This is a genomic window from Pseudomonas sp. D4-21 (genome assembly GCF_051132125.1).
In the GTDB taxonomy this organism is placed as follows: domain Bacteria; phylum Pseudomonadota; class Gammaproteobacteria; order Pseudomonadales; family Pseudomonadaceae; genus Aquipseudomonas.
The window spans coordinates 511,937-627,279 of the sequence record NZ_CP071664.1; the positions used below are offsets into that span (position 1 = coordinate 511,937).

General features: G+C 62.0%; 89 protein-coding genes, 1 pseudogene and 1 riboswitch (2 of these 91 running past the window's edge). Of the genes and pseudogenes, 41 read left to right on the plus strand and 49 right to left on the minus strand.

Annotated features, from left to right (window positions below):
- A protein-coding gene (locus J3Q04_RS02320; protein ID WP_434611678.1) for an MFS transporter crosses the window boundary here: on the minus strand, window positions 1-974 show its 5' portion. 298 nt of this gene lie to the left of the window's left edge; only the first 974 of its 1,272 coding nucleotides appear in the window; its start codon is at window positions 972-974; the stop codon falls past the left edge of the window.
- A gap of 138 nt (window positions 975-1,112) precedes the next feature.
- Here J3Q04_RS02320 and J3Q04_RS02325 point away from each other — a divergent pair, with 138 nt between their 5' ends.
- Window positions 1,113-2,015 carry a LysR family transcriptional regulator gene (locus tag J3Q04_RS02325; RefSeq protein WP_420767060.1) on the plus strand — a complete coding sequence of 301 codons (903 nt, stop codon included), beginning with the start codon at window positions 1,113-1,115 and terminating at the stop codon, window positions 2,013-2,015.
- A 50-nt stretch (window positions 2,016-2,065) separates the two neighbouring features.
- Here the strand turns inward: J3Q04_RS02325 and J3Q04_RS02330 are convergent, their stop codons facing one another.
- The 23 genes from J3Q04_RS02330 to J3Q04_RS02440 form a co-directional block, all read right to left on the minus strand.
- Window positions 2,066-6,136 (minus strand): dermonecrotic toxin domain-containing protein, encoded by a 4,071-nt coding sequence (locus J3Q04_RS02330; RefSeq protein ID WP_434608193.1) that lies wholly within the window; start codon window positions 6,134-6,136, stop codon window positions 2,066-2,068.
- Window positions 6,137-6,250: 114 nt separating this feature from the next.
- The gene (locus tag J3Q04_RS02335) at window positions 6,251-7,231 is read right to left on the minus strand and encodes an alpha/beta fold hydrolase (protein WP_434608191.1); all 981 of its coding nucleotides are present in this window, start codon (window positions 7,229-7,231) and stop codon (window positions 6,251-6,253) included.
- 717 nt (window positions 7,232-7,948) lie between these two features.
- Complete coding sequence (locus tag J3Q04_RS02340) at window positions 7,949-8,395, minus strand: excinuclease (RefSeq protein ID WP_434608189.1); 447 nt, start codon at window positions 8,393-8,395, stop codon at window positions 7,949-7,951.
- A gap of 32 nt (window positions 8,396-8,427) precedes the next feature.
- Window positions 8,428-9,654: a beta-ketoacyl-ACP synthase gene (locus tag J3Q04_RS02345; protein WP_434608187.1), complete on the minus strand. Its 1,227-nt coding sequence runs from the start codon at window positions 9,652-9,654 to the stop codon at window positions 8,428-8,430.
- Window positions 9,654-10,382 carry a 3-oxoacyl-ACP reductase FabG gene (gene fabG, locus J3Q04_RS02350; protein WP_420767069.1) on the minus strand — a complete coding sequence of 243 codons (729 nt, stop codon included), beginning with the start codon at window positions 10,380-10,382 and terminating at the stop codon, window positions 9,654-9,656. Before fabG ends, J3Q04_RS02345 begins: the two co-directional genes overlap by 1 nt.
- Entirely contained in the window at window positions 10,379-10,846 is a 468-nt protein-coding gene (locus J3Q04_RS02355) for a hotdog family protein (protein ID WP_420767070.1), read from the minus strand. The genes fabG and J3Q04_RS02355 overlap by 4 nt, the downstream gene beginning before the upstream one ends.
- A complete protein-coding gene (locus J3Q04_RS02360) occupies window positions 10,843-12,039 on the minus strand; it encodes a beta-ketoacyl-[acyl-carrier-protein] synthase family protein (RefSeq protein WP_434608185.1) in 1,197 nt (398 codons plus the stop codon). The genes J3Q04_RS02355 and J3Q04_RS02360 overlap by 4 nt, the downstream gene beginning before the upstream one ends.
- The gene (locus tag J3Q04_RS02365) at window positions 12,036-12,518 is read right to left on the minus strand and encodes a DUF3261 domain-containing protein (RefSeq protein ID WP_420767072.1); all 483 of its coding nucleotides are present in this window, start codon (window positions 12,516-12,518) and stop codon (window positions 12,036-12,038) included. Before J3Q04_RS02365 ends, J3Q04_RS02360 begins: the two co-directional genes overlap by 4 nt.
- Window positions 12,515-13,243: a class I SAM-dependent methyltransferase gene (locus J3Q04_RS02370; protein ID WP_420767073.1), complete on the minus strand. Its 729-nt coding sequence runs from the start codon at window positions 13,241-13,243 to the stop codon at window positions 12,515-12,517. The genes J3Q04_RS02365 and J3Q04_RS02370 overlap by 4 nt, the downstream gene beginning before the upstream one ends.
- A gap of 10 nt (window positions 13,244-13,253) precedes the next feature.
- Window positions 13,254-14,501, minus strand: a complete 1,248-nt coding sequence (locus J3Q04_RS02375; RefSeq protein WP_434561048.1) for an NAD(P)/FAD-dependent oxidoreductase — start codon at window positions 14,499-14,501, stop codon at window positions 13,254-13,256.
- Complete coding sequence (locus J3Q04_RS02380) at window positions 14,488-15,645, minus strand: sodium:proton antiporter (RefSeq protein ID WP_434608182.1); 1,158 nt, start codon at window positions 15,643-15,645, stop codon at window positions 14,488-14,490. The genes J3Q04_RS02375 and J3Q04_RS02380 overlap by 14 nt, the downstream gene beginning before the upstream one ends.
- A complete protein-coding gene (locus J3Q04_RS02385) occupies window positions 15,642-17,981 on the minus strand; it encodes an MMPL family transporter (RefSeq protein ID WP_434608179.1) in 2,340 nt (779 codons plus the stop codon). Before J3Q04_RS02385 ends, J3Q04_RS02380 begins: the two co-directional genes overlap by 4 nt.
- Window positions 17,965-18,558 carry an outer membrane lipoprotein carrier protein LolA gene (locus J3Q04_RS02390; RefSeq protein WP_434608177.1) on the minus strand — a complete coding sequence of 198 codons (594 nt, stop codon included), beginning with the start codon at window positions 18,556-18,558 and terminating at the stop codon, window positions 17,965-17,967. The genes J3Q04_RS02385 and J3Q04_RS02390 overlap by 17 nt, the downstream gene beginning before the upstream one ends.
- Complete coding sequence (locus J3Q04_RS02395) at window positions 18,555-18,980, minus strand: acyl-CoA thioesterase (protein WP_030140957.1); 426 nt, start codon at window positions 18,978-18,980, stop codon at window positions 18,555-18,557. Before J3Q04_RS02395 ends, J3Q04_RS02390 begins: the two co-directional genes overlap by 4 nt.
- Entirely contained in the window at window positions 18,973-20,517 is a 1,545-nt protein-coding gene (locus tag J3Q04_RS02400) for an HAL/PAL/TAL family ammonia-lyase (RefSeq protein ID WP_420767079.1), read from the minus strand. The genes J3Q04_RS02395 and J3Q04_RS02400 overlap by 8 nt, the downstream gene beginning before the upstream one ends.
- Window positions 20,498-21,436: a glycosyl transferase gene (locus tag J3Q04_RS02405; RefSeq protein ID WP_434608175.1), complete on the minus strand. Its 939-nt coding sequence runs from the start codon at window positions 21,434-21,436 to the stop codon at window positions 20,498-20,500. The genes J3Q04_RS02400 and J3Q04_RS02405 overlap by 20 nt, the downstream gene beginning before the upstream one ends.
- The gene (locus J3Q04_RS02410) at window positions 21,433-22,167 is read right to left on the minus strand and encodes a glycosyltransferase family 2 protein (protein WP_434608173.1); all 735 of its coding nucleotides are present in this window, start codon (window positions 22,165-22,167) and stop codon (window positions 21,433-21,435) included. The genes J3Q04_RS02405 and J3Q04_RS02410 overlap by 4 nt, the downstream gene beginning before the upstream one ends.
- A 170-nt stretch (window positions 22,168-22,337) precedes the next feature.
- Entirely contained in the window at window positions 22,338-24,020 is a 1,683-nt protein-coding gene (locus J3Q04_RS02415; RefSeq protein ID WP_434608171.1) for an AMP-binding protein, read from the minus strand.
- Window positions 24,017-24,562, minus strand: a complete 546-nt coding sequence (locus tag J3Q04_RS02420; RefSeq protein ID WP_420767083.1) for a hypothetical protein — start codon at window positions 24,560-24,562, stop codon at window positions 24,017-24,019. The genes J3Q04_RS02415 and J3Q04_RS02420 overlap by 4 nt, the downstream gene beginning before the upstream one ends.
- Entirely contained in the window at window positions 24,559-24,813 is a 255-nt protein-coding gene (locus tag J3Q04_RS02425; protein ID WP_264427453.1) for an acyl carrier protein, read from the minus strand. The genes J3Q04_RS02420 and J3Q04_RS02425 overlap by 4 nt, the downstream gene beginning before the upstream one ends.
- A gap of 8 nt (window positions 24,814-24,821) precedes the next feature.
- Window positions 24,822-25,079 carry a phosphopantetheine-binding protein gene (locus tag J3Q04_RS02430; protein WP_420767084.1) on the minus strand — a complete coding sequence of 86 codons (258 nt, stop codon included), beginning with the start codon at window positions 25,077-25,079 and terminating at the stop codon, window positions 24,822-24,824.
- On the minus strand, window positions 25,060-25,869 hold the full coding sequence (locus J3Q04_RS02435) for a lysophospholipid acyltransferase family protein (RefSeq protein WP_434608168.1): 810 nt from the start codon (window positions 25,867-25,869) through the stop codon (window positions 25,060-25,062). Before J3Q04_RS02435 ends, J3Q04_RS02430 begins: the two co-directional genes overlap by 20 nt.
- Complete coding sequence (locus J3Q04_RS02440) at window positions 25,845-26,564, minus strand: beta-ketoacyl synthase chain length factor (protein ID WP_420767086.1); 720 nt, start codon at window positions 26,562-26,564, stop codon at window positions 25,845-25,847. The genes J3Q04_RS02435 and J3Q04_RS02440 overlap by 25 nt, the downstream gene beginning before the upstream one ends.
- Before the next feature lie 355 nt (window positions 26,565-26,919).
- Here J3Q04_RS02440 and J3Q04_RS02445 point away from each other — a divergent pair, with 355 nt between their 5' ends.
- On the plus strand, window positions 26,920-27,690 hold the full coding sequence (locus J3Q04_RS02445) for a ParA family protein (RefSeq protein WP_434561032.1): 771 nt from the start codon (window positions 26,920-26,922) through the stop codon (window positions 27,688-27,690).
- A 1-nt stretch (window position 27,691) separates the two neighbouring features.
- On the opposite strand, the gene trxC is transcribed toward J3Q04_RS02445, so the two are convergent.
- The gene (trxC, locus tag J3Q04_RS02450; protein ID WP_420767088.1) at window positions 27,692-28,114 is read right to left on the minus strand and encodes a thioredoxin TrxC; all 423 of its coding nucleotides are present in this window, start codon (window positions 28,112-28,114) and stop codon (window positions 27,692-27,694) included.
- A gap of 168 nt (window positions 28,115-28,282) precedes the next feature.
- Window positions 28,283-28,909, minus strand: a complete 627-nt coding sequence (ycaC, locus tag J3Q04_RS02455) for an isochorismate family cysteine hydrolase YcaC (protein WP_420767089.1) — start codon at window positions 28,907-28,909, stop codon at window positions 28,283-28,285.
- Between the two features lie 203 nt (window positions 28,910-29,112).
- On the opposite strand from ycaC, the gene J3Q04_RS02460 reads away from it, so the two are divergent.
- Window positions 29,113-30,018: a LysR family transcriptional regulator gene (locus J3Q04_RS02460; RefSeq protein WP_434564158.1), complete on the plus strand. Its 906-nt coding sequence runs from the start codon at window positions 29,113-29,115 to the stop codon at window positions 30,016-30,018.
- Window positions 30,019-30,110: 92 nt separating this feature from the next.
- Entirely contained in the window at window positions 30,111-30,377 is a 267-nt protein-coding gene (locus J3Q04_RS02465; RefSeq protein WP_434608165.1) for a hypothetical protein, read from the plus strand.
- A 194-nt stretch (window positions 30,378-30,571) separates the two neighbouring features.
- Here J3Q04_RS02465 and selO read toward each other — a convergent pair whose 3' ends face one another.
- From selO to J3Q04_RS02490, 5 genes and pseudogenes are all read right to left on the minus strand, one after another.
- Window positions 30,572-32,035, minus strand: a complete 1,464-nt coding sequence (gene selO, locus J3Q04_RS02470; RefSeq protein ID WP_434608163.1) for a protein adenylyltransferase SelO — start codon at window positions 32,033-32,035, stop codon at window positions 30,572-30,574.
- 37 nt (window positions 32,036-32,072) lie between these two features.
- Complete coding sequence (mscK, locus tag J3Q04_RS02475; RefSeq protein ID WP_420767092.1) at window positions 32,073-35,435, minus strand: mechanosensitive channel MscK; 3,363 nt, start codon at window positions 35,433-35,435, stop codon at window positions 32,073-32,075.
- Between the two features lie 34 nt (window positions 35,436-35,469).
- Entirely contained in the window at window positions 35,470-37,212 is a 1,743-nt protein-coding gene (locus J3Q04_RS02480) for a potassium/proton antiporter (protein WP_420767093.1), read from the minus strand.
- A 221-nt stretch (window positions 37,213-37,433) separates the two neighbouring features.
- Window positions 37,434-38,306 carry a methyl-accepting chemotaxis protein gene (locus J3Q04_RS02485; RefSeq protein ID WP_434635623.1) on the minus strand — a complete coding sequence of 291 codons (873 nt, stop codon included), beginning with the start codon at window positions 38,304-38,306 and terminating at the stop codon, window positions 37,434-37,436.
- A gap of 33 nt (window positions 38,307-38,339) precedes the next feature.
- Window positions 38,340-39,059: pseudogene (locus J3Q04_RS02490) on the minus strand (MCP four helix bundle domain-containing protein); the annotation flags it as partial.
- A 258-nt stretch (window positions 39,060-39,317) separates the two neighbouring features.
- On the opposite strand from J3Q04_RS02490, the gene J3Q04_RS02495 reads away from it, so the two are divergent.
- Together J3Q04_RS02495 and J3Q04_RS02500 are read left to right on the plus strand one after the other, a co-directional pair.
- Window positions 39,318-39,548 (plus strand): hypothetical protein, encoded by a 231-nt coding sequence (locus J3Q04_RS02495; protein WP_420767094.1) that lies wholly within the window; start codon window positions 39,318-39,320, stop codon window positions 39,546-39,548.
- Window positions 39,545-39,847 carry a cell division protein ZapA gene (locus J3Q04_RS02500; protein WP_420767095.1) on the plus strand — a complete coding sequence of 101 codons (303 nt, stop codon included), beginning with the start codon at window positions 39,545-39,547 and terminating at the stop codon, window positions 39,845-39,847. The genes J3Q04_RS02495 and J3Q04_RS02500 overlap by 4 nt, the downstream gene beginning before the upstream one ends.
- Before the next feature lie 162 nt (window positions 39,848-40,009).
- Here the strand turns inward: J3Q04_RS02500 and J3Q04_RS02505 are convergent, their stop codons facing one another.
- Both J3Q04_RS02505 and putA read right to left on the minus strand, forming a co-directional pair.
- Window positions 40,010-41,812 (minus strand): acyl-CoA dehydrogenase, encoded by a 1,803-nt coding sequence (locus J3Q04_RS02505; RefSeq protein WP_434608160.1) that lies wholly within the window; start codon window positions 41,810-41,812, stop codon window positions 40,010-40,012.
- A gap of 246 nt (window positions 41,813-42,058) precedes the next feature.
- Window positions 42,059-46,012, minus strand: coding sequence for a trifunctional transcriptional regulator/proline dehydrogenase/L-glutamate gamma-semialdehyde dehydrogenase (gene putA, locus J3Q04_RS02510; RefSeq protein WP_434561026.1), 3,954 nt, complete (start codon window positions 46,010-46,012; stop codon window positions 42,059-42,061).
- A 477-nt stretch (window positions 46,013-46,489) separates the two neighbouring features.
- Between putA and putP the strand changes: the two genes are divergently transcribed.
- Window positions 46,490-47,974, plus strand: a complete 1,485-nt coding sequence (putP, locus tag J3Q04_RS02515) for a sodium/proline symporter PutP (protein WP_434608157.1) — start codon at window positions 46,490-46,492, stop codon at window positions 47,972-47,974.
- Window positions 47,975-48,047: 73 nt separating this feature from the next.
- Here putP and J3Q04_RS02520 read toward each other — a convergent pair whose 3' ends face one another.
- Window positions 48,048-48,548 carry a DUF2165 family protein gene (locus J3Q04_RS02520; protein ID WP_434608154.1) on the minus strand — a complete coding sequence of 167 codons (501 nt, stop codon included), beginning with the start codon at window positions 48,546-48,548 and terminating at the stop codon, window positions 48,048-48,050.
- A gap of 262 nt (window positions 48,549-48,810) precedes the next feature.
- Between J3Q04_RS02520 and J3Q04_RS02525 the strand changes: the two genes are divergently transcribed.
- Together J3Q04_RS02525 and J3Q04_RS02530 are read left to right on the plus strand one after the other, a co-directional pair.
- Window positions 48,811-50,847, plus strand: a complete 2,037-nt coding sequence (locus J3Q04_RS02525) for a type VI secretion system tip protein VgrG (RefSeq protein WP_434608152.1) — start codon at window positions 48,811-48,813, stop codon at window positions 50,845-50,847.
- Window positions 50,848-50,974: 127 nt separating this feature from the next.
- The gene (locus J3Q04_RS02530) at window positions 50,975-51,814 is read left to right on the plus strand and encodes a 23S rRNA (adenine(2030)-N(6))-methyltransferase RlmJ (RefSeq protein WP_420766135.1); all 840 of its coding nucleotides are present in this window, start codon (window positions 50,975-50,977) and stop codon (window positions 51,812-51,814) included.
- A 298-nt stretch (window positions 51,815-52,112) separates the two neighbouring features.
- On the opposite strand, the gene msrA is transcribed toward J3Q04_RS02530, so the two are convergent.
- From msrA to aceE, 5 genes are all read right to left on the minus strand, one after another.
- Window positions 52,113-52,760 carry a peptide-methionine (S)-S-oxide reductase MsrA gene (gene msrA / locus J3Q04_RS02535; RefSeq protein WP_420766136.1) on the minus strand — a complete coding sequence of 216 codons (648 nt, stop codon included), beginning with the start codon at window positions 52,758-52,760 and terminating at the stop codon, window positions 52,113-52,115.
- An 84-nt stretch (window positions 52,761-52,844) separates the two neighbouring features.
- Complete coding sequence (locus J3Q04_RS02540) at window positions 52,845-55,538, minus strand: EAL domain-containing protein (RefSeq protein WP_434608150.1); 2,694 nt, start codon at window positions 55,536-55,538, stop codon at window positions 52,845-52,847.
- 193 nt (window positions 55,539-55,731) lie between these two features.
- On the minus strand, window positions 55,732-57,123 hold the full coding sequence (locus J3Q04_RS02545; RefSeq protein WP_434608148.1) for an alkaline phosphatase D family protein: 1,392 nt from the start codon (window positions 57,121-57,123) through the stop codon (window positions 55,732-55,734).
- 294 nt (window positions 57,124-57,417) lie between these two features.
- The gene (aceF, locus tag J3Q04_RS02550) at window positions 57,418-59,064 is read right to left on the minus strand and encodes a dihydrolipoyllysine-residue acetyltransferase (protein ID WP_434608146.1); all 1,647 of its coding nucleotides are present in this window, start codon (window positions 59,062-59,064) and stop codon (window positions 57,418-57,420) included.
- Between the two features lie 11 nt (window positions 59,065-59,075).
- A complete protein-coding gene (gene aceE, locus J3Q04_RS02555) occupies window positions 59,076-61,721 on the minus strand; it encodes a pyruvate dehydrogenase (acetyl-transferring), homodimeric type (protein ID WP_420766140.1) in 2,646 nt (881 codons plus the stop codon).
- Window positions 61,722-62,103: 382 nt separating this feature from the next.
- Here aceE and glnE point away from each other — a divergent pair, with 382 nt between their 5' ends.
- From glnE to J3Q04_RS02630, 15 genes are all read left to right on the plus strand, one after another.
- A complete protein-coding gene (gene glnE / locus J3Q04_RS02560) occupies window positions 62,104-65,043 on the plus strand; it encodes a bifunctional [glutamate--ammonia ligase]-adenylyl-L-tyrosine phosphorylase/[glutamate--ammonia-ligase] adenylyltransferase (protein ID WP_420766141.1) in 2,940 nt (979 codons plus the stop codon).
- A 1,702-nt stretch (window positions 65,044-66,745) separates the two neighbouring features.
- On the plus strand, window positions 66,746-67,780 hold the full coding sequence (gene waaF, locus J3Q04_RS02565) for a lipopolysaccharide heptosyltransferase II (RefSeq protein ID WP_434608143.1): 1,035 nt from the start codon (window positions 66,746-66,748) through the stop codon (window positions 67,778-67,780).
- A gap of 1 nt (window position 67,781) precedes the next feature.
- Entirely contained in the window at window positions 67,782-68,840 is a 1,059-nt protein-coding gene (gene waaC, locus J3Q04_RS02570) for a lipopolysaccharide heptosyltransferase I (protein WP_434608140.1), read from the plus strand.
- Entirely contained in the window at window positions 68,840-69,961 is a 1,122-nt protein-coding gene (locus tag J3Q04_RS02575; RefSeq protein WP_434561010.1) for a glycosyltransferase family 4 protein, read from the plus strand. The genes waaC and J3Q04_RS02575 overlap by 1 nt, the downstream gene beginning before the upstream one ends.
- Window positions 69,961-70,767, plus strand: coding sequence for a lipopolysaccharide core heptose(I) kinase RfaP (gene rfaP / locus J3Q04_RS02580; RefSeq protein ID WP_420766145.1), 807 nt, complete (start codon window positions 69,961-69,963; stop codon window positions 70,765-70,767). The genes J3Q04_RS02575 and rfaP overlap by 1 nt, the downstream gene beginning before the upstream one ends.
- A complete protein-coding gene (locus J3Q04_RS02585) occupies window positions 70,767-71,501 on the plus strand; it encodes a lipopolysaccharide kinase InaA family protein (protein WP_434561006.1) in 735 nt (244 codons plus the stop codon). Before rfaP ends, J3Q04_RS02585 begins: the two co-directional genes overlap by 1 nt.
- Complete coding sequence (locus J3Q04_RS02590) at window positions 71,498-72,250, plus strand: lipopolysaccharide kinase InaA family protein (protein ID WP_420766147.1); 753 nt, start codon at window positions 71,498-71,500, stop codon at window positions 72,248-72,250. The genes J3Q04_RS02585 and J3Q04_RS02590 overlap by 4 nt, the downstream gene beginning before the upstream one ends.
- The gene (locus J3Q04_RS02595) at window positions 72,250-73,710 is read left to right on the plus strand and encodes a lipopolysaccharide kinase InaA family protein (protein ID WP_434608137.1); all 1,461 of its coding nucleotides are present in this window, start codon (window positions 72,250-72,252) and stop codon (window positions 73,708-73,710) included. The genes J3Q04_RS02590 and J3Q04_RS02595 overlap by 1 nt, the downstream gene beginning before the upstream one ends.
- 291 nt (window positions 73,711-74,001) lie before the next feature.
- Complete coding sequence (locus tag J3Q04_RS02600) at window positions 74,002-75,759, plus strand: carbamoyltransferase family protein (protein ID WP_420766149.1); 1,758 nt, start codon at window positions 74,002-74,004, stop codon at window positions 75,757-75,759.
- Window positions 75,743-76,873, plus strand: a complete 1,131-nt coding sequence (locus J3Q04_RS02605; RefSeq protein WP_434608134.1) for a glycosyltransferase — start codon at window positions 75,743-75,745, stop codon at window positions 76,871-76,873. Before J3Q04_RS02600 ends, J3Q04_RS02605 begins: the two co-directional genes overlap by 17 nt.
- A complete protein-coding gene (locus J3Q04_RS02610; RefSeq protein ID WP_420766151.1) occupies window positions 76,873-77,769 on the plus strand; it encodes an antimicrobial resistance protein Mig-14 in 897 nt (298 codons plus the stop codon). Before J3Q04_RS02605 ends, J3Q04_RS02610 begins: the two co-directional genes overlap by 1 nt.
- 8 nt (window positions 77,770-77,777) lie before the next feature.
- The gene (locus tag J3Q04_RS02615) at window positions 77,778-79,181 is read left to right on the plus strand and encodes a PIG-L deacetylase family protein (protein WP_434608132.1); all 1,404 of its coding nucleotides are present in this window, start codon (window positions 77,778-77,780) and stop codon (window positions 79,179-79,181) included.
- A gap of 63 nt (window positions 79,182-79,244) precedes the next feature.
- Window positions 79,245-80,201 (plus strand): glycosyltransferase family protein, encoded by a 957-nt coding sequence (locus tag J3Q04_RS02620; protein WP_434561000.1) that lies wholly within the window; start codon window positions 79,245-79,247, stop codon window positions 80,199-80,201.
- A 56-nt stretch (window positions 80,202-80,257) separates the two neighbouring features.
- Window positions 80,258-81,022, plus strand: a complete 765-nt coding sequence (locus J3Q04_RS02625) for a glycosyltransferase family 2 protein (RefSeq protein ID WP_420766154.1) — start codon at window positions 80,258-80,260, stop codon at window positions 81,020-81,022.
- A gap of 48 nt (window positions 81,023-81,070) precedes the next feature.
- Complete coding sequence (locus J3Q04_RS02630) at window positions 81,071-82,174, plus strand: glycosyltransferase (protein WP_434608130.1); 1,104 nt, start codon at window positions 81,071-81,073, stop codon at window positions 82,172-82,174.
- Here J3Q04_RS02630 and J3Q04_RS02635 read toward each other — a convergent pair.
- Window positions 82,160-82,765 (minus strand): toluene tolerance protein, encoded by a 606-nt coding sequence (locus J3Q04_RS02635; RefSeq protein WP_434611677.1) that lies wholly within the window; start codon window positions 82,763-82,765, stop codon window positions 82,160-82,162. The two genes, J3Q04_RS02630 and J3Q04_RS02635, sit on opposite strands and share 15 nt — an antisense overlap.
- 107 nt (window positions 82,766-82,872) lie before the next feature.
- On the opposite strand from J3Q04_RS02635, the gene J3Q04_RS02640 reads away from it, so the two are divergent.
- From J3Q04_RS02640 to hldE, 4 genes are all read left to right on the plus strand, one after another.
- Complete coding sequence (locus J3Q04_RS02640) at window positions 82,873-84,045, plus strand: O-antigen ligase family protein (RefSeq protein WP_420766156.1); 1,173 nt, start codon at window positions 82,873-82,875, stop codon at window positions 84,043-84,045.
- Between the two features lie 15 nt (window positions 84,046-84,060).
- Window positions 84,061-85,866, plus strand: a complete 1,806-nt coding sequence (msbA, locus tag J3Q04_RS02645; RefSeq protein ID WP_434608126.1) for a lipid A export permease/ATP-binding protein MsbA — start codon at window positions 84,061-84,063, stop codon at window positions 85,864-85,866.
- A 51-nt stretch (window positions 85,867-85,917) separates the two neighbouring features.
- On the plus strand, window positions 85,918-86,544 hold the full coding sequence (gene cysC, locus J3Q04_RS02650) for an adenylyl-sulfate kinase (RefSeq protein ID WP_434608124.1): 627 nt from the start codon (window positions 85,918-85,920) through the stop codon (window positions 86,542-86,544).
- Window positions 86,545-86,628: 84 nt separating this feature from the next.
- The gene (gene hldE / locus J3Q04_RS02655) at window positions 86,629-88,050 is read left to right on the plus strand and encodes a bifunctional D-glycero-beta-D-manno-heptose-7-phosphate kinase/D-glycero-beta-D-manno-heptose 1-phosphate adenylyltransferase HldE (protein WP_420766159.1); all 1,422 of its coding nucleotides are present in this window, start codon (window positions 86,629-86,631) and stop codon (window positions 88,048-88,050) included.
- A gap of 88 nt (window positions 88,051-88,138) precedes the next feature.
- On the opposite strand, the gene J3Q04_RS02660 is transcribed toward hldE, so the two are convergent.
- The 4 genes from J3Q04_RS02660 to J3Q04_RS02675 form a co-directional block, all read right to left on the minus strand.
- Window positions 88,139-89,104, minus strand: coding sequence for a metal ABC transporter ATPase (locus tag J3Q04_RS02660; RefSeq protein WP_434608122.1), 966 nt, complete (start codon window positions 89,102-89,104; stop codon window positions 88,139-88,141).
- A 34-nt stretch (window positions 89,105-89,138) separates the two neighbouring features.
- Complete coding sequence (locus tag J3Q04_RS02665) at window positions 89,139-89,951, minus strand: aldo/keto reductase (RefSeq protein ID WP_434608119.1); 813 nt, start codon at window positions 89,949-89,951, stop codon at window positions 89,139-89,141.
- Window positions 89,948-91,123 (minus strand): NAD(P)/FAD-dependent oxidoreductase, encoded by a 1,176-nt coding sequence (locus J3Q04_RS02670; RefSeq protein WP_434608116.1) that lies wholly within the window; start codon window positions 91,121-91,123, stop codon window positions 89,948-89,950. The genes J3Q04_RS02665 and J3Q04_RS02670 overlap by 4 nt, the downstream gene beginning before the upstream one ends.
- Before the next feature lie 109 nt (window positions 91,124-91,232).
- Window positions 91,233-91,565 carry a DMT family transporter gene (locus J3Q04_RS02675; protein ID WP_109752132.1) on the minus strand — a complete coding sequence of 111 codons (333 nt, stop codon included), beginning with the start codon at window positions 91,563-91,565 and terminating at the stop codon, window positions 91,233-91,235.
- Window positions 91,566-91,668: 103 nt separating this feature from the next.
- Here J3Q04_RS02675 and J3Q04_RS02680 point away from each other — a divergent pair, with 103 nt between their 5' ends.
- Window positions 91,669-92,559, plus strand: coding sequence for a LysR family transcriptional regulator (locus J3Q04_RS02680; protein ID WP_420766163.1), 891 nt, complete (start codon window positions 91,669-91,671; stop codon window positions 92,557-92,559).
- Window positions 92,560-92,581: 22 nt separating this feature from the next.
- The gene (gene waaA / locus J3Q04_RS02685) at window positions 92,582-93,856 is read left to right on the plus strand and encodes a lipid IV(A) 3-deoxy-D-manno-octulosonic acid transferase (RefSeq protein WP_434608113.1); all 1,275 of its coding nucleotides are present in this window, start codon (window positions 92,582-92,584) and stop codon (window positions 93,854-93,856) included.
- Between the two features lie 54 nt (window positions 93,857-93,910).
- Here the strand turns inward: waaA and J3Q04_RS02690 are convergent, their stop codons facing one another.
- Complete coding sequence (locus J3Q04_RS02690) at window positions 93,911-95,350, minus strand: TolC family outer membrane protein (protein ID WP_434564157.1); 1,440 nt, start codon at window positions 95,348-95,350, stop codon at window positions 93,911-93,913.
- A gap of 157 nt (window positions 95,351-95,507) precedes the next feature.
- A riboswitch (TPP riboswitch) is annotated at window positions 95,508-95,613 on the plus strand.
- A gap of 175 nt (window positions 95,614-95,788) precedes the next feature.
- Here J3Q04_RS02690 and thiC point away from each other — a divergent pair.
- Window positions 95,789-97,678 (plus strand): phosphomethylpyrimidine synthase ThiC, encoded by a 1,890-nt coding sequence (gene thiC, locus J3Q04_RS02695; protein WP_420766165.1) that lies wholly within the window; start codon window positions 95,789-95,791, stop codon window positions 97,676-97,678.
- A 172-nt stretch (window positions 97,679-97,850) separates the two neighbouring features.
- Window positions 97,851-99,143: a putative hydroxymethylpyrimidine transporter CytX gene (gene cytX / locus J3Q04_RS02700; RefSeq protein ID WP_434560986.1), complete on the plus strand. Its 1,293-nt coding sequence runs from the start codon at window positions 97,851-97,853 to the stop codon at window positions 99,141-99,143.
- On the opposite strand, the gene J3Q04_RS02705 is transcribed toward cytX, so the two are convergent.
- Window positions 99,112-99,858 carry a DUF3298 domain-containing protein gene (locus tag J3Q04_RS02705; RefSeq protein ID WP_434608111.1) on the minus strand — a complete coding sequence of 249 codons (747 nt, stop codon included), beginning with the start codon at window positions 99,856-99,858 and terminating at the stop codon, window positions 99,112-99,114. The genes cytX and J3Q04_RS02705 overlap by 32 nt on opposite strands.
- Window positions 99,859-100,072: 214 nt before the next feature.
- Here J3Q04_RS02705 and J3Q04_RS02710 point away from each other — a divergent pair, with 214 nt between their 5' ends.
- The 8 genes from J3Q04_RS02710 to J3Q04_RS02745 all read left to right on the plus strand — a co-directional run bounded on the left by J3Q04_RS02710 (window position 100,073) and on the right by J3Q04_RS02745 (window position 109,558).
- On the plus strand, window positions 100,073-100,690 hold the full coding sequence (locus J3Q04_RS02710) for an NUDIX domain-containing protein (protein WP_420766168.1): 618 nt from the start codon (window positions 100,073-100,075) through the stop codon (window positions 100,688-100,690).
- Window positions 100,681-101,133: a DUF1249 domain-containing protein gene (locus J3Q04_RS02715; protein ID WP_003186471.1), complete on the plus strand. Its 453-nt coding sequence runs from the start codon at window positions 100,681-100,683 to the stop codon at window positions 101,131-101,133. The genes J3Q04_RS02710 and J3Q04_RS02715 overlap by 10 nt, the downstream gene beginning before the upstream one ends.
- Window positions 101,134-101,232: 99 nt before the next feature.
- Window positions 101,233-102,048 (plus strand): 3',5'-cyclic-AMP phosphodiesterase, encoded by an 816-nt coding sequence (gene cpdA, locus J3Q04_RS02720; RefSeq protein WP_434608109.1) that lies wholly within the window; start codon window positions 101,233-101,235, stop codon window positions 102,046-102,048.
- 720 nt (window positions 102,049-102,768) lie between these two features.
- Window positions 102,769-103,377 (plus strand): YqiA/YcfP family alpha/beta fold hydrolase, encoded by a 609-nt coding sequence (locus J3Q04_RS02725; RefSeq protein WP_420766170.1) that lies wholly within the window; start codon window positions 102,769-102,771, stop codon window positions 103,375-103,377.
- 42 nt (window positions 103,378-103,419) lie between these two features.
- Window positions 103,420-105,324: a DNA topoisomerase IV subunit B gene (gene parE / locus J3Q04_RS02730; protein WP_434608106.1), complete on the plus strand. Its 1,905-nt coding sequence runs from the start codon at window positions 103,420-103,422 to the stop codon at window positions 105,322-105,324.
- A complete protein-coding gene (locus tag J3Q04_RS02735) occupies window positions 105,324-106,310 on the plus strand; it encodes an esterase-like activity of phytase family protein (RefSeq protein WP_434608103.1) in 987 nt (328 codons plus the stop codon). The genes parE and J3Q04_RS02735 overlap by 1 nt, the downstream gene beginning before the upstream one ends.
- A gap of 99 nt (window positions 106,311-106,409) precedes the next feature.
- Window positions 106,410-108,674: a DNA topoisomerase IV subunit A gene (parC, locus tag J3Q04_RS02740; RefSeq protein WP_420766173.1), complete on the plus strand. Its 2,265-nt coding sequence runs from the start codon at window positions 106,410-106,412 to the stop codon at window positions 108,672-108,674.
- A 179-nt stretch (window positions 108,675-108,853) separates the two neighbouring features.
- Window positions 108,854-109,558, plus strand: coding sequence for a PqiC family protein (locus J3Q04_RS02745; protein ID WP_434608100.1), 705 nt, complete (start codon window positions 108,854-108,856; stop codon window positions 109,556-109,558).
- 181 nt (window positions 109,559-109,739) lie between these two features.
- Here the strand turns inward: J3Q04_RS02745 and J3Q04_RS02750 are convergent, their stop codons facing one another.
- Window positions 109,740-111,254 carry an AhpA/YtjB family protein gene (locus tag J3Q04_RS02750; RefSeq protein WP_434608098.1) on the minus strand — a complete coding sequence of 505 codons (1,515 nt, stop codon included), beginning with the start codon at window positions 111,252-111,254 and terminating at the stop codon, window positions 109,740-109,742.
- Between the two features lie 133 nt (window positions 111,255-111,387).
- On the opposite strand from J3Q04_RS02750, the gene serB reads away from it, so the two are divergent.
- Window positions 111,388-112,602 (plus strand): phosphoserine phosphatase SerB, encoded by a 1,215-nt coding sequence (serB, locus tag J3Q04_RS02755; RefSeq protein ID WP_420766176.1) that lies wholly within the window; start codon window positions 111,388-111,390, stop codon window positions 112,600-112,602.
- Window positions 112,603-112,772: 170 nt separating this feature from the next.
- Here the strand turns inward: serB and J3Q04_RS02760 are convergent, their stop codons facing one another.
- Entirely contained in the window at window positions 112,773-114,533 is a 1,761-nt protein-coding gene (locus J3Q04_RS02760) for a molecular chaperone (RefSeq protein ID WP_434560978.1), read from the minus strand.
- A gap of 129 nt (window positions 114,534-114,662) precedes the next feature.
- A protein-coding gene (asd, locus tag J3Q04_RS02765; RefSeq protein ID WP_434608095.1) for an archaetidylserine decarboxylase crosses the window boundary here: on the minus strand, window positions 114,663-115,343 show its 3' portion. The gene runs 180 nt beyond the window's last position; the window shows 681 of its 861 coding nt (coding positions 181-861); its start codon lies off the right edge, out of view; it ends in the stop codon at window positions 114,663-114,665.

A 115,343-nucleotide genomic window follows, 5' to 3' on the forward strand; every position in this document is an offset into this window, starting at 1 on the left:
ACCACCAGCCATAGCGGCGAGAACAAGGTCAGGACGAGGCCCGCCAACATCAGGGCGATGGTCGCCCAGAGCATCTTGCGACGCCCGAGCTTGTCGGCCATGGCGCCCACCTTCGCCGAGCTGTAGATGCCGGAGAGGTACACCACTGAAAGCAGCCCGACGAATGCCTGGTCCAGGTGATAAGGCGCGGCCAGCAGGCGGTAGCCAATGTAGTTGAACAGCGTCACGAACGCGCCCATCAACACGAAGGCTTCAAGAAACAGCAGCGGCAGGCCGGCGTCGCGAAAGTGCATGATGAAACCGTCCAGCAGACTGCGTGGATGCAGCGACCGGGGGCGGAAATTGCGCGATTCAGGAAGAATCCGCCAAAACACCGCCGCCGCGATCAGGGCCAGGCCGCCGATTACCAGCATTGCGGTGTGCCAGCTGACGAAGTCGATCAACACGCCGGCGATCAGGCGCCCGCTCATGCCGCCAATCGCGTTGCCGGCGATATACAGCCCCATTGCCAGGCCGATGTGCTTGGGATGAATTTCTTCGCTCAGGTACGTCATCGCCACCGCGGCCAAGCCACTGAGCGACAACCCCACCAAGGCGCGCAGGACAAGGACGCCTTGCCAAGTGGGCATCATGGCACTGGCGATTGTGCAGAGCGCCGCGGCAAACAGCGCCGCCACCATGACCGATTTACGACCGATACGGTCGGAAATCGGGCCGGTGATCAACAGGCCGATGGCAAGCAGGCCGGTCGCCACCGACAGGATCAAGCTGCTCTGGGCGGCGTTGATTGAAAACTCCAGGGACAGCAGCGGCATCATCGGCTGCACGCAATACAGCAGGGCGAACGTCGCGAAGCCGCCACAGAACAAGGCGAGCACCGTACGCATGAACATCGGCGTGCCTTTTTCAATGAAGATGTCTTTGAGTTCGGCGCCGACGTTGTCCTCTGTGCGAGACGGGACTTCATGGGCCAGTGGAGCGGTAGCAGTTTTCACGGTGGACCTCGGGAGCACGACCAGGCAGGCGTTGAAAAAAGCATATAGCCGGCTAATGTTTCTATCCAATATATTATTCGACCTGTTTAAGACGTTTTGCGACCTATTGGATTACCCATGGAATTGCGCCACCTGCGTTACTTCATCGCCGTTGCCGAAGAATTGCATTTCGGCCGCGCCGCGCTGGCCCTGGGCATCTCTCAACCGCCCTTGAGCCAGCAGATCCAGGCGCTGGAAGAAGAAATCGGCGCGCGGTTGTTCGAGCGCACCAATCGTCGGGTCGAACTGAGCGAGGCCGGGCGGCTGTTCCTGGAAGAAGCCAGACGCGTGCTGGCGCAAGTCGACAAGGCGGCCGACGTAGCGCGCCGTGCCCAATTGGGAGAATTGGGCGAGCTGAAAATCGGTTTCACGTCCTCGGCACCGTTCAATTCGACCATTCCCCAAGCGATCTTCAATTTTCGCCAACGCTTCCCGGCTGTCCACCTCAACCTGCGAGAGATGAGTAGCACCCAAGTTTCCGATGCGTTGGTGGATGAAACCATCGAGGTGGGCATCATGCGGCCGTTGCCGTTGCCCGATTCACTGGTGGAAATCGAGCTCAGCCGCGAGCCCTTGGTGGCCGTGCTTGGCGCCAAGCACCCGCTTGCCCAGGGCAGCGACGAAGGCTTGTATCTGTCGGCGCTGGCCCACGAGCCTTTCGTATTTTTCCCACGAAGCTACGGCAGCGGTCTTTACGCCCAGCTATTGAATCTGGCCCGCGACGCCGGTTTCAGTCCGCACTTCGCCCAGGAAGCAGGGGAGGCCATGACCATCATCGGCCTGGTGGCGGCTGGCCTCGGGGTCTCGGTGTTGCCGGCGTCTTACCAACGCATGCGTATCGACGGCGTGGTCTATCGGCCGCTGCTAGACCCGGCGGCGGTTTCGGCGGTGTGGCTGGTCCAGCGCAAGGACCAGCGTTCGCCGATGGCCGCGGCGTTTGTGGCGTTGTTGACCGACGGAGCGGATTCACCCGGATCCTAGGCTCTGTACGCAATGTATCCGCGGTCCACGGGCTGACCTGGCACTCTTGCTCAATCCCCCCAGACCGTAGCGTTTCGGGTCGCGTGATAGTCGTAAAAACCTTGGAGAGTCCAGGTATCGCCGTGACGTTCGAACGCGGCGCGCCATGCGCCTCTTCCTCCGCCAAAACCCAACTGGGCCATGTCGTACCAGTAATATCGGTTGATTTTTTTTGTGGTGATCCTGCCGGCACGGAGGTCATCCATGATCTCCATGACCTTCACCCTGGCGGTTCCCGGGAAATTGTCATATGACATCTGCGCCTCAGCCAACGGGCTGATCGTCACCGTGTACCTGGGAATAACGGTGGGAGCCTGCGGCGTGATAGCGGCTGGAGCAGAAGCGGAGGCCTGCCCGGTGACCTTGTTGGAGGCGGCTTGGGTGACCAGCTCGATATCGAAAGGGCTGTAGTTTTCAAGGGTTCTGGTGAAATTGTTGATGTCTTCTTCAGTGGTGAAAAATGCGCTTCGCTGGGTCTTGCCTCGGTTGACGATAATGTAGGGGATCTTGAAATTCCTGATCTCGGTGAGTAACCCGGGTCTGTGTCGACGGGCCCTTTCTTTCCTGAATTCGTCGATGATCTTGGCCTGATACTCCGGCGAATCCAGGTACGCTTGCCTTGCGGCCGCCACAGCTGGCCCGTCCCCGGTAAACATCGTGTCCAACTTGGCGTCCATGGAGTTTTCCACGTACTTCACCGTGTCGGTAATATCCTTGGCTATCCTGTCGGCAGCCTCTTTTTTCTTTCCCGTTTTCGGGACGATCACAATGTATTTCGCACCCGTGACGTTGTCGGGCAATATCGTTGTGCTTACTTTGAGTTGATGGTCGAGGGTGAACTCATCCTTGTGCTTGACCAGCGTCTCATACAGCTGCATTTTTTGCGGCGGGGTGAGGGAAAAGTGTTTTCCTTTTTGAAGATTGTCATTCGTTCGCTCAACCAGTTCCCAAATACAGATTTTATTGGCCAGGTTCTTACGGTGAGCTTTATGCCTGGCAAAATTCTGTCGATTTACGGTTCTCATCAACGAGCGGTAAGTCTCGACGTCGGTCGCGCCAACGTCATCGATACTTTCCTTGAGTATGCGTTCGGCCAAGGTCTCAGGCATCGTGCGGACGACACGCTTCGTCATGTCGACGACTTCGCGAGGCAGGTCATGCCCGTTGGGCAGCACGCCCTCCACCAGTGCGTTGAAGGTTCGATCTTCGGCTCGCTCCGGATCCCGGCTGAAATACCCGCCTCCGCCGAGCAGACGCTGCCGCTCCTGCACGGTCCATTGGCCGTTTTCCCACGTCACTGCGCGCTGGTCCGTGCGGTTGCTCGGTGTGTAGATGACTTGTTCGCCGTTCTGGAAAGCCGTTTTGAAGTAATCCTTCCCGAGCTTCAGATAACCCTGTCCCTGCACATCCCTATAGAGGCTGCGCCCCTCGGGCAGCAGCCCCTTGCCATCGAAGCCTTTGAGCTGGAACGGCTTTAGCTGCGGGTCCGGCATGCGAGGCAGCGATGCCAAGGCCGGATGGACCTTGCCCCGACGCCGTGTCGCGCGGGCCATGATCAAGTCTTGCCCGCCCTCGGCCAGCACCTCACCCAGCCCGCGGATGAAATCGCTCGTCCACTGGCCGACGCTGCCGTCTTCATCCTGTATCGCCGAGACGGCGGCACCGCCTGCCAGGGTCGGCAAGATCGCTCGTCCCAATATCCCACCCAAGCGGCCCACCGGAACCATGGACATAGCCCCGGTCAACAGGGCTACACCGTTGCGACGCCCTTCCCGAGCCGCTGCGCTGTCGCGTTCGGCGTTGCTCACTGTCAGGGTCCGTACCGTTTTGAGGACATGGGTTATCTGCGTTTCATGCAACGCCTTCAACAGGTCTCCCTCGACCACGGGCGAAGTGACTTTGAAGGCGAAATCGTTTCGAGTCCTGTCCCTTGTCCATTTGAAAACCGATTGCGTAACCTTTTTTATTTTCGCTTGGACGGTCAGGTCATCTTCTGCCGGCAACATGCCTGCGACCTGAGCGGCTTGCTCTGGCAACGGAAGATGGGAGATCAGCCAGCGGGTCATCTCCGGGGTGGCCGTGAGGGTCTGCGCCAACGCTGTTTGCAACGCCCGTCCGCTGCCTGATGCATCCACGTCCCTGAAAGTTTTTCCGTCCGGCGCACCCGGCGTGTACAAGGTCAACGAAGGACGGCTGGCGAATGACTTCACTCCGAACGCAAGCAGGTCCTTCAACACGCTGTCGCCCCAATGCAATTGCCGGACGACCACTTCATGCCCGTTGACCTTGCCACGTCCCGCCGATCCAGGGCGGTCCAGTGCCGCCAGGACCAGCTTCAAGCCGGTGTTGTCCTTGTCGTGTCGCAGGTCTCCCGAGATATGGGCCGCCCACACCTGGGCCCGCATGTGCTTTGCTTTCACACCCATCCATTGAGTCTGTCGCTCCCGTGCCATGCGTTGCAGCACAGCCGGAAGGCGCGCACCCACGTCGGCCCGCTCGATGACATCGACAATCTGTGCAAAGCTCAACGGGCCAACGACGGTGTGGTGGGCTGCCTGGCGCTCATCATCCGTCAGGTTGGACATCGCCCAGTCCGTCAGCAAGCGCGTGTCGTCCTGGAACGCTTTGGCACTGCCCATTGAGACCCCAGACCCGAACGGTGAATGGCCCGTCGGCGCGTGCGGATCGACTGTCTCTTTTCGGATACTCAAGGTTATGTCGTCAGGATCTGCCGCTGGGTACTTCGCTTTGATGAAGCCGGCCAGCAGTGTGCGAGCCTGGTCCCGAATGGCCTGCGCAGTGCCCATTGAAACCGGGTCCGGCGGCGCCGCCATATCGGTGAGGGTTTCTTGTAAGGCCTGCGTCGCCTGCCACCACGCCAGACGGTCGCTGCCGATGATATGGGGGCTGGCGTGCAGCCAATGATGCAGGCTCTTGAGCTTCAGCCGAAACTCACGTTCGTCCAGGGCGCTTGCCAGATCCAATCGCATTCCAAGGTCCGCTGCGGCGTCCAGCCGATGCATCCAACCGGAGATGTTTTCCCCGTCGACAACATCGCTCGACAAGGCATCGCGGATGGCGGCTTTTTGCGTTGTCCGCACGTCCGTGACCAGACGCGTCAGGAAGTTTTGCTCCATCGGCACGAGTTCCACCTCATCTGCGGTGCTGTCGCCTATGAAGGAAATCTTCAGTTGCTTTGAGTCTTCGTAGACCTCCAACGGCCTACCGGGACGGTACAGCACGGCACCTCCCCAATCCACGTCCGCGTCATGTCGCGACAGGACAGCGGCGCTGGTTACCGGAACGGACAATCCCCAATCATTGAAAGCGGCGATCAGGCTGTACACCCCGGGCCTGGTACCCTCCGCCAGCTGGTTACGAGACGCCGCGTCCGGCGCCGACAGCGAATCCATTATCGCCTTATGCATCGGCGGGCTCAGCGTTTTGTCATGCAGATGAAGGTTCGCCAGTGCCGTGAGTTGCGCAGCGAGTTCGTTCGCCAACCAGTCACTGACGTTTCGTCCCTGGCTGAACGCGGCCGGCGTATCCCAGAAGTCATCCAGCGCTGTCATGAGCAGCTGTTCATAAGCGACTGGCGTGGTACCGAGCAGTCGCTGGAATTGTTTTTTCGCCGCGGGACTGTTCAGGGCGGTGGGCACTCGCTTGGAGCCGTCCATTTCCACGACTATTTCAAGGCTGTCCAGATCAGCAAAGCTATCGCTGATATCTACCTGGCCGGCAATGGCGCGCCAGAAAAAATGTTCAAGGCCGGCAATATCTTCTTTTTTTTGTCTGGAGCTCTGCCCGTTGGGTTCACGTTCCGATTGAGAGAGCCGGGCCTTCTGCGATGTGCGCACGAAAAGCTGATCGACCGTCATATCGCCCGCGACGGTGGGGAAGGTTCGCTTGAACCAATATTCCAAGTGTTGCCTGGTGACCCGGCAAGGACGTGGCGCGGCCTTGCTCAGGTTTATCATTTGCCGCTGCGAGGCGCTGACCTGGCGTGTCGATTCGGCACTGGGATCGCTGGCGCCATTGCCCTGTGGGATGTTGGGCTGGGGCGGTGAGTCGTTATCCAACATGGGCTCTTCCTGGGAAAGTTTCGGAAGAGGCAAGCTATTGGAGAACGCCGACGCAGGAGCGGTAAATAAATACCGCACGATGGGAAGGGCGACGGTGCAGTCGTCAGCTTCGGGTTACGAATTTCGGGGATGTGGAAATTCCTTGTATTGCAGGAATGCCAGAATTGCGTCGCGAGTAGCTTGCGGTTGCTCTTCAAGGAGCCAGTGCCCGGTATTTTTCAATATCAGCGAGTGTGGTTGCGCGGCAATGCAAGCGGCCTGCTCGGTCAGCGTCCGCCCTCGGGAATGATCGCCGCCGATGGTGAGTACCGGACCCGTCAGCTTGTTCCTGGAAAACTCCAGGTTGTCCTTGGCGTCGTATTCCACCCAGGCTGAGTAAAGTTTGAATGCGGCCTCCATTCGGCCAGGCCGGGCGTAGTCCGTTATCAGGGCCTGGCGCACTTCATCCGGCACTTTGTCGTTGCCTTCGAAGACAAAGTCATCGAAGAACATGTCCAGGTAGGTTCTTTCCTGCCCCTTGATCAAGGTGATAGCTGTTTTGCCAAAAAACCGGAAATGCCATTTGCTCGCGATGCCGGTTGACGGGTCGCCGTTGTAGGCACTTTCCCAGCCGGGAATACCGGGAAGGAATCCGTCCATCAATATCAGGTGCTTGGTGTCATCTGGATAAAGCGCGGCGTAGGCGTAGGCAATGATCAACCCCATATCGTGGCCAATGATATCGACTTGCTTGAGCTTCAGATGCATCACCAATTCGTGCAGGTCATGGGCCATGTTTTTCTTGTCATACCCGGCGCTGGAAATATCCGTTTCACCCGCGCCGCGATAGTCAGGAACGATGGGGGTAAAACCCGCCCGCACCAACGGCCCGATCAACGGCTCCCAGTTGCGCCAACTGCCCGGAAACCCATGCACCAGCAGGACCGGCTGCTCACCATCGCCGCAGATCACATAGTGCAGGCATATTCCATTCACATGTGCGTAAGCGTGCGTCAGCTTCACATCGTCAACCACCACGTTCTGCTCCCCGGCCGTGGTTGCGCTGTGGGGTGAGGAAGACGTGGAGACGACGCCCGACCAGGTTATCGTGTCCATCAATTTCTTATCCATCGGCGGGCCGTAGTTGTTAGAGATCAACATACGAGTGGTGGCTCGGAGGGCGAACAGCCGGCCGAACGTTGACCTAAAACATCCTTGGGGTTGAGGAATGTTTTTCGTGTTTAGAATCTGGAACCGCTTTGAAGCTTTTGGATACTGTCAGAGTTGACAGGTCCGACGGGCGGTGAATTCATGGCGAGATTTGGATTTTTGGCTGGTGGTCGGGAACGTGACCCTAGCGCGAGGTTCAAGGGTTTTGTTGTGGGAAGTTTCGGAAATTATGTACTCCGATTTCTGATCTTTGCTTGGCGTCTCCTGGCCCGAGGTTGAGCGCGAGAGCGCTGCTCAGCACGATGATCGCCCTATGATGATTATTGTGGACGGACGTTCAGCCAGCATCATTAAGGCCATCAGCAGAGTGGTTGGCGGTACCAGATAAAGGGCCATGGATGCCCAGCACATGTTGCACCTCGTTCGGCAGGCTCGGTGCGAATGTGTCGGAGAAGGAGTTTGAAAGGGGGGCCAGTTAGTCTGCTGGGGGCCGCTGCGCAGCCCAGCGGGAGCAAGCTCCCTCGCCACAAGGGCGCGTCTGGGTAGAGGCCTGTGGGAGCGAGCTTGCTCGCGATGACGTCAGTAGATCCGGCATCACCGGTACTGATTCACCGCTAAGCTCGCTGCCACAGTGGATTTAGCTATGTAAGCCCCAAATCCTGACTACTGCACCTTCGCCAGATCCCCTTTCAACGCAACCCCGGCCATGATTGCCCCAGCGTGGCATTCATAGGTCGTGGGGTCCTTGCGCTCGTTGCGCTTGTAGAAGCTGACGATGTTGGTGACGGCGTTGGCGCCGGCGTTTTTCGCGGCCTCGTGCAGGCTGATCAGGGCTGATTGCAGTACCCATTCGCAGGCCGCTTCGTCGGACTTGTTGAACGCGTTGGTTTTCTTGTTGGTGACCGCTCCCGGGCTGACCACGGAGACGTTGCCGGCCGGTTTGTGGCCGGCCAGGTAGAACTTCACGCTGCCGTCGATCTTGCCGGTGCGGATGGCTTCGGCGACCACTTTGTCGAATGGCAGGTACAACGCGGTATCACGGGCCTGGCTGAGGCTTGGCAAGGTGCCGAGCAACAGGGCGGCGGTTACAGCGATTTTCTTCAACGGCATCATGGTCTCCTTGACCAGAGGATTGATGGGAATCAATGCCAGCGACGGAAAATCAGCGAGGTATTGACCCCGCCGAAGGCAAAATTGTTGTTCATCACGTATTCGTTGCTCATCGCGCGAAACTCACTGCGCAAGTAGTCGAGTGTGCCGCATTCGGGGTCGACCTCATCGAGGTTGAGCGTGTGTACATACAGGTCGCGGTTGAGCATTTCGATGCTGAACCAGGACTCCAGCGCACCGCAGGCGCCCAGGGTGTGGCCCAAAAAGCTTTTCTGCGAGCTGATGGGCATGTGTTCGCCGAACAGGCTGCTGGTGGCCAGGGTCTCGGCGACGTCGCCCTGCTCGGTGGCCGTGCCGTGCCCGTTGACGTAGCCAATGGCGGCCGGTTCGAGGCCGGCATCCTCCAGGGCCAGTTCCATGGCCCGGCGCATGGTGCTCAACTCGGGACGGGTGGCGTGCTGGCCGTCGGCGTTGCTGCCAAATCCGACGATTTCGGCATGGATCCGTGCGCCACGGGCCAAGGCATGTTCCAGTTCTTCGAGCACCAGCATGCCGGCGCCTTCGCCGATCACCAGGCCATCGCGGCCCTTGTCGTAGGGGCGCGGGCTGGTCTGCGGGGCATCGTTTTTCAGGCTGGTGGCGTAGAGCGCATCGAAGACCATCGCTTCGGTCGGGCACAGTTCTTCCGCGCCGCCGGCGAGCATCAGCGGCAAGCGGCCGAACTTGATTGCCTCGTAGGCATAGCCGATGCCGTGACTGCCGCTGGTGCAGGCACTGGACGTTGGGATCAACCGTCCGGTCAGGCCGAAGAAGATGCTGATGTTGGCCGCCGTGGTGTGGGGCATCATCCGCACATAGGAGTTGGCGTTCAGCCCTTCGGCCACGCTGTTGAGCAGCATGTTGCCGAAGGCCTTGATCTCATCGGTGCTGCCAGTGGACGAGCCGCAGGATACGCCCATGCGCCCGTCCTTGATCGACGGGTCGCCCAGCAGGCCAGCGTCGGCCAGGGCCTGCTCAGCCGAGGCCACCGCCAGGCGTGAGACCCGGCCCATGCTGCGCAACTGCTTGCGCGTCCAATGGGCCGGGACCTGGAAATCGTCGATGGGCCCGGCCAGGCGAGTGTTCAGTTCGGTGAAACGGTCCCACTCATCCATGCGCCGGATGCCGCTGCGGTTGGCGGCGAAGTTGGCGGCGATGGTCTCCCAGTCGCTGCCGATGGAGGTGATGCCGGCCATGCCGGTGACGACGACGCGCTTCATCAGCACAAGCCTCCGTTGACGGCCAGGACTTGCCGAGTGATGTATCCAGCTTCGGCGGACATCAGGAAGTTCACCGCGCCGGCGACTTCTTCCGGGGTGCCCATGCGCTGGGCGGGGATCATCTTCATCAATTCTTCCACGGGTACGTTTTCATCGAGCATGGCGGTGTCGATCAACCCCGGCGCGACGCAATTGACCGTGATCTTGCGCTTGCCCAGTTCGATGGCCAACGCCTTGGCCGCGCCGATCAAGCCGGCTTTCGAGGCGCTGTAGTTGACCTGGCCACGGTTGCCGATCAGGCCGGACACTGACGTGATACAGACGATTCGTCCCGCGGCGCGGCGTCGGATCATCGGCATCATCACCGGGTGCAGCACGTTATAGAAACCGTCGAGGTTGGTGCGCAGCACGCTGTCCCAGTCGTCTTCGCTGAGGGCCGCAAAGGCGCCGTCGCGGGTCAGGCCGGCGTTGAGCACTACGCCGTAATAGGCGCCGTGGGTTTCGACGTCGGCTTCGAGGGCGGCCTTGCAGGCGGCGCGGTCGGACACGTCGAATTGCAGGACGCGGGCGTTGCGGCCCAGCGCTTGGATGTCTGCCAGGACCGCTTCGGCTTCGGCGCGGCCGCTGCGGCAATGCAAGACGATATCGTGCCCGGCCTGGGCCAGGCGCAAGGCGATGGCGCGGCCGATGCCACGGCTGGAGCCGGTGACCAGTACGGATTCAGTCATGGCTGGGTTCCTGTTGCGGAAGTTTCATTGAGGTACTGGGCAGCATGGGGCGGACGAAATACGTTCAGTCGCGCCGTGGCATGGATGCCCGGCGCGTGGATGTGGCATTCGAACACACCCATGCCGTTGTCGTCTTCCAGGGAGCGCACGCCATGGATGGCCAGTTCAGTGTCGAGAGGGAAATGCTCGACGTTGCATTCGAACTTGCGGGTCCCGAGCAAAAAGCCCAGCTCCACTGCATCGCCGCGCTGGCGAGCGTGGCAACCGGCGAACGCCGCGACGCTCTGGGCCATCAATTCGATGCCGACCCAGGCCGGCAGCGCGCCGTCTTCACGGTTGAACAAGCCGCCGGGCTTGACCGTGGCGAGTGCATGGATCTGTTCGTCATCGAAGGACACGACCCGGTCGATGAGAATCATGTCGCCCGCATGGGGCAGCAATTCGGCGAGCGGCCAGTCGATCATTGGGCGTCTCCGATAATGAGGCTGACGTTGTTGCCGCCGAAGGCAAACGAGTTGCTCATCAGGCGTCGGGGGAAGGTCGGGTTCAGGCGGGCACGGCTATCTATCCAGTCCAGCGCCGGCAGCTCGGGGTCCGCCTGGCCGTCCCAAAGGTGGGGTGGCAAGGCCTGGGCGACGTTGTCAGGGCTCAGGGTCAGCCAGCAGAAAGCCGCTTCCAACGCGCCCGCCGCCCCAAGCGTGTGGCCAGTCATGGGCTTGGTGGACGAGCAGGGCACGCCCGCCGGAAACAATCCAGCCACCGCATGGCTTTCCATGGCGTCGTTATGTTGCGTGGCGGTGCCGTGCAGGTTCAGGTAGTCGATCTGGCTGGCGTCCAGGCCGGCACAGCGCAGGGCTTTTTCCATCGCCTGGCGGGCGCCGCGACCGCTGGGTTCCGGCGCGGAAATGTGGTGCGCGTCAGAACTGGCGCCATCCCCGAGCAGGGCGATCGAATGGCCGTCGCCTGGCGTCTTGCTCATGAGAAACAGCACAGCCGCCTCGCCAATGTTGATACCGCTGCGGTTCACCGAAAACGGGTTGCAGCGCTCGTTCGACACCGCTTCCAGCGCAGAGAAACCGTTCAAGGTCAGTTTGCATAAACTGTCCACGCCACCGCACAGCACCGCATCGCACAAGCCCAGGTCCAGGAGGCGACGGGCGCTCATCAAGGCCCGCGCGCTGGAGGTGCAGGCGGTGGAGATCACATAGGAGGGCCCGCTCAAGCCAAGCCAGTCGGAAAGGAAATTGGCCGGCGCGCTGAGTTCTTGTTGCTGGTAATCGTAGCCTTCGGGGAACCGCTGCTCGCGCAGGTAATGGGCAATGCCCTGGCTGGCCTCGTCGATGCCCGAGGTGCTGGTGCCCAGAACGATACCGATGCGCGCGGGGCCGTACGCCTCGATGGCCTGGTCGATGTCAGCACGAATCTGCAACCCCGCTTCGAGCAGCAGTTGATTGTTGCGGCTGCGTTGCGCCGCCAGTGCCTCGGGGATGGGGGCCAGTTCTCCCCTTACCGCAGCCACCGGCAATGCCCGCTCGGCCACCCAGCCGGCTTCGACGCGCACGCCCGAGCAATCGCCGGCAAACAGGTTGCGCGCGACGTTTTGTTTGTCCCGGCCCAAGGAGCAGATGACCCCGAGGGCGTTCAGATAAGCGGTCATGGTGCGCTCTCGGTCAGCGGTGTGATGCGGTAGTGCGGGCCTTGGGGCAGGCGCAGCTCAAAATCCAGGGGCCGTTTGTAGCGCACCTGCCAACGCGCATCGAGGGCTCGTTCGACACCGTGTTGCCGGGCGACGGGGTAGCGATCGGCAAGCTCGGTTTCCGGGGTCAAGGCGAACAATAGCGCAGCGAACAATTCCCGCGCCTCGGCATTGGGCGGCAGCAGACCGTCGGCTTGCCATTGGTTGTCCACCAGGCGCTGGCGCGCCAGGGGAATGCCCAGCGGGTCCATCATCGACCAGCGTATGCCGGTGTTTTCACGCTGGATCACCAACAGCCAATCCTGGCGCTGGCCGTCCAGTTGCCGCTCGATGTGCAATTGCAGCGGCAGCGCCAGGGTTGGCATGCGCTCGGGCAGCGGCGCGTGGCTGGCGCAGGCACTGAGCAGCAGCAGGCAACCGATCAACAGGCAGCGGATCATGTGGCGGTCCCTTCGAGCGGCTTGCGTGCCACCACGTTGACCAAGGTTTCTTCGCGCTCGCCGAACGGCTTGGGCCGGCGCAGGCCCCAACGCTCCAGGAGGCCGAAGTCCTTGGCGCGGCTCCACCACAGGTACGGATAGGACACGTTGCGGTCCTCGAACTGGAAGCCTTGGTTGCGGATCATCGCCAAGTATTGCGCGGCGCTTTTCTGCACGTGCATGGGATGGCGGAACAGCCAGCGGATCACCCAGGTATCGATGTAGGCTTCGGTGGATTCGGCAAACAGCAGGTAGCCGCCGGGCTTGAGCACCCGATAGAACTCGGCGAGGGCTTTTTCCTGTTCCACCAGGTGGTGAAAGGTCTGGTGGCAGAACAGCAGGTCGACGCTGGCATCGGGCACGGCCAAGGTCGCGCAATCGCTGCCGATCAGTTCCACGGCCATGCCCTGGCGAGCGGCTTCTTGGGCGCTCAGGTCCAGGCTGTGGGGGTCGGCGTCCACGCCAATCAGGCGTTGCGGCGCGAATGCCTGGCGCAGGTACTGGAACGACTTGCCCTGGCCGCAACCGGCATCCAGCAGCACCGGATTGGAAGGCGGCGCGGTATTGAACAGACCGCGCAGATCCTCGACCGCCACGCGCAGCACATGATGCTGCCAGGTGTGGCTGCGCAGGAACCAGAAGCCGAAGCGGGTTTCTTGGACGTAGTTATCGCTCAGGTAGCTCATGGTTGTTTGCTCATGGCGCTGGGCTCGCGCAGATTTCCGAGAGCACGCGCAGGCGCCGCTTGGGTTCGCTGACGAACGGGTTGCGTTGATCCCAGGCATAGCCGGCGAGGATCGAACTGATCATCCGGCGGATGTCGGCGGAGCCTTCGGTGTAGTAGATCACGTCCTGGAACGTGCCGGCATACCAGCCTTCGACGTAGCAGCGGAACGTGTCGACGCCGCGTTTCAGTGGCTCGGCGAATTCGCCCTGCCAATCCACCTGCTCGCCTTGCAACTGACGATGCAGCACGCCGGCGGCCATGCTCGCCGAGCGCATGGCGATGGTCACGCCGGAAGAAAACACCGGATCGAGGAATTCCGCGGCGTTGCCCAGCAGGGCAAAGCCAGGGCCGTGCAGGGTCTTCACGTTGGCCGAGTAGCCACCGATGGTCCGCGCCGGAGTATCCCACGCAGCATTGGCCAGCACGCCGGACAGGCTTGGGGTCTCGTCGATAAAGCCGCGCAGGCAGGCATCGAGGTCATTGGTGCGGCCCGCGAAATGTTCCGCTGCCGCGACCACGCCCACCGAGCAACGCCCATCGCTGAAGGGGATGGTCCAGAACCACACGTCGCGTTTCGTCGGATGGGTGGTGATGAGGATCTTCTCGCGATCGAATACCGGGCTGTCGATGCGGTCCTCGATGTGAGTGAACACGGCCTGGCGCACCGGGAAATTGGACGGCGCCTCAAGGTCCAGCAGGCGCGGCAGGACCCGGCCATAGCCACTGGCGTCAAGGACGAAATCCGCCTCGACCCGGTACTCGCTGCCATCCTCGCGCTGCACGCCCAGTTGCGGCCTGGCGAGGCTGAAATCAACGTTGGCAATGGCCTGGCCGTAGCGAATTTCCACCCCTTGCAGGGCCGCCTGGTCGGCCAGCAACTTGTCGAAGTCGGCGCGCTGGACCTGGAACGTAGTGGGCTTGCCCTCGCTGAAAGTGTCGCCGAAATCGAAGGCGCTGTAGCGCTCGCCCCAGGCGAATGCAGCGCCGTTCTTGCGCTGGAACCCAGCGGCATTGACCGCGTCGAGCATGCCGGCTTCTTCGACAAAATCCAGACAGTGGGACAACAGGCTCTCGCCGATGGAGAACCGCGGGAAATGCTGGCGCTCGATGACCAGCACATCATGCCCCTTGCGCTTGAGCAGCGCGGCGGCGATGGCGCCGGAAGGGCCTGCGCCAATGATGACGACCTGTCGACGTTCCATTTCAACTGTTGACACTGGGGCTCCTGGCCGGGACGGCGTGCGAAGGAATACGGTGAAAACCGGCCAGGGCCGGCAGCAAAGTCGCGATCAAACCCATCAGCATCAGCGCGAAGTACAGCGCGTGGCTGATGAGTTGTTGTTGCAGCAGCAGATTGAGGAAGACGATTTCACTCAAGCCGCGAATATTCAGCAAGATACTTTCCCGCACGCGGCTGGCGCCGGCGAAGGACGCCCCGGCCCAGCCGAGCCCAAGCCAGTTGCCCAGCAGTTTGCTGGCAATGGGCAACAGCAGCAACGCCCCCAGCTGGGCCCAGCCGAGGCTGTCCATCGCGCTGTGCACGTTGATCTGCACGATACCGAACGTCAGGATCAACGGGATGGCCAGGTAGGTCTGCAACCTGTTCATCCACTCGGCGCCGAGGGGCAATACCAGCGGCACCTTGAGCGCGGCCATGCACAGCAGGTAGCCGATGCCGACGATGAGCGCATTGAGTCGGTAATGTTCGGCCACCACCAGCAGGGCGAAGAACAGGCCGCTGTGCAGCAACGGTTGGCGCAGGCCCGCCAATCGCAGCAGCATCGGCAGGCAGGCACCGGCCAGCGGCAGCAACAGGTTGCCCAGGTGCAGGCTGCCCTGGGCCAGGGCGAACAGGCTCCAGCAGATCAGGTCGATCAGGATGGCCGTCTGTACCAATCGGCGAGTGGCGGCGGGCGGGTAGGCGATATGGCGCAGGTACAGGTACAGCACCGGTATCGCCGTGATCGCGAACAGCAGCCCCACCGCCAGCGAGCTGATCCAGGGCTGGGGTGGCAGCAGCCAGAACGCGGTCGCCAAGCCACAGGCAAACGGTACGCCAAAGCTTGGCAGGGCAATCTTCACGCTCTGGCGGTCCAGGCGCAGGTCGATCACATCGCTGAGGATATGCCCCAGCAACAGGGCGAAGGCGAGGCTGTAGAGATTCTTCAACCACACGGGCTCGACCAGTTGCGCACCGCTGAGGTGCCAGCCCGGCTCGATCCAGCCATACATCAACAAGGGCAGGCCGAACGTCGCCAGCAGCAATTGGCTGACGATGGGGATCAGCCCGAAGCGTCGCCCGGCCAGCGTCGCCACGGCGAACAGCGCCAGGGCCATGACCCAGAACAGCGCCGTCATCATTGGACCGGCTCCGCAGCGCTGGACCCATGGGGTTGACGCCCGGCCCACGGTGCAAGCAGGAAGCTGAACGCCAATCCGAGGCTTACCGCCAGGCCGAAATTACTCACCGCCGGTGTGCTGGAAAGCGCCAGCAGGCCGAACGACAGCCAGGTGGTGATCGCCGCCAGCAGCGTACCCAGCAGGCTCACGGCGGCTCCGCCAATCTGCTCACGCATCAGGATCGCGTAGTCGACGCCGATGGCGGTCACCAGCAACAGGCCGAACAGGCTGAACAGCGTCAGCGGCTGTCCCAGCCAGCCGAGGCTCGCCAGACTGCACAGCGCTGCCAGGAGCGGCAGGGCGACAACGCGCAACGCGCCGCCAGCCCCGAACGGCCAGATCAGCACCAGGACGATCAGCACGCAGGAGGCCAGTTTCAATTCGGCGGCGCTGACCTGCGTGGCGGCAAAGACGCGATTGAGGTCACCCAGGCGATCGACCAATTGCACGCCGGGCAAGTCAACCGCCTGCACCCGCAGCAACGCGGCATCGTTCAAGCCTTGCAGGCTGACCACCGCCGCCACGCCTTGCGCTGTCGGGCCGAGCCAGAGGGTGCGATAGGGTTCTGCGAGCGGGCCGGTCAGCGCGGCGTCGATGTCGGTCACTGGCAGGGCCTGCAATTGCTGCAACTGCGCTTGCAACGCGGCAACCGGCACGCCGACGTCCAGCAATGGCTGCCAGAACGCCGGCAACCGGGCCAGGGCCTCACGGATTTTTTGTTGCTCGGCGGGCGGGCTGACCAGTTGATTGAGGGACAGGTAGCCCTGGAGTTTTTCCAAGCCGATCAACTGGTCCAGCCGCTCGTTGAGGGCGGTCTGGCGCTCCAGCAGTTGCGCTTGGTCGTCGGCACGGATCAGGAAAAACTGGCTGGTGGGCTGGAAACCGGTGATGCGAGCCACATCGCGGGCTTCGTCGGTCAGGTGCTGGGGCGTGCCGATCCACTGGCGGATGTCGTTCTTGCTGCTCAGTTGCCATAGGCCACCGCCACAGAAGGCCAACAGCAACGCCAACAGGACGGGCGTGCGCACCCGGGCCAGCAGCGCTTCTCGGCACTGGAGCATGGCTTCGCACACCCGCAGCGGCCACTGTGCGGGACGCAAGTCCGCCCGCTTGAGCAACGCCGGCAACAGGCAGACCGCCGTCAGGTAGGCGCCGACCAGGCCTGCGGCGGAGAAGATGGCGATCTGGGTCAGGGCCGGGAAAGGTGTCCAGGCCAGTGCGAGGTAGCCGATGCAGGTGGTCGCCAGGCTCAGGCTCAGGCCCGGCAGGGTCAAGCGCAGCGCCGGCCAGCTGCGCCACGGCTTGAGGCTCCAGCTCTTGGACAGATAATGCAGTGGGTAATCCACGGCGACGCCGATCAAGCTCGAACCCAAGACCAGGGTCATGACGTGCATGCGACCGAACACCGCCACGCAGGCCACCGCGCCGAACAACATGCCCACCAGCACCGGCACGAACGCCAGCCACACGGCAAAGCGGCGGAAGGCCAGCAACAACAACAACAGGATGCCCACCGTTGCGCCGCCGCCGACCCAAGTGATTTCCCGCGAGGCCTGTTGCTGTCCGCTGGCGGCGTAAAGCAGGCCGCTGGCCGCCAAGAGATTGCCCTGGGCCTGGCTCGCGTGCTCGCGGCTGCGTTGCAGCAGCTCGGCCACCTGCAGGGGCAGGTTCATGTCGAAGGCATTGCCCTGGGTGCGTGCCCGCAACATGACCCAATGCTTGCCGTCGGCTTCGGCAACCAGCGCACCGCTGCCGACGTCCAGCTCGATGGCGCCGCGCTGGGGCTGGCTGTTCTGGATGCGCCCGGTCAGGCCTAGCCAGTCGTCCTGGCTCGGCACCAGGCTGAAGCCACTGAACGGGTCGAACAGCGCTTGCACCCGTTGCTGGATAAATGCCTCGGGCTGGTCGATCAACTGTTGCCGATCAGTTGCCGACAGCATGGCCAGCCGGCCGTCGAGCAATTGCCTGCGCAGCGCAGGCAGGTCGGCTTCAAGCGTCCACTGGACCTTGTCGAACAGGCCGCTGGCCTGCCATTGCTCGCCCAGGCTGCGGGCCAGGGCGATGGCTTGCTGGCGGTCGGCGTGGCCGACGAGCACCAACACTTCGCGGTTCAGTGGTTCCTGCATGCGTTGTTCAGCGATCAGCTCCAGCGCATCCGGCGATGTGCCCGGCACCAGTTCCATCAGGTTCGCCGACAACGGCGCACCGTTGCGCCATTGCCAACCGGCGAGCGCCAGCACTGCCAGCAGCAGGATCAAGAACAGCCACGGCAGCCTCCGTTCACTCGGAAAAGTCATGTTGCTCCGCTTCGCTCAAGGGTTGCGTGCTGGTGCTCTCGCGCATAAGCAGGACGGTACTGTCGCCTTGGGCTTCCAGCAGTTCAATGCGCTGGACCAATTGGCCGCCGTCAATGTTGATCTGGTGGAAGACCTGCTTGAGCAGCGCCGAGCGTGGGGTCAGGGTGAGTCTCCATTGTTGCGGCTCCCCCGACAGGTTCAGTTCAAAGTCACGCTGCAAGCCACTGCTGTCGCCCTGCAACACCGCCAGGAACAACCGGTTCTGCTGGGCGCCGGCGCTTTTGTTCGGCAGTATCTGCCAGGTGCTGCCGTCCCGCCGGGCTATGCCTTTGGCGGTGATGCGATAGTCCTGTTGCAGCGGCGTTTGCAGCAGCCACAGCAGGCCCTGGTTTTTCGCCAGCACGAAGCGGCCCTTGCTGACGAGGGGCTGGGGCAGGGCGCGCAGGTGTTTTTCCTGGATGAACTGGCCGTGGATCACGTCCGGGCGCGCCAGTTGATCGCTCAATTGCTGCAGGTCGAACGCCTGGGCCAGCGGCGACAGGCTGCACAGCAGCAGCCAGGTGAGCAGGCGCTTCATGACAGTTTCCTCTCGACCGCTTCGACAAACACCCGAGGCGAGGCCAGCAGCATCTCGCGAGTGGCCATGTCCACGGCCACTTGCACGGAACTGGCGCGGGTGAAGCGTTCGCCGGTTGCGGCGTCACTGATCAGGTAGTTGATCTTCAGCCGGTTTTCCCACTCCACCAGACTGGCGCGCACGGTCAGGGTCTGGCCGAACACGGCACCGCGTACGTAGCGCAACTGCAGGTCGATCACCGGCCACGCATGCCCCGATTCGAGCATGTCGTTGTAGTTGTGGCCGATCAGGTCGAGCAGGGCACAGCGGGCCACTTCCAGGTATTTGACGTAGTGGCCGTGCCAGACCACGTTCATCGAGTCGACGTCAAAAAACGGCACCACGATCTGGGTGTCGACGTGCAGAACGCCTTGGCTACGCATGCAGCCTCCAGTGTTGTTCGGCAATGCGTTGCAGGCACAGGCGCAGTTCGCCTTCCAGGGCGCGGTCTTCAATGACCGGCGGGAAATCCTCGGTCAGTTGCTCGTGCATCGTGGCCAGGGCCGGTGGCAGCGGTCGTGCGTCTTCGGCGCGGCTGCGCAGCCAGACGCCCTGGTTGGCGGCCAACAAGGTGGCGGCGGCGACCTGTTCGGTCAGCTCCAGCACGCGGATCGCGTCTCGGGCAGCGATGGTGCCCATGCTCACCTTGTCTTGGTTGTGGCACTCGGTAGAGCGCGAGAACACGCTGGCCGGCATCGTGTTTTTCAGGGCTTCGGCGGTCCAGGCGCTGGTGCCGATCTGCACGGCCTTGAAGCCGTGGTTGAGCATCGCCCGCTCGGCGCTGGCGCCGGACAGGTTGCTAGGCAGGCCATGGTTGTATCGCTCGTCCACCAGCAGGGCGAGCTGGCGATCCAGCAGATCGGCGACGTTGGCCACCAGATTCTTCAGGCTGTCCATGGCGAAGGCGATGTGCCCACCGTAGAAATGCCCGCCGTGGAGCACGCGCTCGGCTTCGGCGTCGATGATCGGATTGTCGTTGGCGCTGTTGAGTTCGGTTTCGATGAACCCGCGCAGCCAGCCCAGGCTGTCGGCCAATACCCCGAGCACATGCGGGGCGCAGCGCAGGGAGTAGCGATCTTGCAGACGATGCAACGGCGCGGTCGGGGCGTCGATGGCCAGGTCCTTGCGCAGCCACGCGGCGACCTGCATCTGCCCCGGGTGCGGCTTGGCGGCGAACAGGCGTTCGTCGAAGTGTTCCGGATTGCCTTGCAGGGCGACCACGTTCAGCGCGGTGATGCGGGTCGCCAGTTGCAGCAGGTAGTCGGCGCGGGCAAAGGCCAGGCAGGCCAGGCCGGTCATCACGGCGGTGCCGTTCATCAGCGCCAAGGCTTCCTTTGGCCGCAGCACCAGCGGCGTCCAGCCCAGCTCGCGGTGCACGTCGGCGGCCAGGCGGCGTTCGCCACGGAACATGACTTCCCGTTCACCGGACAACGTAGCGGCGACGTAGGACAGCGGAGTCAAATCGCCACTGGCGCCCACCGAACCTTCTTCCGGAATCAGCGGCAGGATGTCGTGCTTGAGGAAGGCCTGGAGCCGTTCCAGCAGTTCCACCCGCACCCCCGACACACCGTGGCACAGCGACTGCAAACGGGCCGCGAGCACGGCGCGAGTGGCTTGGGCATCGAGCAGTTTGCCCAGGCCGCAGCCGTGGAAGGTGTAGAGGTGACGGGGCAGGGCCTCGACGTGGTGCAACGGCACGGCCACCACGCAAGAGTCGCCGTAGCCGGTGGTCACGCCATAGATGACGCCTTCCTTGTCCAGCAGGGAATCGAGGAACTGCGCACCCTTGGCAATGCGCTGGCGGAACGTCGGATCATCCTGCAATTGCGTCGGCGCCTGACGGTTGGCCAGGGCCAGCACATCTTCAATGCGCAGGGGGCGTTCGCCGAAGGTTACCGGCTCAAGAGTGGGCATCGTCATCGGTCTTCCAGAAAGGGTAAAAGTTGAACCACTGTTGTGGCCCCTGGAGGCAGTATTGCGACAGGCGTTCGGCGTACAAGCCGGCCCAATGGGCAATCACGTGGTCGCGTTCGTTGCGCTTCCACACCACGGCATCGGCGAACGGTTCGAGGGTGACCCGATAGTGTCCTTCGTGCTTGAGACACATCAGCAGGTTGACCGGGCATTTCAGCAGGCCGGCCAACAGCCAGGGGCCTTGCGGGAATGCCGCCGGATACCCCATGAAGTCCACCGTCACGCTGCGCCCGCCATGCAGCGGTACGCGATCGCCAGCGATCGCCAGCCACTCGCCGCGCTCCAGGCGTTCGCTCAGTTGCAGCATGATCACCGGGTTTAGCTCGCTGACTTGGATCAGCCGCAAGTGCGTGGCGCCGGCTTCGCCCAGCAAGCGATTGAATTGCTCGGCGTGCTTGGTATGCACCAGCACGTTCATGGTGACCTTTTCACCCAGTTCGGCCAGGGCTCGGCACATTTCCAGGTTGCCCAGGTGTGCGCCGACCAACATCTGCCCGCGCGTGTCGCGCAAATGGTTGCGCAGCAGCGCCGGGTCGACGATTTCGATCTGCTCGATGCTTAGCTTGCCGTTCCAGACGTCGAGCTTGTCCAGCAGGGAGTCGGCGAAGGCCATGAATTGCCCAAAGACTCGACGGTGGGTCGGGCGCAACTCGGGGCGGCCGCTCCAGTCGGCGAGGCGCTGCTGATACTGCCAGGCCGCCTGCCGGGCGCTGCGACCAAAAACGAAGAAGTACAGGACGATGCCGTACAGCACCGGTGTCAGCAGCCGACGGCCCAACACCTTGGCGGCAAACGCGGTGAGTTTCATCAGCCAGAAACTACCGCGCTCCTGGCGATCCGCCCAGTGCTGCTGGTCAGTGTTCATGGGCGCCACCGTTGCCAGAGAATCACCGGCAAGCGCACCAGCATGCCGAAGAACAGCCGGGTGTGCATGCGAGAAATCAGCACATTGTCGTGGAACAGGCGAAAGTGCGAGACCCCGTCCAGAGGGTAATGGACCCGCGTGCGCAGCCAGCGCATCGGCTGGTTGCGCCAGGACAGGCGCACGAGGATGTCCGAGTCGAAATCCATGCGTTTGCCGATGTTTGCCGAGTCGATCAGTGCCAGGGTCGGTGCCAGGGGATAGACCCGGAAACCGCACATCGAATCGCGGATCTGCAGGGACAGGCTGTTGATCCAGACCATCACGTGGGTCAGGTAGCGTGCGTAAAGGCGGCCTTTCGGCACGCTGGCGTCGTACAGGGGGTAACCGCAGATCAGCGCGTCGGGATGAGCGCTGGATTGTTCGATGAAGGTGCGTACGTCGCCCAGGTCGTGCTGCCCGTCGGCGTCCACCTGCAAGGCGTGACTGAAACCCAGGCGCGCGGCCTCCCGCAGCCCGGTCATCACCGCGCCGCCCTTGCCCTGATTGACGGCCAGCCGCACCAGGTGAACCCGTTCGTTTTCAGCCAATTGTTCGAGCACCGCCGCGCAAGCCGCGCTACTGGCATCGTCCACCAGCACGCAGGGCAAGCCGTTGCCGAGCAATGCGTGGACCACCGTTGCGATGGCGGTTTCGTGGTTGTAGACCGGGATGACGGCGCAGGGGTTATGCATATTCTGCTCCTTCCACGGTTTCACTGTGCACAACCTTCCTGTGGCGAGGGGATTTATCCCCGCTGGGTTGCGCAGCGACCCCAAATTCTGTGCAACGACACAGACTGATGGTGAGCGCTTCGCACTCGAGCGGGGATAAATCCCCTCGCCACAGAAGCACAGCGGTGCGGTTAGTCATCGGCCACCCCCAACACAATCCGCCCACTGGAGCACGCCGCTGTGTCATTGCGAAAGGCAAAGTACAACTTGCCGCGCTCACGATCGAAGCGCAGGTGCAGCTGGATTTCATCACCGGGTCGCACCAGTTGCTGGAATTTCAGCACCTCCATGCCGACGAACCGGGGCGGCAAGTCCAGCAGTCGACGGCCCAGGTTCAAGGCCCAATCGACTTGCACCACCCCCGGAAGGACCGGCGCGGTGGGAAAATGGCCGCTGAAGTATGCAAGGTCGGGGGGCACCGCCAGGCGCAGGCTCCATTCGCCGTCGGTTTCAATTTGCTCAAGCACCTCAGGGGCTTTTGGACGCGGCGCCATCAACACGGCTTCGACTTCGGCCTGGGGCAGCTTGCCCTGTGCGTTTAACGGCAGTTGCCGCAGCCAGCGCCAGCGCCGGGGCAGCGCCAAGGTTTCACAGTGCCCGCTCAAGTGCTGGCGCAGGGCTTGGGTCACGGCCCGCCGGCCCAGATTGCGCAGGGCCAGCAAGCCGGCTTCGCTGAGCGCCAGCAGGGCACCGAGGGAGGCTCGGTTCTCCTGCACGACGCCCAGCCGTGCATCGCTGACCCATTCGTGGGCCGTCAACGCCTGTTCCAGCATGGGCAGCGAGATGCGCTTTTCTTCGAGCTTGACGATGCGGTCCAAGCGGCCGAGCAATTGGAAGCGCCCATCCGCCGCGATCCGCGCCGCGTCGGCGGTGTGTTCCACATGACCGGCCGGCAAATAAGGCGAGGCGATCAGCAAGGCGCCGTCACTGTCCTGGCTCAGCTCGACACCGGCGAACGGTTGCCACAAGTCGCCGCCCTGGCGCCAGGCAATGCCGCCGGTTTCCGAGCTGCCGAAAATTTCCGTCGGCCATTGTCCCAGGCGTTGTTCGAGACTCTGGGCCGCGTCGGCAGGCAAGGCGCCCCCAGAGGAAAACACTCGGCGCACGCTGCCCAAGGCTGGCCAGTCGAGGTTATCGCCCATGCGCTTGAGCAGCGCCGGGCTCGCGACCCAGGCAAACGCCGGATGCTCGCGACTGGCGCGCTGCATATCCTCCGGGAAGGCCAGTTGCCGACGAACGAAGGTGCGCCCGGCGCACAGCGGCCACAGCACCCGGAACAGCAAGCCGTAGATATGCTGGGCGGCGACGCTGCCGATCATGCAGGCGTCCGGGCCAAGGTCGGCACCCCACAACTGCTCCAGCGCCTGGACTTCATTGCTCAGCTGGCGCAGGGTTTTTTCGATGCGTTTGGGCTCGCCACTGGAACCGGAGGTGCACAGGGCCTGCCAGCATTGATCAAGATCCAGCTCAGCGGCTTCCAGCGGAGCCTGTCGCAGGTCATTGGGTTGGGTGTCGCCGGGCAGGTCGGTCAGCCACAAGTCGACATCGGCCGACCAGCGCTGGCGGGTCTGCGGTTGCAGGTCAGCGGGCAGCAGCACGCGCGCGCCGGCGCGCCAGGCGCCGAGCAGGGCAACCGCCAGGTCCGCTGCATCATCCAGATGCACGGCCAGGCGCCGGATGCCCCGGGCTTGCAATCCGGCGGCCAGGCTGAGCGCGTCTGTGCGCAGTTGCGCGTGGTCCAGTCCCGGCCCGACCGCTACCGCGCGGCCTGGCTGGGCCTCGAGCAGTATCTGCTCAAGCGTTATCCAATTCATGGGCGGCCTCTTACCCGTTGTCGTATGAGCCATTCAATGGCAAACAGCAGCCCCATCAATCCGTAGGAAATCAGGCCGGTGTACAACATCCACCAGCTCAGCGGCGCCCAAAGGGTCAGGGCGGCGGCGAGCAAACCGTTACACAGGAAAAACACACTCCAGGCCACCGTGACCTGGCGGGTATAAACCACCGCCTTGGCCGGCAACCGTGGTTCGCGCAGGCGGGCCAGACGCTCGATGATCGGCGGGCCGTACTTCAGGCTCAGCGTGAACAGCGCGAGCATGAACGCGCTGATCAACACCGGATACCAGCGCAGCAAGAGCGGGCTGTCGAATACCGCGAGCAACACGCAAAAAAAGATCGCCGTGACCGCCATCCAGCGTTTGCCGGGCCCGGCCTTGCCGAGGAACGCCCGGGCCAGCCACAGGCAGCCCAATAGAAGCCCGAACTGCCAGGGGGCGAAGTGCTCCATGCCGAAATACACCGCAAAAGGGTATAGCAGGCCCGCCAGCAGCAGGCCGAGGCCAATCAGCCGGCTCATGCGGCCGGCTGGACCAGTCGATAGACCGCCTCGACTACATCGTTGACGGTGCGCACCGATTTGAATTCTTCAGCGGCGATTTTCTTGCCGGTCTGGCGCTTGATGTGGTCGATCAGGTCGACTGCATCGATGCTGTCGATTTCCAGATCCTGATACAGGTTCGACTCCAGCGTTACACGCTCAGGGTCCAGCTCGAAGAGCTCGACCAGGGCATTGCGCAGGGTGTTGAAAATATCGTCACGAGTTTGCATGGTCGGTCTCAGGCGCTTTTTGCAGTGACGAAGGCCGCAAGGCTTGCCACGTTGCTGAAATGGTTACGGGTGTCCTTGGCATCGGCGTCGATCTTGATGCCATATTTTTTCTGGATCGCCAGGCCAAGCTCCAAGGCATCCACCGAGTCCAGGCCAAGGCCGTCGCCGAACAGGATCTGATCGTCGCCGATGTCGTCGATACCGATGTCCTCCAGGCCGAGGGCCTCGATGATCAGTTGTTTGATGTCACGGTGCAGATCGCTCATCTTCGGCGAGCTCCTTGATGAAATAGTGATGCAAATAATCGTTAAGCCGGCGTGAAGCCTGTGGCGCGGGGCCCAGCGCGGCGAAAGCCTGTGGGTCTATATCGGCACCGACGCGAAAACTGAAGTGCACGCGGCGCAGGGGGATGCGGTACCAGGGCTCGGCCTTGGTCAAGGTCGTGGGGCTGACCTTGATCGTCACCGGTGTGAGGATTTTCGCACCCCGCAGGGCAATGGCGGCGGCGCCTCGATGAAAGGCCGGCGCTTGGCCCGGCTGGGTGCGCGTGCCTTCGGGAAAAACAATCAGGCATTGGCCATCCTGCAGGGCGTTGCTGGCGGCATCGAGCATGTCCATGCTGCCGTCGTTGCTGATGTATTGGGTCGAACGCAGTGGGCCACGGGTGAAAGGGTTGTCCCACAGGCTTTGCTTGACCACGCAGTTGGCGTCGCGCACCAGCCCGATCAGGAACACCACGTCGATCAGCGACGGGTGGTTGGCGATGATCATCTGCCCCGGGCGGCCGAGTTTCTCCGCGCCATCGATCTGATAGGTGAGCACACCGGTGCGGGCCATGAATCGAATGAAGAACCAGAACAGGCGCCCGACTGTTCTACGGGCTCGCTGCCGATGGGTCTGCGAGTCGCCGGGCAGCGCGTTGAGCAACGGAAACACCAGCAACCGCAGGCACAGCCCACCCAGCCCGAAGAGAGCGAAGCTTGCGGCGGTCGCGAACAAGCGCCAGTAGTAGGCGTCGCGATGTTTACTGGTCACCGGTTGCGTTGCCAGGTCCATAGACGATTCTTCCAGGCATGTTGGCAGGTGAGTTGGTTGCCCAGCAGCGTACGCAACAGATCCAGGGCATGGGGCCAGTCGCTGACCGGCAGCGGGGCCGGCGGATTGGCTAATTGCAGTTGCCAGTCGTCGCCACGGGTCAGCAACAGCCCCACTGCGTAGGGAAACGGTACGTCGTCGACCCAAGGCGCGTAGACGCTGGGCGGTTGCTCTTCGGTGATGACCAGCAACACCGCTGGCGTGCCCTCGTCGAGCAAGGCGGCGGCCTCCAGCATGCCGTGTTCAAGGCCATCGCCCGTCGCGGCCAGGGCCGTCATCTCGCTGGTTTCGCCGCGCATGATCGACCACAAGCCAATCACCGCGTTGTGCACCGACAGGCTGAACTGGGTAGGAGACAGCGGTTGATCCCCGGCCAGGTCCTTGAGAATCTCAAAAGTGCGCGGGGTTTCGCCATGGCGGGAAATAAAGACCAACGGTAGGTCCGGTCGCCCCTCGGCCAGCGGCCAGGCGACACTGAAGGCCATGCGGGCCAGGCGGCTGAGGCGTCGGCGTTGCATGGCGGGCAGGAACGACACGTCAGGGGCCGCATCGCTGACGGGCGGCACGACCGGTTGTCGGCTCCATGCCTGCCAATCGTCCACGCTTTCGAGCCCAGGGGCCCACGCGCGCCATTGGGCGATATTGAAATTGATCACAGACTCATCCCACCCCTGCGGGCTTTTATTGTCACGGTTCAGTGGTTTGACCCGCGTCCAACCCTGCATGGCCTTGCGACCCAAGTGGCGCGCATTATCCCGGTGCGGTTGGCTTGTAGCAAATACTGGTTACATTTCGTCCAGGCAAAATCATCAAGGAACCAGACCCAACACGGGACCGCCATTGTGACGGTTAAAAAGTGATTGTCTGTCAGGCGCTTCCTTCATATACAGGCGAATTGACGCTCGGTTGTCTGAAAAAGCCACCGACGCCGTAATCCGATCATGGGGAAGGTAGCGAAGCGGTGTGTTGCGCTACTACACTCGGGAATCTTTGATACACGGAGGTTTTGTCATGCGGCGTGTGGTGTTCAATCAGAAAGGTGGCGTAGGCAAGTCCAGCATCGCCTGTAATCTGGCGGCGGTCAGCGCCAGCGAGGGGTATCGCACGCTATTGGTCGACCTGGATGCCCAGGCCAACTCCACTCAATACCTGACCGGCTTGACCGGCGATGACATTCCCGTGGGCATCGCGGATTTCTTCAAGCAGACCCTGTCGTCGGGGCCTTTCTCGAAAAAGAACAGGGTCGATATCTACGAAACGCCCTTCGACAACCTGCACGTCATCACGGCCACCGCAGAACTGACCGATCTGCAGCCCAAGCTCGAGGCAAAACACAAGATCAACAAGCTACGCAAGCTGCTCGAAGAGCTGGACGAGGATTACGACCGGATCTATCTGGATACTCCGCCGGCCCTCAACTTCTACGCGGTTTCAGCGTTGATCGCGGCAGATCGGGTATTGATTCCTTTCGACTGTGACAGTTTCTCCCGCCAGGCACTGTATGGCCTGCTGTCGGAAATCGCCGAGCTCAAGGACGATCACAATGAAGAACTGGAAATCGAAGGCATTGTCGTCAACCAGTTCCAGGCCCGCGCCAGCCTGCCCCAGCAGATACTCGACGAATTGATCGCCGAAGGCTTGCCGGTGCTGCCCGTTTACCTGAGCAGCTCCGTGCGCATGCGTGAGTCTCACCAGGCGAGCCTGCCACTGATCCACCTGGACCCACGGCATAAACTGACCCAGCAGTTCGTGGAGTTGCATGGGTTGCTGGAGAACGCCTGATTCAAATCCCCTGGCCGCGCAGCCAGCTCATCAACTGCGGCAAGGGGAACGCGCCGCTTTGGCGTGCTACTTCTCGGCCGTCCTTGAACAAGATCAGGCTGGGTATCGAGCGAATCCCCAACTGCGCCGACAATTGTTGATTGGCTTCGCTATCGAGCTTGGCCAACCGGCACTTGCCGGCCAGCTGCGCGGCGGCCTGTTCGAACACTGGCGCGAAGGATTTGCACGGGCCGCACCAATCCGCCCAGACATCTATCAATAACGGCAGGTCGCCCTTGATCTGGCTGGCGTAGTCGCCTTGCTTGAGTTCGAAGGGTTTGCTCGATAACACCTGGGCCTTGCAGCGCCCGCACTTGGGCTGGTCGCCCAGGCGTTCGGCGGGTATGCGGTTGAGCCCGTTGCAATGGGGGCACGGGATGAGCATCGGGTCGTCTCCTGGAATTTGGTTACTCAGGTTGGACACTATATAGAAACCAACACAAAAACCTGTGGGAGTAAGCCTGCTCGCGATGACGGTGTGCAGTCAGGAATCCTGGACTGGCAGACCGCTATCGCGAGCAGGCTCGCTCCCACAGGGTATCGGTGTTGCTGATTATTTGGCCTGGGTCAGCGTGTTGTAGCTGGTCATCAGGTTGCGGTAATCCGGGATGTGGTTGGAGAACAAGGTTGCCAGGCCTTCCACGTCGTTGCGCCAGTCGCGGTGCAGTTCACAGGCCAGGCCGAACCAGGTCATCAATTGCGCACCCGAGGAGGACATGCGGTCCCAGGCCGATTGGCGGGTCAGTTCGTTGAACGTGCCGGAGGCATCGGTGACCACGAACACATCGAAACCTTCGGCCAGCGCGGACAGTGCTGGGAAAGCTACGCAAACTTCAGTCACTACGCCGGCGATGATCAGTTGCTTCTTGCCGGTGGCCTTGATTGCCTTGACGAAGTCTTCGTTGTCCCAGGCGTTGATCTGGCCAGGGCGGGCAATGTACGGCGCGTCCGGGAACAGTGCCTTGAGCTCGGGTACCAGCGGGCCGTTGGGGCCGGTTTCGAAGCTTGTGGTCAGGATGGTCGGCAGTTCGAAGTACTTGGCCAGGTCCGCCAGGGCCAGCACGTTGTTCTTGAAACGGTCCGGGTCGATGTCGCGTACCAGCGACAGCAGGCCAGCCTGGTGGTCCACCAGCAGAACGGCGGCGTTATCTTTGTCGAGACGGTTGTAGGAAGTGGTCATGGCGTAGCCCTCATTAAGTTTTGGTTGCCGAAGGTTCGGCGTGGTTAAGGTTTTTAATGTCGGTACAGCGTTTATTCGGGATTCATCTGGCCGAAGCGCCGGCTTCAATCCGTGTTGCGTTTCGATGTGTGTAGATTAAAACTGGCACCTTTGACGCGCTAGACTGCAAAAATCAGCCTTAGCGTTCTATTTGGAGAACGATCATCGAAGACCTCAACACGCTGTACTACTTCACCCAGGTGGTTGAGCACCGTGGATTCGCCGCAGCGGGCCGGGCGCTGGACATACCCAAGTCAAAGCTCAGCCGGCGTATCGCCCAGTTGGAAGAGCGGCTAGGGGTGCGCTTGCTCCATCGCACAAGCCGGCATTGCACGTTGACGGAGATCGGCCAGGCCTATTACCAGCGCTGCCTGGCGATGCGTGTCGAGGCCGAGAGCGCCGCCGAGGTGATCGAGCGCAACCGCTCCGAGCCCCAGGGCCTGGTGCGCATCAGTTGCCCGACGGCGCTGCTCAACAGCTGGGTCGGGCCGATGCTGACCCGCTACATGCTCAAATATCCGCGGGTGGAGTTGTTCATCGAGAGCACCAACCGCCGAGTCGACCTGATCCACGAGGGGTTCGATATAGCGCTGCGGGTGCGCTTTCCGCCGCTGGAAAACACCGACATGGTCATGAAGGTACTGAGCAACAGCACCCAATGCCTGGTGGGCAGCCCTGCATTTGTAGAGCGATTGTCTTCGCCGGCTTCACCGGCGGACCTTAACGGCCTGCCCAGCGTGCATTGGGGCGGTGCGCAACGGGAGTATCAGTGGGAGTTGTTCGGGCCGGATGGCACCCGAGCGTTGATCCGACATGAGCCGCGCATGGTCACCGATGACCTGCTGGCCCTGCGGCACGCGGTGCTGGCTGGCATTGGTGTCGCTCACCTGCCGACCGTGGTGGTGCGCGAAGACATCGCCGCCGGGCGTCTGGTGGAGTTGGTCCCCGGCTGGACGCCGAAATGCGGGATTGTTCATGCAATCTTTGCGTCGCGGCGTGGGTTGCTACCGTCGGTGCGCACGTTGATCGATTTCCTGGCCGAGGAATTCAGCCACAGTGATATGGCTTAGTGCATTGGCCTCGGGTTGCCATTCATCAGGTGCGCCGCACTGACGGCGCGCCGCGCCCTCAAAACCATACCTGATCACAACCAGGAGGTCCCATGAGCATCCCTCAAGACCCAACCACCCCCAAGACACTGGACAACCCCAACGATGATGGCTTCGTCCTGGGCACCGCTGGCCGCGACGAAGACCCCAACGCCGCCCCGGCCTATGCCGTTGACAGTCGTCACGATCGGGACGAATTGACCCCGGATGACGCGCGTGGCATGCCCGGTTATCCGGAGGAAAAACCGGCAGCGCCGGCTGGGGAAGAGCCAGAATCAGGCATCGAGACGCCCGAACAGGGGAACGATAAGGCGGGATGAGCAGGCTGCGTTGACCTTCGCCCAGCCAATCTTTCACCCGTGGCGAGGGAGCTTGCTCCCGCTCGGCGGCGCAGCCGTCGTAAAACCGGTTGACGCGGTCAGTCTGAAAAAGCGCGTCAGTCCATTCTGGGGCCGCTTCGCAGCCCAGCGGGAGCAAGCTCCCTCGCCACAGGGTTATGTGTTTGGCGGGAGGGTTACGACGAGCAACTGATCTCCAGATGCTTGCCCCATTCCGGCGGCCGCTCGGCGTAGCTGCCCATCCCCGATTGTTCTTCAAAAGGATTGCTCAGCACGCTGTGCAGGCGGCGGACTTCTTCGTAATCGCCTGACTCGGCGGCGTCGATGGCTTTCTGGGCCAGGTAGTTGCGCAGCACGTAGAGCGGATTGACGGCGTGCATGCGAACGCGGCGCTGGTCCTGGTCGACCGGGCCCTCGCGGTTGACGCGGGCGACGTACAGCTCGGCCCAGGCATCGAAACCCTTGAGATCGACGAAGTCGTCGCGCAAGGCGGCAACGGCTTGTTCCGGAGCCTGGTCGCCCAGCCGGCGGAAGAACAGGCTGTAGTCGACGCCGCTGTTCTGCATCAGTTGCAGCAGGCGCTCCACCAGTTTCTGGTCCTCTTCTTCGGCGACGGTCAGGCCGAGGCGGCGGCGCATCAGGTCCAGGTAGTGGGCCTGGTACAGGGGAAGGTACAAGCCAAGGGTCTCGCGCAGGGCATCGACGCTGATAAAAGGCGTCAGGGCTTGGGCGAGGGCGCTGAGGTTCCACTGGCCGATGGGCATCTGGTTGCTGAACGAGTAACGGCCCTGGTCATCGGAATGGTTGCAGATGAAGTTGGCGTCGAAGTCATCAAGGAAGGCGAACGGCCCGAAATCGAAGGTGATGCCCAGGATCGACATGTTGTCGGTGTTCATCACGCCATGGCAGAAACCATAGGCCTGCCATTTCGCAATCAGTTCGGCGTTGCGCTCGACGATCTCGCGGTACATCGCCAGGTAGGGCTCGGGCTGCTCCCGGCATTGCGGAAAATGCAGGTTCAGCACGTGCTCGGCCAAGGCAGCATGCAGCTCCGGCTTCTTGGTGTAGTAGAAATATTCGAAGTGCCCGAAGCGCACATGGCTGGGGGCCAGGCGCAGCACCATGGCGGCGCGCTCCTGCTTTTCGCGCCACACCGGGGTGTCGGAGCCGATCACGCACAACGCGCGGGTGGTGGGGATGCCCAAGGCGTGCAGGGCCTCGGAGGCAAGGAATTCGCGAATCGAAGAGCGCAGCACCGCGCGCCCGTCGCCCATCCGGGAGAACGGCGTCTGGCCGGCGCCCTTGAGGTGCAGGTCCCAGTGCTCGCCGGCCTCGTTGTACACCTCGCCCAGCAGCAACCCGCGGCCGTCGCCCAGTTGCGGGTTGTAGTGACCGAATTGATGCCCTGAGTACACCATCGCCCGGGGCTCGGTTTCGGCCCACAGCTTGTGGCCGCCAAAGATCTCGGCGAACAGCGGTGTCTCGGCTTCTGCCGGCTCCAGGTCCAGCAGCGCCATGGCCGCCGGGCTGGCAACCACCAGCCGCGGGTTGTCGATGGGCTCGGGCAGCACATGGGCCGAGAAACCGTCGCCCAGGCGGGCGAAGCGGTTATCGAAGGTCAGCGTTTCCAGCGTTTTCATGGCCGTCTCCGACGGGCCGCCCGCAGGCAACCCGCTGTCAGTCGAGGGTGCCTTGCGGAGGCTCGGGCATCGGCTTGATGCTGGCGACCGTTGAAGGCACGGGCGTGATGGTCTTTTTGTCAGGCTCGGCAGGCACGAGCTTGTATTCCTGGCCTTGCAGGTTCTTCAAGTAGATTTCCATCTGCCGGAAGGAGATGTTGATGTGCTCCTTCTTGAATTCCCGGTTGATGAACCGATTGATCTCGTCCAGCACCGGGTTTCGATCACCGAGGTCGCGCACATGCATGCGCAGCTCATGGTCCAGGGTGCTTTCACCGAAGTTCAGGAAGTACACGATCGGCTCCGGTTCCTTCAGCACGCGGGGGTTATCGCGAGCGGCCTTGAGCAGCAACTCGCGCACCCGGTCCAGGTCCGAGCCATAGTCCACGCCTAATTTCAGGGTCACCCGGGTTACGGTGTCGGTCAACGACCAGTTGATCAACTGCCCGGTGATGAACGTCTTGTTCGGGACAATGATGTCCTTGCGGTCGAAATCGGTGATGGTGGTCGCGCGAATGCGGATCTTGCTCACGGTGCCCGACAGGTTACCGATGGTGATGGTGTCGCCGATGCGCACCGGGCGCTCGAACAGGATCATGATGCCGGAGATGAAGTTGGCGAAGATCTCTTGCATGCCGAAGCCCAAGCCTACCGACAGCGCCGCCACCAGCCATTGCAGCTTGTCCCAGCTCACACCCAGGGTGGACAGCGTCGTGACGAAGCCGACGCCGGCGATCACGTAGGACAGCAAGGTCGTGGTGGCATACGCGCTGCCCTGGGCCAGGTTCAGCTTCGACAGCACGAACACTTCCAACAGGCCCGGCAGGTTGCGGGCCAACGCGAAGGTGATACCGATGATGATCAGTGCCCCGAGCATGTCGCCGATGCTGATGGGCACCATGCTCATGTTGGCGCCGGTGCCGCTGGTGTATTCGTAGAGGGTGATGTTGTCCAGGTAGGAGAACACACTGATCAGGTCCGACCAGACCCAGTACAGCGCGGCCATGAAACCGCCCAGCAGGGCCAGGCGGATCAGGCGCAGGGACTGTTCGTTGACCTTTTCGATGTCCAGGGTCGGTTCCTCGACCACCGCTTCGCCGTCGCCGACCTCCTTGGCCGCCTGGCGCTTGGCCAGGGCACGCTGGTAGGCAAGGCGCCGCGCCGCGACCGAGAGGCCACGCACGAAGGTGGCCTCGATCACCAGCCAGAACATCAGTAGGTACAGCGTGTTGATCAAGCGGTCGCTGAGTTTCAGCGCGGTGTAGTAGTAGCCGAAGCAGACGGCGACGAACAGCGCGATCGGCAATGCGGTGAACAGCACGCCGACGGCCTTGCGGAACAGCGATGTGTTCTTGTGCGTCGGACTGCTGAGCAACAGCCGGCTGAGTAGCCAGGCCATCGAGGCGTAGCAGGTCAGCACCACCGGCATGCCGAGTACGTCATCGGCCAGGGCTGACGGCTGCAACTCCGCCACGGCCACCACGGCCACCAAGGCCAATACCACCAGCCCGAGCCGACGGATCCAGCCCTGGAGAAATTCGACCTGGGGTTTTTCCCAGCGGAAATGCAGCTCGGCAACGCCGCCTGGCGAGAGGATTCGATAGGCGGTGTAAAACACCAGCCAGGCCTGCCCGATCTGTAGCAAGGCCGCGCCGAGGTTGGTGTTCTGGCCGCGGGCGTCGATCTGCAAGGCGTAGCCGCACAAGGCAAGCGCCAGCGCCACCGGCATGGCCAAAAGGATGTTGATCAGGATCGCCTGGGGTGTGTGCCACTGGCTGTCGCGCTTGAAGTGGCCGACATCCTGGTGAACCTTGTTAAGGCGCGCATAGAGATTCTTGCGGCGCCACAGCAGCGCGCCGATCAACAGCGCCAGGGGCAGGAACAGCAGCGGCCGCTGGGTCAGGCCGTCAGCCAGTTCGCTGAGGCTCGAGGCCCAGGGCAGCGAATCGACTTGTTTTTCCAGGCGGGCCGGCACGCCACGCATCCACTCGAAATCCAGCGGTTTGTTGCTGGGAATCCAGAACATCTGTTCTTCAAGGGTGGCCCGCAGATTCTGTGCGGTGCTGAGCAGTTGTTTCTGGTTGAGCTGCAGCGTGATGGACTCGTTGAGCACCGCGCTCAATTCACGGTTCAGGCGGTCCAGCAGGTCGACCCGGGTCAGGGCCAGTTCAAGCAGGGTCTTGCGCAGCTGTGGGGTGACCTGCTCGGAGGGCTGGGACGCCAGCAGGTTGTCGACGTAGGCTGCGGGATTGTTCAGCAATTCACGTTGCTGGCTGACTTCGAACTGATACAGGCGGATGTCGGCGATCTGGTCGGCCAGGTTCTGGTCCAGCTTCAGGCGCGGCAAGGTCTGGCGCTGCTTGTAAAGAATCTTGGAGAGCAGCAGGCTGCCCTTGAGCACGCTGATCTGCTCGTCCAGGGCGGCATCGGTCTGGGTGACGCTGTCCAGCAGTTGCTTGGTCTGCAGGTTCTGCTGGGTGACCTCGTTGAGGCGGTCGGTGCTCTTGAGCAGATAATCGGAAAGCTTGAGGTTGGCCGTGCTTTCGGTCGCCAGCAGGCTGCTGCCGCCGGCTTTCTGCGCTTCGATGGATTGCTGCGTCACCGTTTCCTGGGACTGGGCCAGGCGTTTCTGGTTGATCAGGTTCTGCAGGTCCTGGATTTCCCGCTCCATGCGGTCGATCTTTTCCGAAAGCAGATCGTGCTGGCTATTGCCCAGGTCTTGCAGTTGGCTGTTGCCGGCCAGTTCCTGGCGGCGCAGTGGAATCAGCGCGTTGAGGGCCGCCAGTTCCGCATTGAGCTGGTCGCGCTGCTCGGCGCTCAGCGCCTTGCCCGCATCCCGTCCGGCTTTGAGGATGGCGTTGATCTGCTGGATCCGGGTCTGGCTGGCGGAGATTTCCGCCTGGGCGCGCTCGGGGCGGGTCTGGGCGGTGATGACCAGGCTGTTGGCGTCGGCCAGGGCCTTTTGCAGATCGCTCTGCTGGGTAGAGCGTTCCGTCAGCATTTGCTCTAGCTGGGGAATCGGCAGGTTGGCGTAGCGTTGCGCCACCGGCACCACATTGGTGCCCTTGAGCCGCGCCAGTTCGCGCTGGTTCTCGATGTTCTGTTTGGGCGCGTTGGCGAGTTGCTGCTTGAGGGCGAGCAGTTTCTGTTCGTAGTCGGCCTTGTTGGTCAACTGGGTCAGGGTGTTTTGCAACACGGCCTGCAAGGCTTTCTGGTCGGCTTCCGGGAGCTTGCGGTCGGCGATCTTGTCCAGGCTGGCCTGGACCGAGGTGCTGGTCGGCGGCTCAGCAGCCTGGACCGTGCAGATGGAAAGACCCAGGCCGAGCAGGGCGATGGCGAATAAGGAGCGCAGGGTAGGCATAGAGACCGGTCAAGCAAATGAGAGTGGGAGCAGTTTAGAGGAACAAGCCGGGACCCGGGCGACTTCCTTCGGGGAATCTGACGCCCACTTTGCCAATCTTGTTCCCGTCCATGGCCGCGACGGTCCACAGGGTGTTGTTCCAATCCACCTGGTCGCCAACCACGGGTGCACCGCCGACTTTCTGGGCAATGAAACGGCCCAGGGTCATGTCCGGATCGATGCCGTCCAGCTTCAACCCATACAGCGTGGCAACCGCGGCCAGCTGGGCGTCTCCTTCGAGTACGAAGTCGCCGAAGAAGCGCAAATCCAGGCCCCGTTGCGGTGCCTGGCTGAACAGTTTTCCAAGGGCTGGCAAATCATGTTCATGGCCGATCACGCAGAGCAAATCGTCCACTTCCAGCACCGTACTACCCGACGGATGGAGCAATTGCTGGCCCCGAAACAGGGCCGCGATGCGCGTTCCGTCGGGCATTTTCAAGTCCCGTAGAGGCGAACCGATGCACCACTTTTCCGCACCGAGGCGGTAGATAAACAGTTCCCACTCGCTCGTCACATGTACTTCCAGCGCCGCCCGGGAAATGGGCAGCGGTTCTGGCGGGACGGTCACGTGCAGCAGCTTGGCGACCCAGGGCAGGCTGGTGCCTTGTACCAGCAGTGACACCAGCACGATAAAGAACGCGAGGTTGAAATAGAGCTGCGCGTGAGGCAGGCCGGCCATCAGCGGGAACACCGCTAGGATGATCGGTACGGCGCCCCGCAGGCCGACCCAGGAAATGAAAGCCTTTTCGCGACCATGAAACGCCTTGAACGGCAACAGCCCGACCATGACCGACAGCGGGCGCGCGATCAGGATCATCCACAACGCCAGGCCCATGGCGGGTAAGGCGATGGGCAACAGGTCATGGGGCGTGACCAATAGCCCCAGCACGAGGAACATGCCGATCTGGGCGAGCCAGGCCATGCCGTCGAGCATGTGCAGGATGCCGTGGCGGCTGCGCACCGGGCGATTACCCAGCACGAGGCCGCACAAGTACACCGCCAGGAAGCCGCTGCCGTGCAGGGCGTTGGTCAGGGCGAACACCGCGAGGCCGCCGCTGATGACCAGGATCGGGTAGAGGCCGTTGGCCAGGTTGATGCGGTTGACCAGCTGCAGCATCAACCATCCGCCGCCCAGGCCGATCACCGCGCCGATGCCGAACTCGCGCACCAGATGCCCGAGCAGGCTCCAATGCAGCCCGGTCTCACCGCTGGCAAGCATGCCGATCAGGGTCACGGTGAGGAACACCGCCATGGGGTCGTTGCTGCCGGACTCGATTTCCAGGGTGGCGCTGACCCGCTCGTTCAGGCCTTTGCCACCGAGCAACGAGAACACCGCAGCGGCGTCGGTAGAGCCAACAATCGCGCCGATCAGCAAGCCTTGGATCAGGTTCAGGTTGAACAACCACGCGGCGGCCATGCCGGTCAGCCCGGTGGTGATCAACACGCCCACAGTGGCCAGCGACAACGCCGGCCACAGTGCCACGCGAAAGCTCGAGACCCGCGTGCGCAACCCACCGTCCAGCAGGATCACCGCCAACGCGAGGTTGCCCACCAGATACGCCGTGGCGTAGTTATCGAAAAGAATACCGGCGCCGTCGACGCCGGCAAGCATGCCCACGGCGAGGATGATCACCAGGATCGGGATGCCCAGGCGCGACGAAAGAGAACTCACCAGAATGCTCGCACCCACCAGCAACGCGCCGATCAAGAACAGGCTGTTGATGGTCGTCGCGGTCAAAGGCAGTACTCCGAAAAACTGAGGGCGGGCACAAACTGACCATGCAGTCTGCGTGCCAGCGATTCTAACCTGTTGAAATGTGATGCTGTCAAAAAAGGTTGGGGGACCGATAGGCATCGGCTCCCTTGAGCGGAAACATTGTGGCGAGGGAGCAAGCTCCCTCGCCACAAAAGCCAGGCGGAGGATTGCTCACGGTCTGTGAGCAGTCATCGTTACGTGGGTTAAAGGCTGAACCGCCCAACCATGCTGTTCAAATCCACCGCCAGGCGCGATAGCTCGGCGCTTGCAGCGCTGGTCTGATTCGCACCGGTGGCCGTCTGCACCGACAGGTCGCGGATGTTCACCAGGTTGCGGTCCACTTCGCGGGCCACCTGGGCCTGTTCTTCGGCGGCGCTGGCGATGACCAGGTTGCGTTCGTTGATCTCGACGATGGCCGTGTTGATGGTGTCGAGGGACATGCCGGCGCCGCGGGCGATGTTCAGTGTCGATTCGGCGCGTTCGGTGCTGTTGCGCATCGAGTCCACGGCCTGTTCGGTGCCGCTCTGGATGCTGCCGATCATGCGTTCGATCTCGCTGGTCGACTGCTGGGTGCGGTGGGCCAAGGCGCGGACTTCGTCGGCGACCACGGCGAAACCACGACCGGCTTCACCGGCACGGGCAGCTTCGATGGCGGCGTTCAGGGCCAGCAGGTTGGTCTGGTCGGCCAGACCGCGGATCACGTCGAGCACCTTGCCGATGTCTCGCGACTCATCGGCCAGGTTGCCGATCAGCGTGGCGGTGCTCTGGACGTCGGCGCTCATGCGCTCGATGGCACCGACGGTTTCCTGCACCAGGTCGCGACCGTCGCCAGCGGACGTGGTGGCGTGTTTCGACGCTTCCGACGTGCTGACCGCGTTGCGGGCAACTTCTTCCACGGCGCTCGTCATCTCGTTGACCGCGGTGGCGGCCTGCTCGATTTCGTTGTTCTGCTGGGTCAGGCCACGGGCGCTTTCGTCGGTGACGCTGTTGAGCTCTTCGGCGGCGGAGGCCAGTTGCGTGGCCGAGCCGGAGATCCGTTGCAGGGTGTGGCGCAGTTTTTCCTGCATGGTCGACATCGCCCGCAGCAGTCGGCCAGCCTCGTCGCTGCCGTCAACGGTGATCGGCCGGGTCAGGTTGCCCTTGGCGATTTCTTCGGCGGCATCCAACGCGTTGGCGATCGGCTTGGTGATGCTGTTGGTCAGCAGCCAGGCGAACAGCAGGGTCAGGCCGGTGGCGATGGCCAGAAGGGTGACGACCCAGATGAAGGCTGTGGAATATTGCTGTGCTGCGTTTTTGTTGAATGCTTCCGCTTGCTGGTTGTTGATGTCCGACAGGCGAGCGAGCGCTGCGTTGATAGCGTCGGAGTTGCTCGTCAACTCAGCGTTGAGCAGCGCTTGCAGTTCGTTGAGCTGATTGTTGCGCGACAGGGTTTTCATCCGCTCTTCGAGCTGACGGTACTGATTGAGCAGCTGCGTGAGTTGCTCATACGCGGACCGTTCTTCAGGCGCACTGATGAGTTTCTCATAAGACATCTGGGCGGCCCGGACCTGCTGGTTGCGTTGCTCGAACAGGTCCAGCGTTTTTTGCTGGGTATCCGCTTCGCGGTTGATCAGCAGGCGATAGGACAACACGCGCAGGCGCAGGGTGAGCTGGGTGACGTCATTCAGTGCTTTGATACTGGGCACGCTGTTCTGAGCGATGTTTTCGCCGGACGCGCGAATCTTGCTCATCTGGCTCAAGGCAAACACGCCGAGGGCCAGCATCAGGGCGCCGATCAGGGCAAACCCCAGGAACGCCCGCGGCGCGATGTTCATATTACGTAGGGACATGGAAGTTACCGTGAAGAAGCGCGTCCGTGCGGGGCTGTGACTGGTTTCAATGACTTATCGGTCTTGCGACTGAAGTCTTGAGGGCGCTGCGTGCTTTTGTCGCACTCCACCGGCAACGGCGCGACGAAGGGTCGGAACCAGATTCCTTGTTCGCAGTCTCTACAGCTCGCCAGTGGTGCGCCGCTGTTCTCTGAGTCGTGGCGTTGACGATGACTTTTCTTTATCGTACGCGCCCCTTGAAAAACCCTGGAAATCAATATGTTGGAAACATCCCTCAGCCAGCTGGAGCAATTGGTCAACGACCTGGTGCAACAGAACCGTCACCTCGCCGGCCTGAATGAAACCCTGGGCGCCGAACTGGCGAAGGCCAAGGATGAAAACGAAAGTCTGCAATTGAGCCTGATGGAGCAGGAAGAACTCCACGGCACCACCACCGCCCGGATCCAGGCGCTGATCGAGCGCGCCAGCACCGCAACGGCCAGCGCATGAGTCAACGTGTCGATGGGGTGACAGTCGTCTCGATTCTCGGGGAGGACTATTCGATCAAGGCGCCGGCCGGGCAGGAGCAAGCGTTGCTGGACGCTGCTTCGATGCTCAAGGCGGCCCTGGCCGATACCAAGCGTAAATACCCGACCTTGATCGGTGATCGCTTGCTGGTATTGGCGGCCATGAATTTGTGTTCGCAACAGATCGAAATGCAGAAGCAGCATCGGGCGGAACTCGACCGTTACCAGGAGCAGGTCAGCGCCACGGTCGAAGTGATCTCCAAGACGATTCAGCAGGCCTGAGGCCACGGTCCGGCTTATAAGCGGCGTTGCCCGCACTTAAGTCATCGCGAGCAGGCTCGCTCCCACATGGGGGCTAAGTGAACACGAAACTGCGTTCACCGCCGATCATTGTGGGAGAGAGGCTGCTCGCGATTGGATGTCAGCCGCGCTACAGGCGCTGGCTCAGAACCATTCATCCCGCATTCCCAGGCAGGTGTCATCCCGCGCTTCGAGCAGCGTCAGCTCATGCTGGCAACCCGGCACTTCCCAGGTCAGGAAGTAGCGCGCCGCTTGCAGCTTGCCTTGATAGAAATCGACATCCGCCGCGTTCCCCTTGGCCAAGCCTTCCTCGGCACGAATCGCCTGTTCCAGCCAGCGCCAGCCGATCACCATGTGCCCAAACACTTTTAGGTACAGCGCCGAATTGGCCAGGCTATCGTTGACCTTGCCTTGGGCCAGGTCGGTCAGCAGGCCGAGGGTGACTGTTTGCAGGCGTGCCACCAAGGCTTCCAACGGCTGACGCAAGGGTGTCAGCGATTCGTACGCTTGGGCGCGCTCAGTGGTGTCGGCCACCAGGCGGATCAATTGCTTGAGCCCGGCACCGCCGTTCTGCGCCAGTTTGCGCCCCAGCAAGTCCAGGGACTGGATACCGTGGGTGCCCTCATGGATGGGATTCAGGCGGTTGTCGCGGTAATACTGCTCAACTGGGTATTCGCGGGTGTAACCATGGCCGCCGAGAATCTGGATGGCCAGCTCGTTGGCCTTCAGGCAGAACTCCGAGGGCCACGACTTGACGATGGGCGTGAGCAAGTCCAGCAACTCATGGGCGCGCCGACGCTCGGCTTCGCTTTCCAGCGTGGTGGTGTCGTCGAACAGGCGCGCCGCGTACAGGCCCAGGTCGAACGAACCTTCCACGTAGGCCTTTTGGGTCAGCAGCATGCGGCGCACGTCGGCGTGCTGGATGATCGCCACGGGGGCGGTGGTCGGGTCCTTGCTGTCAGGCACGCGGCCCTGCGGGCGTTCGCGGGCATATTCAAGGGAATACAGGTAGCCGGCGTAACCCAGCATCACCGCCCCCATGCCGACGCCGATGCGAGCCTCGTTCATCATCTGGAACATATAACTCAGGCCGTGGTGCGGTTTTCCTACGAGATAACCCACGCATTCGCCGTTGTCGCCGAAGTTCAGCGCCGTGGATGTGGTGCCGCGCCAGCCCATCTTGTGGAACAGACCGGCCAGCAGCACGTCGTTACGCTGGCCGAGGCTGCCATCATCGTTGACCAGGAACTTCGGTACGATAAACAGCGAAATACCCTTCACGCCCGGCGGCGCATCCGGCAGTTTCGCCAAGACCATGTGCACGATGTTTTCCGACAACGGATGGTCGCCGCCGGAAATGAAAATCTTGTTGCCCTTGAGCCGATAGGTACCGTCGGACGCCGGCTCCGCGCGTGTACGAATATCCGACAACGATGAACCCGCATGGGGCTCGGTCAGGGCCATGGTGCCGAAGAAGCGACCATCGATCATCGGTTGCAGAAAGCGCTGTTTCTGATCATCGCTGCCGAAGCTTTCGATCAGGTTCGCCGCGCCCATGGTCAGGAAGGGGTAGGACGTCGAAGCGGCGTTGGCCGACTGGAAGTGCGCAAAGCAAGCCTGGGACAGCAACGTTGGCAGTTGCATGCCGCCGGCCTCGAAACTGCGTGCGGCGTTGAGAAAACCAGCCTCCAGGAACGCATCCACCGCCGGCTTCACTTCCGGGATCAGGATCGCCTCGCCGTTTTCATAGCGTGGTTCGTTTTCGTCGTTCTTGCGGTTGTGTGGCGCGAAATGCTTTTCGGCAATGTTGCGTGCCGTGCCGATGGCCGCCTCGAAGGTTTCGCGATTGTGCTCGGCAAACCGTTCGCGCTGGGTCAGGCCTTCGGCATCAAGGACTTCATACAGCTCGAAAGCCAGATTGCGGGAACTGAGCAGCGTCTCGGACATGGCGGCCTACCTTTTCTTGGGATGGGCCGAGTCTAGGTCTGGGAATGGAGGCTGAACAGGATGATTGATTTGGGTGATGGAGCAGAAGGGGCGACGCTAATTTGAAAATGTGGGAGCGAGCCTGCTCGCGATAGCGGTGGGTCAGTCAGAGATGATTTCAACTGGCACACCGCTATCGCGAGCAAGCTCGCTCCCACAGGGATTTCGACGACCAGGCACCTATTGCAGATGCCTGGTTTGCAGCGTTTAGCCGATGGTCATCAGGCTGGCGTTACCACCGGCCGCGGCGGTGTTGACGCTCAGTGCCCGTTCGATGACCAGGCGCTCCAGCGCGATGTTGGTTTCGCCTTGGGACAAGCCATGCACGCCGACGATGGCACCGGCTCGCTTGGCCACTTGCTGGCAGACACCGCGCAGTTGATCCGAATCGCCGTGATGCAGGACGGCGTCGAACAGCACGTCGTCCTTGGTCCAGTCGGCAACGCGCTGGATGCGTGCCTGGATTTCCTTCGGCAAGCGTGCGAACACGGCCTTGCTGGTGTCGGACTCCGGCCATACCGCCGAGCCGCCGACGGCCAGTACGGCTGCCAGTTGTGTAAGCAAGTCGCCTTCCACATCCGCCAGGCACAGCACGTGCTCGCGGGGCAGGATGGCGTAGCTGTTACGTTCGCCTGTCGGGCCGGTGAGCTGGCGGGTGATGCCGCTTTGCGACTGGGCGGCGAACTGCACGCACAGGGCGCTCAGTTCGGCAAGCTTCTGGCTGTCGGCCCAGGTTTGCAGGGCGGTCAGCGGCTTGCTCATGGCGTCGCGCAGGCGCAGGTCTGGCGCGGCCAGGGCGTCGCCACGTACGAAGGATTGCTGGATCGCATCGGTAGGACGGGTCGACAGCAGGCGGTACAAGTACAGCGGGCCGCCGGCCTTCGGACCGGTGCCCGACAAGCCTTCGCCGCCGAACGGCTGCACACCGACCACCGCACCGACGATGTTGCGGTTCACGTAGACGTTGCCGGCATGAACGTTGTCGATCACCTTGGCGATGGTCTCGTCGATTCGGGTGTGCACGCCCAGCGTCAGGCCGTAGCCGGAGGCGTTGATCTGGTTGATCAACTGGTCCAGCTCCTTGCGCTTGTAGCGAACCACGTGCAGCACGGGGCCGAAGATCTCCCGTTGTAGCTCATCGAAGCTTTCCAGCTCGATCAGCGTCGGCATCACGAAGGTGCCGCGCTTGCATTCGTCGCTGTCGGCAATCGCCATCTGGTACACAGTGCGACCTTTATCGCGCATGGCCTGGATGTGCTTCTCGATACCAGCCTTGGCTTCGGCGTCGATCACCGGGCCGATGTCCACCGACAGACGCTCCGGGTTGCCGAGGCGCGATTCGGCCATGGCGCCCTTGAGCATTTCGATGACGCGGTCGGCGGAATCTTCCTGCAGGCACAGCACGCGCAGGGCCGAGCAACGCTGGCCGGCGCTGTCGAAGGCCGAAGACACCACATCGATGACCACTTGTTCGGTCAGCGCCGAGGAGTCGACGATCATCGCGTTCTGGCCGCCGGTCTCGGCGATCAGCGGGATTGGACGGCCCTGGTTGTCCAGGCGCCCGGCGATGTTGCGCTGCAACAGGCGGGCGACTTCAGTAGAGCCGGTGAACATCACGCCTTTGACGCGATCGTCACCCACCAGGCGGGCACCAACGGTTTCACCGCGGCCCGGCAGCAATTGCAGGACGCCTTCCGGAATACCGGCTTCGAGCAACAGGCGTACAGCCTGGGCCGCTACCAGCGGAGTCTGCTCGGCGGGCTTGGCCAGTACCGGGTTGCCGGCGGCCAATGCGGCGGCGACCTGGCCGCTGAAGATTGCCAGCGGGAAGTTCCACGGGCTGATGCAGACCACTGGACCCAGGGGGCGGTGGGCATCGTTGGTGAAATCGTTGCGGGCCTGCACCGCGTAGTAACGCAGGAAGTCCACGGCTTCGCGTACTTCGGCGATGGCGTTGGCGAAGGTCTTGCCGGCTTCACGGGCCAGCAGGCCCATCAGCGGCTGGATCTCGGCTTCCATCAGGTCGGCGGCGCGCTCGAGGATGGCGGCGCGTTCGGCCGGTGGCGTCGCCTGCCAGATTGGCGCGGCGTTGAGGGCGCATTGGATGGCGTTGTCGACGTCTTCGACCGTGGCTTCCTGGACGTGACCGACCACATCGCGATGATCGGCCGGGTTCAGCACCGGCGCCGGCGCTTCTTCGCTAGCGGCGCAACCGAGCATCGGCGCGGCTTTCCAGTTGTTGTGAGCAGTAGCCAGCAGGGCGCAGGACAACGAGGCCAGGCGATGTTCGTTGGCCAGGTCGATGCCGCTGGAGTTGGCGCGTTCGCTGCCGTACAGGTCGCGTGGCAGCGGGATGCGTGGATGCGGCAGGCCAAAACCGCCTTCCAGGGTAGCCATCTGCTCAATGCTTGCCACCGGATCGGCCACCAATTCCTGAATGGAAATGGACTGGTCGGCGATGCGGTTGACGAACGAGGTGTTGGCGCCGTTTTCCAGCAAGCGACGCACCAGGTAGGCCAACAGCGTTTCGTGGGTGCCGACCGGAGCGTACACACGGCACGGACGGTTCAGCTTGCCTTCGGAGACTTTACCTACAACTTGCTCGTACAACGGTTCACCCATGCCGTGCAGGCACTGGAACTCGTACTGGCCCGGGTAATAGTTCTGACCGGCGATGTGGTAGATGGCCGACAGGGTATGGGCGTTGTGCGTGGCAAATTGCGGGTAGATGACTTCTGGCACCGACAGCAATTTGCGTGCGCAAGCAATGTAGGAAACGTCGGTGTAAACCTTGCGGGTGTACACCGGGTAGCCCTCCAGGCCTTCGACCTGGGCGCGCTTGATCTCGCTGTCCCAGTACGCGCCTTTTACCAGGCGGATCATCAGGCGGTGACGGCTGCGACGGGCGAGGTCGATCACATAGTCGATTACGTATGGGCAACGCTTCTGGTACGCCTGGATCACAAAGCCGATGCCGTTCCAGCCGGTCAATTGCGGCTCGAAGCACAGGCGCTCGAGCAGGTCCAGGGACAGTTCGAGGCGGTCGGCCTCTTCGGCGTCGATGTTGAGGCCGATGTCGTATTGCTTGGCCAGCAGAGTCAGCGACAGCAGGCGCGGGTACAGCTCGTCCATCACCCGCTCGTACTGGGCGCGGCTGTAGCGCGGGTGCAGGGCCGAGAGCTTGATGGAGATGCCCGGGCCTTCATAAATCCCACGGCCATGAGACGCTTTGCCGATGGAATGGATAGCCTGTTCGTACGAGGCCAGGTACTTCTGGGCGTCATGCTCGGTGAGTGCGGCTTCACCCAGCATGTCGTAGGAATAGCGGAAACCCTTGGATTCGAACTTGCTGGCGTTGGCCAGGGCTTCGGCAATGGTTTCGCCGGTAACGAACTGCTCGCCCATCAGGCGCATGGCCATGTCGACGCCCTTGCGGATCATCGGCTCGCCGCTCTTACCGATGATGCGGCTCAGGGACGAGGTCAGGCCCGCTTCGTTATGGGTGGCGACCAGTTTGCCGGTCAGCAGCAGGCCCCAGGTAGCGGCGTTGACGAACAGCGACGGGCTGTTGCCCAGGTGCGGCTGCCAGTTGCCGGTGCTGATCTTGTCGCGGATCAGCGCGTCGCGAGTGCCCTTGTCCGGGATACGCAGCAACGCTTCGGCGAGGCACATCAGTGCCACGCCTTCCTGGGACGACAGGGAAAATTCCTGCAGCAAGCCCTGAACAATACCGGCACGACCGCCGGCACTCTTCTGGTTACGCAGCTTCTCAGCAATAGAAGCCGCCAGCTTGTTGGTGGCTTCGGCCATTTCGGCCGGCAGGCGCGCTTGCTCGATCAGCATCGGCACCACTTCCGGCTCTGGGCGACGGTAAGCGGCGGTGATGGAGGCGCGCAGGACCGATTGCGGCAGGATGCTCTCGGCGAATTCCAGGAAGCATTGATGAGCGTGGTCCGCTTGGACTTCGCCGGCATCGTCATTGTCGGCGCGGCTTGAACCGTTCAGCTCGGTCAGGGTTGCACCACCCTCGAGTTTCTCCAGGTAATTGAAAATTGCCTGCTTGATCAGCCAGTGCGGCGTGCGATCAATCGAAGTCGCGGCCGCCTTGAGACGTTCGCGGGTCGGGTCGTCGAGTTTGACCCCAAGGGTGGTGGTAGCCATATTTTTATCCTCATGTTTGCCACGTACCGCGTGGCATCAGCTGGCGGCAAGATTAGCTGCGAGCCGGGGGGGGGTGCAACCGGGTGCAACCGGTTTTTTGTCGAAATTATGAGCAGTTCATCCGGATGGTCTGTAGTCCCTTTCATGAGAGCACCTTTTTGGTGCGAAAAATCTTGCAAAAGCTTCCTTCGATGCACCAATAGCGGGCAATAATTGCCATCCGTACGATTATTCCGACTGGGTGCAACTTATTTGAACGAAACTGGTTGCACCTTATTTGGATTGTTGAATAGCATTCGCGGCCAAGGTGCAACCGGTTCTGGGTACAAAAACCGGGTCGAGCTGCATCGGCTGATGGCTTTCCTGGGGAAACATCAGTCATAAAATTCGCGGGTCCACAAAACGTCCGCACAACGTTCGCGTTGTCGACGCTTTCAACTGCCACCGCACCATAAAAACAAAGCCAGGGCGTAACTCATGAGTGTTAGCAATCCCACCCTGATCACCTTCGTGATCTATATCGCAGCCATGGTCCTGATCGGCCTGATGGCTTATCGCTCCACCAACAACCTTTCCGACTACATCCTGGGCGGTCGCAGCCTGGGCAGTGTCGTGACGGCGCTTTCTGCCGGCGCTTCCGACATGAGCGGCTGGTTGTTGATGGGTTTGCCCGGTGCAATCTACATGTCCGGCCTGTCGGAGAGCTGGATCGCCATCGGCCTGATCATCGGTGCCTACCTGAACTGGCTGTTCGTGGCCGGTCGCCTGCGGGTCCAGACCGAGCACAATGGCGATGCGTTGACGCTGCCGGATTATTTCTCCAGCCGTTTTGAAGACACCAGTGGCTTGCTGCGGATCATCTCTGCGGTGGTGATCCTCGTGTTCTTCACCATCTATTGCGCTTCCGGCATCGTGGCCGGTGCACGCTTGTTCGAAAGCACCTTTGGCATGTCCTACGAGACGGCGCTGTGGGCCGGTGCTGCCGCGACCATCGCCTACACCTTCATCGGTGGTTTCCTGGCGGTCAGCTGGACCGATACCGTACAAGCCACGCTGATGATCTTCGCGCTGATCCTGACGCCGATCATCGTGCTGCTGGCCACGGGCGGCGTGGATACCACGTTCCTGGCGATCGAAGCGAAAGACCCGACTTCGTTCGACATGCTGAAAAACACCACCTTCATCGGGATCATCTCGCTGATGGGCTGGGGCCTGGGCTACTTCGGCCAGCCGCACATCCTGGCGCGCTTCATGGCGGCGGATTCGGTCAAGTCGATCGCCAAGGCGCGTCGCATCTCCATGGCCTGGATGATCCTGTGCCTGGGTGGCACCGTTGCCGTTGGCTTCTTCGGTATCGCGTACTTCTCGGCTAACCCAGAGGTGGCCGGTCCAGTGACCGAAAACCCTGAGCGTGTATTCATCGAGCTGGCGAAAATCCTGTTCAACCCATGGGTTGCCGGTGTACTGCTGTCGGCCATCCTCGCGGCAGTCATGAGCACTCTGAGCTGCCAGTTGCTGGTGTGCTCCAGCGCCCTGACCGAAGACTTCTACAAGACTTTCCTGCGCAAGAGCGCTTCCCAGGTAGAGCTGGTCTGGGTCGGCCGTGCCATGGTGCTGCTGGTGGCCCTGATCGCCATCGCCCTGGCCGCGAATCCGGAAAACCGCGTTCTGGGCCTGGTGAGCTACGCCTGGGCCGGTTTCGGTGCCGCCTTCGGTCCGGTGGTCCTGATCTCCGTGGTCTGGAAGAACATGACTCGCAACGGCGCCTTGGCCGGTATCCTGGTCGGTGCGATCACCGTGGTGGTCTGGAAGCATTTCGAGCTGCTGGGTCTGTACGAAATCATTCCGGGCTTCATTTTCGCCAGCCTGGCCATCTACTTCGTCAGCAAGATGGGCACGCCCACCACCGGCATGCTGCAGCGCTTCGAAGCGGCTGAGAAAGATTTCCGCTTGAACCAGTAAGGCTTTGGCGAGCCTGCAATGGCTCGCTCAAAACAGTAAAAAACGGCCCGCCTCCATTGGAGCGGGCCGTTTTTTATGGCTGAGGGTCCAAGTTGTCGGGCTGGTTGAGAAAAATCAGTACGCCCAGCAGCGCCATGTAGAACCTGAACGCGGCATCCTGGCCATTCCAGATCTCGGATTGCCACATCAGGAACCACTCGCCGCCAACGACCATGAAGCCGAAAAACCAGACGAAGAATCCGACCGTCAGCCCAACGATGGGCCATTTTTTTGCCCGATTGAAAGCCAGGCCATCCGCCCTGCGTGCCCGCCAGAGTGTCAGCCCGCCATAGGCCAGCAGCACGGTGGTGATTGCTTCGCCGAGGATGATCAGCCCATAAGCCCCGTGCCACATCCAGGGCTTGTCAATGGCCCGATATCGGGCGGCGTTGTTGGGAAAGGTGGTGTCCATGCTCAGCACATGCTGGACGAAATTGAAGTTGGAGCTGTAGTCCGTGACGTTGTTGAACACGGTCAGGAAGGCGAAGGCGGCAAGCGCCAGGATCATGGCAATTTTTGTATAGCGGAGGGTCATGGTTGCGTCCTTGGCTTTTACGACCAAACGACGTTATCACGCCTTTGCTCGATAGAAGGCCGGTCGCTGTGTAAGAAGCAGCTGATTACTTCGTACGAAGGCTTTCAGGATCGCGGTGTATGGATTGTCCATCGGAAAATGCAGCGTGCCTTGCAGCTTTTTGACTCTTGGGTGTAGGGGAAATCTGTTTTTCCTGACAATGGATCAACACTGCCAGTGGCTCGTGCAGAATCGCCCGTCTCATTCAGCAGAGGCACATCGGATGTTCGCGCCTGCCAATTCACCACGTTTCACGCTGGCGTTCGACAGCGGGCCAAATGACCTCAAGGTGCTTGAGTTCAAGGGCAAGGAAGCCATCAGCCAACCCTATTGCTTTGATCTGGAGCTGGTCAGCGATCGGCCCGACCTGGTGCTGGAGGACCTTCTGCATCGCCAGGCTTACCTGGGTTTCGATCACCGCGGCGGTGGGATACATGGCCAGGTCTACAGCGTGGCCCAAGGCGACTCGGGCAAGCGCCTGACCCGTTACCAGATCACCCTCGTGCCACGCCTGGCGTACTTGCGCCACCGCATCAACCGGCGAATTTTCCAGCATCTGAATGTGCCCGCCATCGTTGGCCTCGTCCTGAAGGATCACGGCATCCTGGCCGATGCATTCCAGTTCAGTCTGGGTGGGCAATACCCCGAGCGTGAATATTGCGTGCAGTACGGTGAAAGCGATCTGGACTTCATCGAGCGGCTATGTGCCGAGGTCGGCATCCATTACCACTTCCAGCACAGCCCTGACGGGCATCTGCTGGTGTTTGGCGACGACCAGACGATGTTCAAGCGTTTACCCGAGTCTACGCCGTACCTGCCGGGCAGCGGGATGGCTGGCGCTGCGCCGGCCATCAAGCGCTTGGCGGTACGGCACCAGGCGCGAACCACTGCGGTGACGCTACGCGACTATGACTTCCGCAAGCCTGGCCTGCTGCTGCAAGCCGGTCTCGGTGGGCAAGCGCCAGCTTCGCTTGAGGATTATCAATATCCCGGCCAATTCATCGACCGTGCCGATGGCAGCCACCTGGCCCGACGTTCCCTCGAGCGACACGGCGCGGACCACCTTTTGGCGGAGGGCAGCAGTGACGACAGCGCTTTCGCCAGCGGACATTTCATGCGCATCGAGGAGCATCCCCGCCCGCAATGGAATGATCTCTGGCTGTTGACGCAGGTCGATCACCGTGGCCGGCAGCCGCAAGTGCTGGAAGAGAACGCTTCGGTCGGCCCGGGTGAATTCCAGGGCTACGGCAATACCTTCCTGGCGACGCCCTGGGACGTTTTTTTCCGTCCGCCTTTGCAGCACAAGAAGCCGTCGATCAGTGGCTACCAGTCAGCGGTAGTGACCGGACCGGTGGGCAGCGAGATCCATTGCGATGAGTTCGGGCGGGTCAAGGTGCAACTGGTCTGGGATCGCGACGGTGCAGGTGATGAGCATTCCAGCTGCTGGCTGCGCGTGGCCACCGGCTGGGCGCACGATCGTTACGGCAGTGTGATGATTCCTCGGGTCGGCATGGAAGTGCTGGTCGGGTTCATGGACGGCGACGTCGACAAGCCGCTGGTGGTCGGTTGCCTGCCGAACGGAGCCAACCCGCTGCCGCTCGACCTGCCGGCCGACAAGACCCGCAGTATCCTGCGCAGCCAGAGCAGCCCCGGTGGTAGCGGCTATAACGAATTGCGCATCGAAGACCGCAAGGGCGCCGAGGAGATCTACCTTCGAGCCCAGCGCAACTGGACCCAGCATGTGCTGCATGACCAGCGCGTGCAGGTCGATCATGAGCGCAGCATCTTCGTTGCCGGCTTGTCCCGGCACGAACTCAAGGACGGCGAGCAGCGCATCACCCGGGGGCGACGGCAGGTTGAAGTTCGCCAGGACGATCACCTGATGGTGACGGGCGACCGGCATATCCGCGTCGCCAACCAGGCCCTGAGCGCTGCTGGGCGGTTTCATGTCAGCGCCGGCCAACAGATCGTGCTGGAGGGCGGCGCCACTGCGACCATCCAGGCCGGCGGGCACTGGATCAACATCGGACCGGGCGGAATCTTCAGCAGCGTACCCATCCAGGTCGGCGGCGCGCCGATGGTGGCGATGGGCGCCGAACCCGTTGCAGCGGGCGCTCCGGATAAACTTGCCGCCGCGCTGGCGCCACCGCTGTCCTTGGCGCAAATACTCAGTTTGAAAAGTCCTGCGCCGTTCTGTGAGGAGTGCGAACGCTGCAAGGAGGGTTCCTGTGCCGTGCCGTTGGCTGCGCTTGGGAGATAAGTTCAGAGATGCGCAGTGCAGCGTGAGCAAGCTCCCTCGCTACGGGGCGCTGTTCGTCCACTCGGCCGCCAACCCCTGACGTTGGGCGCGCTTCGAGGTAAACTCGTCGCCCTTCGCAGGAGCCGCCATGAATTATCGCCACGCCTTCCACGCCGGCAATCACGCCGATGTGTTCAAACACCTGACCTTGACCCGCCTCATCGCCTTGATGTCGCGCAAGGAGCAGCCCTTCGCCTACCTCGATACCCACGCAGGCATCGGGCTTTACGACTTGCAGGGCGACCAGGCCAGCCGTACCGGTGAATACCTGGAAGGCATCGCACGGTTGTGGGACCAGGACGACCTCCCGCCCCTGACCGCCGATTACATGAAAGTGCTGCGCGAGATGAACCCGGACGGCCAGTTGCGCTATTACCCGGGCTCGCCGGAGTTGGCACGGCGCCTGACCCGACCGCAGGACCGAGTATTGCTCAACGAGAAGCATCCGGAGGACGGCGTGCTGCTCAAGGACAACATGAAGGGCGACCGTCGCGTGGCGGTCCACTTGGGCGAAGGCTGGCATGTTCCTCGTGCGTTGTTGCCGGTGGCAGAGAAGCGCGCTCTGATGTTGATCGATCCGCCGTTCGAACAGCTGGATGAGATGCAGCGTTGCGCCGCGTCGCTCAAGGAAGCCGTCAGTCGGATGCGCCAGACCGTGGCGGCGATCTGGTACCCGGTAAAGGACCAGCGCATGTTGCGTCGTTTCTACCAGGACTTGGCCGGCACGGGCGCGCCTAAATTGTTGCGGGTGGAGTTGCTGGTGCACCCGCTGGCCACGCCCAACAGCCTGAACGGCTCGGGCCTGGCCATTGCCAATCCGCCGTGGGGGCTTGAGGAGGAACTGCGCGAGCTGCTGCCGTGGTTGTCCAGGAAACTTGGGCAGACCCAGGGTGGGTGGCAGATGGATTGGTTGATTGCTGAAAGCTGATCGCTGAGCCGATGCATTCAGGTCGTCAGGCAGGACGCCTTCGCGAGCAAGCCCGCTCCCACATGGGGTGTCGAGGTGTACGCGACATCTGTGTCCGCCCCGGGCCCCTGTGGGAGCGAGCTTGCTCGCGATGGCGGCGGCACATCCAACATCACCGCCCCAGATCCACCGCTATCGCGAGCAAGCTCGCTCCCACATGGGGATCTGAGGCGTACGCAAGAGTTATGTACGCCACCGGACCTGTGGGAGCGAGCTGGCTCCGGGCGGCGATCCGACGAAGCTTTTCAGGGCCCGACCGTCAGATCGGGCAGGTCACGCCCGTGCCGCCAATCCCGCAATAGCCTTCAGGGTTCTTCGCCAGGTATTGCTGGTGATACGCCTCGGCAAAGTAAAACGTCGGCGCTTCGTCGATTTCGGTGGTGATTTCTCCCAGCCCGGCCTTGCCCAGCTCAGCCTGGAACACTTCCTTGCTCTTCTTCGCCGCTTCCAGTTGCTCGGGCGTGGTGCAGTAGATCACTGAGCGGTACTGGGTGCCGATGTCGTTGCCCTGGCGCATGCCCTGGGTCGGGTTGTGCAATTCCCAGAACATCTTCAGCAAGTCGTCATAGCTGACTTTCTCCGGCTCGTAGACCACCAGCACGACTTCGCTGTGGCCGGTCAGGCCGGAGCATACTTCTTCATATGTCGGGTTTGGCGTAAAGCCGCCCGCATAACCCACCGCCGTGCTGACAACGCCTTCCCGTTGCCAGAACCTGCGCTCCGCGCCCCAGAAGCAGCCGAGGCCGAAGATGGCGAAGTCCACATTGGTGACGAATGGGCCCAACAGCGGCGCGTCGAGGACAAAGTGTTTTTCCGGCACGGCCATTGGGGTTTCACGGCCAGGGAGAGCTTGATCGGGAGTAGGAAGCACGTTTTTGTTCACCAGAATTTCCGAGCGCAAGACCATCATCAGTCCTCTCAGTCAGATTGAGTTGAGCGAAATAGACCGTCAGTGTGCCTCAGAAAAGCCGCTGCAAGCTATAAGCGGCTGTCAGACCAGCGGACCGCGCGGGTAGCGCTTGAGCTTCTCGACGAGCTCTGCGCCGGGGATCGGCCGGTCGAAGAGGTAACCTTGGCCGACGTCACAGCGGTGGCGCCGCAGGAAGGCGAGCTGCTGGGCGGTCTCGATGCCTTCGGCCACGACCTTGAGCTTCAGATTGTGGGCCATGGCAATCACCGCGGAGGTGATCTCCATGTCGTCCTGGTTGTCCGGGATTTCATGGATAAAGCTGCGATCGATCTTGATGATGTCGATCGGGAATTTCTTCAGGTAGCTCAGGGATGAATAACCGGTGCCGAAGTCATCCATCGCCAGGGTCAGGCCCAGGCGCTTGAGCTGGTCGAGTTGCAGGTGGGTGTCTTCGGTGGCTTCGAGCAGCAGGCCTTCGGTCAGTTCAAGTTCTAGCAGCCGCGCGGGCAATTGTTCTTCCTTGAGGATGCTGGCGATCGAGGCCACCAGGTCCGGGTCGGAAAACTGCTTGGGCGACAGGTTGATCGCCACTTGCAGATTGCCCAGGCCAGCCGCGGTCAGCTGTTTGCTCATGCGGCAGGCCTGGCGGGCGATCCATTTGCCGATGGGGATGATCAGGCCGGTTTCCTCGGCCACGCTGATGAACTGGTCAGGACGGATCATGCCTTTTTCCGGATGATTCCAGCGCAGCAGCGCTTCCATGCCCAGCAAGCGACCGCTGCGCAGACACAGCTTGGGCTGGTAGAACACGTCCAGTTCGTTCTGGGTCAAGGCGCGTCGAAGGTTGTTTTCCACGAACAGCTTGTAGCTGGCCTCGGCGTTCAGCGCCTCGGTGAACACCTGGACCTGGTGCTTGCCGTTGGCCTTGGCCTTGTGCAGAGCGAGGCCGGCGTTGCGCATGAGGGTCTGTGGGTCGCGGCCATGCAAAGGCGCGCAGGCCAGGCCCACGGAGCCGGTCACGCTGATCAACTGGTTATCGACGAACATCGGCTTGTCGAGCGTCATCAGCAGCTGGCTGGCGATCTGTTGGCCGGCCTCAAGGTCGGTGTCGTCCAGCAGCACCGCAAATTCGTTACTGGCGAAGCGCGCCAGGCTGCCGCTGGAGCTCAGGCTATTGCGCAGGCGCCGGGCCAGGCTGATCAGCAGTTTGTCGCCGGTCTGATGGCCGAGGCTGTCGTTGATGCGCTTGAAGTTGTCGATGTCCACCAGCAGCAGGCTGATGGGCGAATTGCTGTCGCGGGCGAAGCGTTCATCCAGGTTGCGGATAAAAGCCGGACGGTTGCCCAGGTTGGTCAGGTTGTCGGTGTAGGCCAGGCGTTCGATGCGCTGCTGGGCCAGTTTGGTCTGCGTGATGTCTTCGTAGATGCCGATGTAGTGGGTCAGCTCGCGGTTGTCGCCATAGACCTTGGAGATCGACAACTGGCCCCAGTAGGGTTCGAGGTTCTTGCGTCGGCTCTTGAATTCGCCCTGCCAGCTGTTGCTCTGGGCCAGGGCCGATGGCGCATCGAACAGCAGTTCGCTGAGGTTCTCCAGGGCCGGCAGTTCCGAGAGGCGCTGGCCGTGGACTTCTTCGGTGGTGTACTGGGTGATGGCGGTGAAGCTTGGGTTGACGTACTCCACCACACCGTCGCAATTGACCAGCAGGAACGCGTTGGCGCTCTGTTCCACGGCGCGCTGGAACAGGTGCAGGGCGCTGGTGGCGGTGCGGCGATTATGGTTGTTGATGACTTGGGCGAATTGGTCAGCCAGTTCGCCGGCGAAGGCGATTTCGTCCGACTGCCAGGCGCGGGTCGCGCCTACTTGCTCCAGGCAGAGCACCCCGACGACTTGCCCGTCGATACGGATGCTGGCGTCGAGGATGGCATTGACGTCCCGGGCCCGGAGGTTCTCGGCCAATTCCCGCGTGCGAGGGTCGCGCATCGCGTTATGGGCATCGATGGCGCGGCAGGTCTGCAACGCTTCCATGTAGTCTGGAAATTCGCTGGCGTTGATCACCTTTGGCAGGAAATGTTCCTGGGAGGCGCGATTATAGGCGGAGATCGGCAGCAGCTTGCCATCCTCCAGATTCCAGATGCTCGCGCAATCGATCTGGTAGATGTCACACGCGCTGCGCGTAATCAGCTCGGCGGCTTCTTGCAGGGATTTGTTGGCGCTGTAGCGCTGGCGAGTCAACAACAGGATCAGGTCTTGCTGGGCGCGGACCCGGTCCAGGTGCTGGAGTTGCTCCTGCTGCGCGCGTTGATTCAATTCCAGGGCGATCTGGAGCCTGGAGTTCTGGGTTTCCAGGTCCACGGCAGGCATGGATGGCCCGTCCTGCAGCAGGTCGTCCACCACCATCAGATAGCCGCGCAGCAGATGGCGATTGTGCTGCCTGTAGGCTTCACCGGTCTCCAGCAGGTTCATCGGCCCTTTGGCGGTGTGCAGTGTGTAGCGGATCAGATAGTGGGACGCCTGGGCCAACTGCTGTTGGATCGCGTCATGCAACTGATAGCGCGCTTCAGGCTCCATCAGGCTGGCGAAGGGAGAGCTGACCAGCGAGCAAAGCTCAACGGCCGGCAGGCCGAAGTAGCGTTCGCAGTTTGGATCGAGGAACAGCAACGCCCAGCTTGCTTCATTCAGCCGTTCGAAACGCAGCATACCGAGCCGCGAGGGCACCGGTAACTGCGTCACTACCTCGGCCGCCATACGACTGGCGGCATCGGGTTGGCTTTTCATGGGGAGACTCGCTTCGAAAATGCTGATCGCGCCGGGCTGACGCCCTCGTTATTACGGATTGCCGCAAGGTTGCATCATTGCGGCACTGGCTGACAAGAGACATGAAGGCCAAGTGCTATAAACCTTTTATCGGCCGACGAGGGGATTTCTCCAGTTGTCGGCCGATCAGAGGTGTTCCCTGGGCTACGCAAGCTCAGCGCAACGGTATGTCGACGACCTCCAAGGGATCTCCGTCACGGTCATGAAACGTCACTTGAACGCTCTGGGCCGTGACTTTCAGCTGGGCAAAGTTGTCCTGGCTGATCACCTTGCCGGTCAGCTCGTATTGATACTCACCGCTTGGAGCCCGAGCCATGGGTTTGCCGGGAATAAAAGTCGAGGCATTGGCGTAAGGCAACAGCCTGCTGTTGCAAAATGGCGACGAGACGACTGTGTGGATTTGGAAGTCAGGATCCTGGCTGTGGGTCAGCATGCTCGTCAGGGAACCGTGCACGTCACCAGAGACGAAGATCACATTCTTGATCCGATGGCTGCGGATGGTTTCAAGCAAGCGTAGCCGTTGCTCTGGAAACGCTTGCCAGGCATCCCCTGCGTTGAATTTGCGGTCGGGGTAGAACATGACACCGGTGACGACGAATTTGACCCGGTAGGGGCTGTCGATCAGCCATGTCAGCAGCGAATGTTCCTGTTCTTCATCCAGGATGCGCCGGTTGTTTGCCGACAGGTTGCGTCGAGTCCGGCTGTCGGTAACGAACCATCCTGTATTGCCATGGGCAAATGTATACCAGTAGCGGGTGAGTGGCCTTAACGTGCCGTCATCCAGAAGTTCATGGGCCGGGCTGTGACTGGCTTGATAAAGCTCGTAAGTATCAAGAGCGTTTGTATAGAGAGTTTCGTCTTGGTGATTCTTCTTGGCGGGCCAGTTGTCCTTTATTTCATGATCGTCGAGCATCATGTAAGTCGGCACGCTGGACATCAGTTTTTTAATATGGGGTTGGGAAAAGGCAGTTCGGTACTTGAATAACATGTCCTTGAGGTTGCGGTCCGGCGCAATGAAATTCAGGTCGTCGAGATACACTTGGTCGCCGGTCATCACTACTGCGCTGATGGGTGGGTTGGCTCGCTCCACGATTCGGTTGATACCCGCGAATGTGCGATCCCCCCGTTCCGGTGTCGCCGGGACACCCGCGGTAATGCGCAGGTATCGACACGAGCCGACGATATAGCTGCGTGGGGCGTCGGTCTCGCTGGAGGGCGTGCGCAACTGGTAAATCTCCTTGGGCCACTGCAGCGGCAGCTCCAGTATGGTCTCTGGAGTGTGCGCCGGGCTCAATGTGCTTTTCCAGCCGGCCTGGTATTCATAGAAGGTGTCGGGCTCAAGGCCCTTCAATACGATGACACCGGCTAAGTCGCGATAAGAAACCAGTCGGATGAACTGTCCCCTGGACCAGGCCGTATCGCCTTTTCGGCGGTAGCGGATACCGGCGAATAAAGGATTGTCGGTGTTCCCATCGCCTCGTAGAAAGATACGAGCGTGGTGGGTTGTCGTGTGGCCAATAATAGGGCCTACCGTTGGCTTTAACATGTTCGAATCCATTCGAAGTTTATATTTTCGTCAGCGCCAAAGTTGTTGGGCGCGCTGGATTCATGCTAAAGCCGCAAGCAGGTTAAATATCGGTAGGGCAGGGGGCGGTAGTTGTGGGCAACGACTACCAGAGCAAGTAGTCTTTTATGCGCAAGGGGGTAGGAAAAACCGTTGGTGAAATACGGTTTTAGCCCGAGCAAAAAAAGCCCCGCCAAACGGGCGGGGTTGAGGTACGAGCGTGGCGCTCGGAAAACAGCAGTCAAACGGCCCTCCGCAAGGGAGGGCCGTTCGGTATTACAGCAGGATGGTGCGGATGTCGCCCAGCAGGTCACTCAAGCGCTTGGTGAAGCGCGCTGCGGCGGCGCCGTTGATCACGCGGTGATCGTAGGACAGCGACAGTGGCAGCATCAGCTTCGGCTGGAAGGCTTTACCGTCCCAGACTGGCTGGATGGTGGCCTTGGAAACACCCAGGATCGCCACCTCCGGCGCGTTGACGATCGGCGTGAAGCCGGTGCCGCCAATGTGGCCGAGGCTGGAGATGGTGAAGCAGGCGCCCTGCATGTCGTCGGCGGTGAGCTTCTTGTTCCGGGCTTTTTCGGCCAGGGCAGCGGCTTCGCCAGCCAGTTGCAGCAGGCTCTTCTGGTCGACGTTGCGGATGACCGGTACCAGCAGGCCTTCCGGGGTGTCGACGGCAAAGCCGATGTGCACGTATTTCTTGCGGATCACAGCCTTGCCGCTTGGAGCCAGGGAGCTGTTGAAGTCCGGCAGTTCCTTGAGCAGGTGCGCGCAGGCCTTGAGCAGCAGCGGCAAGACCGTCAGTTTCACGCCGGCCTTTTCCGCCACGGCTTTCTGCGCAACGCGGAAAGCTTCCAGCTCGGTGATGTCAGCCTGGTCGAACTGAGTCACGTGCGGGATGTTCAGCCAGCTGCGGTGCAGGCTCGACGCGCCGATCTGCATCAGGCGAGTCATGGCCACTTCTTCGGTTTCGCCGAAGCGGCTGAAGTCCACCGCCGGGATCGGCGGGATGCCCGCGCCGCCGGTGGCGCCTTCGGCCGGTGCGCTCTTGGCCTTCTGCATCATGGCTTTGACGTAGGCTTGCACGTCTTCCTTGAGCACACGACCGTGAGGGCCGCTCGGGCCTACGGCGGACAGCTCGACACCGAATTCACGGGCCAGCTGACGCACCGCAGGGCCAGCGTGCACCTTGGCACCGCTAGGCGCAGGCGCCGCGGCGACAGGGGCAGGAGCCGCTTCGGCCTTGGCGGCGGGGGCGGCGGCTGGCGCTGGCGCTGGGGCGGCTTCGGCCTTGGCAGCAGGCGCAGCAGCCGGGGCTGGCGCGGCAGGCGCCGAGGCACCGGCCACTTTCAGCTTCAGGATCAGGTCACCGGTGCCGACTTCGTCTTCCAGCTTGATCTCGACGCTTTCCACCACACCGGCGGCCGGCGATGGGATTTCCATGCTGGCCTTGTCGGATTCCAGGGTGATCAGCGACTGGTCGGCTTCGACGGTGTCGCCGGCCTTGACCAGTACTTCGATGATCTTGGCCTTGCCCGACGAACCGATGTCCGGGACATGGATGTCCTGAACAGTGGCGGCGGCAGGCGCGGCGGCCGGAGCTGGAGCCGCTTCGGGAGCGGGCGCAGCGGCAGGCTTTTCAGCCGCCGCCGGGGCAGCAGCAGGGGCGGCCGCTTCAGGTGCCGCGGCGGCGCCCTCGACTTCCAGCTCCAGCAACTCGTCGCCTTCCTTCAGGCGATCGCCCAGCTTCACTTTCAGGCTCCTGATGACACCGGCCTTCGGCGCAGGCACTTCCATGCTGGCCTTGTCCGATTCAAGCGTCAGGATGCTCTGGTCGGCTTCGATGCGGTCGCCGACCTTCACAAACAGTTCAATTACTTCACCTTCACCGCTGCCGATGTCAGGTACGCGAATGAGTTCGCTCACGAAAATTCTCCTCAGCAGTCCAGTGGGTTGCGTTTTTCCGGATCGATGCCGAACTTGGCGATGGCTTCGGCCACCACTTTAGGTTCGATATCGCCGCGGTCAGCCAGGGCTTCCAAGGCTGCCAACACAACGAACTTACGGTCGACTTCGAAGAAGTGACGCAGCTTCTTGCGGCTGTCGCTACGGCCGAAACCATCGGTGCCCAGCACTTTGAATTCCTTGGAAGGAACCCACTGGCGGATCTGTTCGGCGAACAGCTTCATGTAGTCGGTAGAGGCGATGACCGGACCTTTGCGGCCGTTCAGGCACTCTTCGACGTAGCTCAGCTTTGGCTTCTGGCCAGGGTGCAGGCGGTTGCTGCGCTCCACGGCCAGGCCGTCGCGACGCAGTTCGTTGAAGCTGGTGACGCTCCAGACGTCGGCGCCGACGTTGAATTCTTCACGCAGGATCTTCGCCGCTTCACGCACTTCGCGCAGGATGGTGCCGGAGCCCATCAGCTGGACGTGGTGCGCCGCTTCGCGGGTGTCTTCTTCGAGCAGGTACATGCCCTTGACGATGCCTGCCTCTACGCCGGCCGGCATGGCTGGCTGCTGGTAGGACTCGTTCATCACGGTGATGTAGTAGAAGACGTCCTGTTGCTCTTCGGTCATCTTCTTCATGCCGTCCTGAATGATCACCGCCAGCTCGTAGCCGTAGGTCGGATCATAGGTGCGGCAGTTCGGGATGGTCCCGGCCAGCATGTGGCTGTGGCCGTCTTCGTGCTGCAGGCCTTCACCGTTGAGGGTGGTCCGGCCGGCGGTGCCGCCGATCAGGAAGCCACGAGTACGGCTGTCGCCAGCGGCCCAGGCCAGGTCGCCGATACGCTGGAAGCCGAACATCGAGTAGAAGATGTAGAACGGCAGCATCGGCTGGTTGTGGCTGGAGTACGAAGTACCGGCGGCAATGAAGGAGCTCATGGCGCCCGCTTCGTTGATGCCTTCCTCGAGGATCTGGCCCTTCTTGTCTTCCTTGTAGAACATCACCTGGTCTTTATCGACTGGCTCGTAGAGTTGGCCGACGGACGAGTAGATGCCCAACTGGCGGAACATGCCTTCCATGCCGAAGGTACGGGCCTCGTCCGGAATGATCGGGACGATGCGCGAGCCGATTTCCTTGTCCTTGACCAGTTGCGCGAGGATCCGCACGAAAGCCATGGTGGTGGAGATTTCGCGGTCGCCCGAGCCGTCCAGGATGGCCTTGAGGGTATCGAGTGGCGGCGTCGGGATGCTGAAGCTCTTGGCGCGACGCTGCGGCACGAAACCACCCAGGGCGGCGCGGCGCTCGGCCAGGTAACGGGCTTCGGCGCTGCCTTCTTCCGGCTTGAAGAACGGCAGGTTTTCCAGTTCGCTGTCCTTGACCGGGATGTCGAAGCGGTCACGGAACAGCTTCAGGCTCTCGACGTCGACCTTCTTGGTGTTGTGCGCGGTGTTCTTCGCTTCGCCGGCACCGGTGCCATAACCCTTGATGGTCTTGGCCAGGATGACGGTCGGTTGCTCTTTGTGATTGACCGCCTGATGGTACGCCGCGTAGACCTTGTACGGGTCGTGGCCGCCACGGTTGAGCTTCCAGATCTCGTCGTCGGACAGGTCGGCAACCATCGCCTTGAGTTCAGGCGAGTTGAAGAAGTGCTCACGGACGAACGCGCCGTCCTTGGCCTTGTAGTTCTGGTACTCGCCGTCGATGACTTCGTCCATGCGGCGTTGCAGGATGCCGTCGACGTCCTTGGCCAGCAGTGGGTCCCAGAAACGGCCCCAGATGACTTTGTTGACGTTCCACTGGGCACCACGGAACACGCCTTCGAGTTCCTGGATGATCTTGGCGTTGCCGCGAACCGGGCCGTCGAGGCGCTGCAGGTTGCAGTTGATGACGAAGATCAGGTTGTCCAGCTTCTCGCGGCCGGCCAGGGAGATCGCACCCAGGGATTCCGGCTCGTCGCATTCACCGTCACCCATGAAGCACCAGACTTTCTGCTTGCCTGGCTGGATGAAGCCACGGGCTTCGAGATACTTCATGAAGCGCGCCTGGTAGATCGCCTGGATCGGGCCCAGGCCCATGGAAACGGTCGGGAACTGCCAGAAATCAGGCATCAGCCAAGGGTGCGGGTACGAGGACAGGCCGTTGCCGTCCACTTCCTGGCGGAAGTTGTTCATCTGGTCTTCGGTGATGCGGCCTTCCATGAACGCACGGGCGTAGACGCCTGGCGATGCGTGACCCTGGAAGTAGATCAGGTCGCCGCCATGTTCGTCGGTCGGGGCCTGGAAGAAGTAGTTGAAGCCGATGTCATACAGCGTCGCACTGGAGGCGAAGCTAGAGATGTGACCGCCCAGGTCAGAATCTTTCAGGTTGGTACGCATGACCATGGCCAACGCGTTCCAGCGCACCAGCGAGCGAATGCGGCGTTCCATGAACAGGTCGCCAGGCATGCGTGCTTCGTGGGTGACAGGGATCGTGTTGCGGTATGGCGTGGTGATGGCGTAGGGCAGTTGCGAACCGCTGCGGGTTGCGAGTTCACCCATACGGGTCATCAGATAATGAGCACGGTCTTCGCCTTCTTTGTCGAGAACCGATTCCAGGGCGTCCAGCCATTCCTGGGTTTCGACGGGATCGAGGTCTTGCATGGCTTGCTCCAGGGCGGAAAGGCTACCAGAATCGGTTGCCTGAGTTTGCGACTGGCCTTGTGGGCAGACGATATAAATTCTTGGATTGCCGAAGGTTGTCTCGGCGGCGTGTAGTTTTACTACAAATCGTTGGCCGTTTCAGCCTTTCGAATGTATAGACGAGTAGTAAAACTACACATGAGCGGCTTATGGCCCCTCGTTTCGTTGTGAGAATAATCGTTACTGTTGGTCATTAGCCAACTCGAACAGGTAAAAACTTGATGCCGGCTGCCAATAAAACCAGAAAATCAGCTATTTATCATCTTTGTTCGACAGTCGATCAGGTAGTGGCATTCGAAAAAACACTACATCCAGCCTTTCCCGCGCCGATCAAGGATAGACCATGAGCCTGCCCTCGCTTGCCGAAATACCGGCGATTCTCCAGTCATTGGTCAGTCGGGCCGAGCAGTCGTTCCGCGCGGCGGTCGCCACCTTGGACGACGACCATGGGCTCTCTGCCTGGACGCCGCAGCGCTGGGCCGAGTTCAATCGCGTCGTCGCGGCCAGCGACTTTGTCATCGAGCAAAGTGTACGAGACCCGTCGATGCTCTTGGAACTGGTGCACAGCGGCGAGCTGGACCGCAGCCTGGCCCCCGGTGAAATGTGCGCGCAGATCGGCGCCGCCGTCCAGGCCGCCGAAACCGAAGATGAGTTGGGTCGCGTGCTGCGTCGCCAGCGCACCCGCCAGCAGGTGCGCATCATTTGGCGTGACCTGACCCGCCAGGCGGACCTGGTCCAGACCTGTCGCGATCTCTCGGACATGGCCGACACTTGCATCGACCAGGCCTATCGATGGTTGTACCAACGCCTGAGCCAGCAATTGGGCATACCCACCGGCCGGCGCAGTGGCGAGCCGCAGCAGATGGTCATCCTGGGCATGGGCAAGCTAGGCGCCGTCGAGCTGAACCTGTCGTCGGACATCGACCTTATCTTCGCCTATCCCGAAGGCGGCGAAACCGTCGGCGCGAAGCGGCCGCTGGATAACCAGGAATTTTTCATCCGCCTTGGCCAGCGCCTGATCAAGGCCCTCGATCCGATGACCGTCGATGGCTTTGTATTTCGTGTCGACATGCGTCTGCGTCCCTATGGCTCGGCCGGCGCGCTGGTGCTGAGCTTCAATGCCCTGGAGCAGTATTACCAGGACCAGGGGCGCGACTGGGAACGCTACGCGATGATCAAGGCGCGGGTGGTGGCGGGCGACCAGGTGGCCGGCGCGCAACTGCTCGACATGCTGCGCCCGTTCGTCTATCGCCGTTACCTGGATTTTTCCGCCATCGAAGCGTTGCGCACCATGAAGCAGTTGATCCAGCAGGAGGTGCGGCGCAAGGGCATGGCCGACAACATCAAGCTGGGTTCGGGCGGCATCCGCGAGGTGGAATTCATCGCCCAGGCGTTCCAGTTGATCCATGGCGGTCGCGACCTGAGCTTGCAGCAACGACCGTTGTTGAAGGTGCTTGGCACATTGGAGGGCCAGGGCTACCTGCCGTCCAAGGTGATCGACGAGTTGCGCCAGGGTTATGAGTTCCTGCGTTACACCGAACATGCGATCCAGGCCATTGCCGACCGCCAGACGCAGATGCTGCCGGACACTGCGCAGGATCAGGCGCGCATTGCGTTCATGCTGGGCTTCGCCGACTGGTCGGCGTTCCACGAACAGCTGATGCATTGGCGTGGGCGCGTGGCCTGGCATTTCGGCCAGGTCATCGCCGATCCGGACGAAGAAGAGGGCAGCGAAGGCGAAGTCGCGGTGGGTGGAGAATGGCTGCCGCTGTGGGAAGACAGCCAGGATGAGGAAGCGGCGTGTCGCCAGTTGGAGGCGGGCGGTTTCACCGATGCGTCCAAGGCGCTGAGGGCCTTGGCTGCCTTGCGCGCCAGCCCGCAATTGCGCGCGATGCAACGTTTGGGGCGCGAGCGCCTGGATGCGTTCATTCCCCGCCTGTTGGCTCAGGCGGTGGAGCACGCCAATCCGGACCTGGTGCTGGAACGGGTATTGCCATTGGTTGAAGCCGTGGCCCGCCGTTCGGCTTATCTGGTGCTGCTGACCGAGAACCCTGGCGCGTTGCGGCGTTTGCTGACGTTGTGTGCGGCGAGCCCATGGATTGCCGAGCAGATCACCCGTTTTCCGCTGTTGCTCGATGAGTTGCTCAACGAAGGCCGTTTGTTCAAGCCGCCGTTGGCGCCTGAGCTGGCGGCGGAATTGCGCGAGCGGCTGACGCGCATCCCCGAGGACGATCTCGAACAACAGATGGAAGCCTTGCGGCATTTCAAGCTGGCCCACCGCCTGCGCGTCGCTGCCTCGGAAATCGCCGGCAGCCTGCCGTTGATGAAAGTCAGCGACTACCTGACGTGGCTGGCCGAAGCCATCCTCGAGCAGGTGCTGGCCCTGGCCTGGCGCCAGACAGTCGCCAAGCATGGCGTACCGTTGCGCACCGATGGGAGCCCGTGCGATCCGGGGTTCATCATTGTCGGCTATGGGAAAGTCGGTGGCCTGGAATTGGGGCATGGTTCCGACCTGGACCTGGTGTTCATCCACGATGGCGACCCGCAGGCTGAAACCGACGGCCCGAAACCCATCGACGGCGCTCAATTCTTCACCCGGCTTGGCCAGCGGATCATTCACTTGTTGACGGCCCAGACGAACTCCGGGCAGTTGTATGAAGTGGACATGCGTCTGCGGCCGTCCGGAGCGTCGGGCTTGCTGGTCAGTTCCCTGGGAGCGTTTGCCCGCTATCAGGAAAACGAAGCCTGGACCTGGGAGCATCAGGCGTTGGTGCGTGCGCGAGTGCTGGTGGGCAGCCAGGACGTCGGCCAAGCGTTCGAAAAAGTCCGCGCCCAGGTGTTGGGACGCACCCGTGATTTGCCGACGCTGCGCCAGGAAGTCAGCGAGATGCGCGCCAAGATGCGCGACAACCTTGGCAGCAAGGCCACCGCCGCCGGGACCGCGCCGAATGCCTTCGAAGCCACGGCGCCCTTTGACCTCAAGCAGGACGCCGGAGGTATCGTCGATATTGAATTTATGGTGCAATACGCGGCCCTGGCCTGGTCCGAGGCGTACCCTTCACTGGTGCGCTACACCGATAACATCCGCATCCTGGACGGATTGCAGGAGGTCGGATTGATGCCTGCCGAGGATGCCACGCTGTTGCGCGAAGCCTACAAGGCCTACCGCTCCGCCGCCCACCGCCAGGCCTTGCAGAAAGACACTGGGGTGATTGCAGGCGATCAGTTCGTGGATGAGCGTCGACAGGTGATGCGGATCTGGCGAGAGCTGGGGCTGAGTTGAAGGATTGAATGTAGGAGCGAGCTTGCTCGCGATAGCGGTGGGTCAGGCGACATCGACGTTGGATGTGCTGGCCCCATCGCGAGCGGGCTCGCTCCCACAGTTGATTGGCGGTGCCGCACGGTATTGGATACTTGTGCGCAACCCCTGTGGGAGCGAGCTTGCTCGCGATAGCGGTAGGTCAGGCGACATCGATGTTGGATGTGCTGGCCCCATCGCGAGCAAGCTCGCTCCCACAGTTGATTGGCGGTGTCGCACGGTATTGGATACTTGTGCGCAACCCCTGTGGGAGCGAGCCTGCTCGCGATAGCGGTGGGTCAGGCGACATCGACGTTGGATGTGCTGGCCCCATCGCGAGCAAGCTCGCTCCCACAGTTGATTGGCGGTGCCGCACGGTATTGGATACTTGTGCGCAACCCCTGTGGGAGCGAGCTTGCTCGCGATAGCGGTGGGTCAGGCGACATCGATGTTAGATGTGCTGGCCCCATCGCGAGCAAGCTCGCTCCCACAGTTGATTGGCGGTGTCGCACGGTATTGGATACTTGTGCGCAACCCCTGTGGGAGCGAGCCTGCTCGCGATAGCGGTGGGTCAGACAACATCGACGTTGGATGTGCTGGCCCCATCGCGAGCAAGCTCGCACCCACAGTTGATTGGCGGTGCCGCACGGTATTGGATACTTGTGCGCAACCCCTGTGGGAGCGAGCTTGCTCGCGATAGCGGTGGGTCAGGCGACATCGATGTTAGATGTGGTGGCCCCATCGCGAGCAAGCTCGCTCCCACAGTTGATTGGCGGTGTCGCACGGTATTGGATACTTGTGCGCAACCCCTGTGGGAGCGAGCCTGCTCGCGATAGCGGTGGGTCAGACAACATCGACGTTGGATGTGCTGGCCCCATCGCGAGCAAGCTCGCACCCACAGTTGATTGGCGGTGCCGCACGGTATTGGATATTTATGCGGAACTCTTGTGGGAGCGAGCCTGCTCGCGATAGCGGTAGGTCAGGCGACATCGACGTTGGATGTGCTGGCCCCATCGCGAGCGGGCTCGCTCCCACAGTTGAATGGCGGTGCCGCACGGTATTGGATACTTGTGCGCAACCCTTGTGGGAGCGAGCCTGCTCGCGATAGCGGTAGGTCAGGCGACATCGACGTTGGATGTGCTGGCCCCATCGCGAGCAAGCTCGCTCCCACAGTTGATTGGCGGTGTCGCACGGTATTGGATACTTGTGCGCAACCCCTGTGGGAGCGAGCCTGCTCGCGATAGCGGTGGGTCAGGCGACATCAATGTTGGATGTGCTGGCCCCATCGCGAGCGGGCTCGCTCCCACAGTTGATTGGCGGTGTCGCACGGTGTTGGATACTTGTGCGCAACCCTTGTGGGAGCGAGCCTGCTCGCGATAACGGTGGGTCAGGCGACATCGATGTTGGATGTGCTGGCCCCATCGCGAGCAAGCTCGCTCCCACAGTTGATTGGCGGTGCCGCACGGTATTGGATACTTGTGCGCAACCCCTGTGGGAGCGAGCCTGCTCGCGATAGCGGTGGGTCAGGCGACATCGATGTTGGATGTGCTGGCCCCATCGCGAGCAGGCTCGCTCCCACAGTTGATTGGCGGTGTGTTGTAGATTAAGGCCACAGGCAACGACCTAAGCCACAGTGATTCTCGAGGCGGGGAGGCGTAGGCCTCCCCGTATCGTTTTTGGAAAGCACATGAATATTCTGATCGTTGGGCCCAGTTGGGTCGGTGACATGGTGATGGCCCAGACACTGTTCCAGTGTCTGAAGCTGCGTCATCCGCAGTGCGAAATCGACGTTCTGGCCCCTGAATGGAGCCGTCCGATCCTTGAGCGCATGCCCGAGGTGCGCAAGGCCTTGAGCTTTCCGCTCGGCCATGGCGTGCTGGAGCTGGCGACTCGCCGGCGCATCGGCAAATCCCTGGTCGGCCACTACGACCAGGCGATCCTGTTGCCCAATTCGCTGAAATCGGCGCTGGTGCCGTTCTTTGCCGGCATTCCCAAGCGCACAGGCTGGCGCGGCGAGTTTCGCTATGGCTTGCTCAATGACGTGCGCACGCTGGACAAAGATCGTTATCCATTGATGATCGAGCGCTTCATGGCCCTGGCCTACGAGCCGGGGGCCGAATTGCCCAAGCCGTATCCTCGGCCGAGCCTGCAAATCGATCCGGTAACGCGCGAAACGGCCCTGGCCAAGTTCGGTCTGACCCTGGATCGCCCGGTATTGGCCCTGTGCCCGGGCGCCGAGTTCGGTGAGTCCAAGCGCTGGCCGGCGGAGCATTACGCCCAGGTTGCCGAGGCGAAGATCCGTGAAGGCTGGCAAGTCTGGCTGTTCGGTTCGAAAAACGATCACTCGGTGGGCGAAGACATCCGTTCGCGGCTGATTCCGGGCCTGCGGGAAGAGTCGGTCAACCTCAGCGGCGACACGTCCCTGGCCGAGGCGATTGACCTGTTATCCTGCGCCGATTCGGTGGTGTCCAATGACTCCGGCTTGATGCACGTCGCGGCCGCGCTGAACCGTCCGTTGGTTGCGGTCTACGGCTCGACTTCGCCGGGTTTTACTCCGCCGTTGGCCGATCAGGTCGAAGTCGTGCGCCTGGGCATCGAGTGCAGTCCATGCTTCGACCGTACCTGCCGCTTCGGCCATTACAACTGCCTGCGCCAGCTGATGCCGCTGGCGGTGAACGAGGCCCTGGAGCGTTTGCAGGGCACTCCCGTGGAGGTCCGGTAACTTGCGGGTATTGTTGATCAAGACCTCTTCGCTGGGGGATGTGGTCCACACGTTGCCAGCGCTGACCGATGCGACGCGGGCAATTCCTGGCATCACATTCGACTGGGTGGTGGAAGAGGGTTTCGCCGAAATCCCTACCTGGCATCCGGCCGTGGGCAAGGTCATCCCGGTGGCGATCCGGCGCTGGCGCAAGAACCTCTGGCAAACCCTCAAAAGCGGTGAATGGCGACGCTTCAATCAGAGCATTCGCGCCGAAAAATATGATTTGGTGATCGATGCCCAAGGCCTGCTGAAAAGTGCCTGGCTGACCCGCTACGTCAAGGCACCGGTGGCTGGGCTGGATAAGGATTCGGCGCGTGAACCGCTCGCGGCGCGCTTCTATTCGCGTCGCCTGGCGGTCGCTCGTGGTCAGCATGCGGTGGAGCGTGTACGTCAACTGTTCGCCTTGGCGCTGGGCTATGACTTGCCGCAAACCCAGGGCAGCTATGGCCTGGACATCGACCGACTGGTTGAATTGCCGCGCCCATACCCCTACGTGGTGTTCCTGCATGGCACGACGTGGGAATCCAAACATTGGCCTGAGCTCTACTGGCGTCAGCTCACCGAGCGCATGGGGCAATTCGGCGTGGTGGTGAAACTGCCGTGGGGCAACCCGGCCGAGAAGGCCAGGGCCGAGCGCATCGCCAACGGGCTGCGCAATGCCTTGGTGCTGCCGAAATTGAACCTGGGCGGCATGGGCAAGGTGCTCGCCGGTGCCCAGGCCTGCGTGGCCGTGGATACGGGCCTCGGGCATCTGGCCGCCGCTCTGGATGTGCCGACCATCTCGCTGCTCGGTCCGACCAATCCCGTGCTGACCGGCGCCTATGGCAAGGGCCAGATTCATCTCGCCAGCGATTTTCCTTGCGCGCCGTGCATGCAGAAACAATGCACTTACCCACCGACCGCCGAAGATGCCCGGCGGTTCGACCTGAAACGCGAGCAGCCCCTGTGCTTCACGCGTCTGAATCCCGAGCGTGTTGCCAGCCACCTGAGCACGTTATTGGCTGAGGAGCCGCGCTGATGCAATTGGCTTTTGTCCTTTACAAATATTTCCCCTTCGGCGGCCTGCAGCGTGACTTCATGCGCATCGCCTTGGAGTGTCAGCGACGCGGTCACCAGATCCGCGTCTACACGCTGATTTGGGAAGGTGACGTCCCGCCCGGCTTCGAAGTGCTGGTGGCGCCGGTCAAGGCGCTGTTCAATCACCGCCGCAACGAGAAACTCAGCGCGTGGATGGAGGCCGACCTGGCCAAGCGCCCGGTGGACCGGTTGATCGGCTTCAACAAAATGCCCGGCCTGGACGTGTACTACGCCGCCGACGGCTGCTTCGAAGACAAGGCGCAGAACCTGCGCAATTCGCTGTACCGACGCTGGGGGCGCTACCGGCATTTCGCCGAGTACGAGCGGGCCGTGTTCGCCAAGGACGCCAAGACCGAAGTCCTGATGATTTCCGAAGTCCAGCAGCCGCTGTTCATCAAGCACTACGACACGCCGCTGGAGCGCTTTCACCTGCTGCCGCCGGGCATTGCCCACGACCGTCGTCGGCCCGCCGATGCCGATGAGATCCGGGCGGCGTTCCGAGCCGAATTCGAGCTGGCCGACGACGATTTGTTGTTGGTGCAGATCGGCTCCGGGTTCAAGACCAAGGGCGTCGACCGCAGCCTCAAGGCCCTGGCCGCGCTGCCCACGCAATTGAAAAAACGCACTCGGCTGTTTGTAATCGGCCAGGACGACCCCAAGGTATTCCAGATGCAGAGCGCTGCGCTGGGTCTGGGCGATAATGTGCGGTTCCTCAAGGGTCGCAGCGATATCCCGCGTTTCCTGCTCGGTGCCGACCTGTTAATCCACCCGGCCTACAACGAAAACACCGGCACGGTACTGCTCGAAGCGCTGGTGGCCGGGTTGCCGGTGCTGGTCAGCGCGGTGTGCGGGTACGCTCACTACATCGCCGAGGCCGACAGCGGCCTGGTGCTGGATGAGCCGTTCGAACAGGCGCAGTTGACCGAATATCTGAGCCGGATGCTTAGTGATCCGCAAGCGAGGGCGGCCTGGAGCCGCAATGGTCTGGCCTTCGCCGAGACGGCCGACCTCTACAGCATGCCGCAGCACGCGGCCGATGTGATATTGGCGGAGCACGCTTAATGAAATTGATGCTGGCCGAACCGTTCAAGAGCCTTTGGGCCGGGCGCGATGCGTTCGTCGAAGTCGAAGCGCTCCAGGGCGAGGTCTACCGTGAGCTCGAAGCCCGGCGCACCCTGCGCACGGAGGTAGAGGGTCGCGGTTTTTTCGTGAAAATCCATCGTGGCATCGGCTGGGGCGAGATTTTCAAGAACCTGCTCACCGCCAAGCTGCCGGTGCTGGGCGCGGGCCAGGAATGGAAGGCCATCCAACGGCTGCAGGAAGTCGGCGTGCCAACCATGACCGCCGTTGCCTATGGAGAGAAGGGCAACAATCCGGCGGACCAGCATTCCTTTATTGTTACCGAGGAGCTGGCGCCTACCATAAGCCTTGAAGACTTCAGCCTCGACTGGGTCAAGCAGCCTCCGCAGCCCCGGCTAAAGCGAGCACTGATCGCCGAAGTGGCGCGCATGACCGGCATGATGCACCGCGCTGGGGTCAACCATCGCGACTGCTACATCTGCCACTTTCTGCTGCACACCGACAAACCGGTGACGCCCGAGGATTTCAAACTCTCGGTGATCGACCTGCACCGCGCCCAGACCCGTCCGGCTATCACCACGCGCTGGCGTAACAAAGACTTGGCGGCGCTGTATTTCTCCGCGCTGGACATTGGCTTGACCCGGCGCGACAAGCTGCGTTTTCTCAAGGGCTATTTCCAGCAGCCGCTGCGCCAGATCCTGGCGCAAGAGGCTGCGTTGCTGGCCTGGCTCGAAGGCAAGGCCAAGAAACTGTATGAGCGCAAACAGCGGTACGGGGATGCGCTCTGATGTCGGGTTGGAATTTGGAACCCGCCTACGCTGAGCTGGCACAGGATTTCGGCAGCCTCGACGCGGTGTTCGCCCTCCAGGGCGAGCGCCTGACCCGCGATCCACTGTCAGAGGTGATCCGCGTACAACGCAACGGCGTGAATTATTACGTCAAGCGCTATACCGGCGCCGGCAAGGGCTTGCGTCGTTATCTGGGCAAGCCACGGGTCAAGTCGGAATGGCAGAACCTCAAGCGTTTCGCCAAGTGGGGTATTCCCACAGCGGAAATTGTCGCCTGGGGGCTGGAACGACGGGGTGCGGCCTATGATCGCGGCGCGATGATCACCCGCGAATTGCCGCGCACCGAAGACCTTTCAGCCCTGGCCGAGCGGCACGATTCGCGGCTCGACGATCGCGCCTGGGTCGATGGCGTGAGCCGGCAGCTCGCCGGTTATACCCGGACCATGCACGATCACCGTTTCACCCATAACGACTTGAAATGGCGCAACCTGCTGATCGACGACCGGGCGCGTCTGTTCCTGATCGACTGCCCGAACGGTGACTTCTGGCGCGGCTTCTGGCTCAAGTACCGGATCACCAAAGACCTGGCATGCCTGGACAAAGTCGCCAAATATCATTTGTCGGCCACCCAGCGCCTGCGTTTTTACCTGCAATATCGCCAGCGCGACCGGCTCGATGCGTGCGACAAGAAACGTATTCGCCACGTGGTGAGATTTTTCGAGGGGCGTGAATGACCGATTTCCTGGCCGCCGAAGACCGGGCCTTGCTGGAGCGCCATGGCCTGGACAGCTTCGAAGCCCTCTGGTTGCGCAAGCTGGACGCAGTGGACGAGCCCAATACGGCTGGCGATGGCTGGAGCAGTGTGTTCCGGCTGGAGCTCGAGGGGCAGGGTTATTACCTCAAGCGCCAGAGCAATTACCTGACCCGGACGCTATCGCACCCTTTTGGCGAACCCAGTTTTTCCCGGGAGTTTCGCAACATCAGCCGGTATCGCCAGTTGGGTATCCCAGCGTTGCAGGCGGTCTTCTACGGGCGGCGGAAAGTGGACGGCGAGGTTCGGGCGATTCTGTTGACCCGCGCCTTGGACGGCTGGGATGACCTGGATTCGCTCCTGGAGCGCTGGCCGTCCCTGACGACCGTGCAACGCACCACCATCGTTCAGGCCTGTGGTCACCTGGCGCGGCGACTGCACGACATGCATCAGGTGCATGGCTGTTTCTATCCCAAGCATATTTTTCTGCAGGCCACTGCCGGCGGTCACCAGGCACAGTTGATCGACCTGGAAAAGACCCGTCCGCTGCTGTTCGGGCAGCGTGACCGGGTCAAGGACCTGGAGCCGTTGCTGCGCCGGGCCCGGGCCTGGAGTGAAGAGGATGTGCGTCAGCTGCTGTCTACCTATCTGGACCAACCGCTTGACGGTGCGCTGGTCGATCGATGGTTGGCCCGCCTGAGCGCTCGACGCACTCATAAGGAGACCCGCTGATGCATTTGTCGGAATTGAAAGGCGCTGGCCGCAGCCCGAGCCTGCCCCTGAGCCTGGAGCTGGCGGATGCCGCTGGCCCGGCGCAATTGCAACTGTTGTCACTGTTGCGGGTGCTGCCTGGGCAGCGTTACGTCGGCGCCGGTATCTGGCGCGGCCGGCCCGTGCTGGCCAAGTTACTGGTGGGCAGCAAGGCGCCGCGGCATTTCCAACGAGAGCTGCAAGGTGTTCGCCTCCTCGCGGAACAGGGGCTGACGACCCCATTGCTGCTGGCCGATGGCTTGAAAGAAGGCGAGGGTGGCTGGCTGCTGTTCGAGCTGCTGGAAGGCGCTGAGAGTCTTGGCGATGCCTGGAAGCAGGTCGAACATCTCCCCATGTTGGCGGACGAACAAACGGCGGTGCTGGCCGAGGCGCTGGGCGCTATTGCGCAGCTGCACGGCAAGGGCCTGTGGCAAGAAGATCTGCACCTGGACAATCTGCTGCGCCATGGCGACAAGCTCTATCTCATCGATGGGGCCGGCATTCGCGCCGAAACCCCCGGCCAGCCATTGTCGCGGCAAAAGGTCTTGGAAAACCTGGGGGTGTTTTTCGCCCAGCTTCCAAAATCCATCGAGCCGTTCAATGAAGAGTTGCTGGTGCATTACCTGTTGAGTAACGCCGAACACGCCCTGCCGATGGAAGCGCTGCAAAAACAGATCGACAAGGTCCACGCCTGGCGGCTGAAAGACTTCCTTGAAAAGGTCGGGCGCGAATGCAGCTTGTTCAGCGTGCAGCGCGGGCCGTTCGGCCTGCGGGCTATTCGTCGCGATGAAGAAACGGCCATGGTCCCGGTGCTGGAGCATGCCGATGCGTTGCTTGACCAGGGTCACTTGTACAAGACCGGTGGTGCCGCCAGTGTCGGTAAGGTCGAATCGAACGGTCGCACCCTGGTAATCAAACGCTACAACATCAAGGGCTTCGCCCACTGGCTCAAGCGCTTCTGGCGCCCGAGCCGAGCCTGGCATTCCTGGCGCGAAGGCCATCGGCTGGCCTTCCTCGGCATCGCCACGCCCAAGCCACTGGCGTTGCTGGAAAAGCGTTTCCTGTGGTTGCGTCGTGGCGCCTATCTGGTCACTGAACACCTGTCTGGCCCGGACATCATCGAACGCTTCGCCCCGCATGTGGAAAGCGGCGAAGCCCCTGAGTCCGAGCTGTTGGCGCTGGATCGCTTGTTCGCCGACCTGATCCGCGAGCGCATCAGCCACGGTGACTTCAAAGGACACAACCTGTTCTGGCAAGACGACCGCTGGGCATTGATCGACCTTGATTCCATGTGCCAACACCGGACCCAGGCCAGCTTCGCCCAAGCCTACGCCCGGGATCGCGCACGGTTCATGCGTAATTGGCCTGAGGGAAGTGCGCTGTATCGGGTGATCGATCAGCGGTTGCCGAAGGCAGTCGATAACACGTCGGCTATCGTGTAACCGCTCACCGTGGCGAGGGAGCTTGCTCCCGCTGGGCTGCGCAGCAGCCCCGACGCCATTCAACGCGCAGTACCAGGAAAAAACGATTTGCAGTTCCTGTGACGGCTGCGCCGCCGAGCGGGAGCAAGCTCCCTCGCCACGGACCGTGTAAACCCTACGACTCCGCTAGAGGCTTAAGATCGCTTTTAAGCTATAATCCCGCCCTTTAGCTGCCCCGTACCCTTGATGCGTGGCACATCATTTTTTCGCGGCGCTTGTCGCCCGTATGCAGACATAAGAGGCTAGACCCCTGTGGCATTGACGATTCTTGGCCTGTCCGGCGCCCTTAGCCATGATCCTTCCGCAGCGCTGTACATCGACGGCAAGCTGATCGCGGCGGCCGAGGAAGAGCGCTTCGTACGCGATAAACATGCAAAGAACCGCATGCCCTACGAGTCGGCGAAGTTCTGCCTGGAGCAAGCCGGCATCAAGCCGTCCGACGTTGACGTGGTGGCGATACCCTTTGCCCCGATCAGCCTGTTCGGCGAGGCGCGCTGGCACTACGCCAAGCGCTACTGGTACGCCCCGGACCGTGCCCTCGATGCGATTCTGATGGGCAATCGTCGCTACAAACGTTATCGCCGCAAGATCGTCTGGTGCCTGGAACAACTGGGTTTCGACCCGAAAAAAATCAAGATCGAGCCGGTCGAGCACCACCTGGCCCATGCCTCCAGTGCCTATCACTGCTCGGGCTTCCAGGAAAAAACCGCCATCCTCGGCATCGACGGCAAGGGCGAATACGCCACGACCTTCTTCGGCTATGGCGAAAACGGCAAGATCCACAAGATCAAGGAATTCTACGACCCGGACTCCCTGGGTGGCCTGTACGGCGCGATCACCGAGTTCCTCGGCTTCGAGATGCTTGATGGCGAATTCAAGGTCATGGGCATGGCGCCCTACGGCGACGCCAGCAAATACGATTTCTCGCGCCTGGCCTCGTTCGAAAACGGCCAATTAGTGATCAATACCGATTACGCCAACGTGATCGGCCTGCGCCGCTATAAAGAGAAAGGCAAGGGTTTCTACTTCTCGCCAAAGCTGATCGAGTGGCTCGGTCCGAAACGCGAAGGCGACATCGCCGACGAGCCGTACATTCACTACGCGGCCAGCATGCAAGCGCTGTTCGAGAAGCTTGCGCTGCAAATGATCGATCACTACCTGGGCGACGTGCTCAAGGAAACCGGCAAGCTGGCGTTCGCCGGCGGCTGTGCATTGAACGTCAAGCTGAACCAGAAAATCATCGCCCGCGATGACGTCAAGGAGCTGTTCGTGCAACCGGCTTCCGGCGACGCCGGTACGGCGGTGGGCGCGGCGGCTTATGTGTCCCACGCCCGTGGCGTGCCGGTGGAGAAGATGGAACACGTCTACCTCGGCCCAGCCTATAGCAACGAAGATGTGATCGCCGCCTGCGCCCGTCACCCGAGCAAGCCGGCGTGGCGCAAGATCGACAACACCCCTGAGCGCATCGCCAAGATCATGGTCGACGGCAACCCGGTGGCCTGGTTCCAGGGCCGCATGGAGTTTGGCCCGCGGGCCTTGGGCGGTCGTTCGATCATCGGTTGCCCAAGCGCCAGCGGCGTGGCCGACCGCATCAACGAACAGATCAAGTTCCGCGAACGCTGGAGGCCTTTCTGCCCGTCGATGCTCGACACCGTTGCGCCGCAGATGATCAAGGTCGACCACCCGGCACCGTTCATGACCTTCACGTTCGAAGTGGCTGAGGAATGGAAAACCCGCGTGCCGGAAGTGGTCCATGAAGACGGCACCTCCCGGGCCCAAGTGCTCAAGCGTGAATACAACCCGCGTTACTACGACATGATGAAAGCCCTGGAAGTCCTGACCGGCAATGGCGTGTCGCTGAACACCTCACTCAACCGTCGCGGCGAACCCATGATCTGCTCGCCCACCGACGCGCTGAACATGTTCTATGGTTCCGACCTGCAATACCTGATCATGGAGGACATCCTGGTGGTCAAGGACGGCGTGGACGCTTATGACACGCTCGGCTGAGCGACATGTGCTGCAGTTCTGCCACGGTTATGACGGGCCGTTCCTGGACTGCGCCCGTCAGTACGCCAGTCTGTTCGCCGGAACCGGTTATCGTGTGACCACGGTGTTTCTCACCGGCTCGGCGGACGCCGAGGTTGCCGCTGCCTGTGCCTCGGACGAGGTGTTGTTCATGGAGTACAGCTCCAGTGCCATTCGCGGCCTGAAGCTGGGTGCCATCAGCGATCTGCGCAAGATCGCCGCCTCGCGCAATTTCAGTTTCTGCATCGCGCACCGGTTCAAGCCGATCTACATCGCCCTGCTCGGCACCGGGTTGCCGGTGATCGGCGTGCACCATGCCTTTGGCGATTATCAACGGCGTACCCGCCGATTGTTCGCCCAGGTTTTTCGCAAGCGCCTGAGCTTGCTCGGGGTGTCCGACGCCGTGCGCGACGACATGCGTCGCTGCCTGCCAAAATGGCCGGTCGGCAGGATCCAGACCCTCTACAACCGTATCGATCTGGAGGCCTTGCAGGCCAGCCAGGTTTCCCGGGAGCAGGCGCGACAAACCCTTGGGCTGGAAGCGAACGCCTGGATTGTCGGCAACGTCGGACGCCTGCATCCGGACAAGGACCAGGCCACCCTGCTTCGTGGTTTTGGCGCTGCGCTGGCGTACCTGCCAAGCCACAGCCAACTGGCGATTCTGGGCAAGGGGCGCCTGGAACAGGACCTCAAGGCTCTGGCGCGAGAGTTGGGCATTGCCGACCGCGTGCTGTTTCTCGGCCAGGTGCCAGAGGCCCGTCGTTATTTCCGTGCCTTCGACGCGTTTGCGCTGAGCTCTGATCACGAGCCGTTCGGCATGGTGCTGCTCGAAGCCATGGCTGCCGGCGTGCCGTTGCTGGCCACGGCCTGCGGTGGCGCAAAGGAGGTCGTCGAGGGCGTCGGCATCCTGTTCCCGCTCGGTGACGCCGAGCACATGGCCCAAGGGCTGCAACACCTGGCTGCGATGGACGAATTGCAGCGGCGCCAATGCGCCGAATTGATGCTGGAGCGCTTGCGCGAACGTTTTTCCGATCGCGCCGTACGCGAGGCATTCTGGCGCTTGCCCCAAGTGACTGAACTGGCGCCGAGGAACTGATGCTCAACCGATTCCAAGGCTGGCGAGAGCGCGGCTGGACCACCACGGATGCCTCGAGCTACGCCCAGGCGTGGCAACGTTTTGGCGGCAGTGTGGCGACACACCCCCTGGTCGTGGAGCGCCTGGCCGCCCTGGCTGGGATTCCCGTGCGTTACCTGGCATTCGAGCAGGGCGGCGAGCTGAAGGCGGCAATTCCGACCTGGGGCCGCGATCTGGCGCTGTCGAAGGACGTGCTCAAGCGCAGCGGAAAAAAAGGCCTGTTCGACCTGGGCAATGCCGAGTTGATCCTGCCGGCCGCGCCCGACACCCAGGCACCGTTGCGTCATCGAGGACGGTATCTGTCGGCGCTCAATGAAGGTCGCTTCAGCGGTTTGAAACTGCAGAAAGAGCAGCTGGCCATGGCTCGCCTGCCGGAAGAACTGTCCAAGAAGTTCCGCTACAACCAGCGCCGTGAATTGCGTCTTCTGGAGGAAGCCGGCGGGCAGGTGCGGCCGGTCGGCGAGTTCTCCAGTACCGAGTTGGCGTCGATCTACTGTGATCTGTTCCAGCGTCGCTGGGGTTTTCCCGCCACCGGTGCCGAGCGCATGGGCGAGGTGGTCGAGCTGCTGCGCGAGCTGCTGATCGGCTCGGTGATTTTTCTCAACGATGCGCCCATCGCCATCCAACTGGTCTATCGCGTCGAAGCGCCTGAATGGATCAGCGTCGAATACATCAATGGCGGCGTCGACCCGCAGACTCGCGAATTCAGCCCGGGCAGCGTCTTGAGCTTCCTCAATACGCAAGGCGCCTGGGAGCACGCCCGGGCCGCGGGCAAGCCGTTGCGGTTTTCCTTTGGCCGGGCGGATCGCGAATACAAGGATCGCTGGTGCAACCCCGTGCCGGTATTCAGCGTATGAACCCGCCGATGAATCGAAAACAACAACTGCTCAAGCGCCATCGTCGCAACAAGCGCGTGGGGCTGTTGTGCGCCCTTGTCGTATTGGGGCTGATAGGCGTTTGGGTGGCCTGGTGGCTGCCGCTGGTGCTGGCGCTGTTGGGCTGGGTAGCCCACGAGGCGTGGTTCGCCGATCATCTGTTCTATTCGCCCAAGGATGACTACCAGTACGATTTCCCCCCCTTCACGCAGCAACCGAAGGTTCACCTCAATGCAGGGCGACTGCGCCTGGATGAAGGTGTGATTCTCGATGACGGCGCGACTCTGGTCCTGGCCTTGCGGATCAAAAGCACCTGGCTGGGGCGTTTCTTCGATCCGAGCGTCGAGTTGTCGGGCGGTGAAGCGGCGGACCGACAAACATTCGAGCGTGGAGTCAACGGCCTGCGCTACCTCAACCTCAGTGAGCAGGGCGCGGTGCTGTCCCGGGGTGAATTGCGCTTGCGCGGACGCTTTTGTCGCTTGTCGGGCGAGCCGATGCTGTGGTCGTTTGCGCCGATGGAGCTACAGCGTCCACGGCTGATGGTTATCGCGCCCCACGCCGACGATGCGGAACTGGCCGCTTACGGACTCTACAGCCAGGCCGAAGAGGCCTGGATCGTCACCCTGACGGCCGGGGAAATCGAAGCACAACATTACCAGCGCATGGGCCTGGGACGTGCCGAAGCTGCGCGGCTCAAGGGCCGATTGCGCGCCTGGGACAGCCTCGCCGTGCCGCGTTGGGCCGGTGTGCCGCAGGAACACTGCGTGCAACTGGGGTATTTCTGCCTGCAACTGGCGGCGATGCAAGCCGCGCCCGGCCAACCCCAGGGCTCCCGCGAGGCGGATCTGAGCGATACCCGGCTGTTTCGCCAACTGAACCCGTTTACCTTGCCCGGCGATGCAGATGGCGCGCCGACCTGGAACAACCTGCTGGCGGACTTGCGCGAAGTGCTGCTCAAGGCGCGTCCCGAAGTGATTGTGCTGCCTCACCCGACGCTCGATCCGCATCCCGATCATCTTTGTGCCCACCAGGCTGTCTTGCAGGCGCTGGAAGGACTGGAGTGGCAGCCCTCCGTGCTGCTGGGATACGCCAACCACCTGCACGACAACGATCGTTGGCCCATGGGTGATACCGGCATGGGCGTCGCGTTGCCGCCCCATTTCGACCCGGCCCGGCCGATGCATCCGTTCAGCCTGGGCCTGACCCTGGCCGGGCAACGTGACAAGGCCATGGCGCTGGGCATGATGCATGACCTGCAGCCGCCTGCTCCGTTCAAGCGTCGGTTGCGTCGTGGTATCCAGCGTCTGTTGGCCGGGCGCCGGGAGTCGCCCTATGGCGAGAATGAATTCTTTCGCAAGGCTGTACGCCGTCATGAACTGTTCTGGCGGCTTTAAGGGCCCAGGGGGCTACAAGGCCTCCGGTTATCTATCAAGTCGTTCGGTGCCGCAAGGAAGACGATGAAAGTTCTGTTTCTGGTGCAGAAAGAACAACGGGCCATCCTGGATCGGCTCTATGAAGGTGTCGCCGCCCATTGCGAGTGCGACCTGCGCTGGCTCGACAGCCAGGAGCAACGCAACCTGCGAGGCTATTTCCGGAGACACGTGGACGTCTCCCGCTACGACCGGATTGTATTTTTCCTGCGCTTCAAGCAGGAAATCCGCCAGGCGGGGTTCATCCGCACGATCCCCAACCTGGTGATCCTGGAGCATGACGCCTACCAGAACTACATCCCTTGCAAATACACCGGCAAGTTCAGCGCCCATTACCGACGCCTGCCGTGGGTGCGGGTCATCAGCTCCGGGTTCATGGTGACCGAACGCTTGCGTGCCGAAGGGTTCGATGCGGTTTTCGTACCCAAGGGCTATGATCAATCGCTGTTGCAAGACCAGCAGCGCGAGCGGGATATCGAGCTGGCGTTTGTCGGCAGTACCAACAGCGTCGCCTATAGCGGGCGCAAGGCATTGCTGGACGAGCTGGCGCGCGTCGAGCCGCTGGTCGTCACCCGTACCAAGTCCGGCGAAGAGTATTGCGAAACCCTCAATCGGATCCGCTTCTTCGTCAGTGCCGATGTGGGCATGGGCGAGTACATGATCAAGAATTTCGAGGCGATGGCCTGCGGTTGTGTGCTGCTGGCCTATGATCAAGGCGCCGAGGAAGCGCGGGCGCTAGGGTTGCAGGACATGCATAACGTGGTGTTGTATCGGGACATCCCGCAACTTCAGGAAAAACTTTCCCGGCTGCGCGCCGAGCCCGAACTGGCGCAAAGTATCGCCCGCAACGGCCACAGGCTGGCATTGGAGCAGTTCAGCTTCGCGCGTATCGGACAAAAAATCGTGGAAGCGCTGGAACCTCCGCTGCGACCGCGCGAACCGTTGAGTCTGCTAGAGTCCTTGCGCCAGAAACTGGGCATTTAACAAAAACCGCGATGCCATCCAACGACCTGGGTGGCATTTGACTAAATGGTATTTCAGTGCAGTTTTCCGACGATAGTGACATCACCCTGGTGGTCACCAGTTGCGGCCGGCTCGACCTGCTCAAGCGGACGCTCGAGAGTTTCGACCGTTTCAATACTGCGCCTATCCGCGAAGTGTTCATTACCGAAGATGCGGGCGACGATGGGGTGCATGAGGTCCTTCCTGCCCATTGGAAGGCGCACTGCACGGTTTTCATCAATCGGCCGAAGCTGGGGCAGCTGGCGTCGATCGATCTGGCCTACGGACACGTCAAGACAGCGTATATCTTCCACTGCGAGGATGACTGGGAGTTCTACCGCCCGGGGTTCGTGGAGGATTCTCTGACGGTCCTGCAACTGCGGCCCGAGATTCTTCAGGTATGGCTGCGCAATTATGTCTACGACCTGTGCGTCCACAGTCCCTACATTCGCTTGGGCGAGCGTCAGCTGATCGGCGGCGTGCCGTGCTATCCACTGATATCCGACAAGCCTGAATGGCAGAGTTTTTCCCTCAACCCTGGCCTGCGCCGTTTGAAGGAATACCAGTTGTGCGCCCCGTTTGCCGGTTTTGGTGGCGAAAAGGCCCTGTCGCTTCGTTACGCTCAACTGAACTTGACCGCGGTCACCCTCGAAGGGGATGCTGTTTTACACACCGGATTCGGTGTCCATGTCGAAGTACCTGTCGAACGCCAGCGCAAGGCGCGTCGCAGGCGCCGTGAGCAAATCAAGCTCTTTCTGATCCTTTTGCTCGGAGTCTGTGTTGGCTGGCTTATCAATTATTGAGTTTCTCGAAGCACGAGTTCGGGTCCGCGATCAAAGGTTTGCTGCTCGATGAGCATTATTAATGTTATGTGGGCAGGCGGTTCGCCATTCGCTTCGGTGCATAAGGTCCATCGCCAGATACTTTCACAAATCGACCCGGCGATGCCTGTCAGGACATGGCTCTTGCAGGGCTCGGAATCTGCGTGCCTGGAGGGCGTGGGTCCGGCGCGTGAATGGAACCTGACCTCGGCGAAACTCAAGGGGCGGCACTTCTGGCGCCTGTTCAGGCCCTGGATGCACAGCCGTTTTCGCCAGGCGCTGCTCGACAGCGCTGCCCAAGTGGTCCTGCTCGACGGCCTCGGTGTGGCTCGTACCCTGTTGCCAGTATTGAAGGACATGCCGCACATCCATGTGGTGGTGATATTCCACGGGGCGACACGGCTCAATGCCGTGGGCCGGGATCTGCTGCGCGGCTTTGCGCCCTCGCGCCTGGCCCTGGCTGCGGTGTCGCAGACATTGGCGGCATCGCTGCAGGAAGCGCTGGGGTTGCCGGTCACTGCGTTGCGCAGTGCATTCGATCCGGCTGGATTCCAGGCCTGCCTCCTGCCACGTGAAGAGGCTCGTGCCCGGATGCACTTGCCTTTGGCGGGCCCCCGCATATTCGGCGCCGTGGGGCGGCTGGTGGACAAGAAGGGCTTCGCCAGTTTGCTCGATGCCTTTGCCCTGGCGGCTGTCGCGCAGCCTGACTGGCGCTTGGTGATCGTCGGCGAAGGGCCTGCACGGGAAGCACTGCAGGCGCGCATCGACCAGCCGGACCTGGTCGACAAGGTATTGCTTGCGGGGCATCTGGAAGACGTGGCGAAGCTCTATAGAGCGTTCGACTGGGTGCTGGTCCCCTCCTTTGAAGAGGGCCTTGGCCTGATTCTCCAGGAGGCGATCCTGGCCGGCGTTCCGGTGCTGGCCAGTGACCTGGCGGTGTTCCGCGAACAGCTGGCCGATGCCGGTTGGTATGCGCCTGCCGGCGATGAGAGTGCCTGGGGCGAGGCGATCACGCGGGCTTCAGAGGCTTCGGCCGAAGCCGTCGCGGCGGCGCAATACCAGGCATTGGCGCCTGACGAGGCATGGGCGGGTTTCTGCCGGACCGCCCGGGAATTGATCTCAGGCAGGCAGTAGGGCGTTTTCCAGCGCTTGCATCGGAAAGCTCCCGTTCAGGTTTTCCCGCGCAATATAACGAGCGAAATGCTGCAAGTTGCGGCGCGCCAGATAGCGCGGCAATGGCGAGCGCAGGAAGCGCATGTCGGCGACATCGATCAGCCCCAGGGTGTTTTCCGGAGTGACGACGATATTGCCCAAGTGCAACGAACGAAAATAGACACCACGGGCGTGGAGGCTGCGGATCAGTTCGATCAGGTCCGGAAGGCGCTGTTGCCAGCTGAAGCTCTCCTGATTCGACAATTGGCGCAGGGTTTTTCCCGGAAGCGGCCGATACAGTACGGCGGTCATGCCGGGCTTTTGCAGTTTGTAGTAGGCAAGCACTTCGAGAGTCGGTACGCCGAGTTCTTGCAAGCGGGCCGCGTTTTTGATGAATCGCGTCGAATAGGGCCTGAACAGGGCCGACGAAAATAGCCGCTTGCGGCGAAACAGTTTGAGGATGTTTCCATCCTGCAACAGATAGACTTTTGGGCCGTAGCTGTCGGCCTCCAGAATGCTGGCGCCTTCAATCAATTGATTCAAAGCGGCTTGGGGAAGCCGTGAGGATTGCATCGTAGGGAAACCTTGTTGAAAGAACCGGTGCCGTGGCGGGCCATGATGCCCAAAAGTTTTTGTTTTAACCATGCCGGTTTGGCTGGTACATCGATTAGGAGCTTTGGATGCAAGCAACACGTTGGGCGCAGGTATGGATGGCCTTTGGCTTGTCATGGTTTTTGCTGGCGATCGCACTGGCACCCGCCAACAAGGTTTATCAACAAGGAATGATCGCATTCGTCTGGTTGCCCGCGATCCTGTTCGCCTGGCCCGCGCGGCACAGGCTGGTGGAGTTATGGCGCGCCCAGCGCTTGATCTACACGGCGTTGCTGGCATTGATGGCGTGGGCATTGATCACCCTGTTCTGGGCCGAGTCGCCGGAGCCCGTGCGCGAAGCCAAGCGGTTGTTGTACATCCTGATATTCCTGATGTTCTTCCCGATTTTCGCTGACGGTCGACCTGAGCGGGTGATCCGTATCATGCAGTGGGGCGGTGTTGGGCTAGCCCTGACGGCCTTGATGGCAATGATTCATTTCTATGGGATCGAGAACCAGCGCTGGGTGGCGCGTCTCGAGGGGCTGGGCGAGTTGTCCCATCCGATCCTGGGTGGCTACGTGATTGGCCTCGCGGCGATCTGGATGCTGCATTGGGTGCCGCGTCGTATCGGGCTGCAAGCTGTTTGTGCCGTGGCCTTGGCTCTGCTGGGCTTGTTCGTGGTCATGAGCCAGAGTCGCGGCGCGGCCCTGGCCTTGTTGCTCAGCGTACTGGCCATGCCGCTTTACTGCCGGGACTCGCGTACTCGTTTGATTGCCGCCGCGGCGCTGGTGCTGGCGATGGTGACTTTCTGGTTGCTGGAACCCTTGGTGATGGCCCGCGGAGCTTCCTATCGTCCGGAAATTTTTGCGTCCAGCCTGCAGATTATTTCCGAGCATCCCTGGGGTGGTCTGGGATTGGCAGGCGACTACCGGGTTCCTGTCGGTGGCCGTTTGTTCGACCACTCGCATAACCTGTTCACCCACGTTGCCATTCAGTTGGGCCTGCCCGGAATGTTGATATGGTGCGTGGTCTGGTTCGCGGTGCTGCGCGAGGCCTGGCGTGCCCGTGACACCCTGCTGGGCCGAGGCGTGCTGGGCATGTGGGTGTTTTCGTTCCTGGCGATGCAGTTCGACGCGGCGAGCCTGACGGGCACCCCGCGCGCCGAGTGGTTCATCACTTGGCTGCCGGTCGGCATGGCCAGCCTTTTGACCTGGGCGCGGGCCAATCCCGATGGCTGTGATAAAATCCCGCGCTCTTCCTAACCAGTGAGCTCGACGATGAGTGACGCACCGCCTAAAGCGGAACAGGATTCCAGCCTGAAAATCTATTTCCGGCTGCTGGGATACGTCAAACCCTACTTGGGCATTTTCCTGCTGAGTATCGTGGGCTTCGTGATATTTGCGTCCACCCAGCCCATGCTGGCCGGGATACTCAAATATTTTGTCGACGGGTTGAGCAATCCCGATGCGGTACTGTTTCCCAGCGTGCCGTATCTCAAGGATTTGAAGCTGCTGATGGCCGTGCCGCTGCTGATCATCCTGATCGCTGCCTGGCAGGGCCTGGGGTCGTTCCTGGGCAACTATTACCTGGCCAAGGTCTCGCTGGGGCTGGTGCATGATCTGCGGGTCGAGTTGTTCAACAAGCTGCTGGTCCTGCCCAACCGCTATTTCGACACCCACAATTCCGGTCATCTGATTTCTCGGATCACCTTCAACGTGACCATGGTCACCGGTGCTGCCACGGACGCCATCAAGGTGGTGATTCGCGAAGGCCTCACCGTGGTGTTCCTCTTCGCTTACCTTGTGTGGATGAACTGGAAACTGACCTTGGTGATGCTGGCGATCCTGCCATTGATTGCAGTGATGGTCAGCAGCACTAGCAAGAAATTCCGCAAGCAAAGCAAAAAGATCCAGGTGGCCATGGGCGACGTGACCCACGTCGCCTCCGAGACCATCCAGGGTTATCGGGTGGTGCGCAGCTTCGGTGGCGAGGCCTATGAAGAACAGCGTTTTGCCAGCGCCAGCCAAGGCAATACCGACAAACAACTGCGCATGACCCGCACCGGCGCGGTCTACACGCCGATGCTGCAATTGGTGATTTACACCGCCATGGCCGCGCTGATGTTCCTGGTACTGTTCCTGCGCGGTGACGCGACAGCGGGCGATCTGGTGGCCTACATCACCGCGGCGGGCCTGCTGCCCAAGCCGATTCGCCAACTCTCGGAAGTCAGCTCCACGATCCAGAAGGGCGTGGCGGGCGCCGAAAGCATCTTCGAGCAACTGGACGTCGAGCCCGAAGTGGATAAAGGCACGGTCGAGCAGGAGCGCGTGAGCGGCCGTCTCGATGTGCGCAACCTGAGCTTTACCTACCCTGGCGCCGATCGGGAAGTGCTCAAGGACATCAGCTTCACCGCTGACCCTGGGCAGATGATCGCCCTGGTAGGGCGGTCGGGCAGCGGCAAGTCGACCCTGGCCAGCCTGATCCCGCGTTTCTATCACCACGAAGTCGGTCAGATCCTGCTCGATGACGTGGAAATCGAAGATTATCGACTGCGCAACCTGCGCCGGCATGTGGCCCAGGTGACCCAGCACGTCACGTTGTTCAACGATACGGTGGCCAACAATATCGCCTACGGCGACCTGGCCGGCGCGCCGCGGGCCGACATCGAAAAAGCCGCCCAGGACGCCTACGCGATGGACTTCATCGCGCAGCTTCCCCACGGCCTGGACACCGAGGTCGGCGAAAACGGCGTGCTGTTGTCCGGTGGCCAGCGCCAACGGCTGGCGATTGCCCGGGCATTGTTGAAAAACGCGCCGCTGTTGATCCTCGATGAGGCCACCTCGGCACTGGACACCGAGTCCGAGCGGCATATCCAGGCCGCGCTGGACCAAGTCATGAAAGGCCGTACGACCCTGGTCATTGCGCATCGGCTGTCGACCATCGAAAAGGCCGACATGATCCTGGTCATGGACCAGGGGCGCATCGTCGAACGCGGCACCCATGGCGAACTGCTCGCGCAAAATGGCTATTACGCGCGTCTTCATGCCATGGGCTTGCATGTTCCCACCCAGGACATCGCCTGAATACGAGGCCAAGGCTATGCTCTTGTGCATGACGACGATGGAATGCTCGACATGGATGAGACAACAAGGGCATCAAAGCAACAATCGCAGGCTCAGCCGGGCGCGCTGACACTTTCGCCCTCGGACCGGGCGGCCATCAAGATCCAGCGGCCTCGCTGTTTCTGGTTGACCGGGCTGTCGGGGGCTGGAAAGTCGACCTTGGCCAATGCCCTGGAAGTTCGCCTTCACCAGCAAGGCCTGCATACCGCTTTGCTGGACGGCGACAACCTGCGCAGGGGGCTTTGCAGTGACCTTGGGATGGATGCCGGCTCCCGAAAGGAAAACGTGCGGCGAATAGCCGAAGTGGCGCGCTTGATGGTCGAAGCAGGGCTGATTGTCATCGTCGCGGCGATTTCGCCGTTTCGGGCCGATCGAGACGCGGCACGACGGCTCTTTTCCCATAATGACTTCATCGAAGTCTACGTCAGTACGCCGTTCGACGTGTGTGCCGAGCGCGACCCCAAGGGGCTGTACCGCGAAGCCCTCGCCGGGCGGATCAAGCATTTCACCGGTCTCGATAGTCCTTACGAGGCGCCGCTGGCGGCCGAATGCGAAATCGATACCAGCGAGATGGAGCTGGCCCAGGCCTGCGCGCAGATGATGGCATTGCTGTGTGAAAACAATGAAAGCGCGGCTTGATACTTCCGGTCACCGCCATGGACGAGCCTCCCCCAACCCTGTGCTAATATCGCGCCCCTGTTCATTTTGTATGTGGGATGTTCCATGAAGTTGTCCATGCCGCGATTCGATCAAGCCCCTGTATTGGTGGTCGGCGATGTCATGCTCGACCGCTATTGGCATGGCGGTACATCACGGATTTCCCCCGAGGCGCCGGTACCGGTGGTCAGGGTCGAGCACATCGAGGACCGTCCCGGCGGTGCCGCCAACGTTGCCCTGAACATCGCCGCCCTCGGCGCCCCGGCTTCCCTGGTCGGCGTGACCGGTGACGATGAAGCGGCAGAGAGCCTGGCCAACAGCCTGGAAGGCGCTGGCGTGCGGGCGATCTTCCAGCGCATCGCGCACCAGCCGACCATCGTCAAGCTGCGGGTCATCAGTCGTCACCAGCAACTGCTGCGCATCGACTTCGAAGAACCGTTCGCCACCGACCCGCTGTCCCTGGGCGCCGAGGTCGACAACCTGCTCGACGGTATCAAGGTCCTGGTGTTGTCGGACTACGGCAAGGGCGCGTTGAAGAACCATCAAGTGCTGATCCAGGCTGCCCGTGCCCGCGGTATTCCCGTGCTGGCCGACCCCAAGGGCAAGGATTTTTCCATCTACCGTGGCGCGAGCCTGATTACCCCTAACCTCAGCGAGTTCGAAGCCATCGTCGGTGGTTGCGCCGATGAGCACGAACTGGTGAGCAAGGGCGCACAGCTGATGCACGACCTGGATCTTGGGGCGTTGCTGGTTACCCGCGGCGAGCACGGCATGACCCTGCTGCGTCCCGATCATCCGGCCCTGCACCTTCCGGCCCGTGCCCGCGAAGTATTTGACGTGACGGGCGCCGGTGACACGGTGATCTCCACCCTGGCCGCGGCGATTGCCGCCGGCGAGGAACTGCCCCACGCGGTTGCCCTGGCGAACCTGGCGGCGGGCATTGTCGTCGGCAAGCTGGGTACGGCGGCGATCAGCGCCCCGGAACTGCGGCGCGCGATCCAGCGCGAAGAGGGATCGGAGCGCGGTGTGCTGGGGCTGGAGCAACTATTGCTGGCTGTCGATGACGCGCGCGCCCATAAAGAGAAAATCGTTTTCACCAACGGTTGTTTCGACATCCTCCATGCTGGCCATGTGACCTACCTCGAGCAGGCCCGGGCCCAGGGTGATCGCTTGATCGTCGCGGTCAATGACGATGCTTCCGTGAGCCGCTTGAAAGGGCCGGGCCGGCCGATCAACAGCGTCGACCGCCGCATGGCGGTCCTGGCCGGCCTTGGCGCGGTGGATTGGGTGATCAGCTTCAGCGAAGGCACGCCGGAAAACCTGTTGCGCCAGGTCAAGCCGGATGTGCTGGTCAAGGGCGGCGACTACGGTATCGACCAGGTCGTGGGTGCCGACATCGTTTCCGCCTATGGGGGCACGGTGAAGGTGCTGGGGCTGGTGGAAAACAGCTCGACGACGGCGATTGTGGAAAAGATCCGCAATAACTGATTTATCTGACAAAGCGCAGCACTTGTGGATGCGAGCACGCTCGCTCCCACAAGGGTTCGTTGTCCGGTCAGAAAAATCGGCGTCAGGCCTAACGAGCCACCTTGCTCGGGACGATTTTCTTGAGCAGTTGCCGCGCCTTGCCCTTGAGCCGGGTCAGCCCGGACTCCTTGCCCGGTGTCGTCAGCCCTTGCTGGCGTAACCAGTCCTTCCAGCGAATCCGCTCGTCACGCACCAGCCAACCGTCCTGCCGGGCGAAGCTCTCCGCCAGGTATAAGCCGCGGGTGCTGGCCGCAAGCAGCTGATCTTTCTTCAATGTATACAGTTCGGGCAGCGGTTGTCCGTCCTGCAGCGGCATCAGGTAAAGATCGGGTCGCTTGCGGTCCAGGCGCGCCACCAATTGGTCGCCCTCCAGACGCTCATCGACATGAAACAGGCTCAGTGACTTGGCTTCCTTGGGCACGTCCAGGCGCAAGTCATAAATCAATTGCAGGGAGGCCGTCGGCAGATGCACGTAGGCCCGTGGTCGTTCGATCAGTTGCAGATTGGCGCAGCGCACCGGCCGGGCCGAGCCGGACAGCGGAGCCAGGCGAAACGGCAAGGCTTCGCGATAATGCAGTGCGCTCGAATAAGGCGCCGGGAGCCAGGTGTCGTTGAAGCGTCCGCCGAGCCAACCTTCCGGTGTTTCTAAAAGGCATTCTTCGGCTATTTCGTTGATGGCGGTAAGCAGCGGCAGGTTCAGCTCATGGGCCGGGACATAGCCGGAGATCAGCTTGAGCACCACGTCGCCGCGATCCTGGCGACGCTGACGCACCAATACCCAATACTCGCGGTTCTGCCAGTGCAGGGTCAGGCGCACCGAGACGCCCAGGTTCGCAAGCTCCACGGAGAAACGCTCGGCATCGTCCACAGCCACGGGACGCCGCCGCTGCAAGGTCTGGGCAAAATTGAGCGGCATTCCCACGCTCTGGTAAGTCAGGCCTTCGGGAGTCGCTTCGACGGAAAGGGGCAGAGTCTTGAAGTTACTTGGATTTTTTCTGATGAGCGTACGCGGCATGTCGGCTCCTTCCTTAAGGCCGCGTAGGGCGGCGTCAGTTTCTGCGTAGGACCTTGGCTACGGTCGCAACGTTGTGGGCGAGGTGCAGCGGATTGATGGTGCCGACAATAGCACTGGCAACCCCGGGATGCCCAAACAACAGTTCAAAGCTGGCGCGAACCGGGTCCTCACCGGGGCTCAGGCAGGCATGACCGCTGGCCAGGGCTTTTTTCACCAGGATCGCCTTGCCGTGCTCGGCCGCGTACTCAATGACCGCCTTTTCGCTTCGTTCGTTCAGATTGTAGGTGACCATCGCGCAATCACCTTGCTCCAGGGCTTTCAAGCCACCGTCGACGGTCTTGCCAGAGAATCCGAAGCCGCCGATCTTGCCCTCGCGCTTGAGCGCCGCCAGGGTCGGGTAGACCTCGCTGTCGTCGAGGATCGCCAGGTCATTGCCGTCCGAATGCACCAGTACCAGGTCGATGTAGTCCGTTTCCAGGCGCTGGAGGCTGCGTTCAACCGAGAGCCGCGTATGAGCAGCGCTGAAGTCATGACGGGACTGGCCATCGCTGAATTCCTCGCCGACTTTGCTGACGATCACCCAGTCGTGACGCTGGCCGCGCAACAGCGGCCCGAGGCGTTCCTCGCTGCGGCCATAGGCAGGCGCGGTGTCGATCAGGTTGATGCCCAGGTCGCGCGCCAGCTTGAGCAGCATGCGCGCTTCGGTGTCATCCGGAATCTGGAAACCGCTGGGGTACTTGACGCCCTGGTCGCGGCCCAGCTTGACCGTGCCCAGGCCCAGGGGCGAAACCAACGGGCCGTTTTTGCCCAGCGGGCGACGCAGATCGTGGAGTGTCGGCTGGCTCATGGCAGCAGTTGCTCCCAGGCGGGAACGCCCATGGGCGGCTTGGGCAGGTCCGGCAGCGGGGTGGTATGGCTGGGCTGGATACCATCGCGTTGCAGCGCGGCGATCACCCGGTCGGAGAAGTCCGGGGCCAAGGCGAGCTTGGTCGGCCAGCCCACCAGCAGGCGACCCTGCTCGGCGACAAAGGCGTTATCCGGGCGGGTCAGGCCCGATTGCAGCGGCTCGGCGCGGGCGACCCGCAACGTGGCCCATTGTGCGGTGCTCAGGTCGATCCACGGCAGCAACTGGCCGAGCTCTTTCTGGGCGACGGCGATCTGCGCAGCGGGCTCGCGGGCGACGGCATCCCCCTCGGCAAGATCGCCTCCCAGATACCAGACCCATTGGCCATCGGCGGCCGGATGGGTGGTCACAGTCACCCGGGGCTTCGGCCCGCCACCCAGGCAATGGGCGTAAAGCGGCTTGAGGCTGGGGCCCTTCGCCAGGACCATGTGCAACGGCCGGGTCTGCATGGCCGGCTGGTCGAGGCCCAGGGCGCGGAGCAGGTCGGCGGTGCCGCCGCCGGCACTGAGGACGATGCGCTGGGCGCGGATTTCGCGACCGTCGACCTTCAGTCCGACAAGTTGGCCTTCCTCGTGCAACGGTTCGACCTGCTGCCCGGCCAGCAGGCTGTCGCCGGCCAGGTCTGCCAGGCGCGCGATCAGGCTGGGAACATCCACCACCAACTCGGCCAGGCGGTAGACTTTGCCTTTGAAACGCTTGTCTTGCAGGGCTGGCGGCAGTTGGTCGCCCTTGACCTGGTCGACGCGCCCGCGCACGGCCTTGCTGGCGAAAAAGCTCGTAAGGTTGCCGGCCAGGGTGCCTGGGGACCAGAGGTAATGGGCGTCGGACAACATGCGTACCCCCGACAGGTCCAGCTCACCGTCGCCCTTGAGGGCCTCGCGCCAACGGCGCGGCATGTCGGCAATGGCTTCCGAGGCGCCAGTCAGGGCTCCGTGCAACGCATACTTGGCGCCGCCATGGATGATGCCCTGGGATTTGACGCTCTGCCCGCCGCCAAGGCTGGCGCTTTCCACCAGCACGGTTGAAAACCCCTGGCGGCGCAAGCGCGCATTCAGCCAGAGGCCGGCGACTCCGGCGCCGACAATGAGGACGTCGGTGGAAATAACGGATGGCATGCAGCGACCTCGGAGGAAATTAAGCGGCAAGTTTCAAGCTTCGAGCTGCAAGTTACAAGCGAGAGGGTATCGCTTGTGCTTGCAGCTTGAGGCTTGGAGCTGCGCTGCTTCAATGTCCTGCAGTCTTGGAAAACAACTGGATCACCACCACCCCCAACACAATCAACGCCATCCCCAGCATCGCCGGCACGTCCAGTTTCTGCCCATAGATAAACAGCGCCGCGACGCTGACCATCACGATCCCCAAGCCGGCCCAGACCGCATAGGCCACCCCCACTGGAACGGTGCGCACCACCAGCGTCAGCATCCAGAACGCAGTGCCATAGCCGGCGATGACCAACAACAAGGGCAGGGGCGTGCTCAAGCCCTTGATCGCTTTCATCGATACGGTGGCGATCACTTCGGCGCAGATGGCGATGGCGAGGTAGTAATAGGCGTTCATGAGCGATTCCTCTCGGGTCGTTGCGTCGTTCGATGGGCCCATTCTAGGGAATGGCCAAATGGGGTAAAGTCATTACCTATCTGCGATAGAGATAGGTTGAGCGATGAATGTTCAATGGAACCTGGAGCAATTGCGACTGTTCGTCGGTGTCGCCGAGAAGCGGTCGTTTTCCGCGGTGGCCCGGGATCAGCGCAAGGCTCAGTCGGCTGTCAGCAGTGCGATTGCACTGCTGGAAGAGGACCTGGGGGTGAGCCTGTTCGAGCGCAGCAGTGGTCGCCAGCCCAAACTCACCGATGCGGGCGTGGCGCTGCTTGAGGAGGCCCGGGAAGTGTTACGCCAATGCGAACGCCTCAACGGCCGGGCCTTGGCCCTGATGCGCGGGCAGGAGGCATCGCTACGCCTGGCCCAGGACGAGGCCATGCCCTATCAGCCCGTTATCGACAGCCTGGCGGCGCTGGCCGAACGGTTTCCCACCCTAGAAGTGCAACTGGCCAGCGCCGCCCAGGGCGATGTGGCGCGCAAGCTGGTGGAGCGTCGCGCCGATCTCGGGTTGTTGTTTTATCACGATCAGATTCCCGAGGCGCTGGAGCGCCGGGTATTGGGTAGCGTCGAGATGGTCACGGTGTGCGGCCGGGGGCATCCCTTGGCGAGCCATGATTACGTGACCTGCCTGGAGATGGCCCGGCACCGGCAATTGCTGATGGCGACCCAATCCAGCGTCTATCCCGGCAGCGAGCAGGCCAGCCCGCAAGTCTGGCGGGCCGACAGCTTCTACGTGCTGGCCGAGTGGTTGAGAAGTGGGCTGGGCTGGGCCTGGCTGCCGCGGCACGTCGTGCAGTACCCGGCGTACCTGGGGGACATGGTCGAGCTCAACAGTGAATGGACCCCGCCGGCCCTGGTGGTGGAGCTGGTCTGGCGCCGCGACGAACCCCTGGGCCCGGCGGCCCGTTGGCTGGCGGAACGTTTTGCCGTGCAGTTGCAGGCGCTCGGCTGAAAAACCGATAAACTCCGCCGCCATGAACAGAACTCTCTATAGCGCATTGTTTTATCTGGGGCTGCCACTGGTGGCGATTCGGCTGTGGCTGCGGGCTCGCAAGGCACCGGCGTATGCGCGGCGTATCGGCGAGCGTTTCTCGTGGGGCTTGCCGACGATGGCGCCGGGCGGCATCTGGGTCCACGCGGTGTCAGTGGGCGAGAGCATTGCCGCTGCGCCGATGATTCGCGCGTTGTTGCAACGCTACCCACAACTGCCGATCACGGTGACGTGCATGACGCCCACCGGTTCGGAGCGGATCAGGGCGTTGTTCGCCGATGAGCCGCGCATCCAGCATTGCTACCTGCCTTATGACCTGCCGTGCGCGGCCAAGCGTTTTCTCGACCAGGTCCGGCCGAAACTGGCGGTGATCATGGAAACCGAACTGTGGCCCAACCACATCCATCAATGCGCCCTGCGCGGTATCCCCGTGGCGTTGGCCAACGCGCGGCTGTCGGAGCGTTCGGCGCGCGGTTATGCCCGTTTTCCCAAGCTGACCCGGCCGATGCTTGCTGAGATGGGCCTGTTTGCCGTGCAGACCGAAGCCGAGGCAGAGCGCTTTCGTCAACTCGGTGCCAGGGCGGAAACCGTTGAAGTGACCGGCTCCATCAAGTTCGACCTGACCATCGACCCGCAACTGCTGGAAAGCGCCAGTGCCTTGCGCCGTCAATGGCAAGCGGTGGAGCGCCCGGTGTGGATCGCCGCCAGTACCCATGAGGGTGAGGACGAAGTGGTGCTGGCCGCCCATCGTCGGTTGCTCGACAGCTACCCGGATGCGTTGCTGATTTTGGTGCCGCGTCATCCGGAACGGTTCGATGCGGTGGCGCAACTGTGCGAGCGTGAGGGCTTCGCCACGGTCCGGCGCTCCAGTGCCCGACCGGTCGACGCACAAACTTCGGTGCTGCTGGGCGACACCATGGGTGAACTGTTGTTTCTCTATGCCTTGGCTGACAGTGCGTTTGTCGGCGGAAGTCTGGTAGCCAACGGCGGGCACAACCTGCTGGAGCCGGCGGCGCTGGCAAAACCGGTGCTCAGCGGGCCGCACCTGTTCAACTTCCTTGAAATTGCCGCCCAACTGCGCGCGGCCGGAGCCTTGGCGGAAGTGGAAGATGCCCACGGCCTGGCCCTGGCCGTGCAGCGTCTGTTCGAACTGCCCCGGGATGCCCAGCGCATGGCCGAGTCGGGGTTGGCGGTGATGCGTCGCAACCAGGGCGCGTTGCAGCGGTTGTTGGATGGGTTGGGGCGCTTGCTCGACTGAGCTCTGTGGCGAGGGAGCAAGCTCCCTCGCCACAGGGGATTTGTCGCAGCTGTGCTACTGCGCCGGCCGCGAGCGCAACTGTTGTGCCGCCGCTTGTGCCAGGTCTGGCGGCAGGAAGTCCTTGTCCGGGTTGTAATCGGGCTTGAGGTAGCGGGACAGGGCTTGCAGGTCTTCCGGGCTCAAGGTCCCGGCGGCTTGCTTGAGGCGCAGGTTGTCCAGGATGTAGTCATAGCGGGCGTTATTGTAGTCGCGCACCGAGGTGTACAGCTGGCGCTGGGCGTCGAGTACATCGACGATGTTGCGAGTGCCCACCTGGTAGCCGATCTCCGTGGCGTCCACCGCGCTCTGGTTCGAGATGATCGACTGGCGCCGGGCCTGGACCTGCTCCACATCGGTGTTCACCGCGCGATGCAGGTTGCGGGTGTTTTCCACCACCTGCCGGCGCAGGCCTTCGCGCTGCTGCTCGGTCTGGGTGAGTTGCGAGTAGGACTCGCGAACCTGGGAGCTGGTCAGCCCGCCGCTGTAGATCGGAATGCTCAATTGCAGGCCAATGGTGCGTTGCTCGGCGTCGCCACCGTAGCGCTGGCCGGTGGGGCTTGGGTTGGTGAAGCCGAGGCCGTCGTTGTCACCTTTGCGGTACTGGGCAATTGCATCGAGGGTCGGCGCGTGGCCGGCCTTGCGCTGGCGAACGGTGTCTTCGGCGGCATCGACGGCATAGTTGCTGGCCAGCAGGTTGAGGTTCTGCCTGGCGGCGGTGTCGACCCAGGCCTTGGCGTCGTTGGGCGCCGGCGGCAGGATCGGCAGGGTATGAACGACGCCCTGGATCGAATTGTACTGGCGGTTGGTCAGGGTGATCAGCGCTTCGAAGGCATCTTCGACCTGACGCTGGGCGATGATCCGATTGGCCCGGGCGGTGTCGTAGCTGGCCTGGGATTGCAGCACGTCGGTCTTGTCCGACAGGCCCACGTCGAAACGTTCGTTGGACTGGTCGAGCTGACGCTTGAACGCGGCTTCCTCGGCCTTGGTCGAGGCCAGGTTGTCCTGGCTGCGCAGCACGTTGAAATAGGCTTCAGCGCTTTGCAGGATCAGGTTCTGCTCGGTGGCGGACAGCTGCAGCGATGCTTGTTCATTGACCGATTTGGCCGCTTGCAGCTGGAACCAGCGGTCGGCGCGGAAGATCGGCTGCGACAAGGTGGCCTGGTAAACCGTTGAGCTGCGGTTGGCGGTCATCGCCGGTTGGTCGAGCTCGGTACGGGTGTTGTTCAGGTCGGCGCCGGCCGACAGGTTGGGCAGCAGCCCGGCTCGGGCCTGGGGCACCACTTCCTTCTGAGCACCATACTGGGCACGAGCGGCGGCCAGGTCGGCGTTGTTGTCCACCGCTTCCTGGTACACGCTGACCAGATCGGTCTTGGTGGATAAAGGCGCTTCGGCGGCCCAGGCCATTCCATTGGACGCACAAGACACGGCCAGGGCCAGTGAGAGTTTGCGCAGCATGAGGCGATCCCTTACGTTCAAATTGAATGCGCATAACAGGCGCGCGGCGTAGCGAGTGTAGTTGTGCGTACGCACGGCAACAATCCTGTATTTGCGCCATTCATCACGGCTTTTGCCCAGGCGATGGCGTTCTGCGCCGGTTGTGTCTAGACTGGCCGGGTTCTTGTCGGGGTGCCTTGCTATGAGGCTGAGATCGAATAATTTCGGATCCCGTTGAACCTGATCAGGTTAGCGCCTGCGTAGGGAACAAGATTTCTCGTCACCCGGCGAGTCCTCTTGTGCTTCGTCCGGGATGTTGTTCGACAATCGATTTCCGATGTTCGAACAGGCTCGAGCAGCAAGCACAGCGTCCGCACTGTCGTGCAGGGGCGCGTCCATTCGTTACAGGTTCGCTCCGACAAAAATCCACTGCCTGGATGTGTGTCTGGAGAGCCCGTGATGACGACAAAATCAAAAAACGCGACCAACCTCAGTGAATCGGCCCAGGTCGATCAGCAATCGGTTCAGCCCTTTACCCGCTCGCAAAAAATCTACGTCCAGGGCAGCCGCCCGGATATCCGCGTGCCCATGCGCGAAATCAGCCTCGACGTGACCCCCACCGACTTCGGCGGCGAAATCAACGCGCCGGTAGTGGTCTACGACACCTCGGGCCCCTACACCGACCCGAATGTGGTTATCGACGTGCGCAAAGGCCTGGCCGACGTGCGTTCGCCCTGGATCGAAGCCCGTGGCGACACCGAGCGCCTGGCGGGCCTGAGTTCCAACTTCGGCCAGGAGCGCCTGGCCGACCCCGAGCTGACCCAACTGCGCTTCGCCCACGTGAACAACCCGCGTCGCGCCAAGCCGGGCGCCAACGTCAGCCAGATGCACTATGCGCGCAAAGGCATCATCACCGCCGAGATGGAATACGTCGCCATCCGCGAGAACATGAAGCTGGAAGTGGCCCGCGCCGCCGGCCTGCTTGACCAGCAACACGCCGGCCACAGCTTCGGCGCCAGCGTGCCGAAAGTCATTACCCCGGAGTTCGTGCGGGACGAAATCGCCCGTGGTCGCGCGATCATCCCAGCCAACATCAACCACACTGAACTGGAACCGATGATCATCGGCCGTAACTTCCTGGTGAAGATCAACGGCAACATCGGCAACAGTGCCCTGGGTTCGTCCATCGAAGAAGAAGTGGCGAAGCTGACCTGGGGCATCCGCTGGGGTTCGGACACGGTCATGGACCTGTCCACCGGCAAGCACATCCATGAAACCCGCGAATGGATCATCCGCAATTCGCCCGTGCCCATCGGCACCGTGCCAATCTACCAGGCCCTGGAAAAGGTCGGCGGCGTGGCCGAAGACCTGACCTGGGAACTGTTCCGCGACACGCTGATCGAGCAGGCCGAGCAGGGCGTCGACTACTTCACCATCCACGCGGGCGTGTTGCTGCGCTATGTGCCGATGACCGCCAAGCGCGTCACCGGTATCGTCAGCCGTGGCGGTTCGATCATGGCCAAGTGGTGCCTGGCGCACCACAAGGAAAACTTCCTCTACACCCATTTCGAAGACATCTGTGAAATCATGAAGGCCTACGACGTCAGCTTCTCGCTGGGCGATGGCCTGCGTCCGGGCTCGATTGCCGACGCCAACGATGAAGCGCAGTTCGGCGAGCTGGAAACCCTTGGCGAGCTGACCAAGATCGCCTGGAAGCACGACGTGCAGTGCATGATCGAAGGCCCCGGCCATGTGCCGATGCAGTTGATCAAAGAGAACATGGACAAGCAGCTCGAGTGCTGCGACGAGGCGCCGTTCTACACCCTCGGCCCGCTGACCACCGACATCGCGCCGGGCTACGACCACATCACCTCCGGTATCGGTGCGGCGATGATCGGCTGGTTCGGTTGCGCCATGCTTTGCTACGTCACGCCGAAGGAGCACCTCGGCTTGCCGAACAAGGATGACGTGAAGACCGGGATCATCACGTACAAGATCGCCGCCCACGCCGCCGACCTTGCCAAGGGCCACCCGGGCGCGCAGATCCGCGACAACGCCTTGAGCAAGGCGCGTTTCGAGTTCCGCTGGGAAGACCAGTTCAACCTCGGCCTGGACCCGGACACCGCCCGTTCGTACCACGATGAAACCCTGCCGAAGGACTCGGCCAAGGTGGCGCATTTCTGCTCGATGTGCGGGCCGAAATTCTGCTCGATGAAAATCACCCAGGAAGTGCGTGAGTACGCGGCGAACCAGCGCATTGAAGCGGTGGACGTCGAAGTCGCCCAGGGGATGGCCGAGCAGGCGGAGCGGTTCAAGCAGGAAGGTAGTCAGCTTTACAAGAAAGTGTGATTTGAGCTGGGGGCGGTGGTGACTTTACTGCCGCCTTCGCGAGCAGGCTCGCTCCCACAGTGGAACTCGGTCGTTCACAAAACTTGTGTTCACCGCAGGTCTATTGTGGGAGCGAGCCTGCTCGCGAAAGCCATCACCAGAACAACAAAATATCCCTCTGAGATAACAATCCTTGAACATCCAACCCAGCACCTACTCCCCAGACGCCGCCGTGCCTTTGGACAAACGCGTCTTCGGCGCTCGCGATCTGTTTTCTTTGTGGTTCTCTCTCGGCATCGGCCTGATGGTCTTGCAGGTCGGTGCCTTGCTCGCGCCGGGCCTGGGCCTGAGCGGTTCGTTGCTGGCGATTTTCCTCGGCACGCTGGTGGGCGTCCTGCTGCTGGCGGCGGTCGGGGTGATCGGCAGCGACACTGGCCTGTCGGCCATGGCCGCGCTCAAGCTCAGCCTTGGCGGCAAGGGCGCGAGCGTGCCGGCGGTATTGAACCTGCTGCAGCTGATCGGTTGGGGGTCGTTCGAAATCATCGTCATGCGCGACGCCGCCAGCCTGCTCGGTGCCCGGGCCTTCAGCGAAGGCAGCCTGGGCTCCAACCCACTGCTGTGGACGCTGTTCTTCGGCGCCCTGGCGACCCTGCTTGCCGTCAGCGGGCCGCTGACCTTTGTGCGTAAGGTGCTGCGTAAATGGGGCATCTGGCTGCTGTTGGCCGCGTGCATCTGGCTGACTTGGAACCTGTTCGCCAAGGCTGACCTGGCGGCACTCTGGGCCCAGGCGGGCGACGGCTCGATGCCGCTGGCGGTGGGGTTCGACATCGCCATCGCGATGCCGCTGTCTTGGTTGCCGCTGATCGCCGACTACTCACGCTTCGGCAAACGCGCCAAGAATGTCTTCGGCGGTACGGCCGTGGGCTTCTTCATCGGTAACTTCTGGCTGATGAGCCTGGGCGTCGCCTACACTCTGGCATTCGCGCCGAGCGGCGAAGTCAACGCATTGCTGCTGGCCCTGGCCGGCGCCGGACTGGGCATCCCACTGCTGCTGATTCTGTTGGACGAGTCGGAAAACGCCTTCGCCGACATCCACTCGGCGGCGGTGTCCAGCGGCATGCTGTCAGGGTTGAAAGTCGAGCACCTGGCCTTGGCGATTGGCGTCATCTGCACCTTGATCGCCTGCTTCGCGCCGTTGGCGCAGTATCAGAACTTCCTGTTGCTGATCGGCTCGGTGTTCGCGCCGCTGTTCGGCGTGGTGCTGGTGGACCACTTCATCCTGCGCAAGCGCAGCAGCCAAGTGGTGTCAGCCGCGTTGCGCTGGCCGGCCCTGTTGGCCTGGTTGGGTGGGGTGAGCACTTATCACCTGCTGGCCAACTTCTACCCGGACATCGGTGCAACCCTGCCATCGTTGATCCTGGCAGGGTTGCTGCAACTGTTGCTGGGCCGGGCCTTCAGCTACGGCCGGGAAACAGCTCGGGCTTGAGGATGCCGTTGAGGCGTGGGTAGGCGATCTTCAATTCGATGTGGCCCAGGGCGTACGGCGCGATGGTGCTCACTTCGTACTTGAGGATCACCCCGCCGTAGGTCAGCGCGATGTGTGGGGTTTTCTGAAAGGACCACTGTTTCAGGAACTCGGGTTCCTGATCCAGCTTGGTACTGATCAGCCAGCTGTTGTGAGCCACTTGCGCGGCTTTCCAAAAGGCTTCCTCCTGGCCCGGCAGCAGCATGTCCGACAGCGTCAGCACTTTGTGCTGCTGGCGCGAATAGTTGATGAAACCGCGACCCGGCGTGCCATGGGCGCCGCCAGTGTCCAGATAGCTGGACAATTCGATAATCACCAAGCCGTCATGCTGCTCGCGTACCTTGGCCTGCAAATAGCTGCTGTTGCGCGGTGCGGCGCTGCGCAGGAACTGCTCGCGATAGGCGGCCAGCGTCGGAGCCGCAGGGGCGTCCGGGCTGGTGCGGGTCATTTGCAACAGGCGTTTTTCGATGATGCCGTCCAGGGCCGGCTCGGCGGGAAAGCGCAGGGTGTCGATGTTCACCAGCGGGCAGTCGGCACTGGCGCAACCGGGCTGCAATTGCTCCGACGCATCGCGAGTCGCCTCCAGGGGCGCTCGGTAATTGGGTTGGAAGAGGCTTTGGCAAGCACCCAGGGTCAGGGCGATGGCGGCCAGGGAAGCGATTCTAAAAAGCGACATGGGCGTCCTTCGTGGAACAGGGAAAGGCAAAAAGTTACCCGCTTCGACTGTCGGCAGGGCAATCAGTTCGCCACTAAGCTCATTAGAGTAATTTTAAAGGCAGCCGTCTATCCCGATGACCGGAAAGGGGCTGCATCAAACGGTACGGGCGCGTTAGGATGGCGCGAAGCCGAGGTTGGAACCTCGTACTGGACCACCGCACACGAGGATTGTCATGACTGATTTCGCCAACGCCACACCGAGCGCCGTGGAGATCGTCAAGCGCGAAAATTGCTTCAAGGGTTTCTACAAACTTGATCGCGTGCACCTGCGCCACGAATTGTTCGCCGGTGGAATGAGCCGCGAAATCAGCCGCGAGCTGTTCGTTCGCCATGACGCGGTGTGCGTGCTGCCCTACGACCCACAGCGCGATGAGGTGGTGCTTATCGAACAGTTCCGCGTCGGTGCCATGGGCAAGACTGCCAATCCCTGGCTGGTGGAACTGGTGGCCGGCCTGATCGACAAGGACGAGCAGCCGGAAGAAGTTGCTCATCGTGAGGCGCAGGAGGAAGCTGGGCTTGTCTTCGCCGCGCTCTGGCCGATGACTCAATATTTCCCATCGCCGGGCGGCAGTGACGAGTACGTGCATCTTTTTTTGGGGCGTTGCGACAGCTCGGGGGCGGGCGGCCTGCATGGCCTGCTGGAAGAGGCTGAAGATATCCGCGTGAAGGCCTGGGCTTTTGAAGATGCCCTTCAAGCGGTGCGCGACGGGCGAATTTGCAACGCGGCCAGCATCATTGCCTTGCAATGGCTGGCCTTGAACCGTGATGAAGTGAGGGGGCTATGGTCCTGAACAAGTTGCGCGATCGTTATCGCGTCGATCTGGTGGGGTTGCAGGCCGCCTGCGAGGCCAACTACGCCCGCCTGATGCGCTTGTTGCCGGACATGCGCAACGATCCGGCACCGCGCCGCATCGCTGTAACCCACGGCGACCAGATGCTGGGTGTATTGGCCCTGGAAGTGCTGCAAACCTGTCCTTACACCACCACTTTGCAGGTGCGCCAGGAACACAGCTTGCCCTGGCTGCCGGTGCCGCAGTTGGAAGTGCAGGTCTATCACGATGCGCGCATGGCCGAAGTCGTCAGCGCCGAACATGCACGACGCTTTCGCGGCATCTATCCTTATCCCAATGCGTCGATGCACCAGCCAGATGAAAAAGCCCAGTTGAACCTGTTCCTGGGGGAATGGCTGAGTCATTGCCTGGCGCTGGGCCACGAGTTCGAAGTCGTACGGTAGTTGTGAACCGGTTCCGGTTCGCGGGTTTCCCCTTTCGATCATCCCCCAGCATAATTGCCGCTTCATGCAACGGCGTGATTGCGCCTGGGAGAGAGCGATTTGCCGAGCGTATCCAGCTTGACCACGGCCGATGCGGTGCTGTTGGTCCAACTGTCTGACAGCCATTTGTTCGCCGATGCCGATGCATCGTTGCTGGGCATGAACACCCGTGACAGCTTGCGGTCGGTCATCGATTTGTTGCTCAAGCAACAGCCGGCCATCGACCTGATGCTCGCCACCGGCGACCTGTCCCAGGACGGCACGTTGCAATCCTACGAGTCGTTTCGACAACTGACAGCGCGTATCGATGCGCCGACGCGGTGGATTCCCGGCAACCATGATGAGCCGCAGGTGATGCTTGAGGCGGCGGTCAAGAGTACGTTGCTCGATCCGGTGGTGGACATCGGAAACTGGCGGGTAACGATGCTCGATTCCGCCGTGCCAGGTTCGGTGCCGGGTTTCTTGGCCGAGGAGCAATTGATTCTGTTGGCCAATGCCTTGAGCGAAGCGCCGGAGCGGCATCATCTGGTGTGTCTGCACCACCATCCGGTGTCGATTGGGTGCGCGTGGATGGAACCGATCGGGTTGCGTAATCCCGAGGCTTTGTTTGCGGTACTGGATCGCTTTCCCCAAGTGCGAGCGGTGTTGTGGGGGCATGTGCATCAGGAGATTGACGAGGTGCGCGAGGGGGTTCGTTTGTTGGCTTCGCCTTCGACCTGTATTCAATTCGAACCGGGCAGCGAGGATTTTGCGGTGGGCTCGCAGGCGCCAGGGTATCGGTGGTTGCGGCTATTGCCGGATGGGCGGTTGGAGACGGGGGTAGAGCGGGTGGTTGGGTTTGCTTTCACTCCGGACTATGGCTCCAACGGATATTGAGGACGAGGCGGCCTGACAGCCTGCCCATTTCTCACTGCTGTACTCCGATCCAATTGTGGGAGCGAGCCTGCTCGCGATGGCGGCTTGACGGAGTACATATCCATTTCTGCGGTAATGGCGACTTGGGTTCCGCCCTTACGGCGGCTCACTTTTTTTCAAACGCCAAAAAAAGTAAGCAAAAAAGGCTTGGCCCCACCACTCGGTGTCTCGCCAAGGCTCGGCATGCCCTCACTCCGGCCATCGTGGTTAACGGGGCCCCTAGATCAAAAGCCAAGCCGAGGCGGCCTTAGGGCCGACCTGGCTCTCGGTGGGACCGTGTTTCCCCTGTGGGAGCGAGCCTGCTCGCGAAGACGGCGGCACATACAATATGGATGCAAGCTGACCCACCGCCATCGCGAGCAAGCTCGGCTCCCACAGCAATCGGCGGTGGACGCTGATCTTATAAACGACCAAAAACCTTCGTCGAGCCGAGACTATGAGGATTCAAGGCTGACAAAGCCCCCGTGGCGAGGGAGCTTGCTCCCGCTGGCCTGCGGAGCAGGCCCCAGACCAGGCACAGCGTTCTGTCAGCCAGATGGGGCATTACCAGTTTGGGGCTACTGCGTAGCCCAGCGGGAGCAAGCTCCCTCGCCACTAAGGCGAAGTGTTATCGAAATCACCCCAAACCCCCACAAACTCCCTGTAAACTCCGGCCTTTGCTCAGCACCCAGGGAGTCGGCAATGTCGGGTTCGATCCTTTATATCCATGGCTTCAACAGCGCCCCGGCGTCGACCAAAGCCTGTCAATTGGTCGACGTGATGGCTCGCCTTGGCCTCAGCGACCAATTGCGGGTGCCTGCCTTGCATCACCACCCTCGCCAAGCGATGGAGCAGATGGAGCAGGCGATTGCAGAACTGGGCCGGCCGCTGCTGGTCGGCAGCTCGCTCGGCGGCTACTATGCGACTCACTTGGCCGAGCGCCACGGGCTCAAGGCCCTGTTGGTCAATCCTGCCGTGAGCCCGCATCGGATGTTCGACGGGTACCTGGGAACGCAGAAGAATTTGTATACCGACGAAACCTGGGAGTTGACCCACGACCACGTCACGGCCCTGGCCGAGCTGGAAGTGCCGGCGCCCCGGGATCCGCAGCGCTTTCAGGTATGGTTGCAAACCGGTGACGAAACGCTGGATTATCGCCACGCCCAGCAATATTACCGGGCCTGTGCCTTGCGCATCCAGGCCGGCGGTGACCACAGTTTTCAGGGGTTTGCCCGACAGTTGCCGGCGTTGTTGAGTTTTGCCGGCATTGGCGCCGATTTGTATCAGGCGATCGACTTCACGTCGCTGTGAGCCATCGCCCCCTTTTTCATTGAACACTGACGACGAGACCCCATGGCCACTCCCAGCGCTAGCTCTTATAACGCAGACGCCATCGAAGTCCTCTCGGGCCTCGACCCGGTGCGCAAGCGCCCCGGCATGTACACCGACACCAGTCGGCCGAACCACCTTGCCCAGGAAGTCATCGACAACAGTGTCGACGAAGCCTTGGCCGGGCATGCGAAGTCGGTGCAGGTCATCCTGCACGCCGATCACTCGCTGGAAGTCAGCGATGACGGTCGCGGCATGCCTGTGGACATTCACCCTGAAGAAGGCGTGTCGGGCGTCGAGCTGATCCTCACCAAGCTCCACGCCGGCGGCAAGTTTTCCAACAAGAACTACCAGTTCTCCGGCGGCCTGCACGGGGTGGGTATTTCCGTGGTCAACGCCTTGTCGACCCAGGTGCGGGTGCGGGTCAAGCGTGATGGCAACGAATACCAGATGACCTTCGCCGATGGCTATAAGGCCACCGAGCTGGAAGTGGTCGGCAGTGTCGGTAAGCGCAACACCGGGACCAGCGTGTATTTCGCCCCGGACCCGAAGTATTTCGATTCTCCGAAGTTCTCCGTCACCCGCCTCAAGCACGTGCTCAAGGCCAAGGCTGTCTTGTGCCCGGGGCTGTTGGTCAGTTTCGAAGACAAGGCCACCGGCGAGAAGGTCGAATGGCATTACGAGGACGGCCTGCGTTCCTACCTGGTGGACGCGGTCAACGGTTTCGAATGCCTGCCCACCGAGCCGTTCTGCGGCAGCCTGGCCGGTAACAAGGAAGCCGTGGATTGGGCGTTGTTGTGGCTGCCCGAAGGTGGCGAAAGCGTTCAGGAAAGTTACGTCAACCTGATTCCGACGGCCCAGGGCGGCACGCACGTCAACGGCTTGCGCCAAGGCTTGCTCGACGCGATGCGCGAGTTCTGCGAGTTCCGCAACCTGCTGCCCCGTGGCGTGAAGCTGGCGCCGGAAGACGTCTGGGAGCGCATCGCCTTCGTCCTGTCGATGAAGATGCAGGAGCCGCAATTCTCCGGCCAGACCAAGGAGCGCCTGTCGTCCCGTGAGGCGGCGGCCTTCGTTTCCGGCGTGGTCAAGGACGCGTTCAGCCTCTGGCTCAACGCCAACCCGGAAACCGGCCTGGCCCTGGCGGAGCTGGCGATCAACAACGCCGGCCGTCGTCTCAAGGCCAGCAAGAAAGTCGAGCGCAAGCGCATCACCCAAGGACCGGCGTTGCCGGGCAAGCTCGCCGATTGCGCCGGGCAGGATCCGATGCGCTCCGAGTTGTTCCTGGTGGAAGGTGACTCCGCCGGTGGTTCGGCCAAGCAGGCGCGGGACAAGGAGTTCCAGGCGATCCTGCCGCTGCGGGGCAAGATCCTCAACACCTGGGAAGTGGACGGCAGCGAAGTGCTGGCCAGCCAGGAAGTGCATAACATCGCGGTGGCCATTGGCGTCGACCCCGGCGCCGAGGACATGAGCCAGCTGCGCTACGGCAAGATCTGCATCCTTGCCGACGCCGACTCTGACGGCCTGCACATCGCCACGTTGCTCTGCGCCTTGTTCGTCCAGCATTTCCGCCCGCTGGTGGATGCCGGCCACGTCTATGTGGCGATGCCGCCGCTGTACCGCATCGACTTGGGCAAGGAAATCTACTACGCCCTGGACGAAGCGGAGCGCGACGGCATTCTCGACCGCCTGGTCGCCGAGAAGAAACGCGGCAAGCCGCAGGTCACCCGATTCAAAGGCCTGGGCGAGATGAACCCGCCGCAGCTGCGTGAAACCACCATGGACCCGAACACCCGTCGCCTGGTGCAGTTGACCCTGGACGACTTCGCGGCAACGTCGGAAATCATGGACATGCTGCTGGCGAAAAAACGTGCAGGCGACCGCAAGACCTGGCTCGAATCCAAGGGTGACCTGGCTGAGGTCCTGGCCTGATGCGCAAGGGTTTCGCCCTGGCGCTGTTGCTGTGGGCGGGGGGGGTAGTGGCCGAGCCGGCGCCGGAGCTCACGTTGTTGTCCGAGCATGTCGTCGAAGGCATGCGCGGCGGCAATTTGTCTGGGCTGGCCCTGTGTGGCAACGAAATGTGGACTGTGTCCGATCGCGACGATGACCGGATCTATCGCCTCCAGCCGGTCGATGCGCCAGTCTGGGCGGCCGAAGTGGTCGAGATCGAGGTGCCGATGGTGCCGGACAGCGATTTGCCGTGGGGCTTGAGGTCCCGCACATGGGCGGCGTCGTTCCTGCGCGGTGGCGAATTGGATTTCGAAGGCATCAGTTGCGACAGCGCAGGCAATCGCTATGTGGTCAGCGAGTCCCATGCCGCCGTCCTGCAAATCCCGCCGACAGGCGCTGCATCGTGGTTGAAAATCGCCCCGACGATGATTCGTCAAGCCCGGGGCAGTGGCATGTTGTTGCATTTCAATTCGCTGTTCGAAGGCCTTGCGGTCAACCCGGCCGGGGATCACATCTGGCTGGCGGCCGAGCGTGAACGGCGCGGCCTGCTGTTGATCAAGCGCCAGCAAACGGTCTGGGACTGCGACGGCAATTGTGTGTTGCTTAGCGAAGCGGGGCAGCAGATGCAGCCGCCTCAATTCCCCAAGGCCAAGGCGGTTTCACGGGATTTCGCCGATCTGTCATTGTTCAACGGCAAGCTGTTTACCCTGGAGCGCAACGCCTTCCAGATATGCCGGCGGGATGCGCGGACGGCCGAGGTCGAGCGCTGCTGGTCGTTCGCAGCCGAGGCCTTGCAGGACGCTCGTCGTTTTTCCCAGCCCTACGGACTGGCCGAAGCGCTGGTGGTGGACGCCACCGGCGCGTGGATTGGCCTGGACAACAACGATGGAGCCCGTGCCGATGGCGAGCGGCGGCCGGTGATCTGGCGCTTCGCCGCGCCGGACAGCGGCTGGGGCGCCTCGCCATGACCCGGCAATCGCCGGGCACCAGCGCCCTCCAAGCATTTGAATTTATCCTGCGCGACGGCAATGCGCCGTTGCGCCAGACAACGAACTGATGAGGCCCGCATGAGCGATATTCTTGCAGACAGCTTGGACGGCGTAGAACGCCGGTCGCTGGCTGACTTCACCGAAAACGCCTACCTCAATTACTCCATGTACGTGATCATGGACCGCGCCTTGCCGCACATCGGCGATGGCCTGAAACCGGTTCAACGGCGGATCGTCTACGCCATGAGCGAATTGGGGCTGGATGCTGACTCCAAGCACAAGAAATCGGCCCGTACCGTCGGTGACGTGCTCGGTAAGTTCCACCCCCACGGCGACTCGGCCTGCTACGAAGCGATGGTGCTGATGGCCCAGCCGTTCAGCTATCGCTACACGCTGGTGGACGGGCAGGGCAACTGGGGTGCGCCGGATGATCCCAAGTCCTTCGCGGCCATGCGCTACACCGAGGCGCGGTTGTCGCGCTATTCCGAGGTGCTGCTCAGCGAACTGGGCCAGGGCACCGCGGACTGGGGCCCTAACTTCGACGGCACCCTCGACGAACCCCTGGTGTTACCGGCGCGTTTACCGAATATCCTCCTCAACGGCACCACCGGCATCGCCGTCGGCATGGCCACCGACGTGCCCCCGCATAACCTGCGGGAAGTGGCCACTGCGTGCGTGCGTTTGCTGGACGAGCCGAAGGCCACGGTGGAGCAGCTCTGCGAGCATATCCAGGGGCCGGATTATCCGACCGAAGCGGAAATCATCACGCCCCGCGCCGATCTGCTGAAAATCTATGAAACCGGTCGTGGTTCGGTGCGCATGCGGGCCGTTTATCACATCGAAGACGGCGACATCATCGTCACGGCGCTGCCCCATCAGGTCTCCGGGGCCAAGGTGTTGGAGCAGATTGCCGCGATGATGCAGGCAAAACCGTCGAAAGCGCCCCAGGTGGCCGACCTGCGTGACGAATCCGACCACGAGAACCCATGCCGCATCGTGATCATCCCGGTCAACAGCCGGGTCGACCACGAAGCGCTGATGCAGCACCTGTTCGCCAGCACCGACCTGGAGTCCAGCTACCGGGTCAACATCAACATCATCGGCCTGGACGGCAAGCCGCAGCTCAAGAACCTGCGGGCGTTGCTGGTGGAGTGGCTCGAATTCCGGGTCAAGACCGTGCGCCGGCGCCTGCAATTCCGCCTGGACAAGGTCGAGCGCCGCCTCCACCTGTTGGACGGTTTGCTGATTGCCTACCTCAACCTGGACGAAGTGATCCACATCATCCGGACCGAGGAGCACCCCAAGGCCAAGCTGATCGAGCGTTTTGCGCTGAGCGAAATCCAGGCCGACTACATCCTCGACACTCGCCTGCGCCAGTTGGCGCGCCTGGAAGAAATGAAGCTGCGTGCCGAGCAGGACGAACTGCTCAAGGAGCAAGCCAAGCTGCAAGCCTTGCTGGGCAGCGAAGCCAAGCTCAAGAAGCTGGTGCGCACCGAGCTGCTGAAGGACGCCGAAACCTACGGCGACGACCGTCGCTCGCCGATCGTCGAGCGCGCCGAAGCCAAGGCGTTGAGCGAGCACGACCTGCTGCCGAACGAGAAGGTTACCGTCGTGCTCTCTGAAAAAGGCTGGGTGCGCTCGGCCAAGGGGCATGATATTGACGCCGCCGGGCTTTCCTACAAGGCCGGGGATGGCTTCAAGGCCTTGGCGCCGGGGCGTTCGAACCAGTTTGCGGTGTTCATCGACTCCACCGGGCGTAGTTATTCGGTCCCGGCCCACACCTTGCCATCGGCCCGTGGACAGGGCGAACCGCTGACCGGTCGTCTGACGCCACCACCGGGTGCAACTTTTGAATGTGTGCTGATGCCTGATGATGATGGGCTGTACGTTATCGCGTCGGACGCCGGGTACGGGTTCGTCGTCAAGGGTGAGGATCTGCAAGCCAAGAACAAGGCGGGCAAGGCGCTGTTGAGCCTGCCGAACAACGCCAAAGTCATCGCGCCTCGCCCAGTCATCGACCGCGAGAGCAATTGGCTGGCGTCGGTGACGACAGAGGGCCGGTTGCTGGTGTTCAAGATCAGCGATCTGCCACAGCTCGGTAAAGGCAAGGGCAACAAGATTATCGGTATTTCCGGCGAACGGGTGGCGAGTCGCGAGGAATATGTCACGGATATTGCAGTGATACCGGAGGGTGCCACGCTTGTGCTGCAGGCTGGAAAGCGTACGCTTTCATTGAAAGCGGACGATCTTGAGCATTACAAAGGTGAACGTGGTCGGCGGGGCAATAAGCTTCCAAGAGGTTTTCAGCGGGTGGATGCACTGCTCGTCGAAAACCTCAATTGAGCGTGCTAGAGGGCTCGGTCCGCGATTAAAAGCCGCGGATCGGTGCTTTGGCGCTGGAGTCGGGACGCATATTCACGGATGATAGGCCCTTTCAAGCGCCGGCGTGGCCGAGCGTTCTTCAATAATGACCGAGTATTTTTCACTGTGGTAAGCCTTGTGGCCGCCACCTGGACGAGACGATGACTGCTCTGCGCCTTCCTATTTTGTGGCTCGCCGGCCTGCTTGGCCTGGCGGGCTGCAGCATGAACCAGCCGGTGTCGCTGTACCAACTGGACAGCGGTACCCCGGCCCAGCCTGCACAAAGCACAGGCATGGCCGTACTGCTTGGCCCGGTTCTGATCGCTGACTACCTGCAGCGTGAAACCTTGTTGCAACGTCAACCGGACGGCAGCCTGCAAGCCGCCACCGATGGTCGTTGGGCCGGCAGCCTGTCTTCGGACATCGACCAATTATTGCTGCGTCAGGTGGCCGGACACCTGGACAGCCAGCGCGTGGTACTGGCCCCCGCTACCCAGGGGTTCACTCCGGACGTACAGGTCTTGTTGTCGATTACCCGTCTGGACTCAGGCAAATCCCAACCTGCGGTACTGGATGCCCAGTGGCGGCTGATCGATCGCCGCGGCATGGTTCGCGAAAACCGTATCGTGCACCTGCAGGAGCAGCATGCAGGCACCACCGCGGCGCAGGTCCAGGCTCAAGGCGTGCTTTTGCAGCGCCTGGCCGAGCAACTGTCCGTGTCGCTCAAGCCCCTGGCCAACCAACCCCCTATCGCGGAAGTCCCGCGCAAGGCGGCGCCCGCTCCGGCCAAGCCGGTGGAAAAGGAAAAGGACAAGATTCCCATGGCCCTGCCGATTCGTACGGACATGGAAGTGTTCCGGTTCTGACGATTTGATGACTGCCAGACAAAGCCCGCGTTGATGCGGGCTTTGTTGTTTCTGCCGGTTGGAATATCTGGTGTCTGTGCTGGCCTCATCGCGAGCTTGCTCACGATGAGGCCAGCGAAGGCAACAAAAAACCCGCAGACGATTACTCATCTGCGGGTTTTATTATTTCAGGGCCGAGACCTCAGGCCTGACGCTCATGCATGCGCGCCAGTTGCCGCTCCAGCATCGATGGATATGGCTCCATCAATCGTTCCACACAGCAAGCGCCTTCCGGGCTGGCGATGGGGCGGATGCGGGTGCGTTGGCGGATCAGGGCGTCATCGTTGATCTTGCGCTCCACCAGCAACAAGTTGCGGCTGTGCTGGGAGAGGGCCAATGCGTCCTGGGCGGTTTCGGTGAGCAGCAGGTCGATCTGGCTCAGGCCGAACAGGCCGTCGCCCAAGGTCAAGCCCAACTGCAATTGCAGGGTGATGCCGCTGTCGGCGACTTCGATTTGCAATTGATGACCCAGCGCGCGCAGCAGTTCACCGCAGCAAATGGCGTTGGTCAGGTAGTCGTCGCCGCTGTCTTCGGCATGGAAGAGCATCAGCGTACTGCCGTCATTGAGGGTATGCAGTTCGCCTTGATAAAGCGATGCGGCTTGGTCAAGGCAGTCGCGATAGCGTTCGAGCAGCTCCTTCAGGCGCGCCTGGGGCAGGCGGCGCAGCTGATCCTGGGCACCCAGTTGAACGGCCAGCACGGCGCTGTGCTGGGGCACGTTCGAGGCGGGGCGGGCAGCCGGTTGAGGAGCGCCGGTCACCGCGTCGTCGCGCAAATCGGCAAAGGCGTCATCGTCTTCCTCGTCTTCGACCGTGCGCACCACATGGCGCGGCGCAGGGCGGGAGGCGGGCATCGGTGAGCTTTCGTCAAAGCCCGGGTCACGCAGGTTGCGCACCTCGAAGCCCGGTTCGGCATCGTCCTCGTCGACGTAGTCGATGTCTTCAGGCTCCGGCACCGGCTCAGGTTCCGGCGCGAAGCTGGCGTGAAGTTGCCGAGCCAGGTCGCCGATCTCATCCTGGCGCTGGGTCGCCGGCGTATGTTCATCGATGTCCCGCAGCCAGACGCGCAATTGCAGCAGCGGCGTGGAGATGTGCCGTCCCAGGCGCAGGCTCAAGGCCAGGGCAAGCGCCAGCAGGATCGCGCTGAGGATGCCCATGCTTTGCAGGCTGATGGTCATCGGTTGTTGGAACTGGTCCATGTCCAGGCTGATGCGCAGTTGCCCGGCCGTCACATCCTGGAAAGTGATCTTGCTCTGGTACATGCCGCCGGTCTCGCCCAGCAGGCCAGGTTTAGGGCGCTGGCCGGCCTCCGCGAGGATGCGGTTGTCCACGCTGTAGATGGCGGCGTGGGCGACCAGTTTGTTCTTGGTCAGGTTGTTGAGCAGCACGTTGAGGCTGAGGATGTCGTTGGACACCAGCAACTCGGTGGCGGAGGTGGCGGTCTGGGTGGTCAGGCTTTCACCCAGGGCGTCCGCCTGCTCATGCATGGCCTGCTTGAATTGCAGGCCCATCACGCAGGCATAGATGACCAGGGCCAGGGCGACCAGGATCACGTTATGGCTGGCGATGCGCAATGCAATCGGCACGCGGCGATGGCGCAATGCACGGAAGATCAGCAGGAAGAAGTTGTCGGTTTTGACTGGCGTGGGCCGGTTCACTGAGCTCGGCTCTTTGTCCGTGAAATTGACGCGCAGTATAGCGACAGGCCCATGGCCGGCAAAGCACTGGCGGTGCCCGATGGTCACTGAATGTGGGTAGAATGCGGTTTTTTTCCACCTGCGGGGGTGCGCCTTGCGCGAAATCGTCCTGATAAACATCACTGGCAGCGACCGTCCGGGTCTGACTGCGGCCATTACCGGCGTTCTGGCCCAGGGTGGTGTGACCATTCTCGACATCGGTCAGGCGGTGATCCACGACACGCTGTCGTTCGGCATCCTGGTTGAAATTCCGGACGCCGAACAAAGCAAGTCAGTGCTCAAGGACATCCTGTTCACGGCCTACAAGCTTGACCAGCAGGTGCGTTTCACCCCGGTATCCGAAGCCGATTACCAGCATTGGGTAGCCGGCCAGGGCAAGAAGCGCCACATCGTGACGCTGTTGACCCGCAAGGTGACCGCCGAGCAGTTGCAACGGGTCAGTTCGATCACCGCCCAATACGGGCTGAACATCGACCATATCGACCGACTCTCCGGGCGTATGCCGCTCGATACTCCGGCTGACCAGGGCAAGGGCTGCATCGAGTTTTCCGTGCGCGGCGAACCGGCCGATCCCCAGGCGCTGCGGGCCGAATTCCTCAGCGTGGCCCAGGAGCTGAACGTCGACATCGCGTTCCAGGAAGATTCGCTGTTCCGCCGCAACCGTCGCCTGGCGGTGTTCGACATGGATTCGACGTTGATCGAAGCCGAAGTCATCGACGAATTGGCCAAGGCGGCTGGCGTGGGCGATAAGGTCTCGGCGATCACCGAGCGGGCCATGGCCGGCGAGCTGGATTTTCGTGCCAGTTTCAAAGAACGCCTGGCGCTGCTCAAGGGCCTGGACGTCAGCGTGCTCGATTCCATCGGCGCCTCACTGCGGCTGACCGAGGGCGCCGAAACCCTGTTCGCCGAACTCAAGCGCCTGGGCTACAAAACCGCCATCCTGTCCGGCGGCTTCACCTATTTCGCCAAACAGTTGCAGGCCAAGCTCGGCATCGACTACGTGTTCGCCAATGAATTGGAAGTGGTGGACGGCAAGGTCACCGGCGTGGCCGTCGAGCCGATCGTCGATGCCCAGCGCAAGGCGGACCTGCTGCGCGAATTGGCCGAAAAAGAAGGCCTTCGCCTGGAGCAGACCATTGCCGTGGGCGACGGAGCCAACGACCTGCCGATGCTGGCCATCGCCGGCCTGGGCGTGGCGTTTCGGGCCAAGCCGCTGGTCAAGCAATCGGCCCGGCAGGCGATTTCGACCTTGGGATTGGATGGGGTGTTGTACCTGTTGGGCTTCCGGGATCGCGACGGGCAGGTTTGAGCAATTCGCCGATCGTTGGATTTCGCATACCCGTGGCGAGGGAGCTTGCTCCCGCTGGCCTGCGCAGCAGGCCCAATACGGCCCACCTGAAACGCCTGGGTGTCAGGTTTCGGGGCCGCTTCGCGGCCCAGCGGGAGCAAGCTCCCTCGCCACGCAATAGTTGTTGTTCCTTAGAGCGACTTCCACAACGAATCGAAATCCCCCTCTTGCGTGCCGTCACCCCCGTTCGCCGCTGATTCGTCCTGGCGATAAGCGAACTGGTTGAAACTGTGGGTGCTGGTCACTCGTCGATCGAGCCCGGCGCGCCGTTCCTCGCCATTGGTGTTGATCAACACCTGCTGGCCTTCCTGGAAAGGCAGGCGCGGGGCGATTACGGTGGGGGGCAAGTCGATGGCGCTGATCTCCGGAAGCAGCAGCCCGCGCAGATAGTGCCCTTGCTCGTTTTGCTCTCGAAGCAATTGCAGGCCGCACGGCTGGGCATGGGGCGCGACCAGTTCGATCCCCATCTGCATGGCGCCATTGCGCACCTGGCGAATCCAGCGCACCACGGCGATGCTCCAGCTCTGGTCGTTGGCGTCCCGGATACCCACCATTTCCCCAGCCTGTAGTTGTTCCGGCACCTCCTTCGGCCAGCCAAGGCAGTAACCGCCCGGGCTGTGGTTGATGATCGGCAAGTCGTAGGTGGGGAAATGGTGCTGGTTGTCGGAGCTTGCGGCGTCATCATCGGCCGGATTGACCGGGTATTCGATTTCTTCGTAGGGCAAAAGCTCACTGTCACCGCTGGGCGCTGCGTCGAAGGCTTGGTCCCAGGTATCGTTTTTCCGGGTGGGCGACGCCTCGAAGCGGGCCTTGCGGGTGGCCGGGTTCTTCAGGATTTCACTGAATGAGCGTTCGCCGCCAAGGTAATAATGCAAGGCGCTCATGCCCACGCACAGGGTCAGTGTGCCGTTGCCCTCGGTGCGCTGGAAACTGCGCTCGGCAGCTTCGCCCCAGGCGGCTTGCAGATGATGCAAGGTGTCGGCGCTCATGCCGGCCGGTACCGTCAATGTCGACTCGACCGGTTGCGCCAAGTGGGTGGTAATGGCACGCACCAGCGGCTGTGGGTCGAAACCCAGCAGCGTGGGTTGCTGTTCCGCCCGGAATTTCGAGCGGTAGCGCGGACCGACATCCAGCTGCGGCGCGACCGCGAACAGGCTGGAGGCGGTCACGGCCGGGTCCAGCTTGACCCCTTGGCTCCAGGGTTCGAGCACTTCGGCCAATCGGGCAATCTGGCTCTGGCGCAATTGGTTGCTGCGCGAGGCGCCCAGCAATAGCGCGACGACGTAGGTTTGCTCGACGTTCAGTTGGTGAACCTGGCTGGCCAGTTCATCGCTGACGGCCAGGTGCTGCAGTTTATGCTGGCAAGCGATCCGGTACAGCTGATGCAGATCGAGCCAGAGCCCCTCGGGCACAGGGCTGTACAACTGGCTGGAGCGTAGCAACGTGCTATTGAGCGCGTGGACTGCCCGTTGCGCTGCGGTAGCCAGCAGGCGCGCCCGGTCCTTGGAAAATTTCGACGAGATACGCCCGACGATCTGTTTGTAGCCCATCGCCAGGTGGGCTTGCAGGGCCTGGCACAGGTTGACGATCTTGCGCGATCGCTCATCCAGCACGATGGCCTGCTGCAGAAAGTGCCGCTCAAGGTGCTTGCAGACGTAATAAACCTCTGGTCGCAGCAGCTCCAGCAGTTGCAGGCGATTATCGCTGGGGGTCAGCAGTTGGTTCAGCTCGCCGAGTGCCTGGTACAGCAGGCGAGCGGTTTCGCCGATGTTGGCCTTGGGCAGGTTGGCGATCCAACGCTTGAGGTCGCGTGGCGCGGCATCGCAGAAAGACAGGCGCGACTGGGTCGGTGTCAAGACGCGCAGTAGCTGGAGAGGGCTGGTCTCATTCATGCCGTGGACGGGCTCCGGCGGGAAATGAAAAGGATGTTTCCAACTCTAGCAGCTGTAGGCGAAAGAGGTGCTCTGTGATTGTCGGATACCCAGTGGGAGCGAGTTTGCTCCCACTGGTGAGCTTTTGGATCAGGCGTTCGGCAGTGCCAGGGCCTGGCCCATCTGCACCGGCGAGCCCGCCACGAGGTCTTCGGCCCATTTCACCTGGTCTGGTCCAAACAGCACGATAGCGGTCGAACCCAACTTGAAGCGGCCCAGTTCGGCGCCTTTTTCCAGGTGGATCGGCGCGCGAGCGGCCTCATCGTAGCGGAAAGTCTTCAATTCGCGCTTGGGCGGTGTCACCAGGCCGGCCCAGACGGTTTCGATGGAGGCGACGATCATCGCGCCCACCAGCACCACGGCCATCGGCCCGCGCTCGGTGTCGAAAATGCACGCGACGCGTTCGTTGCGGGCGAACAGCTCCGGGACGTTTTCGGCGGTGGTCTGGTTGACCGAGAAAATCCGTCCTGGGATGTAGACCATTTCCCGCAGGGTGCCGGCCAGCGGCATGTGTACGCGGTGGTAGTCCTTGGGCGACAGGTAGATGGTAGCGAAGTCGCCGCCCATGAACGGCGCCGCGTTGGCCGCATCCCCGCCCAGCAGTTCCAGCACGCTGAAACTATGGCCCTTGGCCTGGAACACCCGGCCATGCTCGATCGGGCCGAGTTGGCTGACGGCGCCGTCGGCGGGGCTGAGGATCCCGCCGGGCGTTTCGTCCAGGGGACGCGCACCGTCTTTCAATGCGCGGGTGAAAAACGCGTTGAAGTGTTC

Excerpts from the sequence above, each read along its gene's own strand:
- J3Q04_RS02465 (WP_434608165.1), top strand. The coding sequence starts at position 30,111 with ATGAGCATCCCTCAAGACCCAACCACCCCCAAGACACTGGACAACCCC.
- putP (WP_434608157.1), top strand. The coding sequence starts at position 46,490 with ATGAGTGTTAGCAATCCCACCCTGATCACCTTCGTGATCTATATCGCA.
- J3Q04_RS02345 (WP_434608187.1), bottom strand. The coding sequence starts at position 9,654 with ATGAAGCGCGTCGTCGTCACCGGCATGGCCGGCATCACCTCCATCGGC.
- J3Q04_RS02390 (WP_434608177.1), bottom strand. The coding sequence starts at position 18,558 with ATGAAGCGCCTGCTCACCTGGCTGCTGCTGTGCAGCCTGTCGCCGCTG.
- J3Q04_RS02630 (WP_434608130.1), top strand. The coding sequence starts at position 81,071 with ATGAGCATTATTAATGTTATGTGGGCAGGCGGTTCGCCATTCGCTTCG.
- parC (WP_420766173.1), top strand. The coding sequence starts at position 106,410 with ATGAGCGATATTCTTGCAGACAGCTTGGACGGCGTAGAACGCCGGTCG.
- rfaP (WP_420766145.1), top strand. The coding sequence starts at position 69,961 with ATGAAATTGATGCTGGCCGAACCGTTCAAGAGCCTTTGGGCCGGGCGC.
- msbA (WP_434608126.1), top strand. The coding sequence starts at position 84,061 with ATGAGTGACGCACCGCCTAAAGCGGAACAGGATTCCAGCCTGAAAATC.
- J3Q04_RS02445 (WP_434561032.1), top strand. The coding sequence starts at position 26,920 with ATGCGGCGTGTGGTGTTCAATCAGAAAGGTGGCGTAGGCAAGTCCAGC.
- J3Q04_RS02410 (WP_434608173.1), bottom strand. The coding sequence starts at position 22,167 with ATGCATAACCCCTGCGCCGTCATCCCGGTCTACAACCACGAAACCGCC.
- J3Q04_RS02365 (WP_420767072.1), bottom strand. The coding sequence starts at position 12,518 with ATGATCCGCTGCCTGTTGATCGGTTGCCTGCTGCTGCTCAGTGCCTGC.
- J3Q04_RS02360 (WP_434608185.1), bottom strand. The coding sequence starts at position 12,039 with ATGACCGCTTATCTGAACGCCCTCGGGGTCATCTGCTCCTTGGGCCGG.
- J3Q04_RS02620 (WP_434561000.1), top strand. The coding sequence starts at position 79,245 with ATGAAAGTTCTGTTTCTGGTGCAGAAAGAACAACGGGCCATCCTGGAT.
- glnE (WP_420766141.1), top strand. The coding sequence starts at position 62,104 with ATGAGCCTGCCCTCGCTTGCCGAAATACCGGCGATTCTCCAGTCATTG.
- J3Q04_RS02675 (WP_109752132.1), bottom strand. The coding sequence starts at position 91,565 with ATGAACGCCTATTACTACCTCGCCATCGCCATCTGCGCCGAAGTGATC.
- J3Q04_RS02335 (WP_434608191.1), bottom strand. The coding sequence starts at position 7,231 with ATGGACACGATAACCTGGTCGGGCGTCGTCTCCACGTCTTCCTCACCC.
- J3Q04_RS02595 (WP_434608137.1), top strand. The coding sequence starts at position 72,250 with ATGCATTTGTCGGAATTGAAAGGCGCTGGCCGCAGCCCGAGCCTGCCC.
- cysC (WP_434608124.1), top strand. The coding sequence starts at position 85,918 with ATGGATGAGACAACAAGGGCATCAAAGCAACAATCGCAGGCTCAGCCG.
- J3Q04_RS02670 (WP_434608116.1), bottom strand. The coding sequence starts at position 91,123 with ATGCCATCCGTTATTTCCACCGACGTCCTCATTGTCGGCGCCGGAGTC.
- J3Q04_RS02485 (WP_434635623.1), bottom strand. The coding sequence starts at position 38,306 with ATGTCGACCATGCAGGAAAAACTGCGCCACACCCTGCAACGGATCTCC.
- mscK (WP_420767092.1), bottom strand. The coding sequence starts at position 35,435 with ATGCCTACCCTGCGCTCCTTATTCGCCATCGCCCTGCTCGGCCTGGGT.
- waaF (WP_434608143.1), top strand. The coding sequence starts at position 66,746 with ATGAATATTCTGATCGTTGGGCCCAGTTGGGTCGGTGACATGGTGATG.
- J3Q04_RS02415 (WP_434608171.1), bottom strand. The coding sequence starts at position 24,020 with ATGAATTGGATAACGCTTGAGCAGATACTGCTCGAGGCCCAGCCAGGC.
- J3Q04_RS02435 (WP_434608168.1), bottom strand. The coding sequence starts at position 25,869 with ATGGACCTGGCAACGCAACCGGTGACCAGTAAACATCGCGACGCCTAC.
- J3Q04_RS02520 (WP_434608154.1), bottom strand. The coding sequence starts at position 48,548 with ATGACCCTCCGCTATACAAAAATTGCCATGATCCTGGCGCTTGCCGCC.
- trxC (WP_420767088.1), bottom strand. The coding sequence starts at position 28,114 with ATGCTCATCCCGTGCCCCCATTGCAACGGGCTCAACCGCATACCCGCC.
- ycaC (WP_420767089.1), bottom strand. The coding sequence starts at position 28,909 with ATGACCACTTCCTACAACCGTCTCGACAAAGATAACGCCGCCGTTCTG.
- J3Q04_RS02605 (WP_434608134.1), top strand. The coding sequence starts at position 75,743 with ATGACACGCTCGGCTGAGCGACATGTGCTGCAGTTCTGCCACGGTTAT.
- J3Q04_RS02540 (WP_434608150.1), bottom strand. The coding sequence starts at position 55,538 with ATGAAAAGCCAACCCGATGCCGCCAGTCGTATGGCGGCCGAGGTAGTG.
- J3Q04_RS02715 (WP_003186471.1), top strand. The coding sequence starts at position 100,681 with ATGGTCCTGAACAAGTTGCGCGATCGTTATCGCGTCGATCTGGTGGGG.
- J3Q04_RS02405 (WP_434608175.1), bottom strand. The coding sequence starts at position 21,436 with ATGAACACTGACCAGCAGCACTGGGCGGATCGCCAGGAGCGCGGTAGT.
- J3Q04_RS02665 (WP_434608119.1), bottom strand. The coding sequence starts at position 89,951 with ATGAGCCAGCCGACACTCCACGATCTGCGTCGCCCGCTGGGCAAAAAC.
- hldE (WP_420766159.1), top strand. The coding sequence starts at position 86,629 with ATGAAGTTGTCCATGCCGCGATTCGATCAAGCCCCTGTATTGGTGGTC.
- J3Q04_RS02425 (WP_264427453.1), bottom strand. The coding sequence starts at position 24,813 with ATGCAAACTCGTGACGATATTTTCAACACCCTGCGCAATGCCCTGGTC.
- J3Q04_RS02610 (WP_420766151.1), top strand. The coding sequence starts at position 76,873 with ATGCTCAACCGATTCCAAGGCTGGCGAGAGCGCGGCTGGACCACCACG.
- J3Q04_RS02330 (WP_434608193.1), bottom strand. The coding sequence starts at position 6,136 with ATGTTGGATAACGACTCACCGCCCCAGCCCAACATCCCACAGGGCAAT.
- J3Q04_RS02640 (WP_420766156.1), top strand. The coding sequence starts at position 82,873 with ATGCAAGCAACACGTTGGGCGCAGGTATGGATGGCCTTTGGCTTGTCA.
- J3Q04_RS02690 (WP_434564157.1), bottom strand. The coding sequence starts at position 95,350 with ATGCTGCGCAAACTCTCACTGGCCCTGGCCGTGTCTTGTGCGTCCAAT.
- J3Q04_RS02380 (WP_434608182.1), bottom strand. The coding sequence starts at position 15,645 with ATGATGACGGCGCTGTTCTGGGTCATGGCCCTGGCGCTGTTCGCCGTG.
- J3Q04_RS02430 (WP_420767084.1), bottom strand. The coding sequence starts at position 25,079 with ATGAGCGATCTGCACCGTGACATCAAACAACTGATCATCGAGGCCCTC.
- J3Q04_RS02545 (WP_434608148.1), bottom strand. The coding sequence starts at position 57,123 with ATGTTAAAGCCAACGGTAGGCCCTATTATTGGCCACACGACAACCCAC.
- J3Q04_RS02615 (WP_434608132.1), top strand. The coding sequence starts at position 77,778 with ATGAATCGAAAACAACAACTGCTCAAGCGCCATCGTCGCAACAAGCGC.
- selO (WP_434608163.1), bottom strand. The coding sequence starts at position 32,035 with ATGAAAACGCTGGAAACGCTGACCTTCGATAACCGCTTCGCCCGCCTG.
- J3Q04_RS02575 (WP_434561010.1), top strand. The coding sequence starts at position 68,840 with ATGCAATTGGCTTTTGTCCTTTACAAATATTTCCCCTTCGGCGGCCTG.
- J3Q04_RS02585 (WP_434561006.1), top strand. The coding sequence starts at position 70,767 with ATGTCGGGTTGGAATTTGGAACCCGCCTACGCTGAGCTGGCACAGGAT.
- J3Q04_RS02505 (WP_434608160.1), bottom strand. The coding sequence starts at position 41,812 with ATGTCCGAGACGCTGCTCAGTTCCCGCAATCTGGCTTTCGAGCTGTAT.
- J3Q04_RS02385 (WP_434608179.1), bottom strand. The coding sequence starts at position 17,981 with ATGACTTTTCCGAGTGAACGGAGGCTGCCGTGGCTGTTCTTGATCCTG.
- putA (WP_434561026.1), bottom strand. The coding sequence starts at position 46,012 with ATGGCTACCACCACCCTTGGGGTCAAACTCGACGACCCGACCCGCGAA.
- msrA (WP_420766136.1), bottom strand. The coding sequence starts at position 52,760 with ATGGTCTTGCGCTCGGAAATTCTGGTGAACAAAAACGTGCTTCCTACT.
- J3Q04_RS02635 (WP_434611677.1), bottom strand. The coding sequence starts at position 82,765 with ATGCAATCCTCACGGCTTCCCCAAGCCGCTTTGAATCAATTGATTGAA.
- parE (WP_434608106.1), top strand. The coding sequence starts at position 103,420 with ATGGCCACTCCCAGCGCTAGCTCTTATAACGCAGACGCCATCGAAGTC.
- J3Q04_RS02420 (WP_420767083.1), bottom strand. The coding sequence starts at position 24,562 with ATGAGCCGGCTGATTGGCCTCGGCCTGCTGCTGGCGGGCCTGCTATAC.
- J3Q04_RS02530 (WP_420766135.1), top strand. The coding sequence starts at position 50,975 with ATGAATTATCGCCACGCCTTCCACGCCGGCAATCACGCCGATGTGTTC.
- J3Q04_RS02760 (WP_434560978.1), bottom strand. The coding sequence starts at position 114,533 with ATGAATGAGACCAGCCCTCTCCAGCTACTGCGCGTCTTGACACCGACC.
- J3Q04_RS02590 (WP_420766147.1), top strand. The coding sequence starts at position 71,498 with ATGACCGATTTCCTGGCCGCCGAAGACCGGGCCTTGCTGGAGCGCCAT.
- J3Q04_RS02370 (WP_420767073.1), bottom strand. The coding sequence starts at position 13,243 with ATGAGCTACCTGAGCGATAACTACGTCCAAGAAACCCGCTTCGGCTTC.
- J3Q04_RS02340 (WP_434608189.1), bottom strand. The coding sequence starts at position 8,395 with ATGCCGTTGAAGAAAATCGCTGTAACCGCCGCCCTGTTGCTCGGCACC.
- J3Q04_RS02325 (WP_420767060.1), top strand. The coding sequence starts at position 1,113 with ATGGAATTGCGCCACCTGCGTTACTTCATCGCCGTTGCCGAAGAATTG.
- J3Q04_RS02745 (WP_434608100.1), top strand. The coding sequence starts at position 108,854 with ATGACTGCTCTGCGCCTTCCTATTTTGTGGCTCGCCGGCCTGCTTGGC.
- J3Q04_RS02395 (WP_030140957.1), bottom strand. The coding sequence starts at position 18,980 with ATGCGTAGCCAAGGCGTTCTGCACGTCGACACCCAGATCGTGGTGCCG.
- fabG (WP_420767069.1), bottom strand. The coding sequence starts at position 10,382 with ATGACTGAATCCGTACTGGTCACCGGCTCCAGCCGTGGCATCGGCCGC.
- waaA (WP_434608113.1), top strand. The coding sequence starts at position 92,582 with ATGAACAGAACTCTCTATAGCGCATTGTTTTATCTGGGGCTGCCACTG.
- J3Q04_RS02725 (WP_420766170.1), top strand. The coding sequence starts at position 102,769 with ATGTCGGGTTCGATCCTTTATATCCATGGCTTCAACAGCGCCCCGGCG.
- J3Q04_RS02705 (WP_434608111.1), bottom strand. The coding sequence starts at position 99,858 with ATGTCGCTTTTTAGAATCGCTTCCCTGGCCGCCATCGCCCTGACCCTG.
- J3Q04_RS02400 (WP_420767079.1), bottom strand. The coding sequence starts at position 20,517 with ATGACGATGCCCACTCTTGAGCCGGTAACCTTCGGCGAACGCCCCCTG.
- thiC (WP_420766165.1), top strand. The coding sequence starts at position 95,789 with ATGACGACAAAATCAAAAAACGCGACCAACCTCAGTGAATCGGCCCAG.
- J3Q04_RS02495 (WP_420767094.1), top strand. The coding sequence starts at position 39,318 with ATGTTGGAAACATCCCTCAGCCAGCTGGAGCAATTGGTCAACGACCTG.
- J3Q04_RS02735 (WP_434608103.1), top strand. The coding sequence starts at position 105,324 with ATGCGCAAGGGTTTCGCCCTGGCGCTGTTGCTGTGGGCGGGGGGGGTA.
- J3Q04_RS02525 (WP_434608152.1), top strand. The coding sequence starts at position 48,811 with ATGTTCGCGCCTGCCAATTCACCACGTTTCACGCTGGCGTTCGACAGC.
- J3Q04_RS02710 (WP_420766168.1), top strand. The coding sequence starts at position 100,073 with ATGACTGATTTCGCCAACGCCACACCGAGCGCCGTGGAGATCGTCAAG.
- J3Q04_RS02660 (WP_434608122.1), bottom strand. The coding sequence starts at position 89,104 with ATGCCGCGTACGCTCATCAGAAAAAATCCAAGTAACTTCAAGACTCTG.
- J3Q04_RS02355 (WP_420767070.1), bottom strand. The coding sequence starts at position 10,846 with ATGATCGACTGGCCGCTCGCCGAATTGCTGCCCCATGCGGGCGACATG.
- aceE (WP_420766140.1), bottom strand. The coding sequence starts at position 61,721 with ATGCAAGACCTCGATCCCGTCGAAACCCAGGAATGGCTGGACGCCCTG.
- J3Q04_RS02680 (WP_420766163.1), top strand. The coding sequence starts at position 91,669 with ATGAATGTTCAATGGAACCTGGAGCAATTGCGACTGTTCGTCGGTGTC.
- J3Q04_RS02500 (WP_420767095.1), top strand. The coding sequence starts at position 39,545 with ATGAGTCAACGTGTCGATGGGGTGACAGTCGTCTCGATTCTCGGGGAG.